The sequence below is a fragment of the Acinetobacter sp. D009 genome (assembly GCF_038562025.1).
Classification (GTDB): domain Bacteria; phylum Pseudomonadota; class Gammaproteobacteria; order Pseudomonadales; family Moraxellaceae; genus Acinetobacter; species Acinetobacter pittii.
Genome location: NZ_CP151886.1, coordinates 287666 through 403008, shown reverse-complemented (window position 1 = coordinate 403008; position 115343 = coordinate 287666). Strand labels below are relative to the sequence as shown.

The window sequence follows — 115343 nt, the reverse complement described above, 5'->3', positions numbered from 1 at the left end:
CACCTTGTATTGTTGTGATCACAATATGGTCCACAGCTCGGCCTAAGTCATTATCAAACTGATCTTCTTGTTCAAGATGATGCTTTTTCTGCAATGTCTCAATACGTTCTAAAGCTTTACCTTGAGGGTTATAAGTTTCCTCTTCAGAGAACCAGTAAGCATAAACCTCGGCAATTTCTTGCAACTGTTGAACTGAATAATAATGAATATATGACGGTTTTTCGGCAGTCAATTTTGCAATAAACACAGCCTTATACGTTTTGTCATAAGCACTTGTTGCATCATAAGTTTGGTTAGCCAACAGCGCTAGAGTCGAGTCTAAATCTTGTACATCGCTATGTGCACCAACTGGATGCTCAGAAACATCACCCTGTCCAAGTTTTTCACTAAATCCTTTTACGAAGTTTTCAAATAAAGAACCTTTGCTTGCCTCTGCAACTGATTTAGCCTGTTTAAGCTGCTGCTGATTAATTGGGGTCGCTTTACCATAATTGAGAATTTGCATGTCTGCTTTAATATTAAAGCGATGGTTAAATTCAGCTGGTGTATACGCAATATCATAATCCGCGTTGACTAAACGGCCCTTTTCATCCAGTCCGACATCAATCGCAACTGGATTTCTTTGTTTTGGTAAAGCTTGTTCAATTTCTGCCTTATGCTTGATCCATAGAGCTTTGAATGCCTCATCATCAACAAACTGGTTTTGATCATAAGCAGCAAAAGTTTGTTTCAACGCAGCTTGACGAGCTTTAATCTGAGTTTTTTCGGTATTTCCAGCGCTCTGATCAAGCACATCAATACCGTAAATTTGACAGTAATTAATATCACCTAAGGCAACGGAACTTTTTTGAGACTGTAATTCGACACACTGATCTTCTGTAAGTGAAGCCACTTCTTCATCTTGTGTGACTTCTTCAGCATCTGCTACAGCAACATCTTCGGCTTGGGCCGTATCAGAAGCATCCTCTTCGGCCGCCCCATCTTGAGCTGCACTTGATTGGTCTTCATCATACTCAGAATCTAAGGCATTACCGAAATGAGCATTAATAAGTGAATAAAGTTGCTGGCTAACTGCTGCTGCATCTTCTGAAGAAACTTTCTGCTCCTCAGCACCACCTACCTTTCTCTTCGCTTCCGAAGCAGCTAATTCAGTTGCTATAGATTCGGCAATTTTTTCTTCATCAAATCCTAAAACATTTTTTTGCAAATATTTTGCATTGACCTGACTATAGAGCTCTGATTGTAGCAATAACGCTTCAACCGTATCTTTTAAACGAATTTTTTCTACAATTCCCGCTTTACGCTCAGCGTCACTAACTGATAAACGCTGTAAATTTTGTGGTTCAGCCAAACGATAAGATACAGCGCCAGAAGCTTTCGCATATTCAACGAATTTCTTCATATCGACATTCGTAAACAGATTTTTATACTTTGAAAAATCGACATACGCTAAATTATTTTGATTATCTTTATTGACCAGATAAGGCATTAATCCAAAATAATTAACGTAAAATTTATAATCTTTCAGATCAAGTACCATTGGCAATTTTGCCTGTACCAAAAGTGTCGGTTTTTCATACCTTGCTGTAAGGTTTAAAGACCCCATTTTTTGACGATAATGAACCGAACCATCGTAACTAAATTGAAGATCATTTAATAAATTAATTAATACGGCGTTTACTTTTTCTGAGCGTGATTCACCAGAAATGCCTGAATCCGCTTGCTCATTTGCAATTGCGGCATACAGCGCCTGCTTCTGTTTTTTATTCAAATTAATTTTTTGTTCACGTAAATATTGATCTACTTTTTTTTGCACTGCAGCATCTAGCTGCACTGTTTTTTCTACATTATTTATTTTTTTTGACTGATTTGGATCAACACTAACTTTAAAATGCCCACGATAGTCATAGCTTGGGTATTCATATATTGCATTCATACCCTGAATGACTTTTTGATCTAACTGAGTAGATGCTACCGATGGACGTAGGTTATGCTGCGCACAAGCGGTCAAACCCAAACTAAATAAACATAAACTGAGATATTTTAAATGCATAACCTTTTTTAAAACCTTATTGCTTTATCTTTTTAACAAAACTTGCTAAAAATAAGAAAATTAGTTGTTTTTTCACATAAAAGTATAAGTCCTGAATGTAGCAGAAATTATAATTTCAGGTGTATTTATTTTCGACAAAATTCGCTTTTCTGACATTTCTTTCGGGTGCGATTAACATTGTATTTTTATCATGCGAGTGAATAATCAAATCATCGATACAGATAATCCCACAATGATTCAAAATTAGGATTAAAGCCATGCCAGCATATAAAGCTCCGCTACACGATATCCGCTTCTTAATGAATGAAGTACTAGATTACCCTGCTCACTATAAAACTTTATCAAATGGTGAAAATGCTGATCCAGATACTGTTGATATGATTCTTGAAGGTGCGGCAGATTATTGTGAAAACGTATTGTCACCACTTAACCAATCTGGTGATGAAGAAGGTTGCCATTTTGACAACGGCGAAGTAACTACTCCTAAAGGCTTTAAAGAAGCTTATGACCAATTCGTAATGGGCGGTTGGCAAGGTCTTTCTTACCCAGAAGAATTTGGTGGTCAAGGCCTACCAATGTCTTTAAATCTGATTAAATCAGAGATGATGGGTACTGCAAACTGGTCATTTACCATGTACCCAGGTTTAAGTTCTGGTTGTATGAACACTATTTTGCAATTCGGTACTGATGAGCAAAAACAAACATATATGCCTAAGCTTGTTGAAGGCACTTGGAGCGGCACAATGTGCTTAACCGAACCTCAATGTGGTACAGACTTAGGTCAGGTAAAAACTAAAGCTGAACCTCAAGCAGACGGTAGTTACAAAATCACCGGTACAAAAATCTTCATTTCTGCTGGTGAACATGATTTAACTGAAAACATCATTCACATCGTACTTGCACGCCTTCCAGATGCACCTGCTGGTACTCGCGGTATCTCATTATTCATCGTACCAAAATTCATGCCTACAGCTGATGGCAGTGTTGGTGAACGTAACACAGTCGCTTGTGGTTCAATCGAACACAAAATGGGGATCCGCGCATCTGCAACTGCGGTACTCAACTTTGATAATGCAACTGGTTATTTAATCGGTGAAGTGAACAAAGGCCTACATGCAATGTTTACCTTCATGAATACAGCACGTATTGGTACTGCTGTTCAAGGTATTGCACACGCTGAGTTATCTTTCCAAGGCGCATTACCATATGCCAAAGATCGTATGTCAATGCGTGCCCTTTCTGGTAAAAAAGATCCAGATAAAGTTGCTGATGCAATCATTCACCATGCAGACGTACGCCGTATGCTGTTAACTCAAAAAGCAATCGCTGAAGGCGGTCGCTCTATGATTTACTACGCTGCTCAAATCGCTGACAAGATGACAGATGCTTTAGCACGTGGTGACCAAGCTGCTTTTGAAGACTACGATGATAAACTTGGTTTCTATACACCAATTTTAAAAGGTTTCTTAACTGAACTTGGTTTAGAAGCTGCTAACCACGGTATGCAAGTTTACGGTGGCCATGGCTACATTAAAGAATGGGGTATGGAGCAAATTGCACGTGATGCACGTATTGCGACTTTGTATGAAGGAACAACTGGTGTTCAAGCACTCGACTTAATTGGTCGTAAAGTGTTGTTAAGTTCAAAAGGTAAAGTAGTTCGTGAATACACTGCTGAAATCTTAAAATTCTGTGCTGCACATGCACGTAATAAATATTTACGTCGTTTTGCTTGGGACTTAACTAAGCTTTGTGCTCAGTGGAACACTTTAACAGTTCGTATCATGCTTGCTGCACGTAAAGACCGCGACATCGTATCTTCTGCTTCTGTAGATTTCTTGATGTTCTCAGGCTACGTGATGATGGCTTATTTCTGGGCTCAACAAGCTGTGGTTGCTTCTGAAAAATTAGAAGCAGGTAACGGCCAAGAAACTGCTGAGTTCTATAAAGCAAAAATCAAAGTTGCTGATTTCTACTTTGATCGTTTATTGCCACGCGCTCAAGGTCATGCAGAATCAATGGTGACTACATCTCGCACCCTAACATCATTACCAGTTGAACACTTTAGCTTCGACTACTAATGATTTTTAAGTCATAATATAAAAAGAGCGCAATTTAATATTGCGCTCTTTTTATATTTATCGGATATCTATTCTTTAGTTAAAACATAAGCCTGATTTGGAACAAAATAGTTTTGCTCTAAAAATTCACGATTTTTTCCATAGTCGCTATAAAGTAATTTTTCTAAATTTGTGACCAATCTTTTATTTGAATCAATATTAAAATAAAAATTAACTTTAGATAATGGACATTGAATCGTTAACTCACGCCCTTTTTCATCCACTTTCCAATTTAGAGTAGGACATAATTGATTTACAGCGGCACTTTTAGCCCCGTCTTTACTTCCCACACGACCAAAATGAACAACATTCCAATAAGCCGACCCATTTGGTAATAAATTTAAAATGTACTCTGCTTCGCCTGATTCACAATCAGCAAAAGCATCGTCGCATGAAATACGAGTATGATATCGCCCTACATATTGTAATGACGCTGCGTTTAATTTTTGGGTTTGATCTGAGGTATCTTCAGGTAAGAAAGTTCGTCCAGCGACATAATCCAATGTTTTTATAGACGTACTACTTTTTATTAAATTTTCTTCATGATTAGAACTAGAACTTGTATTTGAATGATCTTTTGAATTGGTATGATTTATATCGCAAGCACTCAGTGTCATGCACATCGCAGCCACTACAACCACATGCTTAACTGAAAAACGAGACCACTTCAAAGACATATACATTATTCACAGATAACAGCAACAGCTATATTTACACTTCAAATCAAGTATTAGCTGATTGCCGCTTTAAACTCTTAAGCCCTGAAAGGGTGCATTTTAGTAGATGTTGGTTTCGTTCCTTTCAATCCTTTACATATTTTAACTATTTTACTTTTTAAAGGACTTTAAACCCGTTATTTCGTCTCCATATTTTTATTAAGCAAGAGCAATAGCTTCTTGTAACTTTTATCTTTAAGGAGAATTAGATGGCCAGTTCTGGTTTATATCGCTCGAACCGACACAGCATGATCGCCGGTGTAATGGGTGGTATTGCTGAACGTTTTGGTTGGAACGTAACTTTACTACGTGTCATTTTTGTTTTGATCTCAATTATGAGTGCTGCCTTTCCAGGAATTTTAGTTTATCTGGTTTTATGGTTAGTGATTCCGAAAAAACAGCCAGAACATATTGAAGGCTATCGACAATCCGTCCGAACAGTAAATGAAGAACAAGTACGTTAATTCATAACTTTGGTCGCTACGGTTGCATCCCCTAATCAACCGTAGCTTTTTTTATTCTAAAAATTATAGCTTTCGATTTAACTGTTGCTGTAATGCAGCAATCATATCTGCACGGCTAATCATTCCTATAAGCTTACGATCTTCAACAACAGGAATGTAATTAAAAGACTTTTCAACAAAGTATGGCACTAAATCTTGAATAGGTTGAGTTGGCAGTACGGTAACCACTCTACGGCTCATGATTTGTTTTACATAATGCTGCCAAGAATTCCTCGGGTCGGCTGCACCTTTAAACCACTCTACGACTTCATATAACGCTAAAGTTCCGACCAAATGGTTTTCTGCATTTACGACAGGTAGGCTCATTAAGTTCACTTGTTTAAACTTATCGAGTGCCTGATGAATATCATCATCTTCATGTAGTTTAATCACATCACGACTCATAATATCCTGACAGATATATTGATTTACCATACGCTCATTGGCATGTTCCTGAGCTTCTAAAATGATTTTTTCTAAGTCGTATTGGCTAATATCTAAAAGTTCAGTGTGATGGCCTAATGCATACTCAATATCTTTCGGCTGAATTGATACTTTTTGAGTTGGCGTTGGGTCTTTACTTCGCTCATTTAAATGAGCGGTAACTGGATAATGTCGCCCAATCAATCGATTGAAGAAAACAGCAACCCCAAGTAGAAGTAACGAGTTGAGTAAAACTGGATAAAAAATAAAATAAAAGCCTAATTTATGAATTGTCGCCCCACCTAATACCGCGGTAATTGCGACTGCGCCACTCGGCGGGTGCAAAGAGTCGGTGGTCATCATTAAAAAAATGGCAAAACCAACTGCGACACTAAAAGCTGTGGTTAAATCCGGAATCCACTGTGCACAGGCGACTCCAATAATTCCGGCCAATGTATTACCAACAATTACATTCCATGGTTGAGCTAAGGGACTAGTCGGCACAGCAAAAAGAAGAACAGATGAGGCCCCCATTGGTGCAATGTACCAAGCATTAATTCCACCGAGAACATACCAGCTAATTAAGGAGGAAATTGCTAAACCACACAATGCTCCAATACCGCAAAGTAACCGTTCTTTTAAAGGTAAAACCTTAAAATTTGGCTTTAAAATCTGTAACCATTCTCGCTGTATAACACTCACAGTACACCTTAGGGGATATGCCGTCATTTATAACGGGCAAAAGTATACGCCCAAAGCCACATAAAGTGCATTTAAATTATACCTTTCAACAATAAGAAAACTGGCTGAACTATTTTTATGATTTTAAAACTTTAATATTCCATCAATTTTTCATTTAAATAACGCCAGTAGCGTTTAGGTAAATATTGCACATGAAGTTTTATATTTTGCCGTTCAGTAATATTTACGCTGTTAAAATAATCCTTCCAAAGCTGATCATATAAAACTTCCTGCTCATCAAGCTCAAGCTGAAAGCTTTGGCTCATTCCATTTTTTAAATTACGATCAACATCCGAGGCTTCTAATGAAACTTCATGTATTTCACGTAAATCATAATAGATTCCAAACTTGCGTTGTTCGTCATAAATAAGCCAACGTTGATCTTGATAACGCCGTTTAAAATGAGGCTGAATAAGCGGTAAAACATTAAAATCGGGACGTACTAAACTTAAAAAAAGCTCATCTTTAGTTTTCTTAAACCGAATAAAAGCTTCCATCCGATGTTTCTCTCGCCCGACTTTTTTCGTCCACTGCGCAATCGCTAAAACACTAGGATTTGAATAATCTTTTTCAATGGAAACATGGCTAGTAAACACATAGATACAATAATCAAATAAGTGCTGATAGGCGTCTAAAGATTCAGATAAAGAGGCAAAATAAAATTGTTTTAACGAAGAAGATGAAAGCTTTTTTTGTAGCGCTGACCAAACACGCTCGGCATGTTCCTCATTATTTGAAACCTCAATTTTATCGGCAAATAAGCCATGTTGAGCCGCATCATTCAAGCAAAGCCTGACCTGTAATTCTTTAAATTGAAATGCACGAAAAACACAGCTCAGCAGCCCAGCCATCGAACCATCAAAATAGTAAGCTACTTCATCATTAAACATGGCTAAAACCCAAGGCTTAATTGTGGCGAGAGTTGCTGCACATATTTCGAAGATCCCTGCGTTAAAATCTGCTGCCGAATAAAACTTGATGATAGTTCTTTTTGGAATTTTGGACTGTCTTCGCAGCGAATAAAGAATTTTGCACGCTGATAGGCTACGCCGAGTTTTTTTAATAAATCGATATGGATTTTTCCAAAACGACGAGCCTGTACAATTTTCTTGGCCGATTTCACCCCAATGCCCGGCACACGCAAAATCATTTGATAATCGGCACGATTTAAATCTACTGGAAACTTTTCAGGATGCCTTAAAGCCCAGCTTAATTTCGGGTCTACATCAAGATCTAAGTTTGGGTGTTTTTCATTGACGATTTCATTAACCTCAAAACCATAAAAACGCATCAACCAATCGCTTTGATAGAGTCGGTTTTCACGAAGTAATGGCGGTGCAGAACCTACTGCGGGTAAGTAATTATTTTCATTATTAATTGGGATATAGCCAGAAAAATAGACGCGCTTGAGTTTAAATTCTTTGTAATGCTTGTCTGCCATAAACAAGACATCTTGGTCTGACTCTTGATGGGCCCCCACTACCATTTGTGTGGTCTGCCCTGCCGGTACATATTTCGGTACATGCTTAATGATTTGCCGTTCATCTTTAAGCTGAATCAGTCTATCACGGACCAAACCTAAATCTTTTTGCACTTCCTGATGTGATTTTTCTGGTGCAAAAGTTTTTAGACCAATTTCGGTCGGCATCTCTAAATTAATACTCATCCGGTCAGCATATAAACCTGCTTCATGAATCAGTTCAGGAGATGCCCCCGGAATGGTTTTTAGATGAATATAGCCATTAAAGTTTTCTTCAAGGCGCAGCTTCTTTACGACTTGAAGCATACGCTCCATCGTGTGATCTGCCGATTTAAAAATGCCTGAGCTTAAAAATAAGCCTTCGATATAATTACGGCGATAAAAATTAATGGTTAAATCTACAACCTCTTGCACCGTAAATGCTGCACGTTGGACGTCATTGGAACGGCGTGAAACACAGTAGGCGCAATCAAAAATACATACATTACTAAATAGAATTTTTAAGAGAGATACACAGCGGCCATCTTCAGTATAGCTATGGCAAATTCCTGAATGGCTGGCATCTCCCAAACCTTTATCTTTATTTTTACGGTCACTGCCACTTGATGAACAAGACACATCATATTTAGCAGCATCAGCAAGAATCTGTAGTTTTTCTCGAATGCGATCAGACATATCAAACGACTCATTTATGGCATCGTTTAAAAAATATCATTTTGCATTCTTAAATTTAATCCAGCAGAGTACGCTCGGCGTCATGAGGTGACGTTTAAAATAATCCGTCTTAATTAACATATTCTTCTAGTTGCTTTACACGCTCGGCATACTCTTGCATTGGGCAATATGAATACATCGGTGAGCCAATGTATGAGCCTGCATTACTACATTCCTGATCTACATAAGCTTTCCAAAGTCTCTGAGATTTTAAAATATCTTGGTAACGTTCTGGCTGTTTGTATTCTTCGCTTTGTGTACGAATTTGATCAATCAGAGCAACAATTTTTTCTTCATAAGTCTTTTTAGCTCGTTCAGAGCAACTATGCACGACCATGTTATTAATACTTTCAAGCTGCATTTCTTTAATGGTCTGCTCTACACATTGGTTGTACTCGTCTTGCTCGTCAGCATCGGTCTGCGCATATAACCAGGGACTACAAAAAAGGCTGGATAAAACAATGAGTTTGCAGCAAAATTTCAGCATAATTTATTCTCGATTCTATAATTTTTAATATGCTTCAATATAACAAAAAAATGATTATTCGCGCACTTGCGCTAGCTCCCATCCCTTTGTTGAGTATATCTGCCTTAGGAATAATCATCTTCAATGCGGAATTTAGTCTTTATTCGGTTGCAGTTATTTTTCTAGCCCATTTCTTATTTTATTTACTTTTTTATGGCCTTCTGGTTATTCCTTTCGCATATATCACTTCATATTTTCTCGCGCGTAAAAATCGTTTAAATCTGATGAGTATTTTTATCTGCGCAACTGTCATCTGGTTTTTGATTAGCCCTATTACACGCTTAATTTTTGTCGGTTCATTCCCTTCTCCTTGGTGGCATATTTATAAGATCTATAGTTTTTATCTTATGATTTTATTTACCAGCTTTTGTTACTGGTTAGGCTTGGAATGGCTGAGGCGAAAACAAATAGGCTAAACACATATTCCTGTGATTAAGCCTTTGCCACTCCCCCACAAAATCCTTATACTTAGTGGCAATTTTTCTCATAAATTCGTGGATGCTACATGAGTCGCGCCATCTCGCACATTGATACATTTCAGGGCTTAATTCTTGCCCTACAAAACTATTGGGCCGAACAAGGCTGCGTCGTATTGCAACCTTACGACATGGAAATGGGCGCTGGAACATTCCACACCGCAACATTCTTACGCGCTTTAGGGCCTGAAACTTGGAATGCTGCATACGTTCAACCTTCACGTCGTCCAAAAGATGGCCGCTATGGTGAAAACCCGAACCGTTTGCAACACTACTATCAGTTCCAAGTGGTACTTAAGCCAAATCCAGACAATATCCAACAGCTTTATCTCGATTCTTTAAAAGCAATCGGGATTGATACGCTTACTCACGACATCCGTTTCGTAGAAGACAACTGGGAATCTCCAACGCTAGGTGCTTGGGGCTTAGGCTGGGAAGTTTGGCTTAACGGTATGGAAGTAACTCAGTTCACTTACTTCCAACAAGTTGGTGGTGTTGAATGTTACCCAGTAACAGGCGAAATCACTTACGGTTTAGAACGTCTTGCAATGTACCTTCAAGGTGTTGACTCGGTTTATGACCTTGTTTGGACGAAAGGCCAATTTGGTACTGTAACTTACGGCGACGTATTCCATCAAAATGAAGTTGAGCAATCGACTTACAACTTTGAATACGCTCCAGTTGAAAAACTATTTGAACTATTTGATTTTTACGAATCAGAAGCAAACCGTTTAATTGAAGCAAAACTTTCTCTTCCTGCTTATGAGCAAGTGGTTAAAGCATCTCATACCTTTAACTTGCTTGATGCACGTGGCGCAATTTCTGTGACTGAGCGTCAACGTTACATTTTACGTGTACGTACTTTAGCGCGTGCTATTGCACAAAGTTATGTACAAGCACGTGCAGAGCTTGGCTTCCCAATGGCAGAACCACACTTGCGTGATGAAGTATTGGCACAGCTAAAAGCACAAGCTGAAAGTGAAGCAGCAAAGGCGGAGAAAAACTAATGAGCAAACATACTGTTTTATTCGAACTTGGCTGTGAAGAGCTTCCACCAAAAAGCTTAAAAACTTTACGTGATGCATTACAGGCAGAAACGGTAAAAGGTTTAAAAGATGCAGGCTTAAACTTCGCATCAATTGAAGCTTATGCTGCTCCACGTCGTTTAGCGCTTAAAATTGTTGATATCGATGCTGCTCAAGCAGATACACAAAAACGTTTTGACGGTCCTGCTGTTCAAGCGGCTTACGATGCAGAAGGCAAACCGACTAAAGCGCTCGAAGGCTTTATGCGTGGTCAAGGTATTACAGTTGATCAGCTTTCTACTTTCCAAGCAGGTAAAGTTGAAAAAGTTTGCTATTTAAAAGATGTGAAAGGTCAAAGTCTTGACGCTTTACTTCCACAAATTTTACAAACTGCATTAGACAATTTACCAATTGCTAAGCGTATGCGTTCTGCGGCAAGCCGTACCGAATTTGTGCGTCCAGTGAAATGGGTTCTTTTACTCAAAGATGACCAAATTGTTGACGCGACTATTCAAGATCACAAAGCTGGCAATGTGACTTATGGTCACCGCTTCCATGCACCTGAAGCAGTGACTTTAGCGCATGCAAATGACTACTTAGCTGCCTTAGAAAAAGCTTACGTTGTTGCGAACTTTGAAAAGCGTCAAGCAACTATTCAAGAACAAGTGAAAAAGTTAGCTGATGAAGTTAACGCAACTGCGATTGTTCCAGCTGACTTACTTGATGAAGTAACAAGTCTGGTTGAATGGCCTGTGGCTTTACGTGCAACTTTTGAAGAGCGCTACTTAGCTGTTCCTCAAGAAGCACTCATCACGACAATGCAAGACAACCAGAAGTATTTCTGTTTGATCAATGCGGAAGGTAAATTACAGCCTTACTTTATTACTGTTTCAAACATTGAGTCTAAAGATCCGACTCAAATTATTGAAGGTAACGAAAAAGTTGTTCGCCCTCGTTTGTCTGATGCTGAATTCTTCTTCTTACAAGATCAAAAGCAACCGCTTGCATCTCGTAAAGAAAAATTAGCAAACATGGTATTCCAAGCACAGCTTGGTACGCTTTGGGACAAATCAACACGTATTGCAAAACTTGCAGTTGCATTATCTTCAATCACTGGTGCAAACCCAGCAGATGCTGAAAAAGCTGCATTACTTGCTAAATGCGACTTAACCTCCGAGCTTGTTGGTGAATTCCCAGAACTTCAAGGTATTGCGGGTACTTACTACGCACGTATTGAAGGTGAAAACACTGAAGTTTCAGAAGCTTTAGGTGAGCAATATTTACCAAAATTTGCGGGTGATGTTTTACCTAAAACCAAAACAGGTACAACCATTGCCCTTTCTGACCGTTTAGATACACTTGTTGGTATTTTCGGTATTGGACAAGCGCCTACAGGTTCTAAAGACCCGTTTGCTCTTCGCCGTTCAGCAATTGGTATCTTACGTTTAATCATTGAAAATGAATTAGATGTAACGATTGAAGAATTAGTGAATCTTGCACTTCAAGGTTATGGCGATATCGTTAAAGACCACGATAAAACTCGTGCTGATGCTGTTGCATTCTTGGAAGGTCGTTACCGTGCTAAGTACGAAGACCAAGGCGTTGCTGTTGACGTACTTCAAGCGGTTCAAGCACTTGCACCAAAATCTCCACTCGATTTTGACAAGCGTGTAAATGCTGTTAACCACTTCCGCACATTACCTGAAGCTGCTGCACTTGCTGCTGCAAACAAACGTGTTGCTAATATTCTTGCAAAAGAAGCGACACCAGAAGGTTCTGTAGTTGAAGCAAACTTGGTTGAAGATGCTGAAAAAGCATTATTTGCTGAGCTTCAAGCAGTAACTCCTGTGGTTGAACCATTACTTGCAGCAAAAGACTACACTGCTGCCCTTTCTAAGCTTGCAGCACTTCGCGCGCCGATTGATGCATTCTTTGATGGTGTAATGGTAATGGCAGATGATGCTGACCTGAAAGCAAACCGTTTACGTTTATTGGCTCAGTTACGTAACTTGTTTACTGCTGTGGCTGATGTGAGTGTGTTGCAGGGTTAAAATTATATAAAAATTAATTTTTGTATAATTAAGCTTTAATAAAAACCATGTTTTCACTCTAGTTGGAAACATGGTTTTTTTATTGAAGAATTTCATTCAATATAATTATAAATGATTATTTTACATCCAATTAATAAATAAGAATTATTTACTTTCTTCACTTTTTATCCACAATTCAATAAACTAAAACAAATAATTACCAAACTTAACAAAGTGCCATTGCAATGAAAAACTTAAATTTATTACTCATATCAACATTATTATTTACTGGATGTGCAACGACTAAATCGATTCAATATCCAGCTGCGGGTAAACAAACCTCTCTTTCCGTTTCTTCAGAACAATTATCTTCAATGACTGAATCAGGTGCAGGTGATTACTTTGTAAAAGACAGTCAAATATTAGTTGGTGATTCAAGCAATGCTTCTGCCAGCCCAGTTTCTGGAATGTTCGGTCTTATCGGAGTAGGGGTTGCAATGGCAATTGATAAAAATGCAAATAGTTCAGCCATTGAAAAAAGCTCTCTCAATCAACCTATTAAATTTGACCAGTTAATACATCAAAAAATTAACGATTCTTTCGCCCAAAATAAAGCAGATCCAACACTTAAACTACTCGATTTAAATCAGGCATCTGAAGTTAAAATTGTGCCTTATTCACGTCTTTCTTTCCGTGAAAAGCCAGTTGTAAAAGTGAATTTTGGTTTAAAAACTCAATTTAAAAATGCGGCAGACAATAATGCAGATACAAAACGCTTATATCACTATGTAAGTAAGGAACGTATTTCTTTATCGGAATGGGAAGCTCAAAATAATTTATTATTTATGAAAAAAGCAGATCAAGCATTTAGCGCTCTTAGCCAAGTATTCGCTTTAGATTTACAACATCAATTAAATTTAAAAGCATTTGATGAGAACAAGCAAAAGAGCTGTAAAACTAATGCAGATACATCCTTAGTTTCTTTTATCCAAACTCCTGACAATTTATGTGTTGGTGTAGTTAAAACAAGTAAAGGAGATGTATTCGAAAATAGTATTTATATTGTTGAGCAATAATAAATATTAACCAAAAAGACTAGAGAACTACTTAAATTTAAGTAGTTCTCTAATGTAATCAAACAAATTCTTTAATTTCTTCTAAACTTTTCGATGGCTCAAACCACATAAAATCATAATCGGCCACATCATGAATATAAAACGGATCTTTTTTCATAATTTCTTCAGCTTCTTGAATCGAAGAGCTTAGAACTAAAATTACCCCACCTACTCTATTTTCTCGGCGCCCCGATGCCAGAAATTTCTTTTGCTCATAGTAATGATCTAAAAATGCAATATGCTCTTTGAGTACAGCATCAACTTCGGCTAATGGTTTTTTATAAGTTAAAGTAACAACAATCATTTCATTCTCTTAAAACAAGTAGCGCATGACATAGCATTAATCTACAGATAGCTTATGATCTATAGCTTATTCGATAGTACGCCTATTCCCCCAATTCATCCATACCAAACTCCCCACAATAATCACTCCACCAAGCAGCACCATCATTGACGGTTTTTCATTTAAGAAAACAACTGCCAAACTCATTGCGACAATAGGCGAGCAATACAAAAAATTCGATGCAATCGTTAACGGCATATTTTTAAGTACATATCCCCAAAGTACATAAGCCATCGCACTTGGGAAAATACCCAATAAGATAACCGACATATTGGCTTGCCAAGTGGCATGTAAAATTTCACTAGGCAAATGAGCACTATAAAAAAGTAAAGGAAGGGTTCCGAACCAAATGATGTAGCACATCATGCTCAAGGCATCATAATTTAAAGCAAATTTCTTATATAAATTAAAGTAGAGACCCCATGCAATTGCAGCTAAAACAATCAATAAACTATAAGGACTAGGTACACCAAAACCATGATCTCCACTGACCACCAACACGGCGCCGCAAAGTCCCAATAAAATACATAACCATTGTTTGAAACTGATTTGTTCCTTAAAAAGCAAAGCTGAAATAATAAAGGTAAATAACGGAATAGATTGGCTTAAAATACTAGAGGCAACCGCAGTCACATATTGCTGCCCTGTATTGATAAGCAGATGATGCAGCGTCACAGAGAAAAATCCTAATACAGCAAGCGCAGGAATATCTTTCCACTTTAAAGGTTGAATGCCTTTTTTCATGACCAAAAGCAGTAAAAAAAATGATGCGATCAAAAAGCGGAGCAAGGCAATGTGCTGCGGTGTATATGAATGCAAGGCACTATGTACGCCAATAGGTGAATAGCCCCAACAAAAGACAGTCACAGCAATACATAAATAGAGCTTAAATGCGGGAGGCTGGGTTTCGGCAGCAAGAGAAATTGCCATGTTAAATCTGCACTAATGAAATGGAACTCTTTCATCATATGCGCATGGATAGTTGAATAAAATTAACTTATATTGAGTTAACTATTCATTAAAAGTGAATGATAAAACATGGATATCGCTCAGTTAAAAATGTTCCAAACCGTGGTTGAGTGCGGAACAATGGCTAAGGCATCAATGCAACTGCATTGCGTACCATCCAACATTACAACACGAATCAAACAACTCGAAGAAGAACTAGGCACACCGCTTTTTTATCGAGAAGGAAAAAGTTTAAACCTCACTCCATCAGGAGAAATTTTCCTAAATTATTGCCATAAAATTTTAGCGCTATGCGATGAAGCGAAACGAAGTATTCATCCTGATGCACCACCCTCTGGCTCATTAAAAATTGGGGCTATTGAATCTTCTGCCACAACTCGCCTCCCCAATTTACTTGCGAAATATCATCAACGTTTTCCAGAGGTTTCCATTCAAATTATTACAGGCACATGGAAACAGTTATTAGTCGATATTTCTCAGCACAAACTTGATGGTGCAATTGTCGCGGGCAATATTGATTTTCCAATGTTAAATAAGCTCGGTATTTACCAAGAAGATATGGTCTTAATTGCATCTCACTCTTTGGGAGAGATTCATTGCCAAGAAGACCTGATTGGTAAAGAAATTTTTATGTGGACTGAAGGCTGTCCTTACCGTGCAGCCCTTGAAGAATGGCTTAAACTGAAGAATATCTCTCTTCCCATCACCAGCATTACCAGCTATGCCACGATTATTGGCTGTGTCAGTGCAGGCTCAGGGGTGGCTCTGGTGCCCAAGAGCATTTATGAGCAATATAAAAATTTGGCCCATATCCAAAGTTATAAATTTGAATATCTTGCTTTTATGCAAAATCACTTTTTCTGGCATAAAAATGTGAGCAACCATAAAGCCAGAGACATGTTTATAGAATTGATTAAGACTGAATTTAGCTTATGAATCATTGCAGTGATTGGTTTAGCGCCATTAAATGATGATTTATCGTAATCAAATCGTATGGGTTTTATCTCATTGCAGTACAAGCTTTATTTTTAACAGTAAGATCACCACTTCATCTTTTGATTCTGGTTGGGGAGATTGATCCATATGAAAACCTTACAAGTGTTATGCGTTGCAAGTTCTATATTGGCTTCATCAACCTTATTTGCAGAAACAACACAGCCACAACAAGTTGTTGAAACAACACCCAAAACACAACCTTATGGTGACAATCCTAGCTTAGGGCGCGTACTGTTATATAAAACAGGCAAAGGCATAAAAAATTTAGGAAACTCTATTCAAGGTGCTTCTGAAAAAACATCGAATAAAATTAGTGAGAAATGGCAAAACACCAAAGAATTTACTGCTGAAAAAGCAGAAGTCGTTCAACAAAAGGCAGATACAGCCAAAGTATTTACTGAACAGAAAATAGAACAAGCCAAACAAAATATTACCAGTAGCCGAAATGGTGAAAATATCCCGATTGAGCAAGGTGAGTTAAGTAAATCGAGCACAACAGCTAACTAATTTTTTGGATAGCGCGATAACTTCGCGCGCTTATAAACACAGATATTCATCTAGAAATAATGTCATTAACTATAAGAAAGCTGGGAATCTGCCTTATGAATAGTCAAAAACTCCTCTTTTCAACACTATGCTGCTTAACATTAACTGCATGTGCGACCTCTACACCTCCTTCTTCATCTTATTCTCAGGCACAAGTTTTAGAACAAGATACGAATATCGAGGCTTATCCTTCTACTACAGGTAATGTAGCCAAACTTATTAAACAAGATAAACAGGCTTGTATGATTGAATTTACTGGCTATTTAGGGGGCGGACATGTAACTGAGCACTGGACTTTTAATAATAATGGTCTGCTTTCAGCGACCTCATCGACTATGCAGTATCCTGATGAATCAGGCATATTAAATCAGGCAACCAACTCTACAACCAAAAGCTCAACGACTTTTAATATTCAAGATCCAGAAATTCAAAATAATTTCAAAAAACTCCAAAGCAACTTTAATCCAGCGAATCTAGCAAAGTGTAATTAATACTTTTTTCATAAAAAGCCCGTTGCAGAAGTTACCCTTTGCAACGGGTTATAGCTATTTAAAAATTTCTTGGACCTAATTTAAAAATTATAAATAAGCTATTTAATTAATAGTCAAACCATTTGTTGCTGCCAGCAAATCAATACGCGGGAAAACCAAACCCGTTCTTGGGTCAGTAATTGGTTTACCTGTCGTTTTTAAACGACTAATCGTTTGATCAATACTTTCTGTTGGACTCACACGATTTGCTCGTAATAAAGCAATTGCACCAGCCACATGCGGTGTCGCTTGAGATGTACCTCCCATAGTGTAGCCACCTGCCGTAATCATTGCTCCCGGTGCCAATAAGGTCACAAGACTGCCACCATTACTAAAGCACGCTACTTTGTCCGCTGCTGTGGTCGGGTCCGAACATTTCACAGGGTTCCCCCATGACACACCACCAATATTACTATCATAAACAGCCCCCACTCTTACTGCACCAGCAACACAGGCAGGAGATGAAATTCCATCTGAAAATGCATCATTGCCTGAAGCGACTACAGGTACCACACCAGCAGCTCGCGCATTGGCAAATGCAGTTCCATAACTACTATCACTACACTCCGAGGTATATTTAACACCCGGTACGCCAAGGCTTAAGTTGACTGCTTTAATATTATAGGTTTGTGCATTATTTACAGCCCAATTAATCCCTGCGAGGATATCACTATCATAAGCTGTGCTTACCCACTTACCTTGGGATCTGGCCTTTCTAAAAACATCAATGCCTATAATTTTGGTCTTGGTAGCAACCTTAGACACAATGCCTGAAACATTACTCCCATGTCCATCATCATCTAAAGCGCCATCATCTGGTGCACTATCAAATGAATAAACCACTCGACATGTGCTTGATGGTGTATTCACTGCCGTACAGCCAAAATCAGAGTGAAGATAATTCACACCTGTATCAATCACTGCCACACTAGAGCCCTCACCCGTAAAACCATTGGTATTGGCTTGTGGTTGATTAATTAAAGGTAAACTTTCATTGGTCGTAGTCCGGTTAATACGGTTCGGATAAACTGCTTTAACATTTGGATCATTTAATAAAGTCACCAAAGCTTCGCGATTACTAATTCGATAGAAAGCTAAAGGTAAATTATTGTAGTCCCGAAGTACTTGGACACCACCAGCACGGTTAAACCTTGCCTGTATATTCTTTTTATTTGTTGCAATATAACTCCGCCGTTCTAAACTGGAAGGCACACTCACCGAAGGAATATTGTATTCGACGATTAAATCATTCGAATCATTATTGACCAAGGCATCCAAATCAATTTTGCCCTGAAATACTTTTTGTTTTGCTGCTTGATTTAACCGCTGTTTAGCACTTTGAGAATCCAAAGGAAGAGCGGATGCAGTTGTACTTAATATCGTACATAGACCTAATAGAAATAACGTTTTACTTTGCATTATTTTTCTCCGTAGTTTTTCAACTAACAATTTGCTTATTTCGCTTTTATTTCATTTGCTGGATCTTTTTCTGGATCAATCGGTTGAATAGAAAGATCACTTTTTGTGTCATAAAAAGGAACGGTATCAGCTGATACCGATTGAGGATGAGTTGAATGTTGAGATAAATTTTTAGGTTGAGTAGGCTCCTTAAGTTTAGAAAGAAAGGAAGATGTGTCTGGTTGTGGCGAATTCGACTCATGTAAAGCAGAATTGAACACATCAGATGCACCACTTGTCGGCTTAAGATAGAGAACAACGGCGACCAAGCCGACCAATACAAGAAGGGAAGCAATAATTTTCATCTGTCATATCTCTGTTTTTTTGTTTATAGATATCTATTTTTATTTTTGATTATTCGAAATAAAGCGCTATTTCTTTCAATATATTTCATGTGAAATTTCTATTTCATGAAATATACAAACCTGAGAAAAGCTAAAGTACCTTTTCCCGAATAAGCAAAAATACAGTTCTGCCCTGTACATTTATATTTCTGGCAGAATATGGTTCAAAAAAGTGCTAAAAAAACACTCCATTCTCATAATAAGCAATAATTATGCCGTTTCCTCTAATAAATAATTAGATTCACATCACATTTAAAGATATAAAGGACAAGTCGAGAAAAACCGAAAGAGAAAAATTAAAGGATATTTTTTAAAAAAGGAAAGACAAGAGAGTCTAATTAGAATATCTAACAAATAAATGTTCTTTTTCACTTTATTATTAATTTTTATTAATCTTCACAATTTATCCCTAGTCTGTTTACTCAACGTAACACTGTTGTAACATTTTGATGAAGACAGTTCACAAGACTATATTCCCTTGGCTATGATTCGTTTGCGTTTATGAAATACCTCACTAAAAGGGTATATTCTTTGAAGGATATCGCAATGAAAATGATGAAAACAGCTATCGTTACTGCAAGTGTTCTTGCTTCTGCCTCTATTTTTGCACAAAGTGCGGGCGTTAATGCAGGTGCTTCTGCTCAAGTAAATGTACAACCGGGTGGTCTTGTTAGTGGCGTAGCCAACACAGTCAAAAATACTGCTCATAATGTAGGTAGCTCAGCGAAGCATGCTGGTCATGTAGCGGCTGACACTACAGTTAAAGCAACAAAAAAAACAACAGGAAAAGTGACTGAACTTTCTTCTAAAGCTGCAAATGGTACAAAACATTTTGCTACCGAAGCTGCGACAGGTACTAAAAATGTAGCAACTAAAGCCGCAACTGGTACTAAACATTTTGCTACCGAAGCAGTAACAGGTACTAAAAATGTAGCGACTAAAGCTGCAAACGGTACTAAAAACTTAGCAGTTGAAGCGAAAGCTGATACAAAAGCAGGGGTTGATGCTGTAAAAGCTAAAGTTGCAGAAAAACAAGCAGATCAAAAAGAGTTTACTGCTGAAAAACAAGCTAATGCTCAAGCGCATGTAGATGCTGTAAAAACTCGTGTAGCTCAAAACCAAGCTGAGCAAAAAGAGTTTGTAGCTGACACTAAAGCTGATGCTCAAGCAAAATTAAATGCAGCTCAACCAGCTCATGGAGTTAACGCTCAAACAGGTGTAAACGTTGGTGTTAATGTTGCTGGTATTAATGCAAATGCAAACGTAAATGCAGGCGCTCAAGCGACTACACAAAAAGCTGAAAAGAAATCTTTTATTAAAGGCCTTTTCGGTAATAACTAATCCGTTAGAAATAAAAAAGGGCAATTAATTGCCCTTTTTTATTTCTCAAAAATCAAGTATTCAACTCGTTTCAGTTAAAACTAAGCCTGCACGTAAACCAAGCTTCACATTTGGGTTTGGAAATAAAATCCAGACCTGATCTTGCTCAACCACATAATTACCAGAAGGTTGAGTTGCAATGATTTCACCTTTGGTAAAAGTCGAAAAATTCGGAGCTTCAGCAGATAAATTCATCTGGAAGTCTTCATCTTTTTTAATTAAAGAATCAGATACTTTAAAGACCCGAATTTTTGTTTTATTACGTGGTGGTAATGCTTGTTCAGAAACTACATTACGAATGACTTCGTCAATTGCAGCAAACTGGCTCAAGTCATTTTGTCCAAATGGTAAGGCTTTGCCTAACTCTAAAGTAGCGCTTGCCGCTTTAAAGTTCTCACTCGTAAAATGTGTAAATGTTTTACCTACTGCATTGTGATAAACCAAAGCATCTAAATCGGCTGCCTCAAGACTTGCTGTTAAATCAGCATCATAGCCATGCGTTTGATAAGGAAATAAAGCAAACGTTGGTAACAATGAAGCACGTATTGCTGTGTGTAAATCATAGTGATAGCGTTTAGCGTCACTTGCACTTTCTTGAAAGAAGTTTGTGACAACTTGCTCTAAAACTTCAGCACGCTTTGATTCTTGAGTCACGGCTAGAGTTTTATATCCACCACAAAACATTCGATTTACATCGTCATGCACATAGCGTTTACCTTGACGCATTGCATAAGGGTTACCCAATACAAGCAACAACCTCACAGCAAGGTTTAAACGCCCCGCAAATAAGTCCGTGCAAAGATGAGATAATAATTCAATTGGTGCTGTTTCATTACCATGCACTCCAGCTGACAGTACGACAGCTTTGTCGTACTGTGCGTTTGGGGTACACTCAAGAATTCCCTCGCCTACCCAACGCCAAGAAAAATTATCTTGTTTTCCTTCGCGAGTTGTAGGCTGCTCACCTTGTAAGGTTAATGCTAGAAAATCTTGCATGTCACCTCCTCATTATTTTTGGAAAGGATAAACCGAACCCAAACCTAAAATTTTGGTTAGTTCGTCAAGTGCCATACGGCTTTCCATTAACAAATGCGGATCAGCCAAATCTTCTTGTGCTAAACGATCACGATAGTGTTTATCTACCCATTGATTGAGTGTGCCAAACAATTGATCATTCATAAGAACTTTTGGATTTACAGCATTTAATTCAGTTTCGTTTAAAGCTACGCGTAAACGTAGACAAGCTGGACCACCACCATTACGCATACTTTCACGTAAGTCATATACCTGAATAGCATCAATTGGTGAGCCCATTTGAATCATGTCATTTAAATAGCCCCAGACTGCTGCATTTTGACGAGACTCTTCCGGTACAACAATAGTCATTCCACCATCTGGACGAGTCAAAATTTGGCTATTAAATAAATAGGTTGCTACGGCATCGTCAACGGTAACACGGTTTTCAGGGACTTCAATTGAAATAAAGTCTTCACCGATGCTTGCCATTTTTTGACGAATTTCAGCAAAGGCCTGATCTTGATTTAAAAAGGCATGTTGATGGTGGAATAAAACCTGTTGGTTACTTACCGCGATCACATCGTTATGGAAAACGCCCTGATCAATTACATCCGGATTTTGCTGAACAAAAACGGTATGCGCATCATCTAAACGGTGCAAACGTGCAATAGCTTCACTTGCCTCGCGCGTTTGACGAGCAGGATAACGTTTTGGTCCTGGCAAGCCATTATTTAAATGTTGTTGACCATAAACAAACACCTGAACACCGCGCTTAGCATAATCACCCCCTAAGCGGTTGTGATTGGCTGCACCTTCGTCACCAAACAAAGCCACTTGTGGCAATGCTTCGTGGTGTACAAAGTGGCGTTCATTTTTAAAGATCGCTTGTAAAACTTGGCTTGTAGTTTCAGCTTCAATTGAACGGTGAAACTTATTGTTCAGGTTCGCTGCTGTAAAATGCACGCGCTCATCTTGGCTATCTGCCGAAGGTGAAACGGTAGCTGCATTAGCAGTCCACATTGGAGAAGCTGAACTTAAAGATGACAATAGTTCAGGTGAATGACGCATTGCTTGAGCAACAACGCTAATGTCATCACCTGTAAAACCTAAACGGCGTAACATTGGAACATGTGGACGCTCATGCGGAGCAAGTACACCTTGTTTCATTCCCATGTCAGCCAAGGCTTTCATCTTTAGCAAACCTTGTTTAGCTGCTAATTTTGGATTCGAGGTATTATTACGGTTTTTTGTCGATGCTTCATTACCAAACGACAAACCCGCGTAGTGATGTGTTGGTCCCACTAAACCATCGAAATTTACTTCATATCCTTTCATTTTTTCTTTCCCTAGTGTTTAAGGCAACACAATCCCTGGAGATAATTTTTCTGGTAAGGTTAAGCTGTCACTTTCAAGTGATGCCATTGGCCAAGCACAATAGTCGGCAGCATAAAAAGCACTCGCGCGGTGATTACCTGATGCCCCTACACCACCAAACGGTGCAGCACTTGAAGCGCCAGTTAACGGCTTATTCCAATTCACAATACCGGCACGTGCTTCAATGAGTAAGTCATCAAACAGTTCACGTTTTGGTGAAACCAAACCAACTGACAAGCCAAAACGAGTTGCGTTAGCAATTTTTAATGCTTCATCAAAGTTGTCATAACGTTGAATGGTGGTAAGCGGGCCAAAATATTCTTCATCCGGAATATCTTTCACGCCTGTGACATCAACAATACCCGGAGTAAGTAGAGAACTGTCTTCTTGAGGACGCGTCATGGCTAATAAACTTTTTGCACCCAGCTCAAGTAACTTTTGCTGAGCATTCATCATGTTTGTTGCAGCAACTGACGAGATTACCCCACCCATAAATGGTTGTTGTTCGTCGTTCCAACGGCCAACTTTTAGATTTTTAGCAACTTCAACAAAACGTTGAATAAATGCATCACCTTCAGCACCATTTTTTACCAAGATGCGGCGCGCACATGTACAACGCTGACCTGCCGAAACAAAAGCAGATTGAATAGCAAGATTAACTACTGCATCAACATCAACAATTTCATCAATAATCAATGCATTATTGCCGCCCATTTCAAGCGCAAGAATTTTTTCAGGTGCACCTGCCATTTGCTTATGCAAGTGATAACCAGTGTTTGCACTTCCGGTAAACAATAAACCATCAATTTCATGTGAAGCAGCTAGTGCTTCACCCGTGGTACGTCCACCTTGCACCAAATTCATCACACCATTTGGCAGACCAGCTTGCTGCCAAAGTTTTACAGTTTCTTCAGCAGTCCATGGCGTTAATTCACTTGGTTTAAATACAACTGTGTTGCCAGCAAGTAATGCAGGAACAATATGCCCATTTGGTAGATGGCCCGGGAAGTTATATGGACCGAAAACCGCAAGTACACCATGCGGACGATGACGTAAAGATGCCACACCATCAGCCATTTCAGTTGAGCTTTCGCCTGTACGCTGGTGGTAAGCACGAATCGAAATCGCAACCTTGCCAATCATTGATTGAACTTCAGTTAACGTTTCCCAAAATGGCTTACTGGTTTCTTGGCTAATGACTTCTGCTAAATGCTTTTTATTTTCTTCAAGCAAAGCGGCGAATTTTTCAACAATCGCTACACGTTCTGCAAGTGGTAAACGCGCCCAAGCTGGAAACGCAGTACGCGCTGCCTGACAAGCTTGCTCTACATCAGTAGCAGTAGCCTCGGCACCTGACCATACAGTTTGGTTATCAACTGGATTTGTTTTTTCAAATGTTGCACCGCTGCCTTGTAACCAGACACCGTTTATAAATAAAGAGTTTGACATCAGGATACTTCCATTGGATTTAGTGATAACACACGAACAACGTGACCTTCTTGTACACCGAGTTTTTCAGCTTGTTCATGTGTTAAATTTATTGTGTTATCAACAAGATCAAGCTTTAACAACATTGCCTTATAGTCATGATAATTATCATTGGCAATGAGATATTGGGTCTTACCGACCGCAGCTTCACTTGTAATTTTGACGTTTAGTAACTGACTTTCTTTTACTGCTCGCAATTCATCAATATTGGCTTCAATAGTTGGACCAGCATCAAAAATATCGACATATCCTTGATAGCGTAAGCCTTCCGACTCAAGCACATGATAAGCAGGTAAAGTTTGTGGATGCATTTTTCCAATTACCTCTTGCGCATCTTTTGGCAAGAGATCTACATAGACTGGGAAACGTGGCATAAGCTCTGCAATAAATACTTTTTGCCCAATTCCACTCAAATAGTCTGCTGTTGAAAAATCCATATTAAAGAAATGGTGACCAATCGCATCCCAAAATGGAGAACATCCATTTTCGTCTGAGAAACCACGCATTTCAGCAATTAACTTTTTCTCGAAATATTGCTTAAAGGCAGCGATAAACATAAAACGGATCTTCGATAAGAATTTACCGTTTTGGTTTTCACGACGCTCTGGATCTAAAAATAATGTACAGAGTTCACTACTACCTGTTCTGTCATTACTTAAAAATAAAGTAGGTAATGACTTATACACATTTAATGCTTTTGAAGCGTGTACTTGAGTACCAACATGAAAGTTGTACCAAGGTTCAATGAGCCCTACAGCAACTTCAATTGCACTTAACCCAATAACACGTTGAGCTTCTGTATCTTCAAGAACAAACAGATAACCTTGTTCACTTTTGTGGACATTGCCATTTAAAGTATTGCGAGTACGTGAAATTCGAGCCGAAAGTGTATCCATATTTTGTGGCAAGGAAGTCAGGCCTACACCTGACTTACCTGCTAATTTATAAATATCTTCAAGGTCTCGAAACTCGGCATGACGGACGATCATCATGGCTAGCTTTCCTTTTTTTTATTTAGCCAACTTTGCCAATGCGCGTTTTAAACGAGCAATTCCTTCATCAATATCTTGTTCAGGAATAATTAGAGACGGTGTAAAACGAACCACGTTTGGTCCCGCGATTAAAGCAAGCAAACCTTCTTCGCCCGCCCAAGTCGTAATGTCTTTCGCTTTGCCTGCATACTCAGTTTTTAATACACAACCAATGAGTAAGCCTTGACCACGAATTTCTTCAAAAATCGGGTATTCAGTATTTAATTTATTTAATGCGTCTAGGAAATATTGATGACGATGTTTTACACCTTCAAGTACTTCAGGCGTATTAATAAACTCAAATACTGCACCTGCTACCGCACTCGCTAACGGGTTCCCACCATAAGTCGTACCATGTGTACCGACAGAAAAATGCAGAGCAAACTTATCGGTTGTTAGCATTGCGCCTACTGGAAAACCACCACCTAGTGCTTTTGCAGTAGTTAACACATCTGGAATAACACCAGAGTTCATGTAGGCATATAGTGCACCTGTACGGCCAACACCTGTTTGCACTTCATCAAAAATCAGTAAGGCACCAAACTCATCACACAGTGCTCTTAAGCCTTTTAAAAACTCGATATCAGCTGGAATTACCCCGCCTTCACCTTGGATCGGTTCAACAATCACGGCACAAGTTTGTTCATTAATGACCGCTTTTGCAGCTTCTAAATCATTAAAGGCAACGTGGTTGATACCATTTGGAAGTGGTGCAAAGTCTTGTGAATATTTAGGTTGACCACCCGCCGAAACGGTAAATAAGGTACGGCCATGGAAAGCATTGTTAAATGCCACAATGCCGCTTTTGCCAGCAATACCGCTGTCTAGTCCAACTTTACGAGCTAGTTTTAATGCTGCTTCGTTCGCTTCTGCACCTGAGTTACAGAAGAAAACCTTGTCTGCAAATGTATTTTCAGTGAGTTGTTTTGCAAGGCGTAGAACCGGTTCATTTGTATAACCGTTACCAACGTGCCAAAGTTTTGTTGCTTGTTCTGTTAAAGCATTTACTGCCACTGGATGCGCATGACCTAATGCGTTTACTGCAATCCCGCCTGCAAAATCGATATATTCTTTATTTTCTTGATCCCAAATACGTGAACCTTCGCCACGTACTGGAATGAAATTTGCCGGTGCAAAAACTGGAACCATCCAGTCGTTAAAGTTGCTTCGAGTTACAGAAATTGGCTGTTCCATGCTTACCTCAGTATTTATTTAATATATTCGATAACACTTAAATTTGAATAATTCAGAAAAAGGGACTGAACAAATAAACCCTATAACATCCTTTATATTTGTTCAGACCACTTTTTCTAAAAGTAATTTTCGCAGATTAGCCTGGGAAAATACCGCGTTCTTTACGAGCTTTTAAGATACGCTCACATGCCAAGATGTAAGCTGCTGTACGTAAAGTACAAGCGTTGCTGTTTGCTGTATTCCAAACATCTTCCATAGCTTGAACCATCAACTTGTCTAAACGTTCGTTGATTTCTTCTTCGCTCCAGAAGTAGCTCGCCATGTCTTGAACCCATTCGAAGTAACTTACAGTTACACCGCCGGCGTTACATACCACGTCAGGAACTACAACAATGCCACGCTCAACTAATACATCTTCAGCTTTAGGATATGTCGGGCCGTTTGCGCCTTCTAAAATCAACTTAGCTTTAAGTTTTTGAGCACGTTCAACAGTGATTTGGCCTTCCAATGCAGCTGGAACAATAATGTCAACTTCAGCTGTCCAGAAATCTTCGTCAGCAATTGATTGCGCACCAGCAAAACCACCAACACCTTGATTTGCATTTACGTGATCACGTAATGCTTCAAGATCAATACCATCAGCATTGAAAATTGTGCCAGTGTGGTCTTGAACGTGTGTAACTTTCGCTTTTGATTCAACAAATAAGAAAGCTGCTTCACTACCTACGTTACCAAAACCTTGAATAGCAACTTTCGCGCCTTCAATTGGTAAATTAATTTTTGCTGCTACTTCACGACCTGTAACGAATACGCCACGACCAGTTGCTTTCACACGACCTAAAGAACCGCCTAAGTGAACTGGTTTACCAGTTACAACACCAGTTACCGTGTGACCTTGGCTAGTAGAATAAGTATCCATCATCCAACCCATGATATTGGCATTCGTACCAACGTCTGGAGCAGGAATATCTTTTTGAGGCCCAATAATATGACCAATTTCAGTCGTATAACGACGAGTCAAACGCTCTAATTCACGAGTTGATAATTTACGCGGATCAACACGGATACCACCTTTTGCACCACCAAATGGCAAGTTCAAAACAGCAGTTTTAATTGTCATCCATGCAGACAACGCCATCACTTCATTCAAATCAACATTTGGATGGTAACGAACACCGCCTTTACCCGGACCACGAGACAAGTTGTGTTGTACACGGTAACCTTCAAAGTGCTGGATCGAACCGTCATCCATCACGATTGGCACATCAACAATAAGCGCACGCTTAGGACGTTTTAAAGTATCGATATAATCAGCTAAGTGTTCTAAATATGGCGCTACACGGTCAATTTGTGCCAAGTAAGTTTGCCATGCATCGCTATGTTCGTTTACGTATGAAAGATCTGACATCTTTTTTCCTATATACCTTCATAGACTCAGATTTGATAAATCCGTAGTCTTTATTATTCAGCAACCAAAACCTTGCAATAACAAAGTCTTAGTTTATTTACTAAACCTTCTGCTCTTCTAAAGCATTAGATTTTTTAAATTCCATTTGTTGATACTAAAAGTATGATCTACTTTTATATATCGATATCTTTTACAAGCTTTCTTTTATGTAACTTACTGTTTATAAAGCTATCTTTATAAAAGCAAAGTTTAACCACAACCCACTTAATCCAGTCGGCTGAAATATAAATACAAAAGAAATGGCATAACCGTTTGGGAGTTAAAAAGAACGATGATTTATAAAAAAATCATATGTCCATAAAAATTATTTTGACTAATCGATAGATCCCTCCATTAGTCTTTTTAAAAATAAACATTGTTCAATAATGCTACAGATTAATTATCTCTACACACACCGCTTAAAATTAAGCCGGAACATAGCTATAAAATCTTCCAATAAATATAGCATAGAGCACACTCATTTAGAACATTTTAAAATAAATAAGCAGAGAAAAAATAATCAAATCGCACTAATCTTTATAATAAAAAAACAACAAATATTAAAAAAAGCTTAACTTTAATAAAAAAAATTTATAGAAAACATAAAATCATAATTTAAAAAAATACACCAAATTAAAATCATAAATAACAATAACTTAAAAATTAATCACCTTTATGAATTTGTCAAAAAATTATACCCTCTCTACATTAAATCTATAATAAGTCCATTTCTAATTCATATTTTATAAAAACCCAAAAACCTCTTTATCAAATAACCAAGCTAAACATAGACTTAATCAACTATTAATAATAAATAAATATTAATAAGAATCCGATAAATGGTAATTTTATAAAACAATATTTGTTTTCATGATCAAAAATAAAACTTCATTTTTAAAAAAAATACAGAAATTCTTTCTTTTGTAGTTCCCCTAAGGCACAAAAAAAGGCCCCTTTCGGGACCTTTAAAAACACATTTTTCGACTAAAAAGCTTAGCTTTGCACTAGATCTTTCTTTCGATAAAAAATGAAGTAGCTTGCATAACATAAAATGATAAAAATAATGCAGCAGATAAAACCAACCTGCATAGATGGGTCAAACACCATACTGATACAGGTAACGATACAGAACAGCCCACCTACAATTGGAGTAAGAGGGAAAAGAGGTGCCGCGAAGCGTAAATCTTTTGCTGTTTTACCTGACTTATACCACTGTCTACGGAAGTTAAATTGTGAAACGCAAATCGCAATCCAAACCACAACCATCGTAAAAGCAGCTACTCCCAACAAATTCTTAAAAATTGTTTCTGGCGCGAATTGTTCTGAAAGCAACCCAGGAATTGCACCAAACATAGTTACGGTAATGGCAACAATCGGTGTTCCAGAAGGAGTTAATTTAGAAAATATTTTTGGTAACTGATTTTTCGCCGAAAGCGACCACATCATACGCGAAGCAGCAAACAACCCAGAATTTGCAGCAGAAAGTAAAGCCGTAATAATTACAAAGCGGATAATATCTTCTGCGTATGGAATACCAATATAGTTAAATACCGTCACAAAAGGACTATTACTTACTTCATTTGCACTAAGGCCTGCAAGCTGGAACGGCAGTAATGAACTAATCACCACAATTGTACCAACAAAGAAAATCAGTAAACGCCAAATAGCCGCATTGATTGCTTTAGGAACTGTCTGTGCTGGATTCTCAGCTTCCCCCGCCGCTACCCCAATTAATTCTGTGCCCGAAAAAGCAAAGTTAACAATCAGCATAGTAGCAAAAATTGGGAAGAGACCGTTTGGGAACCAACCGTGAGCAGTTAGATTACTAAATAATGGCGCTGTTTCATGTCCGTGGTAAGGAATAAAACCAAAAATTGCCAGTAGACCTAAACCAATAAAACAAATAATAGTGACAACTTTGACGAGGGCCAACCAGAATTCAGATTCGGCAAATAATCGAGTTGAACTAATATTAAGGAAAAAAACTAAGGCACCAAAAAAAAGAGTCCAAGCCCATACTGAGGTAGATGGAAACCACTCCTGCACCAATAAAGCTGCCGCAGTAAATTCAGTCCCCAAAGTTGCAGTCCAAGTTAACCAATAGAGCCAAGTAATCATATAGCCCGTACCCGGACCAATATAACGGCGGGCGTATTCACCAAAAGAACCTGATTCCGGTACATGAACCGCAAGCTCACCAAGACATAACATCACGGTATAGGCAATTAAACCGCCCAAAAAATAAGAAATAATTGCGCCAATTGGGCCTGCTTGGGAAATTACATCACCAGACCCTAAAAAAAGACCTGTACCTATGGCACCGCCAAGGGAGATCATCACCAAATGTCGAGTACTCATTGCTCGTTTCAAAGGTGCAGAACTTCCATGTTGCGATGCATCATTATTCCGATAATTTAATGATTGCATATAAAAAACTGTAACGACAATTTAGTAAAAAATCATTTTAGGAGAAAAAAATAAATATGCAATTATCTTTGAATAGTGAACTTATTTTAACCAAGCCCTTCAGGTAAAAATAAAATATATAGTAAAAACATTTAGTTATATTTTTTTATAGCTATAACTGTATTTTAATTAATCTTATATTATTTCTATAATTTATGTATTAGAAAAACCCATTTATTTTTAAATATAATATTTATATACATTACTGGTTATGCCTACTTTAAATACAGCAGATCACCATATAATAAACCTACTATTTATTTAAATAATGAATTTTAAAATAATATACAAATAAGTTTATAAAAAAATATTTTTTAGGCAAAAAATAAAGCCCAAACCTAAAGGTCTGAGCTTTATTTAAACACTATAAAGTTTTAATAGCTGATGGTGGTCAACTGTTCTGTAGGTTGAATTGAACCTTCCGTAAATTCACACAGCCCTTGTTCATCACAAGATAAATTTAGTTGCTTATAGCTAATCGCAAAAGAATCCGAATATTTTTTGATTACAAAAGGACTCATATCCGATGTTAAAGGCTCTTCACTCTTGAACAATTTAATAATCTTACGATCATTCATCGCTAACAAATAAACTTCATTATTTAATTCAATATGCACTACACCGGTTTGCTCAGCCACAATTGGAACCAAATAAGATTTATTCACCAGTAGAGTATCTACTGTATAACTTTCAAACTTTGAATTGATAAGGTTAAATACCAAAATTAAACCAAAGCTAGTCTGCAAGCCTTCTGTGTAATTTGCATCTTCTTGAATTCGCAGCACTTTAATACCAAGCTTTTGAAAGTCTAACTCAGTTGCTTGATTTGTTTTTATCAGACTACGTGTAATAGCCTGTTTAAGTGGGTTATCAAAATAACGTTCATCTAACTGAAAATCATTTTGACGCAATATTTTTAACAACATTTCATCATGTTGGGTAAGAACATGCGCAAGTACATTACGGAAGTAAAACTTACTTTGTTTTTTGACCTTACGAACTTGCTGATAAAAATAGATTTCATCGAAATCATGTTCAATAAAATCATGTAATAAACTTGAACTAGCCAATACAGACAATGCTTCATGACCAGTAAATGGCAAATGAATCGTATGTAAGCTTGGTAACAGCTCTTTTATTTTTAAGTAATGTTCACGGTCAATCGAGAAATATGGGTCATAAACAATGACGTATTCACGCGCTGCATCGACATCTTGCGGCTGAATCTGCATGTCTTTATTTGCTATAGCATCAAAAAACTCAGCATAGCGTCGGTCTTCAACATGCTCTGGGTCAATTGAATATTGAGGCACAAATGCAATCACACGGTTCATATTCAATAAATTAGAATATTTGATTGCCGCATAGCCGCCCATTGAACCGCCATAACCCACAATATTTTTAAAGCCTTTTAGAATAGGCGAAATTGCTTTTGCCAGCTCAATCATGCTTGCTTGAGGAAACCATGATTTTTGTTTTGGCATTACCCCAATAATATTATATTGGTATTTAATTAGAGACTTTTCAGCATTGATAGATAAGCCACTCGCTCGGGTAATCAAATCGCCAAAAGAGAGAACCAATGTATTAGAATCGCCTGGTAAAAAAATGGCTCTAATGTGTTCGTCTTCAAAAATAATTTGCTTATCCATGCTCACACCGAAAGAAAATTTACTCCCACATACAACGTCAAAAATGAAACAAAATAGGTGTTTTGCCAATTTATGATTGCGGAGTATCTTATTTTATAGATGCCAGTCAGATTAAAAAGCGCAAAATATGACACAATCCTTACATCCTGCCGCTCAAAAAGGCTTCAGTTCAGCTGCTGAACTATATCAGCAAGTTAGACCCAATTATCCCGCAGAAATAGTAAGTTGGCTGCAAAATTGCCTACAAATACAGGAAAAATCTGCTGTTATTGATCTTGGATCGGGTACTGGCAAATTCTTACCCTACTTAAAACAAACACATGCTGATGTTATTGCAGTTGAGCCAATTGGCGAGATGTTACAGCAGCTTCAACAAGTTTATCCTGATATCAAAACATTACAGGCTTTTAGCAATTCAATTCCTGTAGCAGACCATAAAATTGATGCCATTATTTGTGCGCAATCTTTTCACTGGTTTGACAACTTCGACACCCTAACAGAAATGCATAGAGTATTAAAACCAGAAGGACATTTAGGGCTAGTTTGGAATCAACGCGACGAACGTACAGATTGGGTCAAGGCTTTAGCTGACTTCCTACTTCCTCTTGAAGGTGACACACCTCGTTACCATAGTGAAAAGTGGAAACGCGTATTTGAACAACAAGATTTATTTTTATTTGATAGCCTACAAACATTCACACAGTCACAACACGGTTCTGTCGAACAAGTCGTGAGTAAACGTTTACTCTCTACGAGTTTTATTGCTGCAATGACTGAAAAAGATCAATTACAACTCAAAGCACAGTTTGAAAAAATTGTTTATGATTTTACGGGATTAGGTCCTCAAGATCAGATTGATTTTCCATATATTACGTATGCATATCACTTTCAGAAAAGTACGTTACCCATTAAATAATTAGTGAATAGGTTTGGTTGAAAGTTATGAAGAAAACACCTCAAATCATATTAATGTCTTTGCTTTGCTCTAGCCTATTTCTGACTGCTTGTAAAAAAGCGGATGAGCCTGCCAAGACGGAGCAACCTTCTGCCACCTCATCTACCGATCAGGTTTTAGAAAAACTGAATGAAAGACCTGTTAAGACGTTCCCTGCCACTGCTGATGATGCACACGATATTGCACTGTTAGAGGATTATGACCGTCGCTTTACAGAAATGAGTGACGAGATGGAAAGTGAATTAGCAAAAATGCATGAAGCTGGAACCCTCACTACAGAGTTTGAGCAACAGCGTACTCTCGATAATGTGCGCTCTTCTCTGACCATGTTAAAAGATTTAGATTTAAAAACTGAGCAAGGCCGTTACATTCAGGGTCTACTTTATCAATATTGGGAAAACCAAGAAAAACACTTGAGTGACAAGCAAGCCAATAAAGATGAACAGATCAATGATCTTGCCGACTATTTACAAGCGCAAAATCAATTAAAATATTGGAAAGCATCGCAACAGAAATAAGCAATGTAGTGGTTATAAAAAAGCCTTCAAACTTATGAAGGCTTTTTTCAAATTATATATTTTGCTTTTCAACCCAATGAATTGCCTGAACGCGGAATAATTCACATGCACCATCACCAGTATCAGTTGGGGTAAGAGACGATTTCCAGACTAAATTTTTGTCCTTAATCTCGACAAGGTCACCTTTTAGATAAACTAAATCACCACGTTTAACCTGTTTAATCTGCTGAGCAATCTCAGGGTTTGCAGGAATGATGTGCATGTTAGACACCATTTGCATTGCTTGCTCTGCTGGAACAGGTAATTTAGGAATTTTCCAGTTTAAATAACGGTCATATTGTTTCACTGAAATATGACGTGCGATTTCAGGCTGTGCAAACAATCCCCAACTTACGGCATAGTCAATAGGAGAAAATTTAGCTTGTTCATCATTTTGATAAACTTTTGAACCCAAGATTCTAAAATTGCCTTGAAAAGGTTGTAATACAGCAATAGATTGATCTTTTTCTATCGGGCTCAAACCATTGGCAATATTATATTCACTTGAGGTCGATGCAAATGTTGAACTCATGCCAAGCGCGGCAAGTAAGCCCATCATCAAACGTTGTTTTTTCATCGTGTTACACCTCAAATATTGCTAGATCAAAGTGAATAGATCTTCAATTTATAATAGCTTTAAGCGATGAAAAAAATATCGAAATTTAGTAACAATACAGATCAATTTCGTCTATTTTTGTGCTGAATTAAACAGCTTGTTAATCTTCGAAATCTATTCTCAACGTTTCAAAACGAACCTTGCCTTGTTGAACAGCTTGAGCAATTGCCTGTTGACCCTTCGTAAGTCTAGCTCCACCACTTTTTACATCGAGCAAAATAATATTGATGTCTTCTGCCGTACCATCACCATCGCGAAAATCGGTGTATCCATCAAAGATAATATAGTCCACCGGATCGCCCATGAATTTTGCATCGCTTGGTAAATACTGAAATTCAGGTAAAACCGGAGCAAATTGTTCTGCCATTTTTCCCTTCAACACCGCACGACTTGTATTTACACTTCTCTTTTGTGCTTGAGTGAGCGCTTGTTGATGCTCTAGTTCAAGTTCAGCAATATATTGCTCATATTCAGCCTTAATTCGTCCATTACGTGTATTTGATAAAATAAGTGTAGTGATAATGATGCCAATTCCAGCACCAATAAGCATGGCAAGCCATACAGACATAAATTTTCCTTAAAAAGCACGAATTAAGATTACAGATCTAATCATATCTAAAATAACGAAACAGCTTAAACTTTTGTCAAATGTGGTCATCTCCTTCACATAAAAAGATGCTAAGGTATAAAACATAAACAAATGTGCTGCTGAAAATAATTGGATTTATGAAAACGATACTTATTGCAAATCAAAAGGGCGGATGCGGAAAAACCATGACGGCCATCACGTTGGCAACAGCATTGGCACAAAAAGGATATAAAGTAGCATTAGCAGATTCGGACAATCAAAAATCGGCTTTACAATGGTTAAAACAGCGCCCTGATACCGTTGCAACGATTCAAAGCCTAGACTGGCGTCATGAGAAATCAATTGGTGATGCACCCAAAAATCTGGACTATTTAATTATTGATGCGCCTGGTGCACTTTCAGGTGAGCATGCTGAACAACTTATTAGTGAAGCTCATGCCATTATTGCTCCGCTTCAGCCTTCATTTTTTGACATAGACAGTACTCGTCGCTTTTTGAAGCATTTACAAGATATTAAACGTATTCGCAAAGGCAAAGTACAGATTTTGCTTCTTGCTAACCGTGTAAAACCAAACAGTGCAAGCTCAAAAGATATCCAGCAGTTCTTTGAAAAAATTGAACAGGAACCTGTTGCATGGATTGCTGAACGCACTGCCTATGGCAGCTTAGCAATGCAAGGTTTAAGCATTTTTGATAAACCGCAAAAGAACTTTATTAGTATTCAAAATCAATGGCAACCTGTGCTAAACAAGTTAATTGAAGATAAAGCTGAGTGGTTTTAAAGGAATTTTAGCCTTTGAAACTGGATGTATAAGGTTCTTTACATTACGGCCTTAAAATTTGCCTCAGGTTATTTTTCAGTTAATATGACTTTATTCTATGTAGAAAATTAGAGAAATATTGTTCGTGCATCCATACGCTCCTAATTTACAGCGCGTTTTATTGTTTGGGCTGTTTTTTATTTTGATTTTTTTAGGATTTAATATCCTGAAATATTTTATTGTTCCTGTACTTTGGGCTGCCATCATTGCATATATGACTTGGCCTATTTATTTAAGAATTCAGCGTTTTTTTGGAGAATCACGTAATACTTTAAACGCAACCCTGATGATTAGTCTGGTCATTTTGGTAGTTGGTATCCCCTTTACATGCGCGGTTTTTATTTTGCAGCATGAGGGACGTAACTTATATTTTGATTTACAACGTCAGGTTTTTTCGGGTCATTTAAGCGTTCCAGATTTTATTCGTGACCTTCCTTTTGTAGGAAAAGAGATTTCTCGTACACTCAATGAGTTAAATAACGATCCTAATAGTACGATTCAAAATATCGCAGCTTGGGTACAAAGCCATTTAAGTTATGGCCGTGTGCTGCTTGGTGAAATTAGTAAAAATATTGTCAAACTTGGCTTTGCAGTATTTAGCCTATTTTTCTTCTATCGTGATGGACAAATGATTTTATCTCAAGTGAGTAAAGCTTTAGAAATGGTCATTGGCCCTCGTATTCATCATTATCTCGATACAATTTCTGAAACAACTCGTGCAGTAGTCTATGGTGTGGGTTTAACTGCAATTGCTCAAGCCGTTTTAGCTGGATTAAGTTACTTCGTAGCAGGTGTACCAAACCCTATGGTACTCACTATTGTTACTTTCTTATTGGCTTTAATTCCATTTGGTACTCCAATTTCTTATTTAGGCGTTGGCTTATGGTTGTTCTCTCAGGGACAAACTATGGAGGCAATTGGTGTTGTGGTCTGGGGTGTGCTGATTGTCAGTAGCTCAGATAATGTGATTAGACCACTCGTCATTTCTGGTGCAACCAAAATTCCGTTCTTATTAATTATGTTTGGTGTATTAGGCGGTATTGCGAGTTTTGGCTTAGTCGGTTTATTTATTGGACCTGTAATTTTGGCTATTTTACTGGCAATTTGGCGTGAATGGTTACATGAAACGATTGAACCTGAACCTATGCCAAAAACGACCATGATTTATGATTCTGAGAGTGAATCCTCCAATGACAAAGAGTGACATAGTTATTTAATTTAAAAATGTTTCTAGATACAAATTAACTATTTAAATTAACTTGTAGGTCAGACCTCTGTTTGTTTGAATCAAACGATCATATATATTTATAAGGACATCCAATCATGCAGATGTTTAATAAAATTGGCGCAGTCTGTGCGCTTACAGCCCTTTTTACCGTTGGCTGTAGTTCGGTAACTAAAACTGTATCTGACACAGCTCAAGCATTAACCTCAATGCATACTAAAAAAGTGGTCGATGTAAATGAAGTGACAGCTAACGGTATTGGTAAAAAAATAGGTACGATTAGCTTTCAAGATAGCGATAAAGGTTTAATTATTACCCCTGCTCTTGCTGACTTACCAAGCGGTACTCGTGGTTTCCATATTCATGAAAACGCTTCTTGTGCACCTGCTGTAAAAGATGGAAAACCTGGCGCTGCTTTAGCTGCGGGTAGCCACTATAACCCGAACCAAGCCCCTCATCATGGTACTCCAACGACTGGCCATTTAGGCGATCTACCTGTTTTAGTTGTCGATAATACAGGTGTTGCAACAACTGCCGTAATCGCACCTCGATTAAAACTTGCTGATATTCAGGGTCGAGCGATTATGATTCATGCGGGTGGCGACAATTATTCAGACTCACCTCAACCTCTTGGCGGTGGTGGAGCACGAATTGCATGTGGTGTGATTAAATAATTTATGTATTTTACAAATTGTGGGTATCTAAAAAGATATCCACAATTCTGTTAATTTATTGATCGTTACAACTTGGTTTAAGTCTAATAAAATCTTAAAAAACGACTGACTTTTGTAGATAAAAAGAATAATATTTTTGAAGTAATAAAAATTTAAAGTTACATACTGCTTTCTCACGTATTCTCTAATTTAGAACAAAAGCCGTGAATTATCTGACCCAAATATTTAATAGCTTTAAGACAAACTCTATTTTAATTTATTGCCTGCAAATTCTGATTGTACTCACTGGCACAACTTTAGGTTTGCTGTGGCTGGGCTATAATCAACTTATTGTTCCCGTGACCTTAGGCGCAATTGCAGCAGCATTAACAGACTTTGATGATCGTTTAAGTATTCGATTACGCAATTTGGTCTATGTCTGCCTGCTCTTTTTTACAGTCAGTAGCATTCTCGGCTTTTTAGCTCCTTACAAAATTTTCTTTATTTTATATCTCTCTATCTCAAGCGCTTTTTTCATATTACTAGGCGCCTTAGGGCAACGTTATGCCACGATTTCTTTTGGCACGATTCTGCTCTCTATTTATAGTATGTTCGGTTTAGGCGAATATGCACATTGGTATCAACAACCTACCTATTTTGTTTATGGCGCTCTCTGGTACGGTTTAACTTCTATTTTATTTTTTATTATTAAACCGACACTTCCCTTACAAGATAAGCTCTCACAAATTTTTAAAGAAATTTCTGTTCTACTACAAGCAAAAGCTCGTTTGTTTGATCCGGACAATAAAGAGAATGTTGAACAGCTTTTATATGAATTATCTCTACAAAATACGCAAGTTGCCCAAAGCCTCAATCAAATACGCAGTTCACTACTTACTCGACTCAAAGCTTCCAGAGTCAGTAATAAAAGTATCTATTGGCTAAACCTATATTTTTTCGCACGAGATATTCACGAGCAAGCCACTTCAAATTATTTACATTACGAACATATTCAACAGAATTTTAGCCGTAGTGATCTTATTTTCCGTTTCCAAAAAAACCTGCGTCTACAAGCACAAGCATGCCAAGACTTAGCTCAATGTATTTTATATAACCAGCCATATCAGCCTTCGCAAGAAAGTCAGAAAGTATTGGGACATTTGGAAAGTTCTTTAAAAGATTGGATACAACAACATCCACAAAATTTTGAAGTTAAAAATTTAAAACTTATTTTTGATAATTTAAAAGGAATGCATGAACAGTTTGAACAACTGCAATATGCCCAACCTGTTCCTGAAAATAACACTCAAACAAGACAAGAACACTTAAATTTACTTGATGATGATATTCAAGGATTTTCAGATCTTATCTTAAAACTTCGGCAACAACTTACGCCACAGTCAGCGCTGTTTAGGCATGCCATACGAATTGCTGTGGTTTTCGCCGCAGGTTATGCAATTTCACTGTTACCCTTTGCGCAGCATGGTTACTGGATTTTACTCACCAGTTTGTTTGTCTGTCAGATTACTTATTTTGCGACTAAAAGCCGTCTTAAATTAAGAACGATTGGTACCTTACTCGGTGTTTTATTAGGAATACCTATTTTATATTTTGTACCGAGTATTGAAGGCCAGCTCATCATTACAATTATTTGTGGAGTCTGCTTTTTTTACTTACGTCAAAAGAAATATGCTTTGGCTACGCTCATGGCTACCCTTATGGTGCTATTAATTTTCAACTTAAAAGGCGCTGGCTACAGTATTATTTTGCCTCGACTGATAGATACCTTATTAGGCTGCTTTATTGCATGGCTCGCCGTAAACTTTATTTGGCCCGACTGGAACTTTCGAAACATCCCCAATAATATTAATAAAAGCAGCAAAGCGACCTTAGATTATTTCAATGTGATTGTTGAGCAATATCAATATGGCAAAAATCAGGATATAGAGTACCGTCGAATTCGTCGTGCTGCGCATAACGCTCAGATTGAGCTATCCAACATGATTTCGAGCCTAAGCGCTGAACCCAACCCGAACCCTCAACTCATCCATTATGCTTTTCGTTATCTGGTTTATAGCCACAGCCAACTGAGTTACGTGGCAGCGTTAGGAAGCCAACGACAGAAAATTGATGATCAACAAGTATTACAACTCTTACTGGATTGTCAGCAAATTCTTAAACAGAGCTTATTTGATCCGGCTTATATTGATTTCAATTTCCTTGAGCAGACTTTAGCGCAAATTCAAAGCCTAACTACTCATGAGCACTTTTCAGAGAACTACACACTCGTATTAAAACAAATTAGTTTATTATTAGAAACCTTGCCTGAATTATTAATTCTCAAGGGTAAACTTTTAGAACAAGAGATTAAATAGACATAGATTTTTATTGAGGATAAAAATGCATTTCCCAAAAACTCCTTCGATTCTTTCTTTGATTTTAATAATGCTTAGTAGTAATTCTTATGCGTTTGAAAGGAATGATTTAAAAAAGATTATCGAGTGTCAATCTGATTACGCAACCTATTCAGATTTTGGTTCCGAATATGACGAGAACTTAACAGCGCTTGGCTTTAAAAGAGTTGAAGATTCAGACCAACCTTTCATTTATTTGTATAAAACCAATCAACCTATTGAGCTATTTGGCTTAAAGACAAACGAAGTTGCTTTGGCTGGTCAAGGTATAACTGCTGTTTTTCGTAATGTAAATGTTCAGCAACTTTCAAAGAAATTTGATATCCCACAACATCCTGATTTTACAATGCTGCCTCTGTTTAGAGGGGTACGTACAATTAAAACAGAACCAGCCACTTCAGATTCGGTTACTTTTTACCATAATTTGAACTTATCAGAAATGAAAGGGAAAAAACCAATGGTACTGTTAGGTTGTACCTATGAAGCAGACCGTGAAGAAATGGAAAAAATGTTACAAGAATAAAAAAAAATACCGGAATATCACTTCCGGTATTTTTTATTTAATTGTTGCCTTGTTGCAGTCTTTCTTGCATTTCCTGCTTCAAAGCACTTCGCGGTTGGCTAAACCAAAGAGCAATAAAGGTAAATGCAGACAATGCAAAAGCCCATAAATGAAATTGTGTATAGAGATAACGTACAAGCTCAATCATTGCAAAGAAGCTCATCATCAGTAACATTGAAACTGCTGCTGCAACTGTTCCTTTTGATACCTCAGATGACATGAGTGCAAAACGATACAAGACCGAGAAACTAATCCCCTCACCAAAACAAATTAATGTCATGCCTGTAAGCAAACAAGGTATGAGATAAGTTTGCCACACCACACCTAATATTAAAATAAGTGTACCAGTGAGCATAATCGGTAAACCCATCATGACGGTTTTACCTAAGGACAAACGGTCAATAATTTTGATTAAGACAATATTGCCTACAATCAAACCCAAAAACACAGGGAATTGAGCTAAGCCATATTGCACACTAGTGAGCTTTAACTCATCTACTAAAATGATTGGAGACAAAGCAATCCATAGCATTAAAGGCATACCCACTAAAGGTAATGCAACGCTTAAACCTAAAAACCGGCGGTTGGTAAACACCTTTTTAAAATCATCAAAAAGATAACTAAAAGGTTGCTTGGTTACACTGACTTGCTGGCTCGGCATCTGTTTTTTCAACCCGATCCAACTGAGTAATGCCAATACAGCGATGGCGACAAAGCCCCAGTGCCATGACACATAATCAATTAGGAAAGCGCCAAGTACAGGTCCTAGCAAGGGCGCAAGTAATGAGATATTGGCCATGAGTGCCATGACTTTAATCGCATCACGTTCAGCAAAGCTTTCTTGAATAGCCGCATATCCAACTGCTGAAATTACGGTTAAGCCAATTCCCTGCAAAAATCTTAATGCTAGAAATTGCTCGATTTGCGTCGTAAGTAAAATTAAAAAACAGCATAGAGCAAAGAATAAAACTCCAGCTAATAGTACTTTTTTACGTCCGAGACGGTCCGACAGAGGACCAAGTAACCATGCAACAGATGCACCACCTAATAAATAAAATGACATCGAAGACGGTGCCCAAGTTGCACTTACACCAAAGTCTTCAGTAATTGCCAACATGGCTGGCTGAATCAAGTCATTACCAATATAAACCGCAAATTCAAATAGCACTAAGGCCAAAGGAAACATCAACGTTGTACGGTTCAACGTTGTCGTTTGAATATTTTTCATGAGTTGTACACTTCAAAATAGCAGCCATATGTCTGTACGACTACCTATAAAATAAGATGTAGTCATGACGATGACATGTATGGTCAATCAATCTTTAGTTAAGTTGTTATATGCCGTGAGAGTGCATGTTTAGAGTGTGAAACACCGTATTCACAAGGTGTCTAAAACGAGAAAAAATATATGACGTGAGATTCGGTAATTTTTACCAATTGGCACAATTGCCGAGCGCAACAATAGCACTTTTTAAATTGATCAGCAATCATGCAATTTCAAGAAGCATAAATTTCAGTTTTTTGCACAAAAAGGCATGCAAATTATGGTTGTGCACAAACTCAAAGTTATCCACATATTCGATAAAAAATTAAGCATCATGGGCAAGGATTAACTTGAAAATCTGTAGTTTCCTCTCCTTTTGTACATTGATAGCTTTGCTTTTTATTCACAATTTTCCAGATTTGCTGATCTCGTTTTAATAAATATTCAGTACGTGTTTTCGACACCGCATCTGGACTAGGCTCTGTTTGCAAAATAGTAACTTGAGCATTGGAAGGATCATCCGAAGCATTCATTTGCTGTGAAATATCTAAATTGCTTGCATCATTTAAAAGATCTGGTTGATCGAGTAATACAGCCTGTATAGGACTATCAGCAAGTTGAGCAGAAGAATTTTGAGGGGGAGCACAAGCTGTTAATATGCTTAAGCTGAAAATAATCAACAAACCATTCTTTTTCATCACTCTTCCCCTCTATTTACTCAAAATTAATGCTAAAGATAATAGGCCACTTTTTCCTTTTGAGCTTTGTAAATAGTTATAAATTTATTGATATTAATGAGATAGATTAGTTTTAAATAGAAATCCAACAATAATTATTGATTTTTTATCAACAATATTTTTCCTATTCATGCATTTTTCTACAACAGTAAATCTCATAGAGTATGCTCAAATACAGGAATTTAATGAGAGCAACCTCCATGAGTAAGATTTTAGTGATTAATGGTGCTAAACAATTTGCCCACTCAAACGGTGAATTAAATGACACATTAACCACCCTAGCAACCACACATCTCACGGAACTCGGCCACGAAGTTCAAGTCACCCGTGCAGACAGCAATTATGATGCTGAAAGTGAAGTTGAAAAATACTTATGGGCAGATGTTGTTATTTATCAAATGCCAGGCTGGTGGATGGGCGCACCTTGGACAGTCAAAAAGTATATTGATGATGTCTTTACCACTGGTCATGGTTCACTTTATGCAAGTGATGGCCGTAGCCGTTCTGATGCCTCAAAAAAATATGGTTCAGGTGGTCTAATTCATGACAAAAAATATATGCTGTCATTGACTTGGAATGCTCCAATGGAAGCATTTGAAGATGCAGATCAATTCTTCCACGGTGTAGGTGTAGATGGCGTTTATTTACCATTTCATAAAGCCAATCAGTTCTTAGGCATGAGCACCCTTCCGACATTTATTGTAAATGACGTAATTAAAATGCCTGACGTTGATAGTTATGTTGAAGAATATAAAGCACACTTAAATACTGTATTTGCAGCAGCCTAATAAGGAGAAATCCATGCTAACCATTATTGCAGAAATTCGTACTAAATCAGGTGGACAGCATCGCCAGAACGTATTGGATGCATTTCAAAAAATCATTCCAACTGTTTTAGCAGAAGATGGTTGTCATGGTTATGAACCTTTAGTTGATCACAAATCAAATGCGAGCTTCCAAAACAAAGACCCAGACATTATTGTGATGTTAGAAAAATGGGAAAGTGTTGCACATCTTGAAGCGCATTTAGCGACGCCTCATATGCAAGCACATCATGAAGCAGTTAAAGATGATGTAATTGACGTCAAAATTAAAATTTTAGAAAGCGGCGTATAATTTAGATCATTAAAAAAGACGATATATTTATCGTCTTTTTTATTTTTAAGAGCAAAGCTGGGTTTGAAAACCTCTAGAGCCTTTCCCTCTCGCGCATTGATAGCTCTTTTGCTTATTTTGCAATTGCCACTTTTCATCAACTAGCTTAAATGAATATTCTGTTCGGATTGCAGAAACAGAATCATCCATTAAACCTGTTTGGATAACGGTAATACGGGAAACTGTTGGAGATTCCACTCGATTAAATACTTGCTGAACTGAGGTATTATTGTGCTCTTTTACGATCTCAGGTTGAGCTTTAAGTACTTGTTGCATCGGGGTTTCAGAACCCACAAAAGGGATTAATTTACTGGTCGTCGCACACCCAGTGAAAAGTCCAGCACAAAGCGCTGAAATTAAAAATAAACGTTGCATTCTTATCACCAAAAACAAAAGCCATAGCTTTATGATGCTATGGCTTTGTCGGTTACTCTGTAGAAACTATGTAGCCCTACAAAATAGATCTAAATTAAAGATCGAATAATTTTCCTGGGTTCATCAAACCATTCGGGTCAAATACTTTTTTCAAAGCTTTCATATATTCAATTTCTTCAGGCGAACGTGAATATTCCAAATATGGCTTTTTCGTCATACCGACACCGTGTTCAGCAGAGATTGAACCGTCGTATTTTTTAACGGTATCAAACACATATTTATTTACCACCTGACACTTCGCAAAGAACTCATCTTTGGTTAAGTTTTCAGGTTTTAAAATATTTAAGTGCAAGTTACCGTCACCGATATGACCGAACCAACAAATTTCAAAGTCTGGATAGTTTTCTTGAACAATCGCATCAATTTCACGAATAAATGCAGGTACGTGAGTAATTAATACTGAAATATCGTTTTTGTATGGAATAAATGGCGCGATTGATTCAGAGATATCTTCGCGTAAACGCCATAAGCTTTCTACTTGGTCAAGGCTCTGGCTCATTACGCCATCAAGTACCCAACCCTGCTCCATACAATGCTCGAAAATTTCCATTGCTTTATCGAGAATCGGCTCATATGGAGCTTCAAACTCAAGTAATACATAGAACGGGCATTGAGTTTCAAATGGGCGTTGTACATGTCCATGATCTAAAACTTTTTGCATTGCAAGTTCACCAAAGAACTCAAATGCAGTTAAGTCGATGTCTTTTTGGAAAGCATGTAACACAGGCATTACTGCATCAAAATCTGGAACACCTAAAACTAAAACTTGTAAGTTTTGTGGTTGACGCTCAAGTTTAATTTCTGCTTCGGTCACTAAACCTAATGTGCCTTCACCGCCAATAAACAAATGCTGTAATGCATAACCAGTTGCATTTTTAACCATGCCTTTGTTTAAACGCAGGATGTCACCTTTACCAGTCACTACAGTTAAACCAAGTACCCAGTTACGTGTCATGCCATATTTAATAACTTTAATACCACCAGCATTGGTACCAATATTACCGCCAATCTGACTAGAACCCGCTGACGCAAAGTCCACCGGATAATACATGCCTTGTTCTTCTGCATAATTTTGCAATTGCTCAGTCACAACACCAGCTTGAACACGCACCATACGGTCTGCCGGGAAGAACTCAAGAATTTGGTTCATTTTGTCCATGCTAATGACAATTTCACCATTGGTTGCTACCGCACCAGCAGAGAGACCAGTACGACCACCTGACGGTGTAATCGCAACATTAAACTGGTTCGCAAGCTTTACAACTGCCTGAACTTGTTCAGTCGTTGACGGAAAAACGATGACCGATGGGTTCGGATTAAAATGCTTGGTATGATCTTTACCCCAGTTTTCGAGACTATCAGCATCAGTTTTAATACGGTTTTCACCGACGATTGCTGTTAATTGGGTGAGTAACTCAGGTGTTAAAGCGACTGGAGCATTCATCGTTTGCAGACCTAGCAAGAAGTAAACTGTGGTGGGACTATGACCTCATAATTCTCAAGGTTCTCACCTGAGCAAAGCCATAATGTTCAAGGAACTCCTATATTCTACATGTATCCGCGCAAGCGATAAAGTTCAGAATAGAGATACTGTCACTACAAAACATGTTTAACGTAAATAAATGCTTTCTATGGGGCTTTCAGAGAAAAATCACATTTATCCCCATACCAAGCATATTTTAAAATGCTGGACAAGCCATAAACAGAAGTGATTAGACATAGATAAAATTGCCATAAGGCGATGGTATAAACGAAATATCTATAGCGCTGCCCAGTATGTTATTATACCGCCACCAAATTTGGCCTTTGTAGCGGAGCCGTAATGAGCCAACATCTTTCACTACCTAAAGATAAAATCCGTTTCCTTTTGTTAGAAGGCGTTCATCAAAACGCAGTCGATACTCTAAACGCTGCGGGTTACACCAATATTGACTATCGTAAAACTGCTCTTGAAGGCGAAGCGCTTAAAGAAGCAATTAAAGATGCTCACTTTATTGGTATTCGTTCGCGTACCCAATTGACTGAAGAAGTTTTCGAAGCTGCAAACAAATTGATCGCAGTAGGTTGTTTCTGTATCGGAACAAACCAAGTTGATCTTAAAGCAGCAATGGCACGTGGTATTCCTGTATTCAATGCACCGTATTCAAATACGCGTTCGGTTGCAGAGCTTGTACTTGCTGAAACGATTCTTCTTCTTCGCCGTGTTCCTGAAAAATCGGCGGCTTGTCATCGTGGTGGTTGGGACAAGTCTGCTGTCGGTTCTTTTGAAACTCGTGGCAAAACTTTAGGTATTGTGGGTTACGGTTCCATCGGTTCTCAACTTTCAGTTCTTGCTGAAAGTATGGGTATGCATGTTATTTATTATGATGCAGTAACCAAATTACCAATGGGTAATGCTCGCCAAGTTGGTTCTTTAGATGAACTTTTAGCAACTGCAGATGTTGTAACGTTGCATGTGCCAGATGTTCCGTCTACACGTAACTTCTTCACTAAAGAACAATTTGCGAAAATGAAAGAAGGCGCGATTTTCTTAAATGCTGCACGTGGTACATGTGTAGTGATTGAAGATTTAGCCGATGCAATCAAGTCTGGTCATATTGCTGGTGCAGCGGTTGACGTATTCCCGAAAGAACCTAAAGCAAATGGTGAAGAATTCCAGTCTCCACTTCGCGGCTTAGACAACGTGATTTTAACTCCTCACGTTGGTGGTTCAACCATGGAAGCGCAAGCAAACATCGGTTTAGAAGTTGCAGAGAAATTTGTTGCTTACTCTGACAAAGGTATGACACTTTCTGCGGTGAACTTCCCGGAAATCGCATTACCATTGACAGCTGGTCAACACCGTTTATTGCACATCCACAAAAACGTGCCAGGTGTATTGTCTAAAATCAACAACTTGTTTGCTGAACAAGGCATCAACATTTCTGGTCAGTCACTTATGACTAAAGGTGACATCGGTTACCTCATCATGGATGTTGACGCTTCTGCTTCTCAAGAAGCTTTAGATATGTTGCATGAAGTTGAAGGTACAATTCGCGTGCGCGTATTGTTCTAATATGAACTGCAAATTCAAAAGCCACAGCATTGTCTGTGGCTTTTTTATGGGCATTTACATTATCATGTGAAAAGTATACCAATTGATCAAATAATAAAATGTCCACTTTAAACCAGAAATCTCAGCTACATGCTTTGGGTTTTCTTATTCTCGCCATGTTAAGCGTTCAAAGTAGCGCATCTTTAGCTAAAATTTTATTTCAGAACTTCCCTGTACTGACTGTTTCAGCAATGCGCCTATGTTTAGGTGCAATTATTCTTGCGATTATTTTTCAAATTTGGCGAATTAATTTTAGTCAGGTTCGATGGAAAGCAATTTTAGCTTATGGATTTGCGCTTGCAGGCATGAACGCCTTATTTTATCTGTCGATCGAACGCTTACCGATTGGGATCGCGGTTGCTTTTGAATTTATTGGCCCTTTAAGTGTAGCGTTATACCACGCACGCCAAAAATATGATTTTGTTTGGGTCAGTTTCGCAATTATTGGTCTTATTTTACTTTTCCCTTTTAATCAGGCACATAGCCTAGATTGGATCGGTGTCTTATTTGCGATCAGTGCAGGGGCTTGTTGGGCGCTTTATATTATTGCTGGACAGAAACCTTCAGGTATTTCAGGTAACCACACGGTCTGTTTAGGAATGAGTGTAGGTGCATGCATCTTATTACCCATTACCTTTTTTTCAGGCTCGATTGGTCAAGTGATTGAACTTCCCTATCTTTTTTATTTTATTGGTTTGGCCATTTTAGCCAGTGCTCTTCCATTCTCTTTAGAAATGTTAGCACTGCGCAATTTGACACCTTTAAGCTTTGGAACATTAATGAGCCTAGAGCCCGCAGTTGCAGCACTATCCGGCTTTATCTTCTTGGGTGAATATCTTTTATGGAATCAATGGCTAGCACTTGCAACCATTATCACTGCTTCCGTTGGTTGTACCGTAACCACCCAAAAAGCTCGCCAAGAACGTGAAAAAGCAGCAAGTTAATTTAATAAAATCTGCCAGCTAAAACATAGTATTCGTTATAATTGTCCACCATTATTTTTAGACATCAGATGAAGCGCTAGAGTATTTTCCATGCAAAATCTTCCAATTATTGCTGTGCTGTATATGATTTTGTCGATGGTCTCATATCAAATCAGCGCTTCATTTGCTAAGCAGCTCATTGCAACATTAGACCCTCTCACCGTTACAGTTTTAAGGCTGAGTTTTGCAACGGTTATTGTCGCAATTATGTTCAGATCTTGGAAAATCTGGTCACGCTTACCCTATTTAAAATGGCGTGATTTATTGATGTACTGCGCATCTTTAGGCTTAATGAATATCCTATTTTATACCTCACTTGGAAAATTACCCCAAGGTATTGCTGTTGGATTAGAGTTTATTGGTCCATTGGGTCTTGCGCTTCTTTCTATTAAACAAAAGAGCGACTACATTTGGGTAGCACTAGCCATGTTAGGCATTGCACTCATGGTACCTTGGCAAAACCCTATTCAACACCATTTCTCGTATGTAGGTGCAGCATGTGCGCTAGGTGCCGGACTTTGCTGGGCCTTCTATATCTATTTCGGTCATAAAGTTGTGACCCAAAATATCGGGATGCATGCATTAACGATTGGGATCGGTGTATCTGCACTTGCATTATTACCAATTGGGATCTGGCATAATGCTCCTGTATTGCTTGAAACACAGTACTGGGGTAAAGCCTTACTTATTGCGGTATTAGCAACGGCAATTCCATATGCACTCGACTTAATGGCTCTCAAACAACTCAATAAATTAACTTATGGGACTCTAACGAGTTTAGCACCTGCATTGGCAGCATTAACGGGTTTCTTATTGCTTCACGAAGAAATCAGCATGCTGCAATGGGTGGCTTTGGCTTGTGTAATGTTGGCCTCGATTGGGGTTACTTTAAGAAGCACTAGAAAAGCTGCGTAGGTTTGTTCTACTGCTGCTTTTTATACTTTTTATATTCCTTTAAATATTTATTACCCAGCGTTTCTTTTTCACTGTCTTTCAGAATTTTTCCGGCTTGCTGGAAAAACTTATGCTCTTCTTCTTTTAAATGGTGATGGACTTTTTCACTCAACTGTTTGGCGGTTGCTAACCAGCTCGGGCTACTCATATCGGTTTTTTCAAGCTGTTCAACCAACTCATCCATTTCATGATGTTCCGATAAAGCATGTCTCGTAATATCCAAACCCACATCATCAAACATTAAAGGAATATAGAGGTAACGGTCTTCGGCAACTGAATGGGCATAAAGTTCATTTTTTAATGCATCAAATAGTTCTTTTCTTTCTTCAGTTAAACCATGTGTCTGAATAAGTTGTTCAGAAAGGTTACGTTGATTTTCATGGCTTTCTCTTAATGCTTCGAAAATATTCATTCTCTTCCTCATTTTTTAGCTAAAAAATCTTTTTTATTTCAAGGTTTATCATACGTTGAAATTTATAATGTTTAAGTAGCTTAAAATGAGACTATTTTTTACACAGTTTTCTTTCTAGTAAACTTCTGTAATGATTTTTATATTTCTAATTTCAAATGATACAAAAAAGTATGAACTGCATTTTAGGGACAGCTCATACTTTTTAATCTTATTTAACCCGTAACAAACATTTGATAGCCCAAACGGCAAATCAGAATACTCACCAAAATTAAAAAGATAATTCGTACAAAACCACTGCCATATTTAAGTGCAGTACGTACCCCAACAATAGAACCTAGCACGTTAGCCGCCGCCATCATTAAACCAATATGTAAAATAGCGTGACCAGTTGGGATGAGGAAACTCAATGCAGCTAAGTTAGTCATAAAATTACCGATTTTTGACAAAGCTGAAGCATGTAAGAAATCAACTTGTAAAAAACGAATAAAGAAGAAAATAAAGAAACTACCTGTACCTGGCCCAAAAATACCGTCATAAAAACCAATAGCCAAACTACCGATACCAGCTAAAATTAACATTTTCGTGGTAATTTTTTGCTCGGTATGAACTTGACCGAAGTTCTTTTTAACTAGGGTATAAATCGCAATCACAATCAACATTACGAAAACGAAAGGACGCAATACGGATTGTGGAATAAGTGATAAGCATGCCGCGCCGGCAAAAGAACTAATCAAGGCACAAATGGCAATAACGGCTAAAAGCTTCCATTGCAACTTTACTTTTTTAGCAAATGTATAAGCCGCTGATGCAGTACCAAAAATGGATGAGACTTTATTGGTACCAATCACCGTAGCAGTCGACATGTTAGGAAAAGTGCTCATGATCCCGGGAATCTGGATGAGTCCACCGCCGCCTACAGCAGCATCAATTGCTCCTGCAGTAAACGCAAAAAAGATCAAACTAAGGATAACGTCCCATTCCATGCCCATGCTTTATACTCTACATCTACTACAAATTTAAGATACGCTTAGGTACCAACCGTTTTTTATCGGTAATCTCAGCTAAGCCTAAACAGCGCTCACCCGAAAAAACTAAAACTTCTGCTTCTGCAGAATGCTCAATATTGCTTTCTAAACCGTTGCAAAAATATTTTTCACGCCCTTCAGGCACCTGAATTTTCAGGAAATGCTCAACCGGAGCATAAACTGGAAGTAACAATGCTTCTCTTTGCTCTTCTGTTAAACTTTCCAGATATTCAATGGTATAACTCGGAATAAGCTCAAAATGTCCTGTTTGAGTCCGGTTTAGCATCGTTAAATGCCCACCACAACCAAGTGCTTCACCAATATCTTCACCTAATACACGGATGTAAGTCCCTTTAGAACAGGTTACATCCAGAGTGATACTATTTTCGGTAAATTCAATAAGCTCTAAAGCATAAATCGTGACTGGACGCGCTTCACGCTCAATCTCTATACCTTTTCTTGCCAACTCATATAACGGCTTACCTTCTTTTTTCAAAGCCGAATACATGGGTGGAACTTGTTGAATATCACCTCTAAATTTTTCTAAGGTTTGTTCAATAAGTTCTTGGCTAAGCACAGGAATAGGACGCTCTTGTAAAATCTCCCCTTCCACATCACCTGTTGTTGTGGTCTGTCCCAATCGAACAGTGGTTTGATAACGCTTTGTTGAGTCCAGCAAATAATGTGAGAACTTGGTTGCCTCTCCCAAACAAATCGGGAGCAAACCTGTCGCCAAGGGGTCTAACGCTCCAGTATGGCCTGCTTTTTGGGCGCGATATAACCAACGCACTTTTTGCAAAGCCGCATTTGAACTTAAGCCTAATGGTTTATTTAATAGAAATACACCACTGATATGGCGACGAGAAATTTTTTGATTTTTTGTCGTCATTTTTACTGGAACACAAAGCTAGAAAAAAGTGCCGACATGTTAGCAAATTCGGCAAGATATTTTCACAATATTTAGGTGCCTTTTCACTTATTTTATGGCACATTAATGATCGAGTAAAAAAACAACAAATTAAAACTTAAGGAAGATATCTTTATGCAAGGGATGCAGAAGAAGGTATTGTGGTGCGTGCTCGGTTTTTTTATTTTGAGCCTCATTGCATGTGTCTATTGGTTAAAGCCTGACTCAAAAAACACATTAGCCCAAGTCAGTGAAACCACAGCTCAAAATTTATCATCGGCTCAACCCACAAATCATTCATCGCTAAATGCAGATGCTTACCATAGTAAAAGTCAGCAAGATACTGAAGTTAACTGTCAGTTAAAAATTGATAGTTCCCAACATTTGGTTGTTAACAGTCAAACTCGTGACTGCTTTGAATATTTTATTACTCAATATGGAGAAAATGATTTAGAGCAAATTAAAAATCACTTTGGACAATTTATTCAGGGGAAATATTTAGAGCCAGCTCGCTCACAGATTCTGGATTTATGGACCCGCTACTTAAAATACCGTGAACAGCTTGCTCAAATCCAAACGCCTCCATCAAAACAACAAGATAAAAATTATTTTCAAAAGATCTTTAATTCAATTCAAGATCTAAGAAAACGTTTCTTTTCGTCCGCTGAAATTGATGGACTCTTCTCAACCGAAGATATCTATCAAAACTACACGCTAGATCGTATGCAAATACTTGAGGACTCTTCTTTAAGCGAAATTGAAAAGGCGCAAAAGCTTAAAGAACGCTTTGAACAACTACCAGAAGACTGGCAACAGAACCTACAAGAGCTCTCTAAACTTGATGACTTACATGCACTGACCAAACAAATTAAAGCGCGCAATGGTTCAGCAGAAGAACTTAGAAAAATGCGTACAGCACTTGTTGGAGCCGAGGCGACTCAACGATTAGAAACTTTAGATACACAGCGTAGTGCTTGGCAGCAAAGGGTCACAAGTTACTTGAGTGGACGAGATGAAATTATTAAAAGCAATATGAGCGATAGTGCTAAAAACCAAGCCATACAACAATTACGCCAACAACAATTTAACTCATCACAAGAACAATTAAGACTTCGAACTTTTGAAACGGTCCATGATCAGGGAGGTGAACTGCCATTTAATTATTAAGCCTTTTCTTTTAGGAACTGGCTAAACAAGCACTAGCAGTAAGAAGCTGCTTTTCATACAAAATAAAAATAGTGAGTAAAAAATGAAAAGGAAGTTAACGTTTTTTTGCGCTGCAATGCTCTCAGGATTGAGTGTTTCAGCGGCCCATGCCACAAATGCTGAACAAGTTAAAAACTCGTTCGTCTATTCATCTTATGCACAAACCAAATATCCACTGGTTTTTAACCACGGTATGGCAGGTTTTAACCGAGTTGGGACAGATACACTTGGTCTCGATTACTGGTACCAAATCCTTCCGGATCTTGCTCGTAATGGAGGAAATGTCTGGGCAACCAGAGTGTCACCTTTTAACTCAACAGAAGTGCGTGGTGAACAACTTGCTCAGCAAGTAGAAGAGATTATTGCCATTACTGGTAAGCCTAAAGTCAACTTGATCGGTCATAGCCATGGGGGCCCAACAATTCGCTATGTGGCCGGTATCATGCCAGAGAAAGTTGCCTCACTCACCACGATAGGTGCACCTCATAAAGGATCACCAATGGCAGATCTGATTCTGAACGTTGAGGGTACTCCTCTGTCTGGACTGGCAACGTTAGTAAACTGGTTTTCAGCAGCCATTACTTGGGCAGGAGGCCTAGACCCAACAAGCTATCCGCACGACTCTTTAGCAGGTGCTCATAGCTTATCAACTCAAGGTTCAGCTCAATTTAATGCTCAATTCCCTATGGGTGTACCAACTACTTCTTGTGGTGAAGGGACATACCAAGAGAAAGGTATTTATATGTATTCTTTCTCGGGGAATAAAGCGCTGACCAACCCATTAGATCCATTTGATATTGCACTTACAGGCAGTAGTTTAGTAGTCGATCCATTTGGTGATAATGATGGACTTGTTTCCCGATGCAGTGCCAAATTTGGTAAAACAATTCGTGATGATTACAACTGGAATCATTTAGATGAAGTGAACCAAGTGCTTGGTATACGTTCTATTTTTGCTTCCGATCCTGTATCAGTTTATCGTCAACACGCAAACCGTTTGAAGCTTCAAGGACTATAGTTTTTAAACAAAAAAAATGCGCCAAAAGGCGCATTTTTTTACTCGCTATAAGCTTACGCTTTACGAGCTGGTAATTTTTCACGAATACGTGCAGCTTTACCAGACAAGTCACGAAGGTAGTAAAGTTTAGCACGACGAACGTCACCACGACGTTTCACTTCGATTTTAGCAACAACTGGTGAGTGAGTTTGGAATACACGCTCAACACCAACACCGCTAGAAATTTTACGTACTGTGAACGCAGAGTTCAAACCACGGTTTTTCTTAGCGATTACAACACCTTCAAATGCTTGAAGACGTTCACGATCACCCTCTTTTACTTTTACTTGAACGATGACAGTGTCACCAGGAGCAAAAGCAGGGATATCAGATTTTAACTGTGCATTTTCAACAGCTTGAACTAAAGGATGTTTACCACTCATTGTGGGAATCTCCAATATGTGCGGAGTCAGAAGAGGTCTGAATTTCCGCTGGGGATAGAGGCTAAAGCGCATATCAACCCGTTTATCTTTCCCTTTACGACAATATGTCTATAAAGAGCCTTTAAATTTACATAAAACTATTCAATAAATAGAATTATGCTTTAACTCGAAGCATTGCTTCTCGTCTTGTTGCAGAACTTTCGTTCTTGAGAATAACGATTAAGAATTACCGTCATTCTCTTGCGTATCTTTTAGCCATTTCTTTTGCTGCTTAGTCAACTCAACCTTTTCGACCAACTCAGGTCGACGCTCTAGAGTTCGTTGATATCGCTGCAAAAAACGCCATTTTTCAATATTGCCATGATGTCCAGATTTTAATACCTCTGGCACATCCAGCCCTTCAAAATGGTCAGGCTTTGTATATTGTGGACAATCTAAAAGACCGTCAACAAAAGAATCTTGTACTGCTGATTGTTCATCTGACATTACATTCGGCAAACGGCGAATAATACTGTCAAGTAACACCATAGCGGGCAGTTCACCACCAGATAGAACATAATCACCAATTGACCATTCTTGATCAACATAATGCTGGATCAAACGTTCATCGACTCCTTCATAACGTCCACACAGTACAATTAAGCCGTCATAATCAACAAACTGCTGTACTGCCTGTTCATTTAAGGTTTTGCCTTGTGGGGACATATACACCACAGGAACATGAACATGTCCTGCTTGTGAGGCAAGCTGTTTGGCATGTGCAATTGCTTTCGCCAAAGGCTCAGCCATCATCACCATACCTGGGCCGCCACCAAATGGACGTTCATCCACTCTTCTGTAGTTTCCCTCAGCAAAATCACGAGGATTAATACAAGTGACTTGTACAATATCTCGTTTTGCCGCGCGTCCGCTGATGCCGTAGGCTGTAATCGCTTCAAACATTTCAGGAAAAAGCGTAATGACTGCAAAAAACATCACAGACTCCTCTATTTTCCTGCTGTATTAATCCTAAAAAGATTAATAATCTACGCCCCAATTGACGTAAATACGACCAGCTTCAAGATCAACACGTTGTACTACATCTTTATGCCACGGAATCATGCGCTCTTCTGAATCAATGCTGTCTGGGGTAGCATGCACCACCATCACATCATTAGCTCCAGTTTCAAACAACTCATGAATTTTCCCTAAGTTTACTTCCTGTTCTTCTTCATCAAGACCTAACACAGTTAAGCCCTTTAAATCTGACCAGTAGTATTCATCTACGTCTGCTTTTGGCAGTTGAGACTTAGCAATCCAGATATTAGCGCCAACCAAGCTTTCCGCCCCAGTGCGATCACTCACACCTTTCAACGCAACAACTAGGCCTTTGCCATGTGGTTTCCAACGTTTTACATCTATTGTTTGCCAACCGGCCTTGGTCTCAATGTACCAAGGCAGGTAGTCAAACATGTTGCTCATAGGTTCTGTATTTGAATACACCCAGAGCCACCCATTCAATCCATAAGCTGAACGTAACTGTCCAATCTGAATACGATCTTCGGGAACATTCTGTGTTGATGTCATGGGCTACCTACTACAAAAATTATGCAGTAGCTTTTTTAGCTTGAGCAGCTAAAGAAGCAACACGTTCAGAAGGTTGAGCACCTTGAGAAACCCAGTGAGCAAAACGGTCTGCATCTAAACGAAGTTTTTCTGCTTGACCTTGTGCAGTCGGGTTAAAGAAACCGATACGCTCGATGAAACGACCATCACGTGCATTGCGGCTGTCAGTCACAACGATTTGATAGAATGGACGTTTTTTTGCGCCGCCACGTGCTAAACGAATAACAACCATGATAAAAGCCTTATAATTCTTACGGATTATCCCTGCGCCGACCATCGGCAACACTTCAAACCCCTTTCATAGAGGGCGACATTCTACGTGATTTTCGCCCTGAAAGAAAGATTATTTTTTGAGTTATCCGCAGTTTTGAATTTAAAATTACTGTAGCCAATTTGATGTGGCAGATAACGCACAATCAGTTGCACCTTTTGCCCAAAATTTTTGCCCTTGATCATTAAGACAAATGATCCCATCACCAGCTTGAAAACTAGTAGCAATAGGTGTAGCAGTTAACACCCAGCTTGAATCAGTTATGCTAGAAAAAGCTAAGTTATATAAGGCTTGGCCTTGTTGAGGACTGACACTAGAACCATAAATCGAAGTAATCGTCGCATTCGACGGATAACGATTGTGAACTGCTTTTTCTGATTCTAATGTTTGGGCAATATTCATCATTTCAGACTGAACAGCTGTACGATGCCCTTTACGTAAATACTGCAAATACGAAGGTGTCGCTATAGCCGCTAAAATTGCAATGATTGCGACTACAATCATGAGTTCTATTAAGGTAAAACCATTCTTCATTGCCAATTCTCACTATTTGTTTCACATACATTGCAAGTGACCGCTCCACCACAGTCATTATCAACAGCCGTAGCTGTTAAACTTTGGCAACGCAAACCTGAATTCTTAGCAATAAAATTAAAATTTCTTGAATCTGTAGTTGTCGCTTTAATGACCCATGTCTGCCCATTTGCAGCAGCATTCGTTAATAAATTTCCTGTCGTCGTATCATCACTAATTTCAATCGTATAACCACCCCGTGGCAAAGTTACAGATGTCGTAGTAAATCCTCTATAGGTAAAGTTCTTGGATTTATGCCGTTCCAACTGTTCTGCCAATTTTAGAATTTCACCTTTAGCAGCAGAAGCCGTCGCTCTACGGCTATAACTTTGATATGAAGGGATAGCAATCGAAGCAAAAATAGCGACAATCACGATGACAACCATGAGCTCAATCAAGGTAACACCCTGATTAAACCGCAGAATATAATATTTATTCATCAGTCATCCCTTAGCGATAACGCTCATACCAACGCGCAGGAACTAAGTGACTTGTACATTGCCACTCGCCCGTTCCACTCTCGTTTCCAGACAGTTGTAATTTCCCACAACTATTAGTCACTGGAGGTTCATCTCTTTTTGGAACAAATGCTATGCCGCGAATACCGGAGCCAATAACGTCTTTATTACATTCAGAAGCTCCTACTGGGCAATTAGTACCAGTTTGTGTTTTAAATCCACTTCCATTCTCTTTATTCTGATCAATTGATCCATCAGAATTAAGGCAGGCGCCAAATGGTAAACAGAACGTCTGCTGATCAGTTTCACCTACTACCCGAGGTAAACATGGGTCTGCCGCTACAATACCTGTTCCCTGTGGATCATAAACAGGCACAATTAAAGTCCCTGTAATTGCCATAGGCTCTTCAAAAGCTTTAAGACCTCCTTTAATACGGAAACTATTATTAGCTTTCTCGGTACCATCGCTCATACTAGAAAGCGAGCGATACCAACCGTTTTGTCCCGTCCCAGTGTTTGGAAAGAAAATCTGTGCTACTCGTGTTTCCCCAGACCGTAAAATTTGTGGATTTTTTCGAAGCGTCGATCGAGTAATATCTCTCGTTTCAAGCTGGCTATCTGTTAAAGACATTAAATTCTTTTTAATAAAGTCTTTATCGATAATTCCATAAACGTTGTTTACAGGTCTTCCGCTTAATGCGGTGCTCGGTGACATCCCCTCACGACCTGTAAGCGGATAAACATCTAAAGGTGTACTACGGTCACCTGAAGCAATACCGACAGTAATAAAAGTGCGGATTCCATAATCGTGAATTGTCACTGTTGGCGGTTCATAAAAACGCGGCGCATTCCCAGCGGTATAGTCGTTCGAGGCATCATAAGTTGAGTCATTCGTTGCTAAATTGGCTAATCGAACAACTCGAATACCGAAACTGCTATAAGTTGAATTTGTTTTTGTCTGGTTATTATTAAGATCGATACGGAAAATTTGTCCGCCTAAATCGCCAAAATATAAATGGTCGACTAAACCATCAGCATCTCGATCTAAGGTACTAATGCGACTAACAATACTGTGCTTCATATTAGAGTTATCTATATTAGAGCCTGTATCACTAGTCCACCATAAGCGTTCCCCAGTTTTAGCATCAATAATATAAACAGCATTCCCTTTTGCTTTTCCATTCGTAAAGCAAGAATTACTCAAGGTAATATTCGGGTTTTCATAACATTGGTCGTAGCCACCACCAACAATCATAACCCGTTTAATCACCCCGTTATAACGTATATTTGCAAGTACAGGTTTAGACCAACTCTGCCCCATGCGACTATAATCAGTTTGATCTGCTCCTACTCTAAAGAGAAGCTTAGGTGAAGCTGGATTTAAGACATTTAAGCCATAATAGCTGCTGCCCCCCATTCGCATGCCACCATAAATATTCATTTGCTTTGCAGTTACTTTTGATACTGCTGAACTACCGCTTCCTGTTGTAGTAATACTATATGCAGGGTCAGATACCCAAGCCCCATCCATACCGTGAGCAGGGGCTGAAGCATCACTTTGGCCAACAACTAAAGCTTTTGATGCAACCGGATCATTTAATATATCAGCGGGAACGAAAGCCATTTGTTCTACTCCAGTTGAGGCATCCACAATATGCAGACCGCCTTCCATTGTTCCATAGAGAATGGATTGTTCACGCGCAGATGTTAAATTCCCATTTTCATCTAATGTTCCATTATAGGTAAGCTGTACCGGTAAAGAGTGAATACTACCGCCCATCGATAAATAGGGTTCATTCGATGTAACTAATGACGAAGGTAAAGTCGTAGCACTAATATCAGTTGAGTAACCTAGATAATTTAATATTTTTAATTTCAAGCTAATCGGGAAAGCTTTTAAAATATCTTGTCCAGTTGATGCATTAAATTTTCCTAAAACATAACTTGCTGTATTAGCCACACTATCAAAAGGATTAGTTCCTTCTGGTGGAGTAGCTGGAATTTTTAGCAAATTAGTTCCAGAAGTTGATATTTTCGTTAAGCTACCATCTGATGCAACGGCGGAAACATCAGTAAATAAGTTGCGGATTTTAGTTTGTACTGCGTAATAATACTTTGTGATATTTCCTTCTTCATCACGTGTTTCATTTTGTCCAGCAATTGGTAAAGGAACTTTTGCATATGAACCACCAAAAAAGACTTTACCTCCATCATTATAAGTAGAGCTATTCCAATAATCTTTTGTACCCGTTCTAAATGCCCCAGTTGCGTTGTAAACCAACCCACCAGTATTAGCTTCAAAAGCACCAGCATTTGTTCCCGATAAAACAACATGATATTTCTTTAAATTTCCTCGCCATGTTAAGTAGGTGTTAGCTGGGTTTGGCTCAAAAGCACGTAAGTAACCATATTCCTGTAAATTTTTAGGATTTAGTGCATCATAAGGAACAGAGATAGCACCTGTGGTTAAGGGTTCTAAAGGAACTTTATCTAAGTTATTAATAAATGCGATAACACTATCTGTTACACCTTGCGCACTTTGGGTAGGGAAAAATCCTCCATTTCCATAACCAGGTGCAGCGACCGCATTTGTGGTCTGATTCGGCGAACAATTATCATCACTTTTACGATCAGATTGGGTTCTCGAACTTAAACGACAGGCATTTTTTACATCAGAAGAACTTAAACTAGAAAAGTCACTACCAAAACCGACAAATGCTGTTTGAATAGAAACTCCAGCTGGGTTTTTTGTTTTATCAAATAATCTTTTTGCAAATTCCCCCATACAGGCCCAACCAGAGTCTGCTGTCGTGTTAGACAAACCTCCAGAACAAGTAAAATTTGCTCCCAAAGTGCTGCCTAGGGCTGTCGACATTACAGTTGCCGAACGTGTATTTGTGGTATTGTTCGGTTCTCCATCTGATAAAAAGTAGATTCCTTGCCCATCACAACTCTGGCGATTGGCCACTGCAGGTAAAGGAGATTGGTAAATAGCATTTAAATTGGAGGCATTTCTATCTACAACAATATTGGGATTGCTAGCTGTATCATTTGATTTTGATTTTGGGATACCACTATCTGCATTTGCTACAGCATAATTAAAGGTGGTGTAGTAATAAGTATAAGAATAGGTCCAATCCGACGAAGTATCATAAGCAGTTGCCGTATCCACACCCGGATTAGAAGTTGACCAGTTACTCCAATAGTTATTAGAACGACAAGGTTGCCATAGATTTGTAGTATCGATTTGTGAATCGCGATAATTCGTACAATATGAGTATTCCGTTCTATTATCAGATTTTCGCACACGCCTTATATAGCTATCTTTTCGAATGGCATAATTTGCCTCTGAATAGGTCGTTGTACCCATCAAATAAGCAGCAGCTTCCGCATAAGCATGTGCTGAAGGCGTTGACCCGCCAGCAGTTAAATTTGCAACAGCCTGTTTTAATTTATAACGTTGAGAACCCACTGTATTTAAAGTACTCGCATCTCCTAACGGAGCAGCAGCCACTAGAACCTGCCCACTTCGGCTATCACCATTTGCAGAGAAATTTCCCAACCCAACACGAGTATCATTTAAAACAGGATTATTACTTGCTAAAAAAGCATTCATGCCATTTTTAAGCATAGCCAGACGGTTTTCGCCATAACTATTGTTGGTCATACTTCCTGATGTATCCAACATCATCACAATGGTTTTTTTACCAGCTGTAGGTGAAGCATAAATTTGTAAATCACTCGCCTGCACAACGGAGCTTGTCATTAGCCATGTAAAAGCAACTGAACTCGAACAGATGGCATACCATAAATTATTTGGCTTAAAATTCTTCAATTTTAGTTTCACGATATTCCCCGTTATGAACCTGGTGCCGTAATTTGAGTGAGTTTATTGGTATAGTTAAATTCTTGAACTTGAGTACTAAAAGGCACGTTATGATTTGCCAAACACTCCGCCAATGTTTGTTTAGCCGTTAATGCGGTATCAAAATTATCGCTAATTTTTGCCGAACTCGTGCTTAAACAATCTCTTTGTAAAGTTTCAATAGAGGTAGATGCATAGGCTGGCAAAAAAGCAGTTGTAATCACTCGAATACGTTGCGTAGACAACATGCTTTTAGGAAGTTGCGTACCTTCCGAGGTATTTGTTCCTCGTGGTAAATTTGAGCCTGGAATATCGCTAGCAGCATCTGTTGGAACACTTACAGCAACTTGGGTAACCACTGCTTGACGATTACTTCCATAGTCAGTTGTTAAATTGCAGAAACCCGCCACGCCGCCATCTTCAACGACTGCATTATTAGCGCTTCCTGCTCGAAGTAAACTTGCACCTCTGGTCTGAGCAAAATTTGTTGCTGTAGAAACAGGCTTATAACAAAAGTTGTATTCCGCTCCAGGATTACTTTCATGCTCTTTAAGCGCGGCACCAATCACATTAGTAATATTAGTTAGGGTGGTAGGATTCATCTGCACAATGAGTTCTAAAGGAGTGTCAGATGACTGAAAATTTAATTGGCTAACTTGGCTATTGGTAGCAACTTTTAAAGAAACAATAGCCACTCTTATTGCTAAAACGCCTACAGAAATAACAATCAATAAAATAATAAGCACAACAATAAGGGTTGCCCCTTTTTCCTTAGATCTACTCTTATGAATTAAATGGGTCATAGACTTTCTCCCATCGCGTTGCGTAGAGCAATTGTTAAGTTATAAGTGCGGCGTAAGAATCGAGTTGTATTATCAGAAGCATGCACGGTTTGATCTAACATAAAAAAAGATTGCTCAGGATCTATTGCTTTGCTTTGGGCATTATTAGTAGAGCGCGCTAATACAGATATTTGTATTGAAAGAATTCGTGGCGGCATCACAGATGGTGTGGCATCTCGGGCAGCCTGTGCAGCAGCGCGATATTGGGGAATGGTATAATAAGCAAAATTGCCAGCCGCATTTTTTGCACCAAACAGCACATGGAAATGATCAATACGCGGCAATACAATTTGACCAGCGTCGCCTAACCCAGCAACAGTGGTCGGTTGAGCTGTGGCTACAGCAGAGGGAGTATTTGCATCACATGCAAGTGCATAATCTTGCTGGGAACTACCATTGCTATCCAGACGTAAAAAATAACGCTCTACAATTAAATCACCTGCAAGTACATTTACACCTTCACAATTGGTCATATTCGTAGGTGCAATAAATTGGATAGTCAGCTGATCACTTTGCACAGCAGCATTTGAACTGTTCTGTATATTTGAAAGACCCTTCCAGTGATTACTCACAGTACTCACCGTATCCCCTGCACCACGACTAAGTAATGTGTCAGCAATATAGGTATTTGTTCCAACGTTAGGGACAAAATTAACATTGTTGTTATTGGTTGCAGTTGAACCAGTTAATACAACACCGCCCCAAGGGGTTGTATCAGTTAATATTGGGTTGATTACATTTCCATAATTTAGAAGCCGTATATCACGGGCAATATATTCCAAACCAAAAATACCGCTATCTTGTATTTCAGCATTTGCTTTTTGTAGACGGCTTGATAGAAGTCCACCAATAAATAATTGAGTCGCCGCGGCTACCAAAATTAGACCTAAAGCCAATGCAACCATCAGCTCAATTAATGTAAAGCCTCGTTGTTTCAATAATACAAATGAGTGAGCCATTAATATGCCTCCATCATTAAACAGTTCGAATTATTGACATAAACGCCATTTGTACTCATACAGCTCGACACATCCGCGCTCGTGACTCCCTCATTTGTTGTAATTACTGGAGCGGTTTTTCCCCAAAAAACAAACAAACATTGCCTCTGCTGGGCCATTGTGCTTGTAACCCCTGGGCAATTTGTCATGGTAATTTTCATGCCAAGTTGATCAGCATTTCTTGCTGCTTGATATGCATCAAATTGGGCAAGCTGAGAAGGTGTACAAGCCGCATTGAAACACAATGTAGGAGCTGCGGTGGTAGATGAATAATTGCTATAACTACGGACAAATGCGGGATACTGACTAGCTTGAGAACTATTTACGCGAATGTTTTCTGCTAATCCTCTCATGATCATAATCGCTTGAGATTTGCTTAATGCCTCTGAAGAAGCATCCATAGCACGGACTTGCAAGGCAACATATCCTAAAACCCCTATCGCAATTAAAATTAGGGCAACCAACACTTCTAATAAACCCACCCCAACTTGAGCTTTTTGTTTAGAGCCCTGCATTAACATGTCTCCTCAGCTTTAAAAATTAATGTGCCAAGCTTTGTTAAAATAAGAATTTTCTTTTTATTTATTTTTGAATTACAAATAGATAAAAGTGTGTCTTGGGTGATGTTGGTTATCACCCCATTCGCATTAAAAGTTAAAGTCGTCGCTGTTAACGAACTCTGCGTACCATCAGCAGCGATATTTTTAAGCTCAAGACTGTTATTGGAATCAGCTTTCCAATTCAAGGAAGTGGGAGTATTTAAAGCTGTTGAATTCAGATTAATAGAAACGTCTTGTCGACCAAGTATGGCTTGGCTCTTTGCTTCCGATAAAGTATTGATTAGATCTCGTTGGTTTCCATCTAGTCGCTTACTTTCTAATAAATTCGACATAGATGGCGCGGCCATCATCGCGATAATAGCCATGACCGCAATCGTCACCATAAGCTCAACCAAGGTGAACCCGTCTTGCGGAATAATTCCCCTCATCCCCACACCCCAAATAAACTTTAAAATTTTTTATTTATTAATTAAATTTTACGTCTTATGTTTACAAAACAAATACAAAACAGATAAAGGGTATAAAAAAACAGATAACTGTCATATCAACAATTATCTGTTTAAATTTTTAAAATCAGTATGTTAAATGCATCACACTTTACGCTTGAGTCACATGAATACGTAATTCCTTAGGAAGACTAAAGGTTATGTTCTCTTCACGCCCATCTAATTCTTTCGGTGCTTGAGCACCCCAATCTTGTAAACGTTGAATCACTTGTTTAATCAAAATTTCTGGCGCAGAGGCACCAGCAGTAACACCAATTTTACATGTCTCATTGAACCATGACTGCTCTAACTGATCAGCATTATCTACAAGGTAAGCGGCTTTACCCATACGCTCTGCAAGCTCACGTAATCGATTTGAGTTTGATGAGTTAGGTGAACCTACAACTAAAACCACATCACACTTTTCAGCTAAATCACGCACAGCATCTTGTCTGTTTTGAGTTGCGTAGCAAATATCATCTTTACGCGGACCCTGAATATGTGGAAATTTTGCACGCAAAGCATCAATAACTTTAGCTGTATCATCAATAGATAACGTCGTTTGAGTCACAAATGCAAGTTTTTCAGGATGTCGAACGGTAAGTGCAGCGACATCTTCTTCATCTTCAACCAGATAAATATCACCGCCTTTTAATTTGTCATATTGCCCCATTGTGCCTTCGACTTCTGGGTGCCCTTCATGACCAATTAAAATAGCTTCAGTACCTTCACGCGCATATTTAGTCACTTCAATATGAACTTTAGTCACTAAAGGACAAGTCGCATCGAAAACTTTTAAGCCTCGGCGTTCAGCTTCTTGTTGAACTGCTTTTGAAACACCGTGCGCACTAAAAATTACAATTGAGTCATCTGGAACCTGATCTAGTTCATCAACAAAAACGGCCCCTCTTTGACGCAAGTCATCTACCACAAATTTATTGTGTACAACTTCATGACGTACATAAATAGGAGGATTGAAACATTCTAAAGCCCGATTGACGATTGCTATGGCTCGATCAACACCGGCACAAAAACCACGCGGATTAGCTAACACAATTTCCATAACAGCCTCAAAATTAATAAAACAGGGGAATTTCTCTTGAATATTTGCAATTAAAACTATTCAGTTTAAACGCACGGTACACTACAATAGCGAAGATATTTTATCATATCAGGAAAAATATCATGTCGGGTCTATTGTTTGTCGTTTCTGCTGCATCAGGAACGGGCAAAACATCTTTGGTGAAAGCCCTGCTTGACCGTGTGAGCAATTTACATGTTTCAGTCTCACATACAACCCGAGGTCAACGTCCCGGTGAGTTAGATGGTGTTCACTATCACTTCACTACAAAAGATGAATTTCTAGACCAAGTCAACCATGATGGATTTATCGAATACGCTGAAGTATTTGGTAACTACTATGGCACTTCTCAAGCTACGGTAAAACAACAGCTAGCTCAAGGACACGATGTCTTACTTGAAATTGATTGGCAAGGTGCAGAACAAGTACGCAAACTTTTCCCTGAATCCAAGCAAATATTTATTTTACCGCCTACTCAATTTGATTTACGTCAGCGTTTATCTAATCGCGGCACGGACTCAGTTGAAGTCATTGAGCATCGTTTAAGCTGTGCAGTAGAAGATATGCAGCACTACACGAACTTTGATTACATCATTATTAATGATGATTTTAATAAAGCCTTACATGAGCTTGAAGCTGTGATTACAGCGAACCGTTTGGTGCTATCTCAGCAAGCAAAACGTCATCAAACTTTAATTCAGGACTTGATTACTCCTCAACCAAAACAGGAATAACTTGAGTCTAGATCGAAAGCCTTTTATACTATTTAGTCTGTTCAAATTCACCATTCCAAAACGAGAACTTTTATGGCACGCGTCACCGTTGAAGATTGTTTAGATCATGTAGACAACCGTTTTGAGCTTGTGCTCGTTGCAAGTAAACGTGCTCGTCAATTGGCACGTCAAGGCATGGAGCCAACTGTAGAATGGGATAACGACAAACCGACTGTAGTTTCTTTGCGCGAAATCGCGGCAGGGCACGTTACGAAAGAAATTCTTAAACAACGTGAGCAAGATTACCAAACTTCTAGTCTTGATCTTGCCCTTTCTACAAACAGCTTGAATTTAGAAGGTTTTTCTTTCTAATTCACCCTGTTTCATAAAAAAACCATCGTTTTTCTGCGATGGTTTTTTATTTGGCTTTGTTCCATATTTAAACATATTGAGAAAAGCAATTATTTTCATTGAAAAAAAAATACACTTTTTCAAATGAAAAAATTGACAAGTTCCGCAATATGCTTTTCATTAAGAAGCAGATAGATTTAGTTTTTCAGCAATAGGAAAAAGGGTGATTTATGCCAGGCGAAGAGGTCAGCCAAGCCAAGCAACAGCTCAAATTAATTATCGACCCTTACTTATCGGTAAGTGAAGTCGAAAAAGTGCTTGCTGCCTGCGATTTTGCCGATCTAGCGCACACTGGCATTACACGTAAAAGTGGCGAACCCTATATTCTGCATCCGATTGCTGTAAGCTGTATTCTTGCAAACATGCGTTTAGATGCTGAAACTTTAATGGCAGCACTTTTGCATGATGTTATTGAAGATACTCAATATACAAAAGAAGATATTATTGAGAAGTTTGGCCTAACAGTTGCAGAGCTAGTCGATGGTGTAACCAAACTTAGCCAATCAAGCGATAAAGAATATAACAAGGCAGCTTCATTCCGAAAAATCTTGCAAGCAACCTTACAAGATCCACGCGTCATCATTATTAAATTAGCAGATCGCTATCATAATATGACCACTCTAGGTGCTTTACGTCCAGATAAACGTGCCCGCATCGCTCAAGAAACTTTTGATATATTTGTACCGATGGCAAGATTAGTCGGCATGAATGAAATGGGCGATAATCTAGAGAATCTCTGTTATCAAAACCTTGACCTTGATATGTTTGATAACGTTCAAAATGCTTTACTTCAAACAAAGCCCGAACGTTGTAAATATCAAAGTATCTGGGAACAAAACCTCGCTGAACTTCTGCATAATTATCATATTCAAGGCCGTATTAAAAAGAAAAATAACAATATCGAATTATTACGCCATTTCGTTAAAAACGAGATGGATCTCCAAGAGCTTACCCATAGTCATGCTTTTGAAATTGTTCTACAAAGCATTGCCGACTGTGACCGCTTAGAAGAAGCATTAAGAGAAAATTTTCAGGTTATCCAATACCAAGACCATATTCGTCGCCCACTACCCGGCGGTAATCAGTCTTTGTTGATTAAGCTTAAAGGCGAAAAAACAACACTATCTCTTACCATTCAAACTGAGCTCATGCGTAAAGCTGCCCGTTTTGGGGTAGTTTTAGGTGAAAATGCGCCGCAAACTTGCCGCTCCGCCATTCAGGCTTCAATGCAGAACTTAAATACATTGATTGACGGCGAATGTGCTAAAACAACTTTTAATGATTTGCTTGATTATCTACATCAAGAAAAAATCTGGGTATATACGCCACATGGTCAACTGCATGAGCTACCGCAAGGCGCTACCGTAGTTGATTTTGCTTATTCAGCAAGCTTATTTTTAGGTAACCATGCGGTTGGTGCAAAAGTCGATGGAGAGATTAAACCACTCTCTACACCATTAGTTAGCGGTCAGGTTATCGAGATTATTACGGATGTTTTAGCGACACCAAACCCAGACTGGCTAAGCTTTATTAATACGCAAAAAGCGCGTCGTGCATTACAGCATGTGCTTAAAGATCAAGATATCGAAGAGCAACGTCTTGTTGGTGCACAAGCACTTTCTCGTGCACTAAAACTTTTTAATCGTTCAATCAATGATCTTTCTGAAGCTGACTGGTTAGATCTATTGCAATGGCGCCATATCGATAATAAAAATACATTGTTTGAACAAATTGCGGTTGGCGATTTACTACCTCAACTTGTAGCAAACCACCTGTTTGCTCATGATAAACATCCGCAAGTAGAAAACTCAGATCGACTTATTCAAAGTACTGAAGGGGTCGACGTTAAATATGCACACTGTTGCAATCCAATTTTAGGCGATCCAATCCAAGGACATTTAACGCGTCGCGGGTTAATTGTGCATCGCATTCGCTGTCATAACTTACTACATGAACAACATCTACACCCTGAAAATATTATGCCGCTTCAATGGAAAGCAGATGATGTAGATGATGTTCGTTTTACGGCATACCTTGCTATTTATATGGCGATGAATGATGAACAAGTATCAGACCTGATCTACCAATGTCGTAAAAACAACGCTGGGGTAGAAATGGTTCACTCAAATGAGCAAAGAACTTTTGTGAATATTGTAGTGAATAACCGTAAACATATTGCAAAAGTCATTCGTGATTTACGCATGCACTATGGTTTCCCACGGATTGAACGTTTAGACGCTCCTGCTCCGCAAATGGAAATTTCAAAAGTAAGCTAAATTTCTATAGAGACGGTTGACTAGATTTATGTTTCCTTAACAAAATCTAACTTTCCAAATTCACTTAATCAATTAAATCGATGATACTTTTGTCCAAAGCTATCATCGATTATGATGGAAATAGATTTAATCAAGGAGAACCAAATGTCCCGCCAAGTCATTCATACTGAAAATGCCCCTGCTGCTATCGGCACATACTCTCAAGCTATTTTAGTAGACAATACGCTATATCTTTCAGGGCAAATTGGTTTAGACCCATACAGTATGGAACTTGTAGAAGGTATCGAAGCTCAAATTCGCCGTGTATTTGATAATTTAAAAGCAGTTTGTGAAGTTGCTGGTGGTTCACTTGCAGATATTGCTAAGCTCAATATTTTTTTAACTGATCTATCAAATTTCCAACTCGTAAACCAAATTATGGGTGAATATTTTGCTCAGCCCTACCCTGCACGTGCAGCTCTTGGTGTAGCAAGCTTGCCAAAAGGCGCATTAGTAGAAATGGACGGAATTGTAATTATTAATCAATAAGATAGAAAAATTAAAATATCTAAATTTCACTATTTAATTTTTAAAACACGGACCACCTTTGTATAAAAATCTAAATTCTTCTTAGATTTCCGCTTAGGTGGTATTTTTTTATCCAAAATCCCAATAATGATAAATGAGATTTTAAATGAATTTCATTGACAAACGATAATAATTATCAATAATATCAATTATCGCATTTATATTTGGGGATCACTCCCATGTACGTTTGCTTGTGTCGTGGCATTACCGATCAGGATATTAAAGACGCTATTGAAAATGGCGCTGAAAGCTATCGTGAAATTCGCGATTTGCTTGATCTTGGTACATGCTGTGGACGCTGTGCACCAGAAGCTCGCGCTATCATTAGCGAAGAATTAGCAGAAATCGCTGCTCGCATTTCTGTGGCTGCATAATAAAAATTAGTATTAACAAAATTTATTGACTCCTCCACCGCTTTTTGCGGAACCTTTATAGTTCCTCATTCAAGCGGTTTTTTTTGACTTGAAAACCTCCTTTTTAATATTGTGTTGTTTTTGATTGCGATTTTCATTTGCTGTTCCATAAATTACTCGCCATCTCCATGATTGTTCACTAAAATGGATTTATAGATTGCCTTAATTAAGTTTGAGGCAGAAATTGTTTTGGAGTAGCTACAATGAAAGGCAATCGTGATGTCATTAATCAGCTCAATCAAGTGCTGTATCATCATTTAACTGCAATTAATCAATACTTTTTACATTCGCGCATGTTTAATGACTGGGGAATTGAGCAGCTTGGCTCTGCTGAATATAAAGAATCAATTCGTCAAATGAAACATGCAGATAAAATCATTGAACGTATTTTATTTTTAGAAGGACTACCTAACCTTCAACATTTAGGTAAGCTTTATATTGGTCAACACACAGAAGAAGTTCTGCATTGTGACATTCGTAAAGTAAAAGAAAATATAGAAGCAATTCAAAAAGCAGTTGCTTTAGCTGAAACAGAGCAAGATTATGTCACTCGTGACCTTGTTCAAGAAATTCTAGAAAAAGAAGAAGAATACTGGGACTGGCTAGAAACTCAAATTGATCTTATTGGCAATGTTGGTATTGAAAATTATATCCAAAGCCAAATGTAATTTCTCATAAAAAAATCCCCTTATACTTAAGGGGATTTTTTATTACTTCTCTTTTAGTAATTCTGATAGCGTTATTTTCTGTTTATAGAGATGCTGCAAAATAAATATCTGCTGTTGTGCCTGCTCTAGTTTCCCATTGTAAGCCAACAATTTTGCGTATTTACGTAAGTTGTATGGAGTTGCTTTATTCTTTACTAGATTTCCCCATTCAACTAAATCATTCTCAGATAAGGTAGTTCTAGGATTAAGCTCAATCCAACGTAAACGCTGCTCAAACTGTGTTAAAACAAAAATTTTATCACTTCCCATAAATTCAGCATTTGGACGCTTATTATTAAAAAGCAAATTACTATTCAGAACATAGACATTGTAATCACGTAGAATTGCAATAATAAGCAGCAAGCCTACAACCCATGTTAAACGAAAAAGATGTTTACTGAGGACAATTCCTTTAAGCACAGGAGTCTGAGCTTGCACTATACCAAGCAGGAATCCACAGGTAAGCAAGAAATAAGCGTAGCGCTGGGGAAACTCAAACATAGCATGAATAAGCACTGCGCATACCATCATAATCGCTATAATTGAGATAGTATTTTTAGCCTGTTGATTTAGCCAAAGAAACCAAAAAATAAAGTAAGTAATGATTACAGCGCCTAATGGGATACCATTCCAGATGATGATATCCAGTAGCACATTATGAGCACTATTAAACCATACATGCACTGTCCCATATTGGATACTATCAACCACAGCAACACTAGTTTGACTCCATCCATACCCTAACCATGGCTGCTGAGCTATAGCATGTAATATTTGTATCCACATCCCTATACGCTCATGCCCCGACCCCGCGCGCGCGACAAACGAACTTGTTTCAGTAATTTCTGTATTTGTAGAGAATTCAATAAATTGAGTGATATAAGGTAAGATTAGCCCCGCAATTAGAAAAAAAGCTAAGCACCATAAGAAGCCTTGAGTAAATCCAAATCTTTTTTGCTTTTTAAATTGCTTAATCACCCAGTAGATGAATAGGAATGGAAAAACGATCCATGAAGTTCGAGACTGACTCAATGCAATGGTAAATAAAATAATCAATGCTGAAGGCAATAACAACCAAAGTGTTACTTTATTCTTTTCATATAAATATAAACAACCTAACAGCCCAATAATTAAGAATGTTGCCATGTTGTTGGGTTGACCAAAATTTCCGTAAGGACGGTTACCGATCAAATGAAGGGTGTAAATTAAATGTGATTCAATATTTAGCCACTGGAAAATTGCTATAAAACTAGTTAATAGCGATGTAATAATTACTAATAAGCTAAAACCTGAAAAAATTTGATCTCTCTTTTTTTGATCTAAAGATAGGTTGTAGCCAGCCAAGACCATAAACCAAAAACCTAATAAGTAAAATGTACTTAATAAAGCCGTACTTAAATCAAAAACCAGGCCAAAGCCCCACTGGACAATAGGAATTAAAGTAAATGGAAGCAACAATATCTGTGCTCTAGGAATTTTAATATTTTGTTGAATTAGGGCAGCTAATACGCATAACCCAGCCCCGAAAGTACTGACTTCACTTGAGAACATGACCCAAGGGCTGTAATGAAATGGAGACAACCATGCAAAACCTAACAGGATTGCAGCGAGAAATAGGAAGAATACTTGCATAGTGAGAGGTGAGAGACCAAAACTTGTGGGAATTATACATGGAAGAGAGGGGGAAGGATTCGCTTCTATTTATATCTTTCCGTTCTATTTAGACACTTGTTCATATGACAGTAAAGTTAAATAATTTTTATCATTGGATTTAATTTTTTACTATTGTATTTATTTTATAAAACTTCAATACATACAATTTGGATTAGCACTTAAGTTCTAAAAAATACAAAAGAAAATATCTAATAATCAATAAAAAAGCATTCAATTGAAAGTGCATTTTTTCTTAAAACGCAACTTATGACGCAGCACTTAATAATGTAACAACACTACATGACTTCGCAGCATATTTTCCATCAATAGTTGTTTCACAAGCCCATGTACCATCTTCTGCATCATGTAATTGAACTTTTTTACCTTTGATACCTGATTTACCAGTATCGCATTGTAGTAATGCCTTAAATACTTTCCATCCAAATTTTCCAGAGAACTTTAAAATATAAAAATCATTTTTCATATAAGAATATAATTTTATATTGGTTATATTTAACCAATATAAAATTTAAAATAATTAACTAAAATTCAATTATTATCTAGAGCCATTTTTAAAATTTTAAATCTACTATCGCTATAATCTGAGCCGTATCAATATTCATTAATACAACCATATTTTGTGTTGTAGCTCGTAAAGGAAGCCACCCTTGAACGTTGGGGTATTTCAAAAGTAAATCATCAATTTTTTGCTTTTGGTTTTTTTTATATAATTCATTCATACTATGAATATTTTTTTTGATATTTACATATTCATCTTTAAGTAAAATATATTTTTCAGGTTGTTGAATAAATGAAATAGCTTTAACCTTTTCTTTATTTGCATTTATTTCATTAAGATTCATTGTTTTGACCGCAGCAATTTCAGGTCCAAACATAGGTATTTTCTGAAACTTAAGTAGAGCCTTCCCCATATCATCCTTAATAATTTCAACTCTTTGAACCAAATCAATATTACCTTGATTATATACAAGCCAAACAGGTCTACCTTGTGATAAGTTATAAAACCCAAATAAAAATGCGACAATTTGGAAAAAAATTATCACTGACAAATCAAATCTCAATGTTTTTTTTTCAACTTTATAAATAATAAAACATAAGATCGGCCCAATAATTAAATCTATTATCACTATCATTATTACAATATTAGTAACACCTAAAGCCTGAGCTAATGGATATGGATACCACACCTTAAAAACCCAAAAAAGTAATAATAGAGCACTAAATAAAGAACAAGAAAAATGAACCAAAAAAAATTTTAATCGACTAGACATATAAACCTTAAATATTTCATAATTTAAAATTGACGCTCTAAAAACAAAACCAGCCTAATAGCTGGTTTTGTTTATTTCTAGTTCCAAATTATGGACAAGATGCTGGACGATATTTTGTTAAAACAGTCGTAGAACAAGACCATGTACCATCAACCGCACGCGTCCAAGTTAAAGTGTTTTGGCCTGCTGTCTGTAAATCACCCGCTGCTCCGTTACCAAATGTAGCAACAATTGTGTTAGCTGCTGCAGTAACTAATGGTGAAGTAACCTGCGCTACACCTGTACCTGCAGCAACTGCTGTAGAACCATCCTGTTTAGCACCAGTCTGAAGGTTAGAACCAGTTGCATCTAATTGGCACTCATTACCAGCCTGACCAAGTGTTAACTTTCCATTCAACAAACAGTTATCAACTGCTGTTTTCATGTTACCTGCTTCACCCATAACACGTGTTACTTGTGAACGTGCAATATAATTTTGATAAGAAGGAATCGCGATTGCTGCCAAAATACCAATAATGGCAACTACGATCATGAGTTCAATTAATGTAAAACCTTTTTGTGCATTCATAGCCTTTTCCCCAAAGATTGTATGTATGTTTTTATATAAGCTTTTTCAGCTATCAACTACATTGCAGCATCCATGCCAACTTTTATTTTAATTAAAAAACAGTTACTTATATTAAATTAAATTATTCTTAAATATTAAATAGGTGTAAGTAATTGACAAAAAATGTCATATAACTTTTTATAAAAACACTTCACGAATTAAAAAAAATAAAATACACAATTCAAAGTTTATATTTATTTATGTGAACAAAATCTCTTTAAAAATAAATAAGTAGGTGACATTTTTTGTCAGTCACCTTTAAAAGTAAAATTATGAAAAATTAGCTAATATAGGAATGTTACAAGGTAGTTTAATTCAGAATAATCGGAGCATTCCCTAATTCATTGGATTGATCAGGCATGTTTTCGTCATAAAACCGTGACATCACCTCTCCAATTTGTTGTATGCCCATTACTACAGCTTGTTGGTATTGCTTTTGCTTCAGCTTTTGTACTATTGCTTCACAAATCTGCTGCCAGACCTGATCATTGGTCGCATTTCTAATACCACGGTCAAATATAATTTCTACTGTTCGTTCACATAAATTTAGGTATAACAATACGCCACTATTTAAGGCGGTATCCCAAACACCTAATTCTGCAAATAATTGCTGTGCTCTTAAACGAGTATTTTGTCTGTAGGCTTGTGACACTGGAATATGGCCTTCAATTACAACCTGTATTTCTCCAACATGCCCATGTTCTGCTTGTTGTACAGCATCAGCAATAGCTTGCTTATCTTGTTTTGAAAAATAACGACTACTGGCAGGTAAATAGCATAGATGTTTAAACCAACGTTTTATGCTTGGCTCTACAGATTCCTCAATTTTTGGTTGAGTAATAATTTGTGTTGTTTCTGATGTTGTTACCATGAGCCTGAAGCACCTCCACCGCCAAAACGACCTCCGCCGCCACCATAGCCTCCGCCACCTCCGCCGAAGCCTCCTCCACGTCCACCACCAGAACCACTTAAAATGGCCTGTAAAATAAATTGGGCAATTGATGTAATAAGTAAAAAGAAGATACCAAAACCAAGTAGTAAGCTAGTGACTAGCCCTGCCCCATTTACGAATCCTGCTACCGCAGCAGCAACTCCTGCTGTAGATGCACTAAGCGGACGACCAACAATAAACGAACCCACAATTCCAGCAACAAGAATAAATAAAGCCATTGTCAGTGTTGTCTGTTTGGCTTGTTGTTCTTCAGCAGCTTGATGTTGGTGCTCTTTCAAATCTTGAGCAGCTTGCTGAGCTACTTCTGGGTCAAGGTTTAAAATTCTTCCAATTTCATCCAGACCTGCATTTAAACCTTGCGCATATTGGGCTTGTTTAAAATAAGGTGTAATTTGGTTTCGAATAATCCGACTTGCCACAATATCCGGCAACACACCTTCTAAACCATAGCCGGTTAAAATTTGCATACGGCGATCATTTACAGCAACTGCAATGAGTAATCCATTGTCACGTTTAGATGATCCCAATTGCCACTTTTCGCCAACACGTAACGCATAATCAAAGATATCTTCTTGACCAGTTGTGGGAACAATAACGATACCAATCTGCGCTTTGCCTTGTTGATATAAACTTAGAATTTTTTGATTAAGTTGCTCCTTCTCAGCCTCGCTTAAGATATTGGCTTGATCAATCACAGGCTGGTTTAAAGTTGGCAAACCACGAATTGATTCACCATCAGCCATATCATTCGCAACTTGGACTTGAGGAGCAGGACTTGAAGCAGCTTGCCCCTCTAGTTTAGTTGCAGCAGCTTGAGTTTGTTGCTTTTGAATAATTTTGCCAGCAACTATTGCATCAGCCTCATCGGTAGCAGTTGCAATATTAGTTTCACTCCATGCCGTATTCTGAAAAAGAACACCACAACAGAGCAAAATTAAGGTCGAGATAAAGACCTTAATTTGCTTTGATTGAAGCAATAGAGTATTTCTCATACGGCACTCCTTTGATTTATAAAATTAATCAAAAGAAACTTTTGGAGCCTGTTGTGCAGATGCTTCTGCAGAGAAATTGGCTTTTGGATGCATACCAATTACTTTTGCTGTTACTGCCTGAGGGAACTGACGCACATATGAGTTATAGTCTTGTACTGTTGTAATATAACGATTACGCGCAACAGCAATACGGTTTTCAGTACCTTCAAGCTGAACTTGTAGTTCTTGGAATTGAGTATTGGCTTTCAAATCTGGGTAATTTTCCGAAACAGCAATGAGTCGAGATAACGCCCCTGTTAATTGACTTTGAGCCTGTTGATATTTTTCAAGTAAAGCTGGGTCTTCTAAAACTTCTTTATCAACTTTTAAACCTGCCACATTAGAACGTGCCTGTGTCACTTCAGTTAATACTTGCTCTTCGTGCTTAGCATAACCCTTAACTACGTTCACAAGATTTGGTACCAAATCTGAACGACGTTGATATTGGTTTTGCACTTCAGACCACGCTGCTGTTACAGCCTCATCTTTTACTTGTAGAGTGTTATAGCCACATCCCGAAAACAGTAAGGTACTGGCAAGTGTTGTTGCGATCGCAAATTGTTTCAACGTTTTCATCGTCACATTATCCTCAAGTTTTTCTTTATATTTTTAACCTCTTTACCTGATTGTATGATGAATTAGGCATTATTGTGTTGCTTTTATTTTATTGATTTTAAAAAACCGGACTTTTAAATCCGGTTATCTATTAGCTCAATCGCTGATCTTTTTCTTGTTCAAAACTTGCCATTTGATATTCTTCTGCTAAAGAACTTTTCCAATAATTAACCATCCTGCCATAATCTTTTTGGCTCGGATGGAAATCTTTTTTGTAATATGCGAAGTATTCTGGCATTAACTGAACAAGCATCTTCATCAGTAAATATAATCCAAATAAATTACCCCCGATTTTAGGTAAGCTATTCCATTTATCTTGCCAAAATAAACGAGTTGTCCCATAAAAAGCGAGACTCGCAAATCCTGTTGTGACGCTACGCATGAGTAAACGACGGATACGATCATCACCATATACATGTTGATAAACATCAAATGCAACCGAACGATGTTCAATTTCTTCAATCGCATGCCATACCCAAAGTTTTAGCGCATCTTCATCTAGCGTTTTTAATAACTCTGGATGTTGTAAAACATATCCCCCAAGTAAAGCAGTGAAATGTTCAAATGCACAGGTGAGTGCCAATTGCAGCTTAGGTGGAATTGTTCTTAAATATTTATCGCGCTCATTTAGCCAATTTTGAAAACTGTCCAGATTATAATCATCACGTCGCCAAGCTTCATTAAACTCACCATGTGCTTTGGAATGCATGGCCTCTTGTCCAATAAACGCTGCAATTTGCGCTTGTAGCTGAGGATCTGAGACTTTATCACGTACATTACGTACGCTATTTACAAAAAATTGCTCACCCACCGGAAACGTTGATGAGAGTGCAGTTAAAAAATGCGACATGACGGGTGAATTTGCAAAATAGTGCCGCTTAATCGCCTTTGGATTAAATTCAAGACGACGCACTGTAATACCCAACGCTTTTCGACGATTTAAATATGATTTTTCTGCCGTCATACCTGCGATGTTCATATTCAACACCTACTGTATTGAAGAAGGAAGTTTCGAGTATGTCGCGAGCTTTAAACGCTAAAAAGGGCAAAAAAGCTTATTATATTTGCCAAAAACATCAAAGTGACTAATGGTAGACAATAAAAAAGCCTACTTGAAGTAGGCTTTTTTTAGTCATTTAACAAATGTCTTTATTAAACACCAAGATAATCCAAAATGCCTTCAGCAGCTTGACGACCTTCCCAAATAGCAGTCACGACAAGGTCTGAGCCACGTACCATATCACCACCAGCAAAGATTTTCGGGTTTGATGTTTGGAATTTGAATTCTTGCTTTTCAGCTGCGACAACACGGCCTGAACCATCAAGATTGATATTCACATTACCAAACCAGTCTGCTGGGCTTGGGCGGAAACCGAAAGCAAGTAAAACCGCATCAGCTGGTAATACTTCTTCAGAACCAGGGATTGGCTCAGGGCTACGACGGCCACGACTATCTGGTTCACCCATTTGTGTCGTTACCACTTTTACGCCTGTCACTTTGCCATTTTCACCAACAATTTCGACTGGTTGACGATTGAATAGGAATTTCACACCCTCTTCGTAGGCATTTTTTACTTCACGCGCAGAACCTGGCATGTTGCTTTCATCACGGCGGTATGCACAAGTTACATCGTGAGCACCTTGGCGTAAAGAAGTACGGTTACAGTCCATAGCGGTATCACCACCACCAAGAACAATAACTTTTTTACCATCTAGGCTAATGTATTCACTTGGATCTTTTTCCCAACCTTGGCAACGATTCACGTTAGAGATTAAGAAATCAAGTGCATCATAAACACCATCAAGATCTTCACCTGGGAAACCACCTTTCATGTAGGTATAAGTTCCCATACCCATGAATACCGCATCATATTCTGCAAGTAATTCATCAATCGTGATGTCTTTACCAATTTCAGTATTCAAACGGAATTCGATGCCCATACCCGTGAAAATTTCACGACGGCGTTTCATGACATCCTTTTCCATTTTAAATTCTGGAATACCGAATGTAAGTAAGCCACCAATTTCAGGACGCTTATCAAATACAACTGATTTAACACCACCGCGAGCTAGAATATCCGCACAGCCTAAACCAGCAGGACCCGCACCAATAATTGCAACTTTTTTGTCAGTCCATTTTACGCCTGACATATCTGGACGCCAGCCTAAAGCAAAAGCTGTGTCATTGATATATTTCTCAGCATTACCAATGGTTACTGCACCAAAACCATCATTTAAGGTACAAGCACCTTCACACAAACGGTCTTGTGGGCATACGCGACCACATACCTCAGGCAATGTGTTCGTTTGATGACAAAGCTCAGCAGCTTGGAAAATTTGGCCTTCAGCGATCAGTTTTAACCAATTTGGAATGTAGTTATGTACAGGACATTTCCATTCACAATATGGGTTACCACAACCTAAACAACGGTGAGTCTGATTAGTGACAGTTTCCGATGTAAAAGGCTTATAAATTTCCACAAATTCTGCTTTGCGGACAGTAATATCTTTTTTCTCTGGATCTTGGCGTGGTACATCCAGAAATTGAAAGTCATTATTTAGGCGTTCTGCCATGTCTCTCTCCGTGGGTAGGCGCGGATTTCCTTGTTGCCCGCACCTGCCTATGTCTTTGCAGTCGTGGAATTATTGTGGGTCAGCTTGTGTTGTTTTCAAAAGCGTTTGCAAGTTAGCAGCTTTTGGTTTCACAAGCCAGAATTTACGGCTGTAGAAATCGAACTCATTGCGGATTTTATAAGCCCAAGCACTACCAGTTTCTTTGATATGCTCATCGATAATACGCAACAAGAACTCTTTATGATCTTCCATAGATTCTGTTGAAATACGATTTAAATCAATCAATTCGTGGTTGTAGTAATCTACGAAGTCATTATCGAGGTCAAGTACATAAGCAAAACCACCAGTCATGCCCGCACCAAAGTTATGGCCTACTTTACCAAGTACAGTCACAACACCACCTGTCATGTATTCACAGCAGTGATCACCCGCACCTTCGATTACAGCAAATGCGCCAGAGTTACGAACTGCAAAACGCTCACCCGCTGTACCTGCTGCGAAAAGCTTACCGCCAGTCGCACCATACAAACAGGTATTACCAATAATTGCTGTGTTTTGTGTTTGGAAAGGCGAACCTTGTGGTGGGAAAATCGAAATACGACCACCCGCCATACCTTTACCTACATAGTCGTTTGCATCACCTTCAAGACGGATGTGTAAACCACCAGCATTCCAAACACCAAGCGACTGACCAGCTGTACCAGTTAAGTTCATTACAACTGGATGTGCTTCCATACCCAAGTTGCCGTAGCGACGAGCGATTTCACCCGAAACACGAGCACCGATTGAACGGTCACAGTTCACGACATTGAAGTTGAACTGACCACCAGCGCTTGACTCAATTGCAGGAAGCATTTCAGCGACCATTCTCTCAGCCAATACACCTTTATCAAATGGTGCATTACCTTCTACTTGACAGTATTGCGCTTTACCTTCGGCAGAAGGATGCGAAGTTAACAAAGCACTTAGATCAAGGTGAGCATGTTTTTCAGTTTCGCCCGGTAATACTTCAAGCAAATCAACACGACCAATTAAGTCTTTCAATGAAGAAACACCTAATGCAGCCAACCATTCACGAGTTTCTTCCGCAATAAAGTGGAAGAAGTTGATGAGCATTTCTGGCTCGCCAATGTAGTGCTCTTGACGCAAATGATCTTGTTGAGTTGCAACACCAGTTGCACAGTTATTTAAGTGACAAATACGGAGGTATTTACAACCTAGAGCGATCATTGGTGTTGAACCAAAGCCAAAACTTTCAGCACCTAAAATTGCTGCCTTGATCACATCAAGACCAGTTTTTAAACCACCATCAGTTTGTACACGTACTTTTCCACGCAAGTCATTTACACGAAGTGCTTGATGCGCCTCACTCAAACCTAATTCCCATGGAGAACCCGCATGGTGAATTGAAGAAAGTGGAGATGCTGCGGTACCACCGTCATAACCTGAAATGGTAATGAAGTCTGCATAAGCTTTTGCAACACCAGCAGCAATCGTACCTACACCCGGCTCAGATACCAATTTTACAGATACCATTGCTTTAGGGTTAACTTGTTTCAAGTCAAAAATTAACTGAGACAAATCTTCAATTGAGTAAATGTCGTGGTGTGGAGGAGGTGAAATTAGCGTTACACCCGGTACCGAGTAACGTAAACGTGCGATTAAGCCATTTACTTTACCACCCGGTAACTGACCACCCTCACCTGGTTTCGCACCTTGAGCAACCTTAATTTGCAATACTTCAGCAGAGGTTAGGTATGCAGGAGTTACACCAAAACGACCAGATGCAATCTGTTTGATTTTCGAGTTACGAATTGTTCCGTAACGAACAGGATCTTCACCGCCTTCACCAGAGTTTGAACGGCCACCAATCGTGTTCATCGCGATTGCAATTGCTTCATGTGCTTCTGGAGAAAGAGCACCTAAAGACATACCTGCCGAGTCAAAGCGAGGCAAGATATCTTCAACTGATTCAACCGATTCAACTGGAATTGAGTTAGTTGTTTTTAACTTAAATAAGTCACGAATAGTCGCTACTGGACGATTATTCACCAACTCAGCATATTCTTTAAAGTCTTCGTATTTACCAGAGCGAACGGCTTTGTGTAATGCGTTAATCACATCTGGGTTGAACGCATGGTATTCTTTATCAAATACGAATTTGAGCAAACCACCCTGATCAATTGGCTTACGATTTGACCAAGCTGTCGCTGCTAGTTTTTTCTGGTCTTTTTCAAGATCAGCAAATGTTGCACCCTGAATACGACTTGGAACACCTAAGAAACATTGATCTACCACTTCTGATGATAAACCTACTGCTTCAAATAGCTGACCGCCACGATAAGAAGCAACTGTAGAGATACCCATTTTTGAAAGAACTTTTAATAAGCCTTTCTCAATACCTTTACGGAAGTTTGCTTGAGCATGGATTGGGTCACCTAAAAGCTCACCTTTAGCGATCAAGTCATTGATCACGTCATATGCAAGATATGGGTAAACAGCCGTTGCACCAAAACCAAGTAATACTGCAAATTGATGCGGATCACGTGCAAAACCAGTTTCAACCATGATATTTGCATCAGTACGTAAACCAGTTTTGATGAGGTAATGATGTACCGCACCTGTTGCAAGTGCTGCGTTTGCTGGCAGTAAACCTTGACGGATATTTTTATCTGTTAAAACAATTAAAGTTTTGCCATCACGAACCGCTTGCGCCGCTTCTTCACAGATACGCGTGATCGCAGCTTGCAAGCCTTCTTCTTCAGCATAGTTTAAATTGATATCAACTGCTTCATAACCCGGACGCTCAATGCTACGGATTTGCTGCATTTTTGAATTTGACAATACAGGGCTAGAGATGATGATACGGTCAGCATGCTCAGGGCCTTGCTCAAATACGTTTTGTTCACGACCTAAACAGGTTTCAAGCGACATTACAATTGACTCACGTAGCGGGTCAATTGGCGGGTTTGTCACTTGAGCGAACTGTTGACGGAAGTAATCTGTTACGTGGCGTACTTGACGAGACAATACAGCCATTGGCGTATCATCACCCATAGAACCAACAGCTTCTTGTCCGCTTTCAGCAATTGGACGTAACAACTGGTCGCGCTCTTCAAATGTCACCATAAACATTTTTTGAGCCGCTTTTAAAGCATCGCCAGTTAAGCCTTTATCGACTAATTGCTCTTCAAGTTCTGGGTTTGCATTTAAACGAATCGCATGATCACGTAACCACTCACGGTACGGACGCATGTTTTTCAAATGTGTACTAACATCTTTAGTATCAAGTACTTTGCCTGTTAAGGTATCAACTACCAAAATTTGGCCAGGACCTACACGACCTTTAGAAACTACATCTTCAGGCTCATAACCCCAAACACCGATTTCAGATGCCAAGGTAATGTAATCATTTTTGGTAATTACCCAACGCGCAGGACGCAAACCGTTACGGTCAAGCATACAGATTGCATGACGGCCATCTTGAATAACGAGACCTGCTGGGCCATCCCAAGCTTCCATATGTTTAGAGTTGAACTCATAGAATGCGCGTAAGTCTGCATCTAAAGTTTCTACGTTTTGCCAAGCTGGTGGTACGAGCATACGTAAGGCACGGAATAAATCCATACCACCACCGACTAAAATCTCAAGCATGTTATCTAAGCTTGAAGAGTCCGAACCCGTACGGTTAACGATTGGGTTAAGCTCAGTAAGACCTGGTAATAATGGGTTTTCAAATTTAGGAGTACGCGCCAACGCCCAGTTACGGTTTGCTGTAATTGTGTTGATTTCACCATTATGAGCAAGGTAACGGAATGGTTGAGCCAACGGCCAACGCGGCAATGTATTAGTAGAGAAGCGTTGGTGGAATACCACGATATGTGATTTTAAGCGCTCATCTGCTAAGTCTGTATAGAACTCAGCAATTGCAGCCGGCATCATCAAGCCTTTATAGCTGATTACTGTCGAACAAAGCGTAGTCACATAGAATGACGGATCATTTTGTAATTGTTGTTCTGCACGACGACGTGCCAAGAATAATTTACGGTTAAATTCAACTTCAGTTACGCCCATTGGACAGTTCACAATGACCTGTTCAAAAGCTGGTAAAGATTGAAGCGCAATTTCACCTAATGCATCGTTATTTGTAGGGACAACACGCCAAGCCAGTACACGTAGGCCATCTGACTCGATTTCTTTCGTTAAAATATTTTTAGAATGTTGCGCTAATGCCGGATCAGTATTTAAAAATACAGTACCCACAGCAAAAATTTCACTCAGTGTAATATTACTCAGTTTTTTTGCTTCATCACGGAAAAATTGCTTTGGCATCGCCAATAATAAGCCGCAACCATCTCCCGTCTTGCCATCTGCGGCAATACCACCACGGTGCGTCATGCAACTTAAACTGTGAATCGCGGTTTCAACTAGATGATGACTTGATTCACCCTTCATATGGGCGATCAGTCCAAAACCACAGTTATCCTTAAACTCATCAGGCTGATATAAACCTTGAGCGGGAGCTACAGTATTAGGCGATGGCATGTGCATAGCGTACCCTTCTTTCAATAAGGCTCTTTCGAGCGTCAAACAAACAACTTCTTTTTGCGATAGTGCCTACGGACGACAGTTAGCTCAATGTTTCACAAAAAAAATTTTTGGGCTGATAAGCCAATATACGCTGTTCCATTTTTACGTACACTGGTTTTTGCTAGAAAAATGTTTTGACTTATTTCGCACTCTTTTAAAGCAGTTCGACCCCTCGACTCTGCATAGAATTTACTCTGTAGAGCGCTAAAATAGTTTACAGCACATTAATAAGCACAAGAATAAAGCAAAAACTATGCCAATGTTATTTTTTACAATTAAGTATTTATAATTATTGAAAATAGATCGATTTTATTCGCGTTATCATTTTAATAAATGACTAAATATGCACCACAGGTGATCAAAAAATATATATGTTTATTATTATTGCACCATATTTGTGCGATATATCCTTATGATTAATTACCTCTTGTGCCCTCATTTGTTGCATTTTTTTCTGTAGGCTCTGTTGTACGATTCTGTTGAGCCTTTTTAGCCACATCAACTGCCGAATTAGACTGATGTACATCCACAACATTCCCCTCAGCATCTCGACGAATAATCGTTGTACGAGTTGTAGAGTTTGTTGCTGGAGCCGCCACTTTAGGTTGAGTAGCCACACCGCCTCCTATGAGCAAGGACTCATCAATTTTAGGTAGAGCAGCTGGACGTAACCGCACTTCATAAGTTTGGCTAATACCACCTTTCATTTCATCCGCCCCTAAATCATTGACTAATGGCGCATAGGTCGAAAATTGTTGCGGTTGGGGTTTAATTGATTCAGGTAAATCAAGATTAAGTTGGGTTAACTGCTGAATTGCATCTTCAGAACGTTTAAATACACCATATGTCAAAACATATTGTTCAGATTGCTTATCTCCGCTTAAACGAAAGTAGATAAATTTATTTCGTTCTGGACGATTTTTTAAAAAGTTTTTAATAATATCTTCATCAGACGCACGGAAAAGCTCAAGCGTCCATTGTTTCTTGTTTTCATTAATAAATTTTGTACCGCGGAACTCTGCCTCATGCTGACCAGAAGCAACCGTACGAGTTGTTAAATCAAGAGGTCTAACTTCATCAGCTAAAGCCCCTAAATTAGCCGTTGTTGCTACCTTCTCTGGCTGAATTTGCACTGGCGCATCCGAATCAGCTGATTTTTCAACTTCAACCAGCTTTTTACTATCGGTCATTACCCAAAAAATAAAAGCGAGCAACAAGCAGACGATACCACCCACCAACCAGATATATTGTTGAACATTCTGCCAAAGTGTACGTGATACAGTCATGTGTTACCTTAATTTATTATCCGTGTTGATTTGCCAAAATAGCTTGTTTCATGAGTTCAACATCAAAGTCTTTAGTAATTACTGCTTGCCCAAGTTGCTTTAACAGCACTAAACGTAATTGACCATTGAGAACTTTTTTATCATGCGCCATATATCCAAGGAATTCATCCAATGGAATTTTTGGACATGATATCGGCAAATTAGCGCGTTGAATAATTTTTTTTGTACGCTCTACATCATCGCTTGAAATCCAACCTAAACGTTGTGATAAATCAGCCGCCATCACCATGCCTGTCGCTACTGCTTCACCATGCAACCAAGTGCCATAGCCAAGGTAAGATTCAATCGCATGACCGAAAGTATGACCCAAGTTGAGTAAAGCTCGTTCGCCTTGCTCTTTTTCATCGTTAGCAACAATACGCGCTTTATGAGCACATGAACGATAAACAGCTTCTGCTAAAAGTTCAGCATCTCGCCCAATTAACCCATCCATATTCTGCTCTAACCAAACAAGAAAATCAGCGTCACCCAACAAGGCATATTTAATGACTTCTGATAATCCAGCAGATAACTCTCGATCTGGTAAAGTATCGAGTTGAGCCATATCAGCCAAAACAACTTGAGGTTGCTGAAATGCGCCCAACATGTTCTTACCAAGAGGATGATTAATCCCCGTTTTACCACCCACACTTGAGTCTACTTGTGAAAGAAGTGTAGTCGGAACCTGAATAAAATAAACACCACGTTGGAAACATGCTGACGCAAAACCAGCCATATCCCCGATAACACCACCACCCAAAGCTAAAACCGTACAATCACGATTAAAACCAGCTTCAAGTAAAGCATCAAAAATTAAATTTAGATGTTGAATATCTTTATATTTCTCACCATCTGGCAAAATACAAGTCGCTACAGTTTTACCCAAACTTTTTAAAGCTTCTTGATAATGAGATAAATATAAAGGAGCGACCGTTTCGTTACTCACGATCATGACCTGTTGACCATGAATATAAGGCTCAAGCAACTGCTTAGGATCAAGTTGACTGCCAATAAAAATAGGATAACGGCGTTCGCCTAATTCAACATGTAAAGTTTGCATGAGTTTATAAAACCACAAGTAAGTTTGGCTATTTTAGCGGGTTGGACAAAATAAGTTGCAAAATCTTTTGAGCAAGATCACGAGCAGCACCCTGATTGGTTTCAATCGTGTAATGCGCAACTTCACGATATAAAGGATCACGTATTTTCAACAAATCACGTAATTTTTGTTCAGGGTTTTCAACTTGTAATAGAGGTCTATTTTTATCGCGGTAAGTGCGTTGTAATTGTAGTTCTACAGGAGTGTAAAGATAAACAACAATACCACGTTGCTTTAGAAATTCGCGATTGGGTGCTTGAGTAATCGCACCTCCACCTGTCGCCAACACTAAGGCTTTACGGGAAGTCAACTCATTTAACACTACTGTTTCACGAGTACGAAATCCAAACTCCCCTTCTTTCTCAAAAATCCAGGGAATAGTGGCACCTGTTTTGCGTTCAATTTCATGATCACTATCTAAAAATTCACGCCCTAATAGTTCGGCTAAATGACGTCCAACGGTTGTTTTTCCTGCCCCCATGGGCCCTACCAAATAAATATTTGGCAGGGTTTCAAACGCTTTGCTTGGCAAGGCGCCACCTATTTCAATTGCTTTCATTAAAAAATATATTAATGATTTCTCACCAAAGTGTCATTAACAATTCGTGGCGTAACGAAAATCAGTAACTCTTGCTTATCATCAGATTTCACATCTTTTCTAAATAAACGTCCAACGACAGGAATGTCTCCAAAGAAAGGAACCTTGGTTTGTGAATTAGAAGTAGTCTGCTCAAACACCCCTCCTAAAATGACTGTCTCACCATTATTAACAAGTACATTGGTATTAATATTATTTTTATTTAAAATTAATTCACCATTAGGTGCTTCGCCAGCTACAGAATCCTTAGAAATATCCAATTTCATTTGAATTTTACCGTCAGGCGTAATGCTCGGGGTAACATCTAGGCTTAATAGTGCATCTTTAAATGATGTACTTGCTGTAGCACCCGCAGCAGAATTCGTCGTGGTTTGATAAGGAACTTGTTGACCTGTTGCCACTCTCGCAGGTTGTTTGTCTGCGGTCATCACTTTAGGTGTAGAAATCACCTCACCATAACCGTCAGCTTGTAATGCAGAAAGTTCGAGATCAAGCATAAAATCAGACATACTAATCAAGCCAAAGGCAATACTTCCAGCCGGATTGGTTACACCTAAATCGACATTTAAGTTATCTGGACGTTCAATCGTGTATTTATAACCACCCGTAGTCTCATCCTTTTTGGGCTCTCGTAAATTCCATAAGGTCGTTTCGCTACCACCAACTAATAAATTATTATTGTTGGTAATCCCTTGCGATAATATTCCCCATTTAACACCGAGCTCTTTAGTAAAAGAAGTAGAGGCTCTTACAATTCGAGCTTCCACCATGACTTGTTTGATCTGTACATCAATCAAATCAATCATTTTACGAACTTTATCAATATTTTGGGCTGTATCATTTACAATCAAAGTATTAGTACGCGTATCGGCAACAGCACTACCTCTTGAGCTTAATAAGCTTTCTAAAGCAAGAGAGTCTGAACCTGCTGTACGATTTGCGACAGCTGTCTTGCCATCACGAGTCTCTTCAATTAGTTTAAGGACATCTGCTGCTTTTGCATAATTCAAACGAATATAATCTGTTTGGATCGGTGCTAATTTAATAGTTTGTGCTAAAGCTTTTGCCTCATCGTCTTCTGCCTTGATCAGTTCCGCAACTGGAGCAATCCAAATTACATTACCATTTCTGCGTTTATCTAAATTTTTAGTTTTTAAAATAATATCAAGTGCCTGATCCCATGGAACATCTTTTAAACGCAAAGTGATGTTACCTTGCACACTGTCAGCCGCAACCATATTAATGCCAGTAAAATCAGCAAGTAATTGTAAAACGCGACGAACTTCAATATCTTGAAAATCAAGAGAAAGCTTATTACCAGAATAATTAGATGGTTTAGATGAAATGTTTACACTTTTATCTTGAGGACGCTTGAGGCTGATGGTTAATTTATTTTCCGCCTGATAAGCCATATATTCATAGCTACCAGTAGATTGAATCGTAATAACACCGTTGCCTTTATCATTATAAGATTCAATGGTCGAAACAGGCGTTGCAAAATCATTTACATTTAAGCGCTTAGCTAAATGAGTAGGAATTTTAGAACCCAAAGTTTTTACTACAACTTTGCTGCCTTGTTGTTGCACATCAACAGGGGTATTACTCCCCAACAGGTCAATAACAATAAGACCTTCCCCTTGACTACCGCGTTGGAAGCCGATGTTTGAAACACCTTGGGTTTGCATTGCACTTGCTGATACAGGTTTAGCTACAACTTGCGCAGAATTAATCTTTAAAATAAAAGTGTTGCCTTCAATACGAGTAGTAAAAGCACCTGCCTCTTTCAAATTTACAGTTAAACGTGAACGCTGATCATCAGAGCTTACATCGACCGAACTCGCTTCATCCGTTCCAATCGCCACTTTTGACTGTGTTAAATTCTGCTGCGCTTTATTAAAGTCTAAAATCAAACGTGAAGGATTCTCAAGCTGATATGCCTGTGGTTGCGGTGGCAAGCCATTAAATATCACTCGAATTTCTGTTCCCTGACCCGCTATTTGCGTCGGTACAATATTAGTCATGCTGACCTGTGCAGACGCAATCTGCATAATTGCAATCGCCACAGCTCCCATAGAAAACTGACGGAATACGTGATTCATTGTCTAACCATCCCCAATAAATAATCTTTAAAAATAATTTTTTCTTTGTTATTCCCTAAATTTTAGGGTGCGGGTCCAATTAACACTAAGGTTCTTGGTCTCTCCACATAGCCTTCTCGCCCATCAGGGACAATCTCCACCAAATCAATCTGAGTAGGACCAATATGGGTAATTCGACCTTGATTCATCCCGATATAGTTCCCTACCTGCACTCGCTCAATTTGTTGATCAGGTGTTTGGATCAGAGCCATGACTTGCCCGCGGCTGTTACGCATACTTCCTTTCATATTTAAGGACTCTAATGCATAGCTTTCGAGTGGCTGTGGTGCACGTGAGAAATTCGGATATACTCGTTTCCCCGCCATAATTTTCAGCTCAGCAGCAAGTGAGCTTGGTAAAAATGGGCTCTTTAACTGATGGGCTGCATAATTAAATTGTGGCACAGGCGTAAAAACAGGCGCTGGTTCTATGGCTTGTGGTGGCTGATTACGTATATCGGCCATTTGCTGATTTACGGCGTCGATTCTAGAGTCGCATCCAGCTAAAGCTAAACATGCCAAAATAGAAAGAGAAAATTGTTTAAGTTTCATCGTAATTCTCCTATTTCGGCTGTGTGTTAGCAGTAGAAGAATCAGGTGCTACCGAGGAAGCCGAAGCATTTTTTTCCTGATGTTCAGGATTTTCTACAGCACCCATATAGCGATAAGTTTTTGCTTTGATAGAATAATTAAGCACAGGAATATCTGATTTACCATCCTTAACAGGAGCAGCCTCAACAATAAAATCATGCATCGTCACAATACGTGGTAATGCCGCAATACTGCTAACAAAAGCACCGAAAGCGTGATAATCCCCAGTTGCTTCGATAGTAATAGGCTGTTCAATAAAAATTTCCTGCTTCACTTCATCTTCTAAGCGGATATTTTTAAACTTCAGACCAGAATTCACCCCCGTTAAGTTAATATCTTCAACTAAACTTGGAATTTCGGTTTCTTTTGGCAATTGTTCTAACTGCTGATTGAAGTTGGCTTGCATCTCTTGAAGTTGAAGCTGGTATTGCTGCAAGTTGCGTAATTTTGAGTCTTTTTCTCGAAACTCATTTAATAAATTACTTTCTTGTGCTTGAGCATTATCAATTGCTTGTAGCTTTGGTTGAATAGCAACAAAATACCCTAAAGCCAATACAGCAAAGAAAATAAAAATCCAACACGTAATTTTCACAGATAATGGCCAGCTGCCATAACTGTTCATGTCGAGCGTGTTAAATTGCTGAAGAAATTTTTCTAAGGTGATCTTTTTTTTCTTAGATGGAGCTTGTTCTAAAGACAGCTCATGAAGTTCATCAGGACTCATTTTGCCACCTCCTTATCCGTACCTACAGACGTATTGGCGGTATCATCTGTTGTAGTCACCCCCATTTCCCCTACATCAACAGTAACAACAAAACTGCCATAGCTATCTTCAACTCTAGGAAGCAAAGAACTGACAGCCTTATCTTTTTTCTCTTCGGTCGCCAAGAAAGAACTCATAAAAGCGTTGCGATACCATGGCGATGCTTCGAGATTACGTAATAATTCTGCAACCGTATTTGGACTTTCCGCTTTACCTTCAATCGTAAATTTATCTCCGGTTCGACTGAATTTAGTCAAATACATGGCTGCCGGGGTCACACGTACTAATTCATCCACCAAACGTACAACGACCGGACGTTGGCTTTGCAAACCTTGAATGAGCTTCATACGCTCAATAATTGCGTCCCGCTGTTCTTGCAAGCCATTTAAGGTTTTAAGTTGTTGATCTAGATTCTGGTTTGTACTGATGATGAGCTGATTTGCTTGTTCTTGATCATTTAATTTTTGATTCAAATAAAACCACCCTGCAAATACAGTGGTTATCCCCAAAACAACGACCCCAAAACATAAAATAATAAATTGTTTTTTACGCTGCTCCCTAAGCCCATCACGCCAAGGGAGTAAATTAATTGTTGCCATTAATCAAAACTCCTTAAAGCCAAGCCACATGCAACCATTAATGAAGAAGCATCATTTTCAATTTTTTGAACGTCGACTTGAGGAGAGAAACCCATTTGTAAAAATGGATTGGCAATAGTGACTCGGTAACCGAGTTTCTGCTGCAACAATTTAGCAAGCCCTGGAATGTTGGCATTGCCACCCGCTAGCAAAATATGGTCAATTTCATTGAATTGGGATGAAGAGAAGAAAAATTGTAGAGATCTAGCAGCTTGCTGAACTACAGCATCTAAAAATGGTTCTAAGATTTCGATGTCATAATCATCTGGCAAAGAACGTTCTTTTTTAGCGCGTCCCGCTTCTTCTAATGACAAACCGTAACGGCTTTGAATTTCCAAAGTAAGCTGTTTACCGCCAAAGACTTGTTCACGGGTATAAATGATTTTGCCATTTTGCATAACAGATAATGTGGTCATAGTATGACCGATATCTAAAATACCAATGGTATTTGCACCCATGGGTAAGCTATCAGCAAACACACTAAAAGCACGCTCGACAGCATAACTTTCAATATCAGCAAGCTTAGGCGTTAAATCAACCAGTTCCAGTACTTCTACACGTGTTTCAACATTTTCTGTTCGTGTTGCGACTAAAAGTACATTCACACGATTTGGATTCGGCAGTCGATCTGGCAAAACCTCAAAATCGAGGCTCACCTCATCCAAAGGGAACGGTATATATTGCTCCGCATCTAATCGAATCTGAACTTCACGTTCATCATCGTTCATATCTGCATCCATTTCGATGGTTTTATGGATAACCGTCGATGTTGGAACAGCAATTGCAGCGTTAGTGGTGTGGGGATTTGCTAAATTCATCGCCCGTTCTAAAGCTTCTGCAACTGCTTCTGGATTCAAGATATTTTTTTCAACTACACTGTTCTCAGGTAAAGGCGTCAAAGCATAGCTTTCTACCCAATATTTACCGTTCTTAACAGAGAGCTCTAACAACTTAACAGAAGTCGAACTAATATCGACGCCCATTAACCCCTTATTCGGTTTACGATATAACCTGAGCACACTATTGTCCTATTATTTTTTTATCCCCAAAAAAAATTACAAACCAATAATCTCGGTCTTTATTTTTACACGGATACAATATCTCATCTAACAATCCGCATGTCTAAAGGCTATACTGACCACAATTAGTTTGTATTCGATCTTATTAAAGCTTACTTATCATGAAAAAGCTATCCAGTTTGGGCTTCGTGCGTCCAATTTTTTTGATCATTATTATTATCTTAGTCTCACTTCCGATGGGCTTTTATGGCATGTATCTCTATATTGCCCCATCGCTTCCAGAAATGAGTTCACTAAAAAAAGCTCCCCTTTTAAAACCATTACAGGTCTACACTTCAGACAATCAACTGATTGCCGAGTACGGTGGTAAGCTTTCTATTCCGGTTGAATACAAACAAATTCCTCCTGCTTTTATTCATGCATTTTTAGCAGCAGAAGACTCTTCTTTCTTTGAACATAGCGGGATCAGTTTTAAGGGTTTAGGACGTGCTTTGAGCGAAAGTGTGACGGGTTCAGATGTGCAAACTGGTGGTTCAACAATCACTATGCAAGTTGCAAAGAACTATTATTTGAGTCCAGAAAGAACCCTAAAACGTAAAATAACCGAAATCTTTTTGGCTCGAAAAATTGAGCAAAATTTATCTAAAGAAGAAATTCTCAGCCTCTATGTGAATAAAATCTTCTTAGGGAAAAATGCGTATGGTATCGCGGCAGCAGCCAAAATTTATTACAACAAAAGCATTAATGAGCTCAGCATTGCTCAAATGGCGATGATCGCTGGTTTGCCCAAAGCACCATCTAAATATAACCCTGTAGTTAATCCAGAACGCGCTCTCGAACGACGCAACTGGATTTTAGGCCGTATGTTACAGCTGGGTTATATTTCTCAAGCAGAATATCAAAAAGGTGTAGCAGAACCGATTAACCTAAACATGCCCAATCGGGATTTAAATAATATTCATCCCTATGCTGGTGAAATGGTTCGTTCAGAACTTGTAAAGCATTTTGGTGAACAAGCCATTGATTCTGGCTATAAAGTCTACACAACAATTAATGCTAAACGCCAAGCTATTGCAGAAAAAGCTGTGCAAGATGGCCTTGAAGCTTATGACCGTCGTCATGGCTGGCGTGGTGCAGAAGCACATGACAAACCATTAAGTGAATTTAGAGCATATGCCAACACTTATCCTGCACAAGTTACTAAGGTAAATAGCAGCTCTTTTGAAGCATTAATGCAAGATGGCTCAACTGTTACTGTTCAGTGGTCAGGCATGTCATGGGCACGCCCCTATCGCAATGCAAATAGCATAGGTGGCGCTCCTTCACGTGCATCTCAAATTGTTAAAGTTAAAGATATTGTTCGTTTACGCCCAAATGACAATAAAACAGCTTGGTCTTTAGTTCAGGTTCCAAAAGTTCAAGGTCAACTCATTGCAATTAACCCGAATGATGGGTCAATTGAAGCAATTGTAGGTGGCTACAACTTCTACCAATCAAAATTTAACCGTGCCTTACAAGGCTGGCGTCAACCGGGTTCTACAATCAAGCCATTCCTCTATGCTTTAGCATTAGAAAGAGGTATGACCCCGTATAGCATGGTGAATGATAGCCCAATTACGATTGGCAAATGGACACCGCGAAACTCTGATGGGCGTTACTTAGGTATGATCCCATTACGTCGTGCTTTATATTTGTCTCGTAATACCGTATCAGTAAGACTTTTACAAACAGTAGGGATTGAACGTACTCGCCAATTATTTATGGATTTTGGTTTACAAGAAGATCAAATTCCACGTAACTACACCATTGCTTTAGGTACTCCTCAAGTATTACCAATTCAAATGGCAACTGGTTATGCAACGTTTGCAAACGGCGGTTACCGTGTTCAACCACATTTCATTCAACGTATTGAAGATGCTTACGGCAAAGTCATTTATGAAGCCAAACCAGAATACGCATGTATTCCATGTATTAATGCACCTGACACAACGGATGATGAGCAAAAACCTAAAACAACTGATGATGAAGTCATTGAGGTTACGAATAAAGATATAGAACAGAAAGAAAACGCAGCTAAGCAGCTTAATCTTAAACAGACTGACAAAAACAACAGTCAATATCGCCAAGCTCAACGTATTTTAAAATCAAGCTCTGCTTATGATATGGCGAACATCTTACGTGATGTAATCGAGCATGGTACAGGTCGTGCTGCACTTAAAATTGGCCGTAGTGATTTAGGTGGTAAAACAGGTACTACGAATGATGCAAAAGATGCATGGTTTGCAGGCTTCAACGGCAAGTTAGTGACTGTAGCATGGGTTGGATTTGACCAACCAACTACGCTTGGCCGTCGTGAATATGGTGGTATTGCCGCATTGCCGATCTGGATTAACTTTATGGGTCAAGCATTGCAAGGTACGCCAGCAGCTTGGGTCCGTTTAGATAAAGATGCTAAAGGTCCTATTTCACGTGACCAACAAGAAACCGTGACAGAAGTAGCCGATAAGAAAACTTATCGTGCGGCTCCACCACTAGCACGTCCGCTCTATCGACCAGCACCGCCACAACCAAAACTAAGCAATGACAATGACTTTTCCGATTTACCAGGTGAAGAAATTGTTATTCCGTCAAAAGCTGCGCCTCCTGCCATGAGACCCCCACAGGAGTCCGCTCCTAAGCGTGAAAAAGATGAACTAGAAAATCTCATTAATCAGATTGAATAATAGAAAAAGCCATCGTTAGATGGCTTTTTTATTGCGTTTCTGAAAAACATAAATTTGAAAAGACGCCGTTACTTCTAATTGCGATTGTTGCTCTAACTGCAAGCGACGCTCGGGAGAAGCCTTATAGGCATAAGGCGTCATAGCAATCAGATTTTTTAAGGCCTGTTGATCAAGCACAAAAGGCGCATCAATAATTTGCTCTTGCTTTAACTCAAACAAATTTTGTAGTTGCTCTACAAACTTTTCTGGTGTGTGAGGATTAACTTGCTCAAATAAAGCCTCACGCATGGCATACAAATGTTCAGAAGCAGGTGTAACAACAATTAAATAGCCATCATCTTTTAAAACACGCGCAATTTCTGTTTGTGGAATGGGGCTAAATAAACTGGTGCAGGCATCCATACTATGGTCTAGCACTGGTAAAGTCGCCCCTGTTCCCACCACCCAAGTTACTTCAGTGTTGAGCTTTGCTGCGCGCTGTACCGCATTTTTTGCAATATCAACACCAACACACTGCTCAACGACTTGCTGCATGGCACTTGTATAGTAGCCTTCACCACAACCAATATCGAGTATCGCTTTTACATTGAGTTGCTTTAATAAATCGACTACAGCCTGCTGTAATGGCTGATAATAACCACCTTGTAAAAAAGCTCGGCGCGCATCTACTGACTCGGGTGTATCCCCTGGGTTTTTACTATGTTTATGTTGCACAACATGTAAATTGACATAGCCTTGTTTAGCTACATCATAACTATGTCCTTGCTCACATCGCCAAGTTCGTTCAATTAAATTGAGGGACTGACGACATACAGGACACATTAAAATTTGCTTAGCCACTTTTAATTATTCTCTTGTTCTTTTTGTTGTAAATAAGTCTTTGCGTGTAGTCCAACAAAGGTGCGACCTGCATTTGTACCCTTAATCCATTCATCTACCTGAAACAAATCAAACAGACCTACCTTGACTAAAGTTGGAATTGCGATCTTTAGCTCTTCCTCAATTTGTCCTCTTTGCCCAGCATTATACAATTCAATATTGTGCAACATTGTCGCTACAGTTCCTGTTTGCACCTGACTTCCATCTTTAAGTACAACTTGAGGTAATACTTCGCCCTCTCCAACTACTTTTTGATTAATCACAGATAATTGGTCTAGACCAGCAACTTTTGTCATTCACCTCTCCAATAAAAAAAGCCAGTAGAACTGGCTTTATATTGACACTAAAATAAGATCTATCGCAATTTTAAAGTCATTAGACCTAAAACTACTAATATAATTGTAATAATCCAAAAACGGATCACAACTTGCGTTTCTTTCCAGCCCTGCTTTTCATAGTGATGATGCAGCGGCGCCATTAAGAACACACGTTTATTACGCATACGCAAGGAGCCGATTTGTAAGAATACAGATACTGCCTCCATTACAAATACACCACCCATAATTGCAAATACGATTTCTTGACGAACCATAACTGCAATTGTTCCAAGCATTGCACCTAAAGCTAAAGCACCGACATCACCCATAAATACTTGAGCAGGATGCGCGTTATACCAAAGGAATGCTAAACCGGCACCAATCATGGCAGAACAGATTACTACTAGTTCAGATGTATATTTCACATATGGAATATGTAAATAGTTAGCGAAACGGATGTCACCAGATAAGTAAGCAAATACGCCTAAGCCCGTAGCTACCATGACAACTGGCATGATTGCCAAGCCATCTAAACCATCTGTTAAGTTAACAGCGTTAGAAGCACCATTAATCACTAGATAGGTAAATACAATAAATGCCAAACCTAAAGGAACAATTGAGAGTGGAATTGAAAGATTCTTAAAGAATGGAATCAATAAATCCAGCATGTTTGCGGTATGTTCTGCATTGGACTGTTGAGTTGCGATTAAATATAACGCAATACCAGCACCCAGTGATGCAACAGAAGTCCAGAAAAACTTCTTACGTGCAGGCAAACCCGCATTGTCTTTATAGCGAATTTTAATCCAGTCATCTGCCCAGCCTACAGCACCGAATACAACCATTACACCAAGCACAATCCAGACATAAGGGTTAGATAAATCAGCCCATAGCAAAGTACTAATACCAATTGAAAGCAGAATTAAAATTCCGCCCATCGTTGGTGTACCCATTTTTTTAGCATGATTTTCAGGAGCAAACGAACTTACTGCCTGACCGTATTTTAACGCTTGTAATTTACGAATCATGATCGGCCCAAGGACCAGACCAATGGTCAGTGAAGTTAATACACTGAGTAAAGAACGTAATGTTAAATAACGAACGACCTGAAACGAGCTGTGATAGCCCGCAAGTTGTTCAAACAACCATAACAGCATTTAAAGTTTCTCCATCAAATCAGCCATCAACGTTTCCATATGAGTAAAGCGAGAACCTTTAAACAGGAAACTCATGGACTGGGGTTGATGTGTTTGGATTAGATTGATTAAAAATGGAAGCGCCTCAGCTTGTGTCTGAAATGCTTTCACTTTATTAGAATGAGAGTCTGCACCCTCGAGAGCAGCTGGAGCAAACTGTCCAACTGCAATAATATGATCTAAAGGAAGTTCAGCAAGATCACGACCTAAATCATGATGCTCTTGCCAACTGCTATCACCTAACTCACCAATATCCCCCATGACCATTACTTTTACGCCTTGTTGCTGCAACAACACTTGTGCGGCAGCGCGCATAGAAGTCGGATTGGCATTGTAGGTATCATCAATAAATAAGTAAGGTGACTTTTGAATAAAGTTAAGACGACCTTTGGCTCCCTGAGCTAGCTCTAAACCTTGGACAATATCTTCTAGTCCAATACCAATTGCTAAAGCAAAAGCTACAGCTGCGGTCGCATTTTGAACATTATGCTCACCCGCAAAAGGAAGCTTAACTGCACTGCTACCTTGTGGTGTATGAAGGATAAAATTCGTTGATTGAGGCAGTAACTCCACATCTGTTGCATAGATATCGCCTCCTACACCAAATGTAGAAATACGATGAACTTTCGCAGCATCAAGAATCTCGGCAGTGAAGTCATCTTGTTGCGGCACGATTGCAACGCCATTTGGTAAAATATGACGATAAATTTCCGATTTTGCGCGGCAAATACCTTCACGACCACCAAACTCGCCTAAATGAGCTGTACCAATATTTAATATGCCCGCAACATGAGGCTGAACGAGTTTTGATGTGTAATCAATCTCGCCTTGATGGCTTGCACCCAACTCCATTACCGCATATTGATGTTCTTTGCGAAGCTCTAGCAACATCATTGGTACACCAAGGTCATTATTTAAATTGCCTCGGGTGATTAGTGTCGGTGCTAAGCGCGACAATATACTTCCCAGCATTTCTTTGGTCGTCGTTTTACCACTACTTCCCGTTAAGGCAATCACCTTTAATTGTGAGTTTTGCTCACGGCGATAAGCGCCGAGTTGCCCTAAAGCCAATCGGGTATCGGCAACAACGAGTTGCGCAATATCTACATCTAGCGGACGTTCAACAATAGCTATTTGACAACCATTTGCAGCAACTTGCACAACGAAATCATGCGCATCGAAACGCTCACCTTTTAGTGCTAAAAAGGCATCCCCAGTTTCCGCATGACGCGAGTCCGTCAAAATACGTTTAATTTCAGTTTGAGGGATCTGGTCTTTATGCCAGTAGCCCTGTGTTGCCTGTTGTAATTGTTGAGCTGTCCACGGTTCCAAAGGCACGGTACTGGTGGTTGAAGTATGCATAATTCGTCCTATTGTGCAGGGTAAGCAGCGTCTACAGTGTGATGTTGTGCATCAATCGCAGAACGCACTTCAACAACATCATCAAACCAGTGACGTACGCCATTAATTTCTTGATAATTTTCATGTCCTTTACCGGCAATCACAACAATATCACCAGCCTGAGCCTGCTGTGCAACAAATTTAATTGCTTCACGGCGGTCATGAATTTCATGCATACGGTGCCCTGAAAAGTCGATTCCTTGCTTCATGTCAGCAAAAATTTGTTCAGGGTTTTCTGTTCTTGGGTTATCCGAAGTCAAAATAACTGGATTTGCGCCATCTAAAGCTGCTTGAGTCATTAATGGGCGCTTACCGCGATCACGATCACCGCCACACCCAAATACAGCCCAAAGTTGATTAGAAACATGACGTTTTAATGTTTTAAGCACTTGAATTAATGCATCTGGTGTATGCGCATAATCAACAACAAATAAACGCTCACCATCACGAATAACTTGCATTCGACCTGGAGCACCAATCAGCTCAGGAACGAAAGCTACTAGCGCTTTTAAATCAAAACCTGCTTGCTCAGTAGCAATAAGAGCTGCAACCAAGTTTTCGACATTAAAATGCCCTAACAATGGACTTTGCACAGCAAAAGAACCTTGCGGGCTCACTAAATTAAATGTCGCCCCTGCTAAACTGTAACTCAGGTCAGTAATATAATAATCAGCAGTATTTTGAGTAAGTGAATACGTTAAAATTTTTGGTTGAGCAGGATTTTGCTTTGCTGCATTGATCATGAGAGCAGCATGCTCATCATCTAAATTAATAACGGCTACTTTTAAAGAGCTAAAACGGAATAAAAGAGCCTTCGCTTCTGCATAAGCCTCTAAAGTGCCGTGGTAATCCAGATGGTCACGACTCAAATTGCTATAAACAGCAATCTCAATCGCACAACCATTTAAACGACCTTGTTCCAAACCATGTGAGCTTGCCTCTAAAGAAGCAAAAGTCGCCCCTTGTTTTGCATAATCATGCAATGCATTTTGCAGTTGTAAAGCATCAAGCGTAGTGTGAGTTGATGGTGTTAAGTCTGGCAAAATACCATTGCCTGTAGTACCCATCACAGCACAGCGCTGTTGTTGTGAACTAATTAATTCAGCCACTAGACGCGAAATTGTGGTTTTACCATTTGTACCAGTCACTGCAATAATACGCACTGGTACTGCGGGATCTATACGCTGTAAATAACGTTCTTGCCACTCACCCATACGTTGACGCACATCAGAACACACCCACTCATTTGCTACGCCCAACTCAGTCTCGCTAATAATGGCAAGAGCACCATTAGCTAAAGCTGACTCAGCAAAAGTGCGTGTTTTTTCAGGTTGGCTATAACTGGTCAAAGCGATAAAGATCTGGCCTGACGCAACCTTACGGCTGTCTAAACTAAAGCCTTGAAAAGGCTGTTTAGACCACTGTGCATCGATCTCGACGGGATTAATTTCTTGGAAAGAAACAGACATAGCTTACCTGCGAATAGGATTTTCTGGAGTATCAAGGGGCTTATCAAGCGGCACATTCATTAAGCGCAATGATTCTTGCATAATTCGTGCGAAAACAGGGGCCGCAACCAAACCACCGTAATAACGGCCTTGTGGATTTTCAACAACTACAATAACCGCTAAACGAGGATCACTAATCGGAGCTACACCTGCAAATAAAGCACGGTATTCATTATTTGAATAACCTTTACGGTCTGCACGAAGTTTATGAGCCGTACCTGTTTTACCACCAACGCGATAACCTGGAATATTAGCTTGCTTTGCAGTACCGCCCGGCATCGTCACCTGCTCAAGCATAAGCAAAACCTGATCAGCAATTTTTGGAGCAAGAACTTGCTCACCTTTAGGAGCTTGGTCGAGTTTATGCAAACTTAGAGGCATTTTTACCCCATGGTTTGCAAGCATTGCATAGCCTTGCGCCAACTGAAGAATAGTTGCATTTAGACCATAACCATAAGCCATGGTACCAATTTGGGAAGAGTTTAATTTGCTTACAGGAAGTACTAAACCAGAGCTTTCACCGGGGAACTTCACAGCAGAACGTTTACCAAAGCCAGCACGGTTAAAGAAGCTTGGTAACGTTTCTTTAGGAAGTGACAATGCAATTTTTGCCGAACCTACGTTTGATGACTTAATAATTACGCCACTTACAGTCAAAGCACCATAGTTATGCGTATCACGAATGGTATGCCAGCCTAAACGCATTGAACCTGGTGAAGTGTTGACAATCGTATTTGGCGTATATTGTCCAGTTTCGAGTGCAGCAGAAACTGTAAAAGGCTTCATGGTAGAACCCGGTTCGAACATATCAATCGCACCGCGGTTACGCATGGCATCTTTATTAGATAACCCATTTTTATCATTCGGGTTATAAGATGGCCAACTGGTCATAGCCAGAATTTCGCCTGTTTTCACATCTACAGCAATTGCTGTCGCCGAACGGGCGTTATTTGCAACACCAGCAGCAGTCAACTCACGGTACATAATGTATTGCAAACGAGAGTCGATACTTAAAGTGATGTTTTCGCCTGGCTCACCTTCACGAATAACCTCAGAAACTTTTAAGCGGTTACCACGTTTATCACGAATAATTTTTTGTTCGCCATCTACCCCAGACAGTTGTTTATTCAACTGCATTTCCAAGCCTTCAATCCCTTGGCCCTCACTATTGGTTAAACCAATAATCTGAGCATTTGGCTGCGGTTGAGGATAATAACGTTTATATGTTTTTTCAGCATAAACGCCTTGGAAGTTACCCTTTGTAATGAGATCGGCCTGTTGTGGCGGCACTTCTTTTTTCAAAACCAAATAACGAGAACGTGGACGTGCATTCATCTGTTTTTTTAGATCTGCACGATCTAAACCAACCACATCCGCCAACTCATCAAGGTTTAGATTTTTATCTGGTAATTGTCGTTTTAACTTACGATTATTTGGATCTTTTTTTAATTCCGCTGTAATTTCGTCATATAAATGCTTGGTATCAAAGTAATCACGTGGATCAATGACAATTTTCATAATAGGCGTACTAATGGCCAAAGGCACACCATGACGGTCGCTAATAACCCCACGCATTGCCTCAATACGTTCCGTACGCAAAATATTGGCATTGGCCTTGTTTTGTAAAAAGTCTTTATTAATCACTTGCACATAAAATGCACGTGCAATTAATACAACAAAACAGAGCAGTACTGTTGCCCAGAGCAGATAAAACCGCCACATATCGAAGGCAAGAGTTGGTTTTTCCGAAATAGACTGCTGTTTTTTCCGTGTTTGCTTTATTCGCTTATCTACCATACAGCAAGGCCTTACTTATTTTGCTCTGAGGTCATCGGTAAAGAAATTACCACCGTTTCTGCAGCAGGTGGCGAAAACATGCGTAGTTGAGTTACAGCACGCGTACCAATCTGTGCTGTTGCACCGAAGGTTTGTTGCTCAATAAGCAAACGCCCCCATTCAGCATTGAGATCATCACGTTCACGCATATAAGAGCTAAGCTCTCTATAATCATGACGATATTCAAATACTTGAAATACCACCATCATGGCACTGATAAAAACAAGCGCCACTAATACGGTGTATGCCACAACTTTTTTCACCACTTTATTTTCGGTGGTTTCAATTTCATCACTGCTTTTCATTACGCGCCTTTTTGTTCCAAGCGTTCAGCAACCCGAAGCCATGCACTACGTGAACGTGGGTTCGCTTTTACTTCTTCTTCACTCGCACGAACCCGTGAAATTTTCTTTAACCTTCTTGTATCTACCTGTTGCTGAGGCATTCCCCAGCCAATATCTTCTGCCAAAGTCGATTCTTTTTGAATAAATTGTTTGATTAAACGATCTTCAAGAGAATGAAAGCTAATCACAGACAAACGCCCTTTTGGTTTTAGTAAGTCTACAGCTTGTGGTAAAAATACTTCAATATCATCTAGTTCTTTATTAATAGCAATACGAATTGCCTGAAAAGTGCGTGTCGCTGGATGCTTATGTTTTTCCCACTTTGGATGAGCTGTTTTAACAAGTTCTGCCAATTGGGCTGTTGTATCTAGTTTTCCAGCTTGTTTAATCGCTTTTGCAATACGTCGACTATAACGTTCTTCGCCATATTGATAAATAATATTTGCTAATTGTTCTTCTTCAATTTCAAGTAACCACTCAGCTGCGGTTAATCCCTTAGAATTATCCATTCGCATGTCTAAAGGACCATCCTGCATAAAACTGAAACCACGTTCAGCTTGGTCGAGTTGAGGAGATGACACCCCTAAGTCAGCCATAATGCCATCAACACTCATCACACCAATTTCCTGCATTTTTTCTTTAATATCAGCAAAACTGGCATGAATAATGGTAAATCTCGGGTCTTCTTGCGCCAAAGCAGCTGCAACTTCCAAAGCTTGAGGGTCTTTATCAAATGCATATACTCGTGCATTTTCATCAAGTTTCGAGAGCAATAAACGTGTATGCCCACCTCGTCCGAAGGTTGCATCGATATACACCCCTGTTGTGCGATCTGCCAATAAGCTCTCAACGGTCTCAAAAAGTAAGACAGAAATATGCGACATAGGTGTTAAATCATTGCGTAAAAATGTAACTGCACATTATCACCTTGTTTATGACCAACGCCAAACGGCTTTTTGTAGGAAAATATTAATTTTTCATAGATAAAACCGTTTTGTTAGCATTTTTTAAGCAAAAAAAGAAAGCAAGCTTACTTTTTTAAGTTTGCTTGCTTTCTTTATGAATATTTAACTTCTAAGTTTTCTTTTTGGACTATTGTTTTTAGATCATTTTATTTACTGCTTGCCATCATAAATTTGATCAAAAATAGCACCGTTTGCAAAGTGAGTTTTCTGAGCTTTAGCCCAACCACCGAAAACATCATTAATGGTAAATAATTTAATTTTTGGGAATTGCGCTGCATATTTCACAGCCACTTGAGCATTACGCGGGCGGAAATAATGTTTAGCAGCCAATTCTTGACCTAAAGGTGAATATAAAAAGTTCAGATAACCTTTTGCCAAGGTTCGGTTTCCATCTTTATCTACGGTTTTATCTACAATCGCGACAGATGGTTCTGCCAAAATTGAAATTGATGGATAAACAATTTGATATTTATCCTTATCAGGTCCTTTCGTCGCCAACAAAGCTTCATTTTCCCAAGACAACAAAACATCACCAATGCCACGTTCAGCAAATGTCGTAAGTGAACCACGAGCTCCAGAATCTAGAACTTTCACATTGTGATAAAGCTTTTTCACCAACTCCCGAGCTTTAGCATCATTTCCACCTGGCTGTTTTAAAGCATATCCCCATGCAGAGAGATAAATCCAACGCGGTGCTCCACCTGTTTTAGGGTTAGGGGTGATAATTTCCACACCTGGTTTTGTTAAATCATTCCAGTCGCGTATATTTTTCGGGTTACCTTTTCGTACTAGAAACACGACAGTTGAAGTATACGGGGCAGAATTATTTGGAAATTCTTTTTGCCAGTTCGGCTGAATAAATCCAGCTTTCACAATCTCATCAATATCATTCGCTAATGCTAACGTTACGACATCAGCTTCAAGTCCTGTGGCTACAGCACGGGCTTGTTTGCCAGATCCACCATGTGACTGTTTAAATTCAACATCTTGCCCTGTTCGCTGTTTCCAAAATTTACCAAATGCTTGGTTATATTCTTGATAGAACTCTCGAGTCGGATCATAAGAAACATTTAAAAAAGAGGTAGCTGCTTGAGCCGCTGTTGTCGCTATTCCCACATATAAAGCGACAGCTATTATTGATATTTTTTTCATTTACAAAATCCATCATTCGTTTTAGTTTAACTATATTTTTAATTTTATTTTTTACAATCAATTACTTATATTTATATCTTTTTTATTAATCTTTTTTAGATATATAGCTTAGAATGTCTTAATTATTTCATTTTTGAAAAATTTTGTAATTATTCTTACAACTTATTTAGGACCTTCACTTTATCTACACATTAATTTGTTAAATAATGAAGCGTAAAGGATACATATGGTCTACATTTGAGTCGACTAGTTTAAAATATAGGTAAATTTTGTAAAAAGTGTGACACAGTTCCACTTTTTTATTAATATTTATGTTTAAATCGTAGCATTACCGTAATTTTACATTTTGTTAAACTCAAAAAATAGATGAAATGTAATGAACAGAGGGGATGATTAACAATGAAAATTCATTATGGAAAAGCTTTAAGCTTAAGTTTGGTGCTGAGTTTGGCATCACAGTTTTCTGCAGCAGCAGTACTTAAAGATACTCCAAGCAAAACTGGTTCAGAGAAACAGACTTCGCTTATTGAAAAAGCTTTAGATCAGCAGAAACGTAACCCTATTGTGTTACCTTCTACAAATGATGAGCTTAAAGTTCTAAATACGATTCGCGTTACACCAACTCAAAATTTTCTTGCTGCACAACACGAACGTTTTTCACGTTTTGTTCAGGCAATCTTTCAGCCCCATGCTTCTTAAAACCTGAAACACCCCCTCTTCGTTTCAGTTTTAGCCCAGCCTGACGTTAAATAAAACGTCAGAATATTGGGCTTTTTCGTTATAATAGTTTCAATTTTTATTCTGACCCATTATCTATGAAAGTTCGTACTCGTATTGCACCTTCCCCTACCGGTTTTCCTCATGTTGGCACAGCCTACATTGCTTTATTTAATATGTGTTTTGCGAAACACCATGGCGGAGAATTTATTTTAAGGATTGAAGATACAGACCAACTTCGTTCTACACCAGAGTCTGAAAAAATGATTTTGGATTCATTACGTTGGTTAGGTTTGAATTGGTCTGAAGGTCCAGATGTAGGTGGCCCACATGCACCATATCGCCAATCTGAACGTATGGGAATTTATAAGCAATACGCATTAGAACTTGTTGAAAAAGGTCATGCTTTTTACTGTTTCGCAACCGCAGAAGAACTTGACCAAATGCGTGCTGAACAACAAGCACGTGGCGAGACACCAAAATATGACGGCCGCGGTTTAAAACTTTCTCAAGAAGAAGTGACTCGACGTCTTGAAGCGGGTGAACCTCATGTCATTCGTATGAAAGTGCCTGAAGAAGGTGTTTGTAAATTTAACGACTTGCTACGTGGAGAAGTTGAAATTCCTTGGGCTCAAGTCGATATGCAAGTCCTTCTTAAAACAGATGGTTTACCAACTTACCATTTAGCTAACGTTGTTGATGACCATTTAATGGAAATCACTCATGTATTGCGTGGTGAAGAATGGCTTCCTTCTGCACCAAAGCATCAGTTGCTTTACCAATATTTTGGTTGGGAAATGCCAACTCTTTGCCACATGCCACTGTTACGCAACCCAGATAAATCAAAACTATCTAAACGTAAAAATCCGACATCAATTAACTACTACCGCGATATCGGTGTATTACCAGAAGCCTTACTCAACTATTTAGGCCGTATGGGTTGGTCAATGCCAGATGAAAGAGAAGTTTTCACATTACAAGACATGATGGATAACTTTGACATTCAACGTGTATCACTAGGCGGACCAATTTTTGACGTTGAAAAATTGAACTGGTTAAATGGTCAATGGATCAAAGGTTTAACACCTGGCCAATTATTAGACCGTTTATTAACATGGAAGAGTGATCGCAACACTTTAGAAGACATTGCTGCCGCTATTCAACCACGTATTAATTTACTTTCAGAAGCTGTGAATTGGGCTGGTTTCTATTTTAACCATATGCCACAAATTACTGCTGAAATGTTTGAAAGTAAAAAATTGACTCAAGAGCAAGTTCGTCAAAGTTTACAATTTGCAATTTGGCGTCTTGAAGGTCAGTTTACTTGGAATAATGACACCGTTAGCCAAACCCTAATGGATCTTGCGAATCAGATGGGCATTAAACTACGTGATTTCATGCCAGCGTTCTTTATCGCAATTGCCGGTTCAACGAGTTCAACACCAGTGATGCAATCAATGGTTACGCTTGGGCCTGATTTAACTTTCGCTCGCTTACGTCATGCCTTAGAAATTGTGGGCGGACCGAGCAAGAAAGAAGTTAAAAATTGGGAAAAACTCAATGAGAGCTTAAAATTGCCGAAAAATGACGCAACTAGCGAAGTTTAATTCATTTTTTTGTTGACGTGTGAGCGCATTCACCCTAAGATTGCGCTCACACAAACTGGGGTCATAGCTCAGTTGGTAGAGCGCTACAATGGCATTGTAGAGGTCAGCGGTTCGATCCCGCTTGACTCCACCACGCTCCTTTGTGTTTGCCTCATCAAGTCCCTATCGTCTAGAGGCCTAGGACATCGCCCTTTCACGGCGGTAACCGGGGTTCGAATCCCCGTAGGGACGCCATATTCTGCTTTAAAAATTATAAAAAGACTCTATCGTCACCTTACTGTTTATTCTTTATCTCTTTCTAGATTGCACATTTGTCTATTTTATCTAAAATAGCGTCTTTCTTAATTCTCTCAATGTGTAATATGCAGCCATCTGACAATCAACTAGATGCTCATCAGCATCAGAACAGTACTGCACCTTTAAAAAGAGCCATGAGCACTCGCCATCTTGTGATGTTATCACTGGGCGGAGCGATCGGAACTGGTCTATTTTTAGGTTCAGGGGAAGTCATTTCACAAACTGGAGCTATTGGCGCAATTATTGCCTATATTCTTGGTGGCGCGATCGCTTACATGGTCATGCTCTGCCTAGGAGAACTCGCTGTACACATGCCTGTTTCAGGTTCTTTTGGTGCCTATGCCAAAAAATATATCAGTCCAAGTACTGGCTATATGATTTCTTGGATGTACTGGCTCACATGGACTGCAACGCTTGGAACCGAATTCACTGCCGCAGCCCTACTCATGCAAGAATGGTTTCCACAGATTTCCATGTGGATTTGGACAATTATTTTTGCAGTTACTATCTTTGGCTTAAATATTAGTTCAACGCGTATTTTTGCTGAATCTGAGTTTTGGCTGGCTCTTGTTAAAGTCGTTACTGTCATTGCCTTTATTGTGCTCGGCCTATTAGCAATTTTTGGTTTAATTCCATTCCATGGTGCCCAAACTGCTCCACTATTTAGCAATCTTACGGCTCAAGGCTGGTTCCCTCATGGTTTAATTCCTATTTTTACGACCATGTTAATTGTTAACTTTGCTTTCTCAGGAACCGAATTAATTGGGGTAGCAGCTGGCGAAACAAAAGATCCGGCTCAAAATGTACCAAAAGCGATTAATGCCGCGATCTGGCGCCTCCTAATTTTCTTTGTGGGTACCATCATTGTTATTAGCGCTTTACTTCCTTTCCAACTTGCGGGTTTAGGTGGTGACGGTGTAAGTAGCAGTCCTTTTGTGACGGTATTTAATTATATTGGTATTCCATATGCGGATGACATTATTAGGTTTGTAATCATCACAGCTCTGCTTTCAGCAGCCAATTCTGGCCTATATGCAGCTTCACGTATGATGTGGTCTCTGTCAGAACAAAAATTACTACCTAGTGTGTTTGCGACTTTATCAAAAAGTGGAACGCCAATCGTAGCTCTAGTTGTAACTATGTTCGGTGCAATTCCAGGTTTATTATCAGAGCAATTTGCACCTGAGACTATTTTTAAGAATCTGCTGGGTGTAGCTGCTTTTACCATGGTCATCGTATGGATGAGCATTTGTTTAAGTCAGTTCAATTTCCGCCGCCAATGGTATAGATCAGGTCATACAGTTAAAGACTTAGAATATGCTGCACCTTTATTCCCTATTGTGCCAATTTTAGGTTTTGTTTTCTGTTTCATTACTTGCTTAAGTATGGCAGCAGACCCTGAAATGCGCGCTGGTTTTGTAGGCTGTCTTATTTTTACAGCTTTATGTTATGTCAGTTATTTTATTTTTTATCGTAATAAAGATTAAACCAGTCGTTATTCAATTAAAGTGTAGCAAAAAGCTACACTTTTTTTTGTCTATATACTGGTTTTAAATAACATACCGTTGTAGATTAAAATTTATATTAAAAACAAAATCTTGTATAGAATGAAAATTATATTTATCCATGGGATGAATCAACAAAACTACACAGCACATCGCTTGAAAGAGCATTGGTTAAAAGTGTTTAAGCTCGGCCTAAAACAAATGCCTTGCAGAGTTAATATTCGTGATCTCCATATTCACATGCCATTTTATGGCGACTTAATGACCAAATACCAATTAAGTAACCAATTAGACCTTAACACGTTATTACCTAAATCATTTTTTAATAATTATTTCCCTATTAACGTACACCCAAGTAATCCTCCGACTAGAGAGCACACTCCATTTGTTCCGTTGTTACGTCCCTCAACCGATCAAGCTGATAAAAGCTTCTCAGAACGGCTTTATCTCACTTCTCAATTAGTTAAAGATCGTGTACTGAAAGAACTAGTTGTTTTATTAAATAACTTTCCTAAACTGCATGAAAGTTTGATTCAACAATTCCTCATCGAAACCTATATGTATCTATCTAATCCAGAGTTTATGGAGGAAGTACATCAAAGAATTTTAAAGAAAATGCGAGAAGAAGAAGATTATGTTGTGGTTGGACACTCTCTCGGTTCAGTTATTGCTTTTCAATTATTATCTGATCCCTCTTATCACTTTTCGGTTAAACGCTTTGTCACCTTAGCTTCTCCTTTATCTTTTCGCGTGATTCAAAGTAAGCTCCCGAGTCCAATTTCTAGACCGCCATGTATTTACGGTGATTGGTTTAATTTTTACTCTCAGGATGATTTTTTGACTGCATTTCCATTGTGTGAAGCCCCATTTAATTTTGAACCTGCCATTATTAATCAGAAAATTTATACTTTCGCCAACCAACCTCATGAGATTTTAGGGTATCTACAACATCCGTCGGTCATAAAGGCAATTATTGAGCCTTTTCAGAAAAATGAGGGCTAAATGTATATATTTTCTACAATTTGAGTTATTTTTAATCGCTTGACTGTTTTTTTTAATATTTCTTCAGAAAACTATTTGACACTTTTATTAAATCGACCTAATATACGCCCACCTCTGAAACGTCCCTATCGTCTAGAGGCCTAGGACATCGCCCTTTCACGGCGGTAACCGGGGTTCGAATCCCCGTAGGGACGCCAATATTTTTCAGATGTATGCCTCATATAAGTCCCTATCGTCTAGAGGCCTAGGACATCGCCCTTTCACGGCGGTAACCGGGGTTCGAATCCCCGTAGGGACGCCAAATTCTAAAAAGCCACTGCATAACGTCAGTGGCTTTTTTCTTGCTTAAAAAAATAAAAAGCCAATCAATGATTAGCTTTTCATATGCTCTCTCAACCCGCAATTCCTACTTGTACTTCAAGGCGACCTGACTGCACTCGTAGTCCTCTAATTTCAAACTGATCGACTAACTGCTGTACAAGCTCGCGACTTTCTCTCAAAATATTCAAGCCCGGTAAAATACTAAAATCAGTCAAACTTAAAAGCTTTTCAACCATCCATGAACGGTTGTTAATAAAGTCAATAAATCCCGCTTGCTCTAGGTCAATAAACCACATGCGGTGACCATCGCGTTGGATTCCGGGAATATCGCCAATCAAGTGATTAATGAGTGATGGAATAGGCAACATATTTACGACTTCGAAACCAACTCGACCAATACGGCGCACAGCCCAATTTGACAAGGTGCCGCCATGTCGAATCTGAACATCAAGGCTTTCATCCATTTGACGTAGGCGTAAGAATTTTTCCTGCCCAATACGGCATTCCAATACTTTAAAATCTAAACTCAAACGATACATGAAGCGATGATAATGCCCATCGATCTCGACTTGGAAACTGTCATTGCCGCATTTAATTTTAATATCATCAATTTCGGAGCGATCAATGCGCTTACGAATTTGATTATTTAATAACATTTCGGGTAAGTACAACGTTAAGGTACTTTTGCCCAAAAAAGTTCGCGCCATAATCAACGCGACTTGGCGTGCTGTTTCACTGGTTTCAGACACCATATCTCTTACCGTGCCTGCTGCCAGATTTGTCATTCCGACAACTCCACGTCGTGTATGAGTAGTTACTTGATCGAGCGCGTCCAAAGCAGCATCAGCAACCTCTGCAATATTACGTGTCGTGTCGCTAGCAAACCCAACTGCATCTTGGGCATGTTGCAATGTCTTATGCAGTAATCGACGAGATAATGACGGTTTAGCGGTATCTGGGGTAGCTAAAACCGATGCTGTCGTTGTAGGCTGCGACTTATTGTCATCTTGTTGACCCAAGTCCCTCTCTCCTTTTTATATTTATCCCACATCCTATTCGAGTATTTAAGCTCATTTATTGTGCTAATCACACTTCATTTTTCTGTAGATTAGCATGCTCTACAATATTATTTTAATTTTTATGTGTACGGATAAATCATCTGTTTTTTATATTTCTTTGTTTATTCATAAGTAATTTTTCTGCTAACTCAACGCATTTCATCGATATCTCACAAATTTTTTTCTTTCTGCACATTTCCGTTAGAATAGATTCAAACTAAATGTGGAGTTCTCATGCAATATCGTTGCCCTAAATGTCAAAGTGTTAAAATTATGCCTGTGAGCCAAGGCGTGAACAGCGCAAAACCTGTCGTTCCTAAAAGTCTGGTTATCTTGATTCCTGCAATTTTTGTGCTTTTACTGTTAGTAGTCATTAGCATCTTTATGTGGATTTTTGGCAATGGTGCAGGTAGTTCTCTTCAAATCGCAACAGTAGTTGCATTTGTGGTTACTGTAGGGGCAGGTTTTATGTTCTGGCGTGATTTGCCTGATTTTAAACTGTCTATGCAAGCATTTATGCAGTCACAAAAACACTGGAAATGCCGTGACTGCAATAACGAATGGGAAATTTAAAAAAACTGTTCACATCAGCTTAATGCTGATGTGAATGTGTATTGTCTGCATCATCATGTTTGTGCGAAGCATGCTGAGCAATATGCTGACAATTGATCTCGGCATCGTCCTCAATTTGCAATGTCACTTCACCAATACCATGTTCATGAGAAAGCATTTCAACAGCATCTTGATAGAGCTTGGTACGATCAGCTTCAGGAGCAAATAAGTGCACGGTTAAATGGATATTTTTAGAAGTAATCGCCCACACTTTGAGTTGGTGAATACTCTCAACACCATTTAAAGAAAGTAAATCTGCACGTAGCTTCTCAATATCAACCTCTTCGGGTACACCTTCGAGCAAAATGTTAATACTTTGCTTAAGTAAAACCCATGTTCTTGGCAGCACCCAAAATCCAATCAGTACCGCAATAAGCGTGTCAATCCAGTACCAATTAGTGAAGTAAATAATAATTGCACCAATAATAACGCCTACCGAACCTAGTGCATCACTCAATACTTCTAGATAAGCACCTTTCACATTTAGGCTGTTATTGGCACTCGACATCAGGATTTTCATTGAGATGAGGTTAATCACTAAACCAATAGTCGCTACAACCAACATTCCCACACTTTGAATTTCGGGTGGCTTAGAGAAACGAATATAGGCTTCATATAAAATATAAATTGCCACAACGAACAGCATGAGTGCATTAAATAAAGCGGCCAGAATTTCAAAGCGCTGATAACCAAAAGTACGTTTATTATCAGCAGGGCGTTTTGAAATCTGAATTGCGACCAGAGCAATTGCCAAAGCAGCTGCATCTGTAAACATATGCGCAGCGTCAGAGAGCAATGCCAGACTTTGTGTGATTAAACCTGCAATAACCTCAACAATTAAAAATGTCGTAGTAAGCGCCAAGGCAATCGTTAATTTCTTGGCATTACCTTCAGTCACTACAGCATGACTATGGTCATGACCATGTTGTCCACCCATTTTGCGGACTCCTTATTATTTATCTTTATGGTGAGGTAAAAGTAACCATGAATTCATGTTTACCTTTACCTATTTCAAATACTTTTCTGACTCAAACTTTTTCATCAAAAAAGATATCTCAAATCGATGACATTATGAATGCTCAACTTTATTCGTCTTGCTTTCATTCATCCATCGATAAATGACTGGCAATAAAACCAGCGTTAGTATCGTAGATGAAATAATGCCACCGATTACTACCGTTGCCAAAGGTCGTTGTACCTCTGCACCAGTTCCAGTTGCCAAAGCCATTGGAATAAAACCGAGGGAAGCAACGAATGCCGTCATTAATACAGGGCGTAATCGCAGTACAGCACCTTTCCAAGTTGCAGCATGAACATCTAGAGTTGCTCTTAGCTCTTTAATGAATGTGAGCATGACCAAACCATTCAATACCGCAACACCTGATAGAGCGATAAACCCGACTCCAGCAGACATAGAAAGCGGAATATCTCTCAGCCATAAAGCCACTAATCCACCAGATAAAGCGAAAGGAACCCCGCTAAATACAAGTAAACTATCTTTAAAGTTACTAAATACCGCCATCAGCAATACAAAGATCATGATGAGCGCCATCGGTACAACGATTTGCATTCTTGCAGTGGCAGAAGCAAGGTTTTCAAATTGTCCTCCATAACCCAACCAATAACCGCTAGATAGCTTTTGCTGCGCCAGTTTGCTTTGCATCTCTTGTACAAAAGATCCAAGGTCACGATCACGCACATTTGCTGTCACAATCACTCGGCGCTTACCATTTTCACGGCTCACTTGAGCAAGGCCCAGAATATTTTCAACCTTGGCAACGTCTTGTAACTGGATCAGACCACCGTTTGGTAAGCGAATCGGTAATTGTGCTAGCTGCTGAGGCGTACGCATGTCTTCCTGCAAACGAATCACAAAATCGAAACGTCTATCACCCTGTAAAATTTGACCTACACTCTGTCCTCCAATACTCGCAGCGACAATATCCTGAATAGACTTGACTGATAATCCATATTGAGCAGCCAGAGCATGATCAACATCTACATTCAGTAATGGTAAACCATCAGTCTGTTCAACTTTGACTTCACTGGCACCTGGAATGCTACGTAGCTGTTGGGCTATTTTTTCCGCTTCCTGATTGAGGACCTGCATATCATCCCCAAAAACTTTCACCCCGATATCACTACGTACACCTGAAATGAGTTCATTAAAACGTAGTTCAATCGGTTGCGAGAATTCACTGTTATTACCAGGAATCTGATTCACGAATTGCAGCATTCTGGTACGCAATTCATCTATCGTTTCTTTAGGGTTTGGCCATTGATCGTGTGGTTTTAATAGAACAATACCATCGGAAATATTAGGAGGCATGACATCGGTAGCAACCTCGGCTGTTCCTGTTCTTGCAAAAATGGCTTTAATTTCGGGAAAAGCTTTCAGTAACTGCTTTTCCACATTCTCCTGAATCTTAAGTGACTCTTCTATGCCTGTGCTCGGTGCACGCATGAGTTGTAGTGCAAAATCACCCTCACTGAGTTGAGGTGCGAACTCACTCCCCACTCTTGTTGCAATAGCACTTGTCAAAATTAAGATGCTGACCGCTGCTGTGACAACAACATATCGAAAGGCATATGCTTTATCGAGTAAGCCTGCATAACCTTTTTTCAGCGTCATCATCCAGCGGCTTTCTTTTTCCTTCACTTCACCCGTAACAAACAGAGCTACTGCTGCCGGAACAAAGGTCACAGATAAAATAATTGCTCCCAATAATGCTAGGACAACGGTCATTGCCATAGGATGAAACATCTTTGCTTCAACGCCTGCTAAAGCAAAAATTGGTAGGTACACGACCATAATGATGATCTGACCAAATATCAATGGTCGGCGTGCTTGTTTAGCCGCTAGAAAGACCTCAGTGAAACGTTCGGAACGTGTTAATAAGCGACCTTTTAAATGCTGCGCTTCAGCTAAACGCCGAATACAGTTTTCAACAATAACAACGGCCCCATCAACAATGATCCCGAAGTCCAAAGCGCCCAGACTCATCAGGTTGGCACTGATTTTTTGTTCCGCCATACCTGTTAAGGTAAAAAGCATTGCCAATGGGATAATACAAGCAGTGATTAAAGCGGCGCGAAAGTTTCCTAAAAAAATAAAAAGAATAACGATGACTAAAATCGCCCCTTCAATCAAATTTTTAGCTACTGTTTTAATCGCTTTATCTACGAGGCTACTACGATCATAGACTGTTTCAATCACCACGCCCTGAGGGAGTGATCTTTGAATTTCCTGAACTTTATCGTCAATCGCCTTAGCAATAGTTTTACTGTTTTCACCCATCATCATCATGGCGATACCTAAAACAGTTTCCTGTCCATTATAGGTAGCCCCACCCGTACGCAAGTCATGACCAATCGATACTGACGCTACATCGGCAACCCGTATAGGTAAACCGTTTTTCGTGGCGACCGTAACATTCTGAATGTCTTGTATCGACGTCAGCATACCCGGAACACGAACTGTGAGTTGCTGGCCATTCTCTTCAATAAATCCGGCACCGCGGTTTTCATTGTTATTTTGAAGCGCATCTTGTAAATCGGTGAGAGGAATCTGCAACTGTTGTAACCGCGTTAGATCTGGAGAGACCACATAGGTTTTGTTATATCCACCAATGCTATTAACCTCGGCTACCCCTTGTACACGTTGTAACTGGGGCCGAATAATCCAGTCTTGAATTTCACGCAGGTCCATCGCGCTATAAGCTGAACCATCTGCTTTTTTAGCATTTGGCTCTGCTTTTACCACCCATTGATAAATCTCACCGAGTCCAGTCGAAATTGGAGACATTTGCGGATCAATGCTATCTGGTAAAGCACTCTTAGCTTCTTGTAAACGTTGGTTAATCAGCTGTCTTGCCCAGTAAATGTCAGTACCATCTTTAAAGATAATCGTGACCTGAGAAAGACCATATCTGGAAATTGAACGAGTCTGCTCCAGATTTGGAATACCAGACATGGCATTTTCAATCGGATAAGTAATCCTTTGCTCAACTTCTGGTGCTGTAAAACCATTGGCCTGACTATTGATTTGTACCTGTACATTGGTGATATCAGGCACAGCATCAATTGAAAGTTTTTGATAGCTATAAATTCCGACACCAATCCAAGCAATAACAAACATCATGACCCAAATGGCGTTGTTAATTGAAAACTGAATAATTCGATCAAACAAACCTTCAGCCTTTGGCAAATCAGGTTTATTAATGTCCATGCTCGGCCTCCCCTTTTTCAAGTTCGGACTTGAGCAAGAAACTACCTTGAGTCACATATTGCTGTTTTTCGGTAATTCCGGATTTAACCTCTACCCATTGTGCATCTGAAGAATAATTGCCTAACTCAACGGCAACAGGAGCAAAATGAATTTTATCTTTCTCCTGTTTTGCAATAAAGACGACATTCTTTCCATCAATCTGTTG

Annotated in this window: 106 protein-coding genes, 4 tRNA genes and 2 pseudogenes (2 of these 112 running past the window's edge); 41 read left to right on the top strand and 71 right to left on the bottom strand. The window is 38.9% G+C overall.

Going from position 1 to position 115343, the window contains the following annotated elements; genetic code table 11:
- A protein-coding gene (locus tag AAC388_RS01920) for a hypothetical protein (RefSeq protein WP_206241595.1) crosses the window boundary here: on the bottom strand, positions 1-2053 show its 5' portion. 287 nt of this gene lie to the left of the window's left edge; only the first 2053 of its 2340 coding nucleotides appear in the window; its start codon is at positions 2051-2053; its stop codon lies beyond the left edge, outside the window.
- A gap of 257 nt (positions 2054-2310) precedes the next feature.
- Here AAC388_RS01920 and AAC388_RS01915 point away from each other — a divergent pair, with 257 nt between their 5' ends.
- Positions 2311-4134, top strand: coding sequence for an acyl-CoA dehydrogenase C-terminal domain-containing protein (locus tag AAC388_RS01915; RefSeq protein ID WP_284090608.1), 1824 nt, complete (start codon positions 2311-2313; stop codon positions 4132-4134).
- Between the two features lie 68 nt (positions 4135-4202).
- On the opposite strand, the gene AAC388_RS01910 is transcribed toward AAC388_RS01915, so the two are convergent.
- Entirely contained in the window at positions 4203-4850 is a 648-nt protein-coding gene (locus AAC388_RS01910) for a hypothetical protein (protein WP_025469784.1), read from the bottom strand.
- Positions 4851-5098: 248 nt separating this feature from the next.
- Between AAC388_RS01910 and AAC388_RS01905 the strand changes: the two genes are divergently transcribed.
- Positions 5099-5353 (top strand): PspC domain-containing protein, encoded by a 255-nt coding sequence (locus AAC388_RS01905; protein ID WP_002116779.1) that lies wholly within the window; start codon positions 5099-5101, stop codon positions 5351-5353.
- 63 nt (positions 5354-5416) lie between these two features.
- On the opposite strand, the gene AAC388_RS01900 is transcribed toward AAC388_RS01905, so the two are convergent.
- The 4 genes from AAC388_RS01900 to AAC388_RS01885 all read right to left on the bottom strand — a co-directional run bounded on the left by AAC388_RS01900 (position 5417) and on the right by AAC388_RS01885 (position 9237).
- Entirely contained in the window at positions 5417-6517 is a 1101-nt protein-coding gene (locus AAC388_RS01900) for an HPP family protein (RefSeq protein ID WP_039766841.1), read from the bottom strand.
- 131 nt (positions 6518-6648) lie between these two features.
- A complete protein-coding gene (locus AAC388_RS01895) occupies positions 6649-7446 on the bottom strand; it encodes a TIGR03915 family putative DNA repair protein (protein WP_342371127.1) in 798 nt (265 codons plus the stop codon).
- Between the two features lie 2 nt (positions 7447-7448).
- Positions 7449-8711: a putative DNA modification/repair radical SAM protein gene (locus AAC388_RS01890; RefSeq protein WP_270906985.1), complete on the bottom strand. Its 1263-nt coding sequence runs from the start codon at positions 8709-8711 to the stop codon at positions 7449-7451.
- A gap of 109 nt (positions 8712-8820) precedes the next feature.
- Positions 8821-9237, bottom strand: coding sequence for a lysozyme inhibitor LprI family protein (locus tag AAC388_RS01885; protein ID WP_161282733.1), 417 nt, complete (start codon positions 9235-9237; stop codon positions 8821-8823).
- Between the two features lie 29 nt (positions 9238-9266).
- Between AAC388_RS01885 and AAC388_RS01880 the strand changes: the two genes are divergently transcribed.
- The 4 genes from AAC388_RS01880 to AAC388_RS01865 all read left to right on the top strand — a co-directional run bounded on the left by AAC388_RS01880 (position 9267) and on the right by AAC388_RS01865 (position 13883).
- Positions 9267-9692, top strand: coding sequence for a hypothetical protein (locus tag AAC388_RS01880; RefSeq protein ID WP_130173003.1), 426 nt, complete (start codon positions 9267-9269; stop codon positions 9690-9692).
- 89 nt (positions 9693-9781) lie between these two features.
- Positions 9782-10759, top strand: a complete 978-nt coding sequence (gene glyQ / locus AAC388_RS01875; protein WP_002044989.1) for a glycine--tRNA ligase subunit alpha — start codon at positions 9782-9784, stop codon at positions 10757-10759.
- A complete protein-coding gene (glyS, locus tag AAC388_RS01870) occupies positions 10759-12828 on the top strand; it encodes a glycine--tRNA ligase subunit beta (RefSeq protein ID WP_202732961.1) in 2070 nt (689 codons plus the stop codon). The genes glyQ and glyS overlap by 1 nt, the downstream gene beginning before the upstream one ends.
- A gap of 224 nt (positions 12829-13052) precedes the next feature.
- Positions 13053-13883, top strand: a complete 831-nt coding sequence (locus AAC388_RS01865) for a hypothetical protein (RefSeq protein WP_202732962.1) — start codon at positions 13053-13055, stop codon at positions 13881-13883.
- Positions 13884-13941: 58 nt separating this feature from the next.
- On the opposite strand, the gene AAC388_RS01860 is transcribed toward AAC388_RS01865, so the two are convergent.
- A complete protein-coding gene (locus AAC388_RS01860; protein ID WP_202732963.1) occupies positions 13942-14226 on the bottom strand; it encodes a YciI family protein in 285 nt (94 codons plus the stop codon).
- Between the two features lie 66 nt (positions 14227-14292).
- A complete protein-coding gene (locus tag AAC388_RS01855; RefSeq protein ID WP_202732964.1) occupies positions 14293-15195 on the bottom strand; it encodes a DMT family transporter in 903 nt (300 codons plus the stop codon).
- A 108-nt stretch (positions 15196-15303) separates the two neighbouring features.
- Here AAC388_RS01855 and AAC388_RS01850 point away from each other — a divergent pair, with 108 nt between their 5' ends.
- The 3 genes from AAC388_RS01850 to AAC388_RS01840 all read left to right on the top strand — a co-directional run bounded on the left by AAC388_RS01850 (position 15304) and on the right by AAC388_RS01840 (position 17267).
- Complete coding sequence (locus AAC388_RS01850) at positions 15304-16170, top strand: LysR family transcriptional regulator (protein WP_202732965.1); 867 nt, start codon at positions 15304-15306, stop codon at positions 16168-16170.
- Positions 16171-16317: 147 nt separating this feature from the next.
- Positions 16318-16737, top strand: coding sequence for a hypothetical protein (locus AAC388_RS01845; RefSeq protein ID WP_202732966.1), 420 nt, complete (start codon positions 16318-16320; stop codon positions 16735-16737).
- 95 nt (positions 16738-16832) lie between these two features.
- Positions 16833-17267: a hypothetical protein gene (locus tag AAC388_RS01840; RefSeq protein ID WP_202732967.1), complete on the top strand. Its 435-nt coding sequence runs from the start codon at positions 16833-16835 to the stop codon at positions 17265-17267.
- A gap of 102 nt (positions 17268-17369) precedes the next feature.
- On the opposite strand, the gene AAC388_RS01835 is transcribed toward AAC388_RS01840, so the two are convergent.
- The gene (locus tag AAC388_RS01835) at positions 17370-18725 is read right to left on the bottom strand and encodes a S8 family serine peptidase (RefSeq protein ID WP_342371126.1); all 1356 of its coding nucleotides are present in this window, start codon (positions 18723-18725) and stop codon (positions 17370-17372) included.
- 35 nt (positions 18726-18760) lie between these two features.
- Positions 18761-19069, bottom strand: a complete 309-nt coding sequence (locus AAC388_RS01830) for a hypothetical protein (RefSeq protein WP_005078399.1) — start codon at positions 19067-19069, stop codon at positions 18761-18763.
- Between the two features lie 585 nt (positions 19070-19654).
- On the opposite strand from AAC388_RS01830, the gene AAC388_RS01825 reads away from it, so the two are divergent.
- Positions 19655-20449, top strand: a complete 795-nt coding sequence (locus AAC388_RS01825) for a hypothetical protein (RefSeq protein ID WP_075383154.1) — start codon at positions 19655-19657, stop codon at positions 20447-20449.
- Positions 20450-20509: 60 nt separating this feature from the next.
- Here AAC388_RS01825 and astE read toward each other — a convergent pair whose 3' ends face one another.
- The 8 genes from astE to AAC388_RS01785 all read right to left on the bottom strand — a co-directional run bounded on the left by astE (position 20510) and on the right by AAC388_RS01785 (position 32157).
- Positions 20510-21484 carry a succinylglutamate desuccinylase gene (gene astE / locus AAC388_RS01820; protein ID WP_202744819.1) on the bottom strand — a complete coding sequence of 325 codons (975 nt, stop codon included), beginning with the start codon at positions 21482-21484 and terminating at the stop codon, positions 20510-20512.
- 12 nt (positions 21485-21496) lie between these two features.
- Positions 21497-22840, bottom strand: a complete 1344-nt coding sequence (astB, locus tag AAC388_RS01815) for an N-succinylarginine dihydrolase (RefSeq protein WP_174725311.1) — start codon at positions 22838-22840, stop codon at positions 21497-21499.
- An 18-nt stretch (positions 22841-22858) separates the two neighbouring features.
- Positions 22859-24328: a succinylglutamate-semialdehyde dehydrogenase gene (gene astD, locus AAC388_RS01810; protein ID WP_005804573.1), complete on the bottom strand. Its 1470-nt coding sequence runs from the start codon at positions 24326-24328 to the stop codon at positions 22859-22861.
- Positions 24328-25359, bottom strand: coding sequence for an arginine N-succinyltransferase (gene astA / locus AAC388_RS01805; protein WP_002116871.1), 1032 nt, complete (start codon positions 25357-25359; stop codon positions 24328-24330). The genes astD and astA overlap by 1 nt, the downstream gene beginning before the upstream one ends.
- A gap of 18 nt (positions 25360-25377) precedes the next feature.
- On the bottom strand, positions 25378-26592 hold the full coding sequence (locus tag AAC388_RS01800) for an aspartate aminotransferase family protein (RefSeq protein WP_032042554.1): 1215 nt from the start codon (positions 26590-26592) through the stop codon (positions 25378-25380).
- A 136-nt stretch (positions 26593-26728) separates the two neighbouring features.
- The gene (locus AAC388_RS01795; RefSeq protein WP_005078412.1) at positions 26729-28000 is read right to left on the bottom strand and encodes a Glu/Leu/Phe/Val dehydrogenase; all 1272 of its coding nucleotides are present in this window, start codon (positions 27998-28000) and stop codon (positions 26729-26731) included.
- A 1032-nt stretch (positions 28001-29032) separates the two neighbouring features.
- A complete protein-coding gene (locus tag AAC388_RS01790; RefSeq protein ID WP_032052635.1) occupies positions 29033-30466 on the bottom strand; it encodes an amino acid permease in 1434 nt (477 codons plus the stop codon).
- Positions 30467-30879: 413 nt separating this feature from the next.
- Positions 30880-32157 (bottom strand): hypothetical protein, encoded by a 1278-nt coding sequence (locus AAC388_RS01785; RefSeq protein ID WP_282463649.1) that lies wholly within the window; start codon positions 32155-32157, stop codon positions 30880-30882.
- 127 nt (positions 32158-32284) lie between these two features.
- On the opposite strand from AAC388_RS01785, the gene AAC388_RS01780 reads away from it, so the two are divergent.
- Together AAC388_RS01780 and AAC388_RS01775 are read left to right on the top strand one after the other, a co-directional pair.
- Positions 32285-33073, top strand: a complete 789-nt coding sequence (locus AAC388_RS01780) for a class I SAM-dependent methyltransferase (protein WP_206258536.1) — start codon at positions 32285-32287, stop codon at positions 33071-33073.
- Between the two features lie 26 nt (positions 33074-33099).
- A complete protein-coding gene (locus tag AAC388_RS01775) occupies positions 33100-33630 on the top strand; it encodes a hypothetical protein (RefSeq protein ID WP_005078420.1) in 531 nt (176 codons plus the stop codon).
- Between the two features lie 52 nt (positions 33631-33682).
- Here AAC388_RS01775 and AAC388_RS01770 read toward each other — a convergent pair whose 3' ends face one another.
- Both AAC388_RS01770 and AAC388_RS01765 read right to left on the bottom strand, forming a co-directional pair.
- Entirely contained in the window at positions 33683-34246 is a 564-nt protein-coding gene (locus tag AAC388_RS01770; protein WP_342371125.1) for a hypothetical protein, read from the bottom strand.
- 139 nt (positions 34247-34385) lie between these two features.
- Positions 34386-34853, bottom strand: a complete 468-nt coding sequence (locus AAC388_RS01765; RefSeq protein ID WP_002116954.1) for a Holliday junction resolvase-like protein — start codon at positions 34851-34853, stop codon at positions 34386-34388.
- Between the two features lie 158 nt (positions 34854-35011).
- On the opposite strand from AAC388_RS01765, the gene AAC388_RS01760 reads away from it, so the two are divergent.
- The 5 genes from AAC388_RS01760 (at position 35012) to AAC388_RS01740 (ending at position 40510) form a co-directional block, all read left to right on the top strand.
- The gene (locus AAC388_RS01760; RefSeq protein WP_342371124.1) at positions 35012-35656 is read left to right on the top strand and encodes a ParA family protein; all 645 of its coding nucleotides are present in this window, start codon (positions 35012-35014) and stop codon (positions 35654-35656) included.
- Positions 35657-35780: 124 nt separating this feature from the next.
- Positions 35781-36899, top strand: coding sequence for an AI-2E family transporter (locus tag AAC388_RS01755; RefSeq protein WP_005067168.1), 1119 nt, complete (start codon positions 35781-35783; stop codon positions 36897-36899).
- A gap of 125 nt (positions 36900-37024) precedes the next feature.
- Entirely contained in the window at positions 37025-37594 is a 570-nt protein-coding gene (gene sodC, locus AAC388_RS01750; RefSeq protein WP_075383285.1) for a superoxide dismutase family protein, read from the top strand.
- Positions 37595-37797: 203 nt separating this feature from the next.
- Complete coding sequence (gene yccS, locus AAC388_RS01745; protein WP_202724352.1) at positions 37798-39948, top strand: YccS family putative transporter; 2151 nt, start codon at positions 37798-37800, stop codon at positions 39946-39948.
- Positions 39949-39973: 25 nt separating this feature from the next.
- Positions 39974-40510, top strand: coding sequence for a hypothetical protein (locus AAC388_RS01740; RefSeq protein WP_130173020.1), 537 nt, complete (start codon positions 39974-39976; stop codon positions 40508-40510).
- A gap of 37 nt (positions 40511-40547) precedes the next feature.
- Here the strand turns inward: AAC388_RS01740 and AAC388_RS01735 are convergent, their stop codons facing one another.
- Positions 40548-41777, bottom strand: a complete 1230-nt coding sequence (locus AAC388_RS01735; protein WP_086355295.1) for an MFS transporter — start codon at positions 41775-41777, stop codon at positions 40548-40550.
- A gap of 368 nt (positions 41778-42145) precedes the next feature.
- Positions 42146-42514, bottom strand: a complete 369-nt coding sequence (locus AAC388_RS01730; RefSeq protein WP_014207798.1) for a hypothetical protein — start codon at positions 42512-42514, stop codon at positions 42146-42148.
- Positions 42515-42750: 236 nt separating this feature from the next.
- Between AAC388_RS01730 and AAC388_RS01725 the strand changes: the two genes are divergently transcribed.
- Both AAC388_RS01725 and AAC388_RS01720 read left to right on the top strand, forming a co-directional pair.
- Positions 42751-43338 carry an NAD(P)H-dependent oxidoreductase gene (locus tag AAC388_RS01725; RefSeq protein ID WP_014207799.1) on the top strand — a complete coding sequence of 196 codons (588 nt, stop codon included), beginning with the start codon at positions 42751-42753 and terminating at the stop codon, positions 43336-43338.
- Positions 43339-43351: 13 nt separating this feature from the next.
- Complete coding sequence (locus tag AAC388_RS01720) at positions 43352-43666, top strand: putative quinol monooxygenase (protein WP_342371123.1); 315 nt, start codon at positions 43352-43354, stop codon at positions 43664-43666.
- Positions 43667-43711: 45 nt separating this feature from the next.
- Here AAC388_RS01720 and AAC388_RS01715 read toward each other — a convergent pair whose 3' ends face one another.
- Together AAC388_RS01715 and AAC388_RS01710 are read right to left on the bottom strand one after the other, a co-directional pair.
- Positions 43712-44080, bottom strand: a complete 369-nt coding sequence (locus tag AAC388_RS01715; protein ID WP_017400479.1) for a hypothetical protein — start codon at positions 44078-44080, stop codon at positions 43712-43714.
- Between the two features lie 94 nt (positions 44081-44174).
- Positions 44175-45584, bottom strand: coding sequence for an FAD-binding oxidoreductase (locus AAC388_RS01710; protein WP_002116692.1), 1410 nt, complete (start codon positions 45582-45584; stop codon positions 44175-44177).
- Between the two features lie 378 nt (positions 45585-45962).
- Here AAC388_RS01710 and serA point away from each other — a divergent pair, with 378 nt between their 5' ends.
- From serA to AAC388_RS01695, 3 genes are all read left to right on the top strand, one after another.
- Complete coding sequence (gene serA, locus AAC388_RS01705; protein WP_005067152.1) at positions 45963-47195, top strand: phosphoglycerate dehydrogenase; 1233 nt, start codon at positions 45963-45965, stop codon at positions 47193-47195.
- A gap of 98 nt (positions 47196-47293) precedes the next feature.
- Positions 47294-48178 carry an EamA family transporter gene (locus AAC388_RS01700; RefSeq protein WP_032036643.1) on the top strand — a complete coding sequence of 295 codons (885 nt, stop codon included), beginning with the start codon at positions 47294-47296 and terminating at the stop codon, positions 48176-48178.
- Between the two features lie 90 nt (positions 48179-48268).
- On the top strand, positions 48269-49132 hold the full coding sequence (locus AAC388_RS01695) for an EamA family transporter (RefSeq protein ID WP_342371122.1): 864 nt from the start codon (positions 48269-48271) through the stop codon (positions 49130-49132).
- A gap of 7 nt (positions 49133-49139) precedes the next feature.
- Here the strand turns inward: AAC388_RS01695 and AAC388_RS01690 are convergent, their stop codons facing one another.
- The 3 genes from AAC388_RS01690 to truB form a co-directional block, all read right to left on the bottom strand.
- Positions 49140-49583, bottom strand: coding sequence for a hemerythrin domain-containing protein (locus AAC388_RS01690; protein ID WP_001019905.1), 444 nt, complete (start codon positions 49581-49583; stop codon positions 49140-49142).
- A gap of 212 nt (positions 49584-49795) precedes the next feature.
- Positions 49796-50572: a TSUP family transporter gene (locus tag AAC388_RS01685; protein WP_000525218.1), complete on the bottom strand. Its 777-nt coding sequence runs from the start codon at positions 50570-50572 to the stop codon at positions 49796-49798.
- Positions 50573-50591: 19 nt separating this feature from the next.
- Positions 50592-51497 (bottom strand): tRNA pseudouridine(55) synthase TruB, encoded by a 906-nt coding sequence (gene truB / locus AAC388_RS01680; protein WP_086355293.1) that lies wholly within the window; start codon positions 51495-51497, stop codon positions 50592-50594.
- A gap of 153 nt (positions 51498-51650) precedes the next feature.
- Between truB and AAC388_RS01675 the strand changes: the two genes are divergently transcribed.
- Positions 51651-52682 (top strand): lipase secretion chaperone, encoded by a 1032-nt coding sequence (locus AAC388_RS01675; RefSeq protein ID WP_086394124.1) that lies wholly within the window; start codon positions 51651-51653, stop codon positions 52680-52682.
- A 115-nt stretch (positions 52683-52797) separates the two neighbouring features.
- On the top strand, positions 52798-53739 hold the full coding sequence (locus AAC388_RS01670; RefSeq protein WP_342371553.1) for a triacylglycerol lipase: 942 nt from the start codon (positions 52798-52800) through the stop codon (positions 53737-53739).
- 53 nt (positions 53740-53792) lie between these two features.
- On the opposite strand, the gene rplS is transcribed toward AAC388_RS01670, so the two are convergent.
- The 12 genes from rplS to ispH all read right to left on the bottom strand — a co-directional run bounded on the left by rplS (position 53793) and on the right by ispH (position 64881).
- The gene (rplS, locus tag AAC388_RS01665; RefSeq protein WP_002116654.1) at positions 53793-54161 is read right to left on the bottom strand and encodes a 50S ribosomal protein L19; all 369 of its coding nucleotides are present in this window, start codon (positions 54159-54161) and stop codon (positions 53793-53795) included.
- Positions 54162-54380: 219 nt separating this feature from the next.
- Positions 54381-55136, bottom strand: coding sequence for a tRNA (guanosine(37)-N1)-methyltransferase TrmD (gene trmD, locus AAC388_RS01660; protein ID WP_057068806.1), 756 nt, complete (start codon positions 55134-55136; stop codon positions 54381-54383).
- Between the two features lie 42 nt (positions 55137-55178).
- Positions 55179-55727: a ribosome maturation factor RimM gene (gene rimM / locus AAC388_RS01655; protein WP_002116736.1), complete on the bottom strand. Its 549-nt coding sequence runs from the start codon at positions 55725-55727 to the stop codon at positions 55179-55181.
- Positions 55728-55746: 19 nt separating this feature from the next.
- A complete protein-coding gene (rpsP, locus tag AAC388_RS01650; protein ID WP_000260334.1) occupies positions 55747-55998 on the bottom strand; it encodes a 30S ribosomal protein S16 in 252 nt (83 codons plus the stop codon).
- A 147-nt stretch (positions 55999-56145) separates the two neighbouring features.
- Entirely contained in the window at positions 56146-56571 is a 426-nt protein-coding gene (locus AAC388_RS01645; protein WP_342371121.1) for a type IV pilin protein, read from the bottom strand.
- Positions 56568-57050 carry a type IV pilin protein gene (locus AAC388_RS01640; protein ID WP_017400484.1) on the bottom strand — a complete coding sequence of 161 codons (483 nt, stop codon included), beginning with the start codon at positions 57048-57050 and terminating at the stop codon, positions 56568-56570. Before AAC388_RS01640 ends, AAC388_RS01645 begins: the two co-directional genes overlap by 4 nt.
- A gap of 10 nt (positions 57051-57060) precedes the next feature.
- Positions 57061-60915: a PilC/PilY family type IV pilus protein gene (locus AAC388_RS01635; protein WP_342371120.1), complete on the bottom strand. Its 3855-nt coding sequence runs from the start codon at positions 60913-60915 to the stop codon at positions 57061-57063.
- An 11-nt stretch (positions 60916-60926) separates the two neighbouring features.
- Positions 60927-61736, bottom strand: coding sequence for a PilX N-terminal domain-containing pilus assembly protein (locus tag AAC388_RS01630; protein WP_005067126.1), 810 nt, complete (start codon positions 61734-61736; stop codon positions 60927-60929).
- Entirely contained in the window at positions 61733-62734 is a 1002-nt protein-coding gene (locus AAC388_RS01625; protein ID WP_276123969.1) for a PilW family protein, read from the bottom strand. The genes AAC388_RS01630 and AAC388_RS01625 overlap by 4 nt, the downstream gene beginning before the upstream one ends.
- The gene (gene pilV / locus AAC388_RS01620; RefSeq protein WP_078219781.1) at positions 62734-63294 is read right to left on the bottom strand and encodes a type IV pilus modification protein PilV; all 561 of its coding nucleotides are present in this window, start codon (positions 63292-63294) and stop codon (positions 62734-62736) included. The genes AAC388_RS01625 and pilV overlap by 1 nt, the downstream gene beginning before the upstream one ends.
- On the bottom strand, positions 63288-63761 hold the full coding sequence (locus AAC388_RS01615) for a GspH/FimT family pseudopilin (protein ID WP_005067119.1): 474 nt from the start codon (positions 63759-63761) through the stop codon (positions 63288-63290). The genes pilV and AAC388_RS01615 overlap by 7 nt, the downstream gene beginning before the upstream one ends.
- A 169-nt stretch (positions 63762-63930) precedes the next feature.
- Complete coding sequence (gene ispH, locus AAC388_RS01610; RefSeq protein ID WP_002116992.1) at positions 63931-64881, bottom strand: 4-hydroxy-3-methylbut-2-enyl diphosphate reductase; 951 nt, start codon at positions 64879-64881, stop codon at positions 63931-63933.
- A gap of 122 nt (positions 64882-65003) precedes the next feature.
- Here ispH and gmk point away from each other — a divergent pair, with 122 nt between their 5' ends.
- The 5 genes and pseudogenes from gmk (at position 65004) to AAC388_RS01585 (ending at position 68827) form a co-directional block, all read left to right on the top strand.
- Positions 65004-65633 (top strand): guanylate kinase, encoded by a 630-nt coding sequence (gene gmk / locus AAC388_RS01605; protein WP_002116973.1) that lies wholly within the window; start codon positions 65004-65006, stop codon positions 65631-65633.
- Between the two features lie 72 nt (positions 65634-65705).
- On the top strand, positions 65706-65984 hold the full coding sequence (rpoZ, locus tag AAC388_RS01600; RefSeq protein WP_002116990.1) for a DNA-directed RNA polymerase subunit omega: 279 nt from the start codon (positions 65706-65708) through the stop codon (positions 65982-65984).
- A 38-nt stretch (positions 65985-66022) separates the two neighbouring features.
- Positions 66023-66178: pseudogene (locus tag AAC388_RS01595) on the top strand (hypothetical protein).
- 15 nt (positions 66179-66193) lie between these two features.
- On the top strand, positions 66194-68299 hold the full coding sequence (locus tag AAC388_RS01590) for an HD domain-containing protein (RefSeq protein WP_002116807.1): 2106 nt from the start codon (positions 66194-66196) through the stop codon (positions 68297-68299).
- Between the two features lie 144 nt (positions 68300-68443).
- Positions 68444-68827 (top strand): RidA family protein, encoded by a 384-nt coding sequence (locus tag AAC388_RS01585; protein ID WP_342371119.1) that lies wholly within the window; start codon positions 68444-68446, stop codon positions 68825-68827.
- Between the two features lie 32 nt (positions 68828-68859).
- On the opposite strand, the pseudogene AAC388_RS01580 reads toward AAC388_RS01585, so the two are convergent.
- A pseudogene (locus tag AAC388_RS01580) lies at positions 68860-68943 on the bottom strand (hypothetical protein); the annotation flags it as partial.
- A 102-nt stretch (positions 68944-69045) separates the two neighbouring features.
- Between AAC388_RS01580 and AAC388_RS01575 the strand changes: the two are divergent.
- Together AAC388_RS01575 and bfr are read left to right on the top strand one after the other, a co-directional pair.
- Positions 69046-69240: a bacterioferritin-associated ferredoxin gene (locus tag AAC388_RS01575; protein WP_000289091.1), complete on the top strand. Its 195-nt coding sequence runs from the start codon at positions 69046-69048 to the stop codon at positions 69238-69240.
- 242 nt (positions 69241-69482) lie between these two features.
- The gene (gene bfr, locus AAC388_RS01570; protein ID WP_044103194.1) at positions 69483-69947 is read left to right on the top strand and encodes a bacterioferritin; all 465 of its coding nucleotides are present in this window, start codon (positions 69483-69485) and stop codon (positions 69945-69947) included.
- Between the two features lie 42 nt (positions 69948-69989).
- Here bfr and AAC388_RS01565 read toward each other — a convergent pair whose 3' ends face one another.
- The 18 genes from AAC388_RS01565 to AAC388_RS01480 form a co-directional block, all read right to left on the bottom strand.
- Complete coding sequence (locus tag AAC388_RS01565) at positions 69990-71618, bottom strand: Wzy polymerase domain-containing protein (RefSeq protein ID WP_342371118.1); 1629 nt, start codon at positions 71616-71618, stop codon at positions 69990-69992.
- 286 nt (positions 71619-71904) lie between these two features.
- Positions 71905-72123, bottom strand: coding sequence for a pilin (locus tag AAC388_RS01560; RefSeq protein ID WP_342371117.1), 219 nt, complete (start codon positions 72121-72123; stop codon positions 71905-71907).
- Between the two features lie 88 nt (positions 72124-72211).
- Positions 72212-72931: a TfpX/TfpZ family type IV pilin accessory protein gene (gene tfpZ, locus AAC388_RS01555; RefSeq protein WP_342371116.1), complete on the bottom strand. Its 720-nt coding sequence runs from the start codon at positions 72929-72931 to the stop codon at positions 72212-72214.
- Between the two features lie 88 nt (positions 72932-73019).
- The gene (locus tag AAC388_RS01550) at positions 73020-73499 is read right to left on the bottom strand and encodes a pilin (RefSeq protein ID WP_342371115.1); all 480 of its coding nucleotides are present in this window, start codon (positions 73497-73499) and stop codon (positions 73020-73022) included.
- A 349-nt stretch (positions 73500-73848) separates the two neighbouring features.
- Positions 73849-74409 carry a TPM domain-containing protein gene (locus AAC388_RS01545; protein ID WP_262440240.1) on the bottom strand — a complete coding sequence of 187 codons (561 nt, stop codon included), beginning with the start codon at positions 74407-74409 and terminating at the stop codon, positions 73849-73851.
- On the bottom strand, positions 74403-75482 hold the full coding sequence (locus AAC388_RS01540; RefSeq protein WP_342371114.1) for a TPM domain-containing protein: 1080 nt from the start codon (positions 75480-75482) through the stop codon (positions 74403-74405). Before AAC388_RS01540 ends, AAC388_RS01545 begins: the two co-directional genes overlap by 7 nt.
- Before the next feature lie 24 nt (positions 75483-75506).
- A complete protein-coding gene (locus AAC388_RS01535) occupies positions 75507-76097 on the bottom strand; it encodes a LemA family protein (protein ID WP_002117090.1) in 591 nt (196 codons plus the stop codon).
- 130 nt (positions 76098-76227) lie between these two features.
- On the bottom strand, positions 76228-77115 hold the full coding sequence (locus tag AAC388_RS01530; RefSeq protein ID WP_057085853.1) for a metal-dependent hydrolase: 888 nt from the start codon (positions 77113-77115) through the stop codon (positions 76228-76230).
- Between the two features lie 173 nt (positions 77116-77288).
- Positions 77289-78710, bottom strand: a complete 1422-nt coding sequence (locus AAC388_RS01525; RefSeq protein ID WP_017481725.1) for an FAD-dependent oxidoreductase — start codon at positions 78708-78710, stop codon at positions 77289-77291.
- A gap of 69 nt (positions 78711-78779) precedes the next feature.
- Positions 78780-83255: a glutamate synthase large subunit gene (gltB, locus tag AAC388_RS01520; RefSeq protein ID WP_342371552.1), complete on the bottom strand. Its 4476-nt coding sequence runs from the start codon at positions 83253-83255 to the stop codon at positions 78780-78782.
- Positions 83256-83716: 461 nt separating this feature from the next.
- Complete coding sequence (locus AAC388_RS01515; RefSeq protein ID WP_005067097.1) at positions 83717-84586, bottom strand: hypothetical protein; 870 nt, start codon at positions 84584-84586, stop codon at positions 83717-83719.
- 16 nt (positions 84587-84602) lie between these two features.
- Positions 84603-85685, bottom strand: coding sequence for a 3-dehydroquinate synthase (gene aroB / locus AAC388_RS01510; RefSeq protein ID WP_005067096.1), 1083 nt, complete (start codon positions 85683-85685; stop codon positions 84603-84605).
- A 28-nt stretch (positions 85686-85713) separates the two neighbouring features.
- The gene (aroK, locus tag AAC388_RS01505; RefSeq protein ID WP_002116987.1) at positions 85714-86283 is read right to left on the bottom strand and encodes a shikimate kinase AroK; all 570 of its coding nucleotides are present in this window, start codon (positions 86281-86283) and stop codon (positions 85714-85716) included.
- A gap of 11 nt (positions 86284-86294) precedes the next feature.
- Positions 86295-88421, bottom strand: coding sequence for a type IV pilus secretin PilQ (gene pilQ, locus AAC388_RS01500; protein ID WP_342371113.1), 2127 nt, complete (start codon positions 88419-88421; stop codon positions 86295-86297).
- A 62-nt stretch (positions 88422-88483) separates the two neighbouring features.
- A complete protein-coding gene (locus tag AAC388_RS01495) occupies positions 88484-89011 on the bottom strand; it encodes a pilus assembly protein PilP (protein WP_002116864.1) in 528 nt (175 codons plus the stop codon).
- Between the two features lie 10 nt (positions 89012-89021).
- Positions 89022-89774 carry a type 4a pilus biogenesis protein PilO gene (pilO, locus tag AAC388_RS01490; protein WP_060464993.1) on the bottom strand — a complete coding sequence of 251 codons (753 nt, stop codon included), beginning with the start codon at positions 89772-89774 and terminating at the stop codon, positions 89022-89024.
- The gene (locus AAC388_RS01485; protein ID WP_068526911.1) at positions 89771-90412 is read right to left on the bottom strand and encodes a PilN domain-containing protein; all 642 of its coding nucleotides are present in this window, start codon (positions 90410-90412) and stop codon (positions 89771-89773) included. Before AAC388_RS01485 ends, pilO begins: the two co-directional genes overlap by 4 nt.
- Positions 90412-91470 (bottom strand): pilus assembly protein PilM, encoded by a 1059-nt coding sequence (locus AAC388_RS01480; RefSeq protein ID WP_342371112.1) that lies wholly within the window; start codon positions 91468-91470, stop codon positions 90412-90414. Before AAC388_RS01480 ends, AAC388_RS01485 begins: the two co-directional genes overlap by 1 nt.
- Positions 91471-91631: 161 nt before the next feature.
- On the opposite strand from AAC388_RS01480, the gene ponA reads away from it, so the two are divergent.
- The gene (gene ponA / locus AAC388_RS01475) at positions 91632-94193 is read left to right on the top strand and encodes a penicillin-binding protein PBP1a (RefSeq protein ID WP_033848915.1); all 2562 of its coding nucleotides are present in this window, start codon (positions 91632-91634) and stop codon (positions 94191-94193) included.
- Between the two features lie 15 nt (positions 94194-94208).
- Here the strand turns inward: ponA and AAC388_RS01470 are convergent, their stop codons facing one another.
- From AAC388_RS01470 to AAC388_RS01430, 9 genes are all read right to left on the bottom strand, one after another.
- Positions 94209-95033 carry a putative RNA methyltransferase gene (locus AAC388_RS01470; protein WP_342371111.1) on the bottom strand — a complete coding sequence of 275 codons (825 nt, stop codon included), beginning with the start codon at positions 95031-95033 and terminating at the stop codon, positions 94209-94211.
- Positions 95034-95035: 2 nt separating this feature from the next.
- Positions 95036-95368, bottom strand: coding sequence for a hypothetical protein (locus AAC388_RS01465; protein WP_005067072.1), 333 nt, complete (start codon positions 95366-95368; stop codon positions 95036-95038).
- A 59-nt stretch (positions 95369-95427) separates the two neighbouring features.
- A complete protein-coding gene (gene mraY / locus AAC388_RS01460; RefSeq protein WP_002116751.1) occupies positions 95428-96546 on the bottom strand; it encodes a phospho-N-acetylmuramoyl-pentapeptide-transferase in 1119 nt (372 codons plus the stop codon).
- Entirely contained in the window at positions 96547-97947 is a 1401-nt protein-coding gene (murF, locus tag AAC388_RS01455) for a UDP-N-acetylmuramoyl-tripeptide--D-alanyl-D-alanine ligase (RefSeq protein WP_342371110.1), read from the bottom strand. It lies immediately after the preceding gene.
- A gap of 8 nt (positions 97948-97955) precedes the next feature.
- Positions 97956-99455 carry a UDP-N-acetylmuramoyl-L-alanyl-D-glutamate--2,6-diaminopimelate ligase gene (locus tag AAC388_RS01450; RefSeq protein WP_342371109.1) on the bottom strand — a complete coding sequence of 500 codons (1500 nt, stop codon included), beginning with the start codon at positions 99453-99455 and terminating at the stop codon, positions 97956-97958.
- 3 nt (positions 99456-99458) lie between these two features.
- On the bottom strand, positions 99459-101291 hold the full coding sequence (gene ftsI, locus AAC388_RS01445) for a penicillin-binding protein PBP3 (protein WP_017400506.1): 1833 nt from the start codon (positions 101289-101291) through the stop codon (positions 99459-99461).
- Positions 101292-101302: 11 nt separating this feature from the next.
- Positions 101303-101635 (bottom strand): cell division protein FtsL, encoded by a 333-nt coding sequence (ftsL, locus tag AAC388_RS01440; RefSeq protein ID WP_002116847.1) that lies wholly within the window; start codon positions 101633-101635, stop codon positions 101303-101305.
- Complete coding sequence (gene rsmH, locus AAC388_RS01435; protein WP_002116998.1) at positions 101635-102558, bottom strand: 16S rRNA (cytosine(1402)-N(4))-methyltransferase RsmH; 924 nt, start codon at positions 102556-102558, stop codon at positions 101635-101637. Before rsmH ends, ftsL begins: the two co-directional genes overlap by 1 nt.
- A gap of 231 nt (positions 102559-102789) precedes the next feature.
- Complete coding sequence (locus AAC388_RS01430) at positions 102790-103791, bottom strand: sulfate ABC transporter substrate-binding protein (RefSeq protein ID WP_276123978.1); 1002 nt, start codon at positions 103789-103791, stop codon at positions 102790-102792.
- Positions 103792-104190: 399 nt separating this feature from the next.
- Between AAC388_RS01430 and AAC388_RS01425 the strand changes: the two genes are divergently transcribed.
- From AAC388_RS01425 to AAC388_RS01390, 8 genes are all read left to right on the top strand, one after another.
- Entirely contained in the window at positions 104191-104490 is a 300-nt protein-coding gene (locus AAC388_RS01425; RefSeq protein ID WP_002116889.1) for a hypothetical protein, read from the top strand.
- 116 nt (positions 104491-104606) lie between these two features.
- Entirely contained in the window at positions 104607-106115 is a 1509-nt protein-coding gene (gltX, locus tag AAC388_RS01420; protein ID WP_068929775.1) for a glutamate--tRNA ligase, read from the top strand.
- A 57-nt stretch (positions 106116-106172) separates the two neighbouring features.
- Positions 106173-106248 (top strand) — tRNA-Ala (locus AAC388_RS01415).
- Between the two features lie 25 nt (positions 106249-106273).
- Positions 106274-106349: transfer RNA gene (locus AAC388_RS01410), tRNA-Glu, on the top strand.
- 128 nt (positions 106350-106477) lie between these two features.
- Positions 106478-107899 (top strand): amino acid permease, encoded by a 1422-nt coding sequence (locus tag AAC388_RS01405; protein WP_206218637.1) that lies wholly within the window; start codon positions 106478-106480, stop codon positions 107897-107899.
- A 120-nt stretch (positions 107900-108019) separates the two neighbouring features.
- Positions 108020-108919 carry an alpha/beta hydrolase gene (locus tag AAC388_RS01400; RefSeq protein WP_262462055.1) on the top strand — a complete coding sequence of 300 codons (900 nt, stop codon included), beginning with the start codon at positions 108020-108022 and terminating at the stop codon, positions 108917-108919.
- Positions 108920-109040: 121 nt separating this feature from the next.
- Positions 109041-109116, top strand: a tRNA-Glu gene (locus AAC388_RS01395).
- Positions 109117-109144: 28 nt separating this feature from the next.
- Positions 109145-109220 (top strand) — tRNA-Glu (locus AAC388_RS01390).
- A gap of 91 nt (positions 109221-109311) precedes the next feature.
- Here the strand turns inward: AAC388_RS01390 and AAC388_RS01385 are convergent.
- The gene (locus tag AAC388_RS01385; RefSeq protein WP_002116860.1) at positions 109312-110259 is read right to left on the bottom strand and encodes a hypothetical protein; all 948 of its coding nucleotides are present in this window, start codon (positions 110257-110259) and stop codon (positions 109312-109314) included.
- A 273-nt stretch (positions 110260-110532) separates the two neighbouring features.
- Here AAC388_RS01385 and AAC388_RS01380 point away from each other — a divergent pair, with 273 nt between their 5' ends.
- A complete protein-coding gene (locus AAC388_RS01380) occupies positions 110533-110871 on the top strand; it encodes a hypothetical protein (RefSeq protein ID WP_002117013.1) in 339 nt (112 codons plus the stop codon).
- A 19-nt stretch (positions 110872-110890) separates the two neighbouring features.
- On the opposite strand, the gene AAC388_RS01375 is transcribed toward AAC388_RS01380, so the two are convergent.
- The 3 genes from AAC388_RS01375 to AAC388_RS01365 all read right to left on the bottom strand — a co-directional run.
- Positions 110891-111847, bottom strand: coding sequence for a cation diffusion facilitator family transporter (locus AAC388_RS01375; RefSeq protein ID WP_044099726.1), 957 nt, complete (start codon positions 111845-111847; stop codon positions 110891-110893).
- 132 nt (positions 111848-111979) lie between these two features.
- Positions 111980-115138, bottom strand: a complete 3159-nt coding sequence (locus tag AAC388_RS01370) for a CusA/CzcA family heavy metal efflux RND transporter (protein WP_342371108.1) — start codon at positions 115136-115138, stop codon at positions 111980-111982.
- Positions 115128-115343, bottom strand: partial view of an efflux RND transporter periplasmic adaptor subunit gene (locus AAC388_RS01365; protein ID WP_304594780.1) — the end only. 993 nt of this gene lie beyond the right edge of the window; the window shows 216 of its 1209 coding nt (coding positions 994-1209); the start codon falls outside the window, past its right edge; its stop codon occupies positions 115128-115130. The genes AAC388_RS01370 and AAC388_RS01365 overlap by 11 nt, the downstream gene beginning before the upstream one ends.

What these genes read in the sequence shown, in the direction of transcription:
- aroK (WP_002116987.1), bottom strand. Translation starts at nt 86,283, where the DNA reads ATGAAAGCAATTGAAATAGGTGGCGCCTTGCCAAGCAAAGCGTTTGAA.
- AAC388_RS01845 (WP_202732966.1), top strand. Translation starts at nt 16,318, where the DNA reads ATGAAAACCTTACAAGTGTTATGCGTTGCAAGTTCTATATTGGCTTCA.
- AAC388_RS01540 (WP_342371114.1), bottom strand. Translation starts at nt 75,482, where the DNA reads ATGAGAAATACTCTATTGCTTCAATCAAAGCAAATTAAGGTCTTTATC.
- ftsL (WP_002116847.1), bottom strand. Translation starts at nt 101,635, where the DNA reads ATGAAAAGCAGTGATGAAATTGAAACCACCGAAAATAAAGTGGTGAAA.
- rsmH (WP_002116998.1), bottom strand. Translation starts at nt 102,558, where the DNA reads ATGTCGCATATTTCTGTCTTACTTTTTGAGACCGTTGAGAGCTTATTG.
- AAC388_RS01780 (WP_206258536.1), top strand. Translation starts at nt 32,285, where the DNA reads ATGACACAATCCTTACATCCTGCCGCTCAAAAAGGCTTCAGTTCAGCT.
- aroB (WP_005067096.1), bottom strand. Translation starts at nt 85,685, where the DNA reads ATGCAAACTTTACATGTTGAATTAGGCGAACGCCGTTATCCTATTTTT.
- AAC388_RS01630 (WP_005067126.1), bottom strand. Translation starts at nt 61,736, where the DNA reads ATGACCCATTTAATTCATAAGAGTAGATCTAAGGAAAAAGGGGCAACC.
- AAC388_RS01495 (WP_002116864.1), bottom strand. Translation starts at nt 89,011, where the DNA reads ATGAAACTTAAACAATTTTCTCTTTCTATTTTGGCATGTTTAGCTTTA.
- AAC388_RS01690 (WP_001019905.1), bottom strand. Translation starts at nt 49,583, where the DNA reads ATGAATATTTTCGAAGCATTAAGAGAAAGCCATGAAAATCAACGTAAC.
- AAC388_RS01760 (WP_342371124.1), top strand. Translation starts at nt 35,012, where the DNA reads ATGAAAACGATACTTATTGCAAATCAAAAGGGCGGATGCGGAAAAACC.
- gltX (WP_068929775.1), top strand. Translation starts at nt 104,607, where the DNA reads ATGAAAGTTCGTACTCGTATTGCACCTTCCCCTACCGGTTTTCCTCAT.
- AAC388_RS01450 (WP_342371109.1), bottom strand. Translation starts at nt 99,455, where the DNA reads ATGTCTGTTTCTTTCCAAGAAATTAATCCCGTCGAGATCGATGCACAG.
- pilO (WP_060464993.1), bottom strand. Translation starts at nt 89,774, where the DNA reads ATGAGTCCTGATGAACTTCATGAGCTGTCTTTAGAACAAGCTCCATCT.
- AAC388_RS01565 (WP_342371118.1), bottom strand. Translation starts at nt 71,618, where the DNA reads ATGCAAGTATTCTTCCTATTTCTCGCTGCAATCCTGTTAGGTTTTGCA.
- glyS (WP_202732961.1), top strand. Translation starts at nt 10,759, where the DNA reads ATGAGCAAACATACTGTTTTATTCGAACTTGGCTGTGAAGAGCTTCCA.
- AAC388_RS01545 (WP_262440240.1), bottom strand. Translation starts at nt 74,409, where the DNA reads ATGGTAACAACATCAGAAACAACACAAATTATTACTCAACCAAAAATT.
- AAC388_RS01885 (WP_161282733.1), bottom strand. Translation starts at nt 9,237, where the DNA reads ATGCTGAAATTTTGCTGCAAACTCATTGTTTTATCCAGCCTTTTTTGT.
- bfr (WP_044103194.1), top strand. Translation starts at nt 69,483, where the DNA reads ATGAAAGGCAATCGTGATGTCATTAATCAGCTCAATCAAGTGCTGTAT.
- AAC388_RS01465 (WP_005067072.1), bottom strand. Translation starts at nt 95,368, where the DNA reads ATGACAAAAGTTGCTGGTCTAGACCAATTATCTGTGATTAATCAAAAA.
- AAC388_RS01525 (WP_017481725.1), bottom strand. Translation starts at nt 78,710, where the DNA reads ATGGCAGAACGCCTAAATAATGACTTTCAATTTCTGGATGTACCACGC.
- AAC388_RS01890 (WP_270906985.1), bottom strand. Translation starts at nt 8,711, where the DNA reads ATGTCTGATCGCATTCGAGAAAAACTACAGATTCTTGCTGATGCTGCT.
- AAC388_RS01550 (WP_342371115.1), bottom strand. Translation starts at nt 73,499, where the DNA reads ATGAATGCACAAAAAGGTTTTACATTAATTGAACTCATGATCGTAGTT.
- AAC388_RS01695 (WP_342371122.1), top strand. Translation starts at nt 48,269, where the DNA reads ATGCAAAATCTTCCAATTATTGCTGTGCTGTATATGATTTTGTCGATG.
- AAC388_RS01535 (WP_002117090.1), bottom strand. Translation starts at nt 76,097, where the DNA reads ATGAAAACGTTGAAACAATTTGCGATCGCAACAACACTTGCCAGTACC.
- pilQ (WP_342371113.1), bottom strand. Translation starts at nt 88,421, where the DNA reads ATGAATCACGTATTCCGTCAGTTTTCTATGGGAGCTGTGGCGATTGCA.
- AAC388_RS01720 (WP_342371123.1), top strand. Translation starts at nt 43,352, where the DNA reads ATGCTAACCATTATTGCAGAAATTCGTACTAAATCAGGTGGACAGCAT.
- sodC (WP_075383285.1), top strand. Translation starts at nt 37,025, where the DNA reads ATGTTTAATAAAATTGGCGCAGTCTGTGCGCTTACAGCCCTTTTTACC.
- AAC388_RS01575 (WP_000289091.1), top strand. Translation starts at nt 69,046, where the DNA reads ATGTACGTTTGCTTGTGTCGTGGCATTACCGATCAGGATATTAAAGAC.
- glyQ (WP_002044989.1), top strand. Translation starts at nt 9,782, where the DNA reads ATGAGTCGCGCCATCTCGCACATTGATACATTTCAGGGCTTAATTCTT.
- AAC388_RS01795 (WP_005078412.1), bottom strand. Translation starts at nt 28,000, where the DNA reads ATGTCAGATCTTTCATACGTAAACGAACATAGCGATGCATGGCAAACT.
- AAC388_RS01865 (WP_202732962.1), top strand. Translation starts at nt 13,053, where the DNA reads ATGAAAAACTTAAATTTATTACTCATATCAACATTATTATTTACTGGA.
- AAC388_RS01585 (WP_342371119.1), top strand. Translation starts at nt 68,444, where the DNA reads ATGTCCCGCCAAGTCATTCATACTGAAAATGCCCCTGCTGCTATCGGC.
- AAC388_RS01775 (WP_005078420.1), top strand. Translation starts at nt 33,100, where the DNA reads ATGAAGAAAACACCTCAAATCATATTAATGTCTTTGCTTTGCTCTAGC.
- AAC388_RS01710 (WP_002116692.1), bottom strand. Translation starts at nt 45,584, where the DNA reads ATGAATGCTCCAGTCGCTTTAACACCTGAGTTACTCACCCAATTAACA.
- AAC388_RS01790 (WP_032052635.1), bottom strand. Translation starts at nt 30,466, where the DNA reads ATGCAATCATTAAATTATCGGAATAATGATGCATCGCAACATGGAAGT.
- AAC388_RS01530 (WP_057085853.1), bottom strand. Translation starts at nt 77,115, where the DNA reads ATGAACATCGCAGGTATGACGGCAGAAAAATCATATTTAAATCGTCGA.
- tfpZ (WP_342371116.1), bottom strand. Translation starts at nt 72,931, where the DNA reads ATGTCTAGTCGATTAAAATTTTTTTTGGTTCATTTTTCTTGTTCTTTA.
- AAC388_RS01615 (WP_005067119.1), bottom strand. Translation starts at nt 63,761, where the DNA reads ATGAGGGGAATTATTCCGCAAGACGGGTTCACCTTGGTTGAGCTTATG.
- AAC388_RS01850 (WP_202732965.1), top strand. Translation starts at nt 15,304, where the DNA reads ATGGATATCGCTCAGTTAAAAATGTTCCAAACCGTGGTTGAGTGCGGA.
- rpoZ (WP_002116990.1), top strand. Translation starts at nt 65,706, where the DNA reads ATGGCACGCGTCACCGTTGAAGATTGTTTAGATCATGTAGACAACCGT.
- AAC388_RS01625 (WP_276123969.1), bottom strand. Translation starts at nt 62,734, where the DNA reads ATGGCTCACTCATTTGTATTATTGAAACAACGAGGCTTTACATTAATT.
- AAC388_RS01685 (WP_000525218.1), bottom strand. Translation starts at nt 50,572, where the DNA reads ATGGGCATGGAATGGGACGTTATCCTTAGTTTGATCTTTTTTGCGTTT.
- mraY (WP_002116751.1), bottom strand. Translation starts at nt 96,546, where the DNA reads ATGCTGTTATGGTTGTTTGAACAACTTGCGGGCTATCACAGCTCGTTT.
- rplS (WP_002116654.1), bottom strand. Translation starts at nt 54,161, where the DNA reads ATGAGTGGTAAACATCCTTTAGTTCAAGCTGTTGAAAATGCACAGTTA.
- astB (WP_174725311.1), bottom strand. Translation starts at nt 22,840, where the DNA reads ATGAAAGGATATGAAGTAAATTTCGATGGTTTAGTGGGACCAACACAT.
- AAC388_RS01860 (WP_202732963.1), bottom strand. Translation starts at nt 14,226, where the DNA reads ATGATTGTTGTTACTTTAACTTATAAAAAACCATTAGCCGAAGTTGAT.
- AAC388_RS01765 (WP_002116954.1), bottom strand. Translation starts at nt 34,853, where the DNA reads ATGTCTGTATGGCTTGCCATGCTTATTGGTGCTGGAATTGGCATCATT.
- AAC388_RS01700 (WP_032036643.1), top strand. Translation starts at nt 47,294, where the DNA reads ATGTCCACTTTAAACCAGAAATCTCAGCTACATGCTTTGGGTTTTCTT.
- AAC388_RS01825 (WP_075383154.1), top strand. Translation starts at nt 19,655, where the DNA reads ATGAAAATGATGAAAACAGCTATCGTTACTGCAAGTGTTCTTGCTTCT.
- AAC388_RS01375 (WP_044099726.1), bottom strand. Translation starts at nt 111,847, where the DNA reads ATGGGTGGACAACATGGTCATGACCATAGTCATGCTGTAGTGACTGAA.
- AAC388_RS01485 (WP_068526911.1), bottom strand. Translation starts at nt 90,412, where the DNA reads ATGGCAACAATTAATTTACTCCCTTGGCGTGATGGGCTTAGGGAGCAG.
- AAC388_RS01770 (WP_342371125.1), bottom strand. Translation starts at nt 34,246, where the DNA reads ATGAAAAAACAACGTTTGATGATGGGCTTACTTGCCGCGCTTGGCATG.
- AAC388_RS01800 (WP_032042554.1), bottom strand. Translation starts at nt 26,592, where the DNA reads ATGGAACAGCCAATTTCTGTAACTCGAAGCAACTTTAACGACTGGATG.
- AAC388_RS01785 (WP_282463649.1), bottom strand. Translation starts at nt 32,157, where the DNA reads ATGGATAAGCAAATTATTTTTGAAGACGAACACATTAGAGCCATTTTT.
- AAC388_RS01855 (WP_202732964.1), bottom strand. Translation starts at nt 15,195, where the DNA reads ATGGCAATTTCTCTTGCTGCCGAAACCCAGCCTCCCGCATTTAAGCTC.
- AAC388_RS01640 (WP_017400484.1), bottom strand. Translation starts at nt 57,050, where the DNA reads ATGAATAAATATTATATTCTGCGGTTTAATCAGGGTGTTACCTTGATT.
- serA (WP_005067152.1), top strand. Translation starts at nt 45,963, where the DNA reads ATGAGCCAACATCTTTCACTACCTAAAGATAAAATCCGTTTCCTTTTG.
- AAC388_RS01835 (WP_342371126.1), bottom strand. Translation starts at nt 18,725, where the DNA reads ATGCAAAGTAAAACGTTATTTCTATTAGGTCTATGTACGATATTAAGT.
- AAC388_RS01675 (WP_086394124.1), top strand. Translation starts at nt 51,651, where the DNA reads ATGCAAGGGATGCAGAAGAAGGTATTGTGGTGCGTGCTCGGTTTTTTT.
- AAC388_RS01880 (WP_130173003.1), top strand. Translation starts at nt 9,267, where the DNA reads ATGCTTCAATATAACAAAAAAATGATTATTCGCGCACTTGCGCTAGCT.
- AAC388_RS01670 (WP_342371553.1), top strand. Translation starts at nt 52,798, where the DNA reads ATGCTCTCAGGATTGAGTGTTTCAGCGGCCCATGCCACAAATGCTGAA.
- AAC388_RS01725 (WP_014207799.1), top strand. Translation starts at nt 42,751, where the DNA reads ATGAGTAAGATTTTAGTGATTAATGGTGCTAAACAATTTGCCCACTCA.
- trmD (WP_057068806.1), bottom strand. Translation starts at nt 55,136, where the DNA reads ATGTTTTTTGCAGTCATTACGCTTTTTCCTGAAATGTTTGAAGCGATT.
- AAC388_RS01740 (WP_130173020.1), top strand. Translation starts at nt 39,974, where the DNA reads ATGCATTTCCCAAAAACTCCTTCGATTCTTTCTTTGATTTTAATAATG.
- ftsI (WP_017400506.1), bottom strand. Translation starts at nt 101,291, where the DNA reads ATGGTAGATAAGCGAATAAAGCAAACACGGAAAAAACAGCAGTCTATT.
- AAC388_RS01830 (WP_005078399.1), bottom strand. Translation starts at nt 19,069, where the DNA reads ATGAAAATTATTGCTTCCCTTCTTGTATTGGTCGGCTTGGTCGCCGTT.
- AAC388_RS01405 (WP_206218637.1), top strand. Translation starts at nt 106,478, where the DNA reads ATGCAGCCATCTGACAATCAACTAGATGCTCATCAGCATCAGAACAGT.
- ispH (WP_002116992.1), bottom strand. Translation starts at nt 64,881, where the DNA reads ATGGAAATTGTGTTAGCTAATCCGCGTGGTTTTTGTGCCGGTGTTGAT.
- astD (WP_005804573.1), bottom strand. Translation starts at nt 24,328, where the DNA reads ATGTCAAACTCTTTATTTATAAACGGTGTCTGGTTACAAGGCAGCGGT.
- AAC388_RS01645 (WP_342371121.1), bottom strand. Translation starts at nt 56,571, where the DNA reads ATGAAGAATGGTTTTACCTTAATAGAACTCATGATTGTAGTCGCAATC.
- AAC388_RS01425 (WP_002116889.1), top strand. Translation starts at nt 104,191, where the DNA reads ATGAAAATTCATTATGGAAAAGCTTTAAGCTTAAGTTTGGTGCTGAGT.
- rimM (WP_002116736.1), bottom strand. Translation starts at nt 55,727, where the DNA reads ATGACATCAACACAGAATGTTCCCGAAGATCGTATTCAGATTGGACAG.
- gltB (WP_342371552.1), bottom strand. Translation starts at nt 83,255, where the DNA reads ATGCCATCGCCTAATACTGTAGCTCCCGCTCAAGGTTTATATCAGCCT.
- astE (WP_202744819.1), bottom strand. Translation starts at nt 21,484, where the DNA reads ATGCAAGATTTTCTAGCATTAACCTTACAAGGTGAGCAGCCTACAACT.
- AAC388_RS01515 (WP_005067097.1), bottom strand. Translation starts at nt 84,586, where the DNA reads ATGACTGTATCACGTACACTTTGGCAGAATGTTCAACAATATATCTGG.
- AAC388_RS01560 (WP_342371117.1), bottom strand. Translation starts at nt 72,123, where the DNA reads ATGAAAAATGATTTTTATATTTTAAAGTTCTCTGGAAAATTTGGATGG.
- astA (WP_002116871.1), bottom strand. Translation starts at nt 25,359, where the DNA reads ATGATGATCGTCCGTCATGCCGAGTTTCGAGACCTTGAAGATATTTAT.
- AAC388_RS01380 (WP_002117013.1), top strand. Translation starts at nt 110,533, where the DNA reads ATGCAATATCGTTGCCCTAAATGTCAAAGTGTTAAAATTATGCCTGTG.
- AAC388_RS01430 (WP_276123978.1), bottom strand. Translation starts at nt 103,791, where the DNA reads ATGAAAAAAATATCAATAATAGCTGTCGCTTTATATGTGGGAATAGCG.
- AAC388_RS01370 (WP_342371108.1), bottom strand. Translation starts at nt 115,138, where the DNA reads ATGGACATTAATAAACCTGATTTGCCAAAGGCTGAAGGTTTGTTTGAT.
- ponA (WP_033848915.1), top strand. Translation starts at nt 91,632, where the DNA reads ATGAAAAAGCTATCCAGTTTGGGCTTCGTGCGTCCAATTTTTTTGATC.
- pilV (WP_078219781.1), bottom strand. Translation starts at nt 63,294, where the DNA reads ATGTTAATGCAGGGCTCTAAACAAAAAGCTCAAGTTGGGGTGGGTTTA.
- AAC388_RS01735 (WP_086355295.1), bottom strand. Translation starts at nt 41,777, where the DNA reads ATGAAAAATATTCAAACGACAACGTTGAACCGTACAACGTTGATGTTT.
- rpsP (WP_000260334.1), bottom strand. Translation starts at nt 55,998, where the DNA reads ATGGTTGTTATTCGTTTAGCACGTGGCGGCGCAAAAAAACGTCCATTC.
- murF (WP_342371110.1), bottom strand. Translation starts at nt 97,947, where the DNA reads ATGCATACTTCAACCACCAGTACCGTGCCTTTGGAACCGTGGACAGCT.
- AAC388_RS01905 (WP_002116779.1), top strand. Translation starts at nt 5,099, where the DNA reads ATGGCCAGTTCTGGTTTATATCGCTCGAACCGACACAGCATGATCGCC.
- AAC388_RS01840 (WP_202732967.1), top strand. Translation starts at nt 16,833, where the DNA reads ATGAATAGTCAAAAACTCCTCTTTTCAACACTATGCTGCTTAACATTA.
- AAC388_RS01895 (WP_342371127.1), bottom strand. Translation starts at nt 7,446, where the DNA reads ATGTTTAATGATGAAGTAGCTTACTATTTTGATGGTTCGATGGCTGGG.
- truB (WP_086355293.1), bottom strand. Translation starts at nt 51,497, where the DNA reads ATGACGACAAAAAATCAAAAAATTTCTCGTCGCCATATCAGTGGTGTA.
- AAC388_RS01400 (WP_262462055.1), top strand. Translation starts at nt 108,020, where the DNA reads ATGAAAATTATATTTATCCATGGGATGAATCAACAAAACTACACAGCA.
- AAC388_RS01590 (WP_002116807.1), top strand. Translation starts at nt 66,194, where the DNA reads ATGCCAGGCGAAGAGGTCAGCCAAGCCAAGCAACAGCTCAAATTAATT.
- AAC388_RS01715 (WP_017400479.1), bottom strand. Translation starts at nt 44,080, where the DNA reads ATGCAACGTTTATTTTTAATTTCAGCGCTTTGTGCTGGACTTTTCACT.
- AAC388_RS01915 (WP_284090608.1), top strand. Translation starts at nt 2,311, where the DNA reads ATGCCAGCATATAAAGCTCCGCTACACGATATCCGCTTCTTAATGAAT.
- gmk (WP_002116973.1), top strand. Translation starts at nt 65,004, where the DNA reads ATGTCGGGTCTATTGTTTGTCGTTTCTGCTGCATCAGGAACGGGCAAA.
- AAC388_RS01910 (WP_025469784.1), bottom strand. Translation starts at nt 4,850, where the DNA reads ATGTCTTTGAAGTGGTCTCGTTTTTCAGTTAAGCATGTGGTTGTAGTG.